Raw genomic sequence first — 115,343 nt, 5'->3', positions numbered from 1 at the left:
GGGGGTGCTGTCACGTAGATCGGGTCGGTGCCCCAGATGCCCTCGAACAGAGCAACCGTCGCGAGCGCCAGTCCCACCGTCACGAGCACTTGCTCGATATGCCGGTTGTAGAGGCGCCGGATGAGCAGAAACTCGGTCGCGGCAGCAACAGCAGCGCCGACGACCATTCCGAGCAGCATCGAGGCGATGAGGGTGCCCCAGCTTTCACCGCCCATCCGTCTCGATAGCTCCCAGCCGGCGAAAGCACCGAGAGTCAGGAACGAGCCGTGCGCAAAGTTCAGCACGCCCATGAGGCCGTAAATCAGCGAGAGACCGGATGCGACCAAGAAGTAGAGCGCACCGAGGCCGAGTCCTGTGATGAGCAGGAGAATTATGGTGCTCACGCGACCCCCAACAATTCTTTCGTGAGGGCTTCGTTGCCCAAGAGTTCTTCGGCGCTGCCGTCGTAAACCACGCGACCGCCTTCGAGCACGATGGCCTTCTCGGCGAGCATCCGCACGACCTGCAAGTTTTGTTCGACCAGGAGCACCGGCACGGTTTGAGCGGCACGCTCGAGTGCTTTCGCGACGTCCATCACGATGAGAGGGGCGAGGCCCTTGGTCGGTTCGTCGACGAGCAGAACTCGGTTGTCGTTCACGAGCGCTCGTGCCAGTGACACCATCTGCTGTTGACCACCCGAGAGGGTGCCGGCAAGCTGACCGGCCCGCGCAATGAGGTCCGGAAAAAGTTCTTCAATGAGCTGGCGGTTCGGCGCGGAATCACGCTCTGCCAGCCGAAGGTTTTCGTTCACGGTGAGCGAGGCAAAAACTTCGCGGTCTTCGGGAACATAACCAACGCCCCGCTGCACGATGCGGTGAGTCGGTTCGCGATCAACGCGCTCCCCCGCAATTGTCACTTCACCCGAGCGCTCGATGAGGCCCATGATCGCTCGCAGAGTGCTCGTCTTACCGACGCCATTGCGGCCGAGAAGCGCCGTAACACCGACGGGGAGCATCTCAAAGCTCACATCCTCGACAACTTGCTGACCCTCAATGTTGGCGTTCAAACCAGCAACCGTCAGAATCGATTCGGTCATAGTGGAGCCCCCAAATAGGCCTTCTGCACCGCTTCGTCTGCCATGACGGCATCCGGGGTGTCACACGCGAGCAAACTGCCATGGTGCATCACTGCCACCCGGTCGACCAGGCCAAGGACGACATCCATGTGATGTTCGACCATCAGCACGGTGCGACCCGACTGGTGAACCTGGCGAATAACTTCGGTGAGCCCGGCAACATCGCCAGAAGCGACACCGGCCATCGGCTCGTCGAGCAGGATGACGCTGGGATCGGTGGCCAGCAACATGGCGATTTCGAGCTTGCGCTTGTCACCGTGCGACAGCACCCCCGCCTCCGTAGCGGCGTGGTGGCTGAGCCCGACCTCGTCGAGGCGAGCTCGAGCAATTGTGGTCGCTTTGTCGTGAGACCGCGGGAAGCGAAGCACCGAGGTGGCACCGCCCAGTTTCACTTGCGCGGCGAGGCGCACGTTCTCCAGCGCACTGAGCGCCGGGAAGAGGCTGGATGTTTGAAAGGTTCTGCCGAGCCCAGCCCGGGCCCGCGCATCGATGGTCTGATTTGTGACATCGCGCCCCTCGAGGGTGACTGTTCCCGTTGTCGGAGTCATCACTCCCGAGATGAGGTTGAAGAGCGTGGTTTTTCCGGCCCCATTCGGGCCGATCACGCCGAGCATCTCACCCTGGGCGATCGAGAGAGACACGTCATCGATGATGACGGCTCCCCCGATCGTGAGGGCAAGGTGCTCGACCGTGAGCACGGGCTGGTTCGACATAGTTCGCTAGGTACTTACTCTGCGATGGGCGGGGTTACGGCGTCAGCATCAACGGCCGTGACGAGCTCAGGAATCCACGAGTCGCCATCGGCAACAAGCGAGACCTGGAACATCGGCTGGATCATCGCGTGGTCTTCAGCGCGAACCGTGATCGATCCCTTGACGGAATCGAAGGTCCAGCCTTCGAGCGCGGCGATCATGGCGTCAACATCGTCGCCACCTTCGCGCACTGCCTGAACAACCATCTGAGCGGCAACGAAGCCGTCTGGCGAGAACAGGTCGGCTTGCTTACCCTCTGCTTCGAGGTAGCTGACCATGGCGCTGTTGGCATCATTGTCAGTTGCTCCCGCAAAGTAGTGGTTGAGGAAGCTGATCTTGTCGCTCGCGGCACCGTAGGCGCCATAGGTCGAGATGTCACCAAGACCGGTTGCGACAGGAACGCTGTCAAACACACCCTGCTGGCTGAGGGCCTCCCACATCGCACCCGAGGTTGCACCGGCCCACGCCACGAACACGAGGTCAGGCTGCGCATCAACGATCTGCTGGGCAAACGGGGTGAACTCAGTAGCATCTTCGGGAACGAGCAGGCTCGTCACGTCAGCACCCTGGCCGCCAAGAACGGCGGTTGCTGCGGCAACGTTGCCCTGACCGAATGCAGTGTCTTGACCGAAGACCAGAACAGACTGGCCTGCCGGGTCACCGATGAACGTACCGGCGGTTGCGACGTCTTGGTAGCTCTGACGACCCGAGCGGAACGTGTACTCGTTCACGCCGGTGATGCCGTCAGCTGCTGCCGGTCCTGAGATGTAGAGAACCTTGTTTTGCTCGGCCTGCTCAGCAAGCGCGAGCGCGATTCCGGAGGAAACCGTGCCGATGATGATCTTCTGGCCTTGGCCAATCACATCTTTCGCTGCCGTGACCGCCTTGTCGGCGTCGCCAGCGTCATCCGTGATTTCGATGTTCAGCTCACGGCCATCAACGGCGCCTGTGCCGTCGGTGGCGTAATCGAGCCCAGCGTCGAAGCCAGCGAGGTAGGCCTCACCGTAGGCCGCGAGGGGGCCGGTCTGGGAAGTGATGATTGAAATGTCGACGGGGGCGAGCTCGTCGCCGCCACTTCCGCCGTCAACACTGGGGGCACAGCCCGCCAGTGTGAGTGCAACCGTCGCAATTAACGCCGGAGCGAGGTACTTTTTACTGACCCGCATGATGGGACCTTTCCTGCTGCCTTAGGAGGATTGTGATCTGAACCTGAGACCCGGTTCAGGTTTCATGTAGCCTATGGTTGCGCAACCGCGCTGTCAACAACGGCGCCCAAACAAAGGAGTTTGCACAGTGGCCAACACCCCCGCACCCAACGACGTAGTGATCCTTTCCGCCACACGCACCCCACAAGGGAAACTGCGCGGACAGCTCGCTTCGCTCACCGCCGTCGAGCTCGGCGCCATCGCACTTCGGGCCGCCGTTGAACGCTCCGGCGTGGATGTCGACTCCATCGATCAAGTGATCTTCGGTCAAGTGATCCAGGCCGGCGCTGGCCAAAACCCCGCCCGCCAGACCTCCATCGCGGCCGGCCTCGCTTGGAAGACCCCGGCCGTCACCGTAAATAAGGTCTGTCTCTCCGGACTTGCCGCCATTGTGGATGCTGCACGCCTCATCCGTCTCGGAGAAGCCAACGTAGTGGCCGCCGGTGGCCAAGAGTCAATGACCAATGCCCCTCACGTGCTCCCCGGGTCACGCATGGGTTGGGCGTACGGAACCGTGTCAGCACTCGACACTGCCGCGCACGACGCCCTCACGGATGCGTTCGATGCTGAATCGATGGGCGCAAGCACCGAACGCCACAACGGACGCCTCGAGATCGGCCGCACCGAACAGGACGAGATCGCTGCCGCCTCGCACCAGCGAGCAGCCGCCGCGATTGAGGCCGGAGTATTTGCCGACGAAATCGTTCCCGTCACTATCCCCCAGCGCAAGGGCGATGACCTCGTTCTGGACACGGATGAGGGCGTACGCGCCAACACCACGGTCGACACGCTTGCTGGGTTGCGCCCCGCCTTCGATCCCGAGGGCACCATCACCGCGGGCAACTCGTCGCCGCTGAGCGACGGTGCTTCTGCCGTGATTCTGGCCAGCCGTGCGTGGGCCGAAGAACACAATCTTCCGTGGCTTGCGGTGCTCGACCGCTCGGGTCACGTCGCTGGCCCCGATAACTCGTTGCACTCGCAGCCCGCTCGCGCGATCGCGGCAGCCCTCGATAACGCGGGTTGGACGGCCGACAACCTCGACTTCGTCGAAATCAACGAAGCCTTTGCCGCGGTAAGCCTGCGTTCAACCTCCGAGCTCGGGTTGAGCCACGACATCGTGAACATCCACGGCGGCGCTATTGCGATCGGCCACCCGGTCGGAGCATCCGGTGCTCGCCTCGTCGTACATGCTGCGCACGAGCTGGCACGCCGCGGCTCAGGCCGCGCTGCCGTTGCCCTCTGTGGTGGCGGCGGTCAGGGCGACGCCCTGCTGCTCACGCGCTAGAACAGCGTCAGTGCGGTCGCTGCGGTCTCGTTCACGTGAACGAGACCGCAGCGCCCACCAGAACGATGCGCTCTGTCAGAACGGCCTGTTCTGCTAGCAGCCAGCTCAGCCAGAACAGCCCGTTCTCCTAGAACGGCGAAATCGGCTTCACAATGTCGGCGTACACCAGCAGCAGTGTCATGATGCCCAGCAGCACGACAACTACGAGGGTCAGCGGCACAAACTTGGCGGTGTCGAGCGGACCAGGATCGGGCTTGCCGAACAGTTTCGCGAAGAAGCGGCGCACGCCTTCGAAGAGTGCGCCCGCAACGTGTCCGCCATCGAGCGGCAGCAGCGGCACCAGGTTGAACACGAAGAGTGCAACGTTGAGTGAGCCCACCAAGCTGATGAGGTAAGCAGCACGGTCGGTGACCGTCGCCGCTTCTAAACTCGTTGCTTCACCCGCGATGCGACCGACGCCAACAAGACCGATGGGGCCGTTCGGGTCGCGCTCCTCGGGACCGAACGCTGCATTGACCACGTCAATCATGCGCTGCGGGAGTGTCAGTACAACTTTGGCCACGGCAACCACGTTGTCTCCCACTGCGGGCAACACAGCGGTCACCGGCTGCTGAACCGTCTCTGCGGCCGGGCCGATTCCTAAGAAGCCGTACTCCTCGGTCTGCGCTTCGCCCTCATCGTTTTCTACGATCTGACCGCTGTCGTCATACACGTAACGTTCCGCAAGCAAAGGCTCAGCGGTGAGGGTGACTTCTGCTCCGGCACGCTCGACCACGATCGTGAGTTGATCCCCCGCGGCGGCGCGAATGTGCTCGGTAATCTGCTCCCAGCTCTCGATCGGCTCGCCATCCATCGACACAATGCGATCGTCAGGTTGGATGCCGGCAGCAAGAGCAGGGGCAGCTGGGTCGCTATCGGTGCAGGCGTCGCGGTCGGCAGAGGCCGGGATCACACACTCCGAGACGCTACTGATGGTCGTCGAGGCCTGAGCTGTTCCAAAACCCATCAACAGAATCGCAAACATGACGATAGCGATGAGAAGGTTCATGAACGGACCACCGAGCATGATGATGATGCGCTTGAACACCGGAAGTTTGTAGAACGCCCGCGACTCATCGACATCGGTGAGCGTATCGGCGCTGGACTCCCGGGCATCCTGCACGAGAGTTTGGAAGACACTCGTCGTGGAACTGCGTGAATTGTCGTGTGATTTGCCGGGTGGGAACATGCCCGCCATGGAGATATATCCGCCGAGTGGAATGGCCTTGAGTCCGTACTCAGTCTCACCGCGCTTGCGGGAGAAAAGAGTCGGGCCGAACCCAATCATGTACTGACTCACGCGCACGCCGAAGAGCTTCGCCGGCAGCAAATGGCCAATTTCGTGCAGGCCAATAGACACAGCAAGCCCGACAACAAGAATCAGGACACCAAGAATGTACAAGAGCACGTTTTCCACTCGCTAAGAATAGTCACGAGCACCGACGCCCGCCTGTACTCGTGCTGTGGAAGCCCCAGAACAACCCCGCTTGGGGGGCGAATACCGCGTTAGGAGCGGGTCGCTACGACCGCGTCCGCTGCCTGTCGCGCCCACGACTCGGCAGCCGCGAGCGCCTCGAGAGTGAGCTCGGTCGCTTCGTGGCTCTGCACAACCTGCTCAACGACATCCAGAATATCGAGGTAGCCGATTGCGCCGGCGTGGAACGCGAGCACCGCCTGCTCGTTCGCGGCGTTGAAGACAGCCGGGAACGTGAGGCCTGCGGCGCCAACGGCCTTTGCCATTTCCACAGCCGGGAACACCTCGTTGTCGAGTGGTTCGAAGATCCACGTGCTCGTCGTCGTCCAGTCGAGTGGCGCTCCAACACCGGCAACTCGTTCCGGCCACGCCAAACCAAGAGAAATCGGCAACCGCATATCGGGAGGACTCGCCTGAGCGATCGTCGAGCCATCAACAAACTCAACCATCGAATGCACAATGGACTGCGGATGCACGGTGACCGCGATGCGGTCATAGGGCACGCCGAACAACAAGTGCGCCTCGATCACTTCGAGACCCTTGTTGACGAGCGTCGACGAGTTCGTCGTCACCACCAGACCCATATCCCACGTGGGGTGGGCGAGCGCTTCGCGCGGAGTCACGTTCTGGAGCGACTCCCGGGTGCGACCACGGAAGGGACCGCCGGATGCCGTGAGCACCAGGCGCCGCACCTCTGAGGGTTCGCCCGAGCGCAACGCTTGAGCGATCGCCGAGTGCTCCGAGTCAACAGGAACAATTTGGCCGGGTTTCGCCCGCGACATGACGAGCTCACCGCCGACGATGAGGCTCTCTTTGTTGGCGAGGGCCAGTGTTGCACCGGATTCCAGAGCCGCGAGCGTGGGCCTGAGACCTACAGAACCGGTGATTCCGTTGACGACGACGTCGGCAGGGACATCCCGCACCAGTTGGGCGGCCTGCTCGGCGCCGAAAGCAATGTGCTTCACTCCGAAGCGTGCCGCCTGCTCTTCGACGAGCGTGCGGTTAGTGCCTGCCGCCAGACCGACGACCTCGAATCGATCACGGTTTGCCTCAATAACTTCGAGGGTTTGCGTGCCGATCGAGCCCGTCGATCCGAGCAGAATTATCTTGCGCATCCCGCTACTTTAGTTTGCTCGCACAAATGTGCGCCAATACTGAAGCGGAATTAGCCGAGACCGAGGATGTCAACGACAAACACGATCGTGTCGGTGCCCGCAATACCTGCGCTCTCATTGCCTGCTTCGCCGTAGCCTTCGCTTGGCGGAAGAACAGCGATGATCTGCGATCCGACTTGCTGACCTTCGAGTGCAGTCTTGAACCCACTGACAACCTGGCCAGTGTTGAACGTGGAAGGTTCACCGCGAGCCCAGCTCTCATCAAAGATTTCGCCCGTAGTCCAGTTCATGCCCACATAGTGGACAACGACATCCGAGTTCTCTTCGACGGTCTCGCCAGCGCCCTGCTTGAGCACAGCAACCGCGAGCTCGGCGGGCGGGTCAGTGTCGGGGATGGTGATCGTGGGGCGACCATCGTCATCGAGCTCGACAGCCGGGAATCCGTCTACGGCCGGCTGGTCTTCGCCATCGGCACGCGGAAGAGCAGGCTCAGCGGGCTCGTCAACGGAAATGACATCAACAACGAAAACGATGTCGTCATCGGCGCCGACTCCGAGCGATTCGCGGCTGGCGTCATCGGCAAAGGACTCCTCGGGAGGAATAACACCGACGAGGCGTGAGCCAGCGGTGGAACACTCAATGGTCTTGACGATTCCGACCAAGAACTGCTCGGCGTCCACGGGGAAGGGGGTGAGACCTGCCTCGTCGTACGTTGTGGCGGAGAGTTCTTCCCCGGTCGTGCCGCTGTACAGCGAGAACTGAACGTTCGCTGTCGATGCTTCAACCGCGAGCAGATCGCCGTCACCGGCAATAGCAACCGTGCGCTCAGTCTCTGAGACGTCGGTCGGGAAGTCGATCGCGACCTCAGGCTTTGCGCCAAAGTCGCCGCTGACCTCAACAGCATCCGAAGCGGAGCCGGATGACGTCGGAACGCAATCACCAGATCCCTCTGCCGTCGTGGAATCTGCGGGAGAACACGCCGCAAGCGACGCCACAACGCCGATGGTCAACAGAAATGGAATCGCTTTACGCACAAGAACCCTTCACAACACGAACACGGAGCACCAATCCTGCCCCACCGCGGCTGTACAAAGCGTGTGGAATCGCCGCCGAAACCTCGACAGTTCGCCCTGTAGTCGCTATGACAGACGCTGCGGCGCTCCTGAAACCGGCGCACACCAACGCTACTCCCCTGCTGGGGCCTCCACGATGATGCGGGGCTGGTGCAGCACGGGGAAGTTGACGGATGAGGCAATGAAGCACTTCTGGCTTGCTTCAGCGTGAGCATCCATGGCATCTTCCACACTGCCGGCCGCAATCGTGACAACGGGTCGCAGGGTGACCGACGTGAAATGCCCGCCACCGTTATCCGTCTGCTTCATCGTGCCTGAAACCTCGTCGTGATAGGCCGTGACGACGATGCCGCGACTCACGGCAACGTGCAGATAGCTCAGCATGTGGCACTGGCTGAGCGCCGCAATGAGCAATTCCTCGGGATTCCAGCGATCTGCCGATCCGTGAAAGACGCGAGCGCTCGAGCCATCAATCGGATGCTTGCCCACTGCTGTGATCTCGTTGTGGCGAGAGTAACCACGGTAGCTCGTGGTGCCCTCACCCAGGTTTCCCGACCATTCCAAGCGCACTTCAAAATTGTGGTCGATGTTCATCAGAACCTCCTTGGCCAGCTTCAGCAGCCAGCATCGGCGAACGCGTTGGGCGATCGGGCAAACTTTCTCTCGCCATCACGCTAGCGGTCAACGCTGGGAGTGAGCGAAACCATTCCCCATCATGAAGGCTGCCGTGCCCACACGCGCTCTCGCGGCGATAACGTAGGAGAGTGAACTCCCCCTCGACAACTGCCGCTGCCGCTCTCACCGTTAACGACACCGTTCAACTCGCCGTACTTGAACGCTCGGGCATGATCGAGTCACGCCATTTGGGTGCCGCTGTAGTGCTCTCCCCCGACGGCACTGAGCTACGACGCCTCGGCAACCCCGAGGCTCTCATCTACCCGCGTTCGACTCTCAAGCCCATGCAGGCGATCACTGTGCTTCGTGCGGGAGTCACTCTCACCGACGAACAGCTCGTGCTGGCGAGCGCCAGCCACACCGGCAGCCAACGTCACCAAGATGTCGTGGCTTCGACTCTGGCCGCATACGGTCTTACCGAAGACGACCTGCGCTGCCCGCCCGACTGGCCAGCCGACTCCGAAACCCGACGCGCCTCCGACGCTCCCCGTCGCCTCGCGATGAACTGTTCAGGCAAGCACGCGAGCTTCTTGGCGGCCTGCGTCGTGAATGAGTGGCCGCTAGAAAGTTACCTCGAGCACGAGCATCCGCTGCAGGAGCGCATTCGGCAGACGGTGATTGAGTTCACGGGTCAGCCGCTTGCCCATGAGGGAACGGATGGATGCGGGGCTCCCGTCTTTGCCATGAGCCTCGTCTCACTGGCCACGGCCATTCAGCGCGTGGTTGCCGCCACGTCAGACACCGATCCGAACGCCGCCGCCCTCGTGAGCGCCATTCGGGCCAACGCGTGGGGACTCGACATGCCCCAGGTTGCCGAGGCGATGGACACCCTCGGGATTATCGCGAAACGCGGGGCCGAGGGCGTGCTCATTGCCGCTGCCCCAGACGGCACCACGGTGACTCTCAAGATTCTTGACGGATCGATCCGCCCGCTGCTTCCCGTCGGACTCTCGCTGTTGGCCGAAGCTGGCGCGCTCGATGCGGATGCTGTGGCAGGTGTGCTGGCAGCCACGACCGAGCAGGTGCTCGGCCGTGGGCTCCCCGTTGGCGAACTCCGTTTCGAGCTCGCCTAGAACTCTCCGCGAACTCGCGCGCTAACCCTTGCCTGTTATGCGGCGGAATTCAGCGTTGAATGACTGATCGTCGGTAGTGCTGAGCGTGCGGAAAGTGCGCGCTCGCGACATTGCCGTCGCATTCGGGAAGGTGAATTGATTCGACGCCAGCGCCGGGAAGTTCTCGATGGCGTACTCAAGCGTTCCGTCGACGGGGCTCACACAGTGAATCCACTCCACGACTTCAGTGGCGACGGAAGGCTCGTAGTAGTAGTTCATGAGCTTTTCTGCACTCGCTTTGTGGACCGCACCTGCAGGGATCACGAGAGAGTCAGTGAAGAATGTTCCGCCTGAGCCGGGGAGCAAGAACTTAAATTTCTCGTAACCCGCTTGCGCATTAAGAACGGCAACGTCTCCAGCGCGAGCGAACCCGGCGATAGCTTCGCCCGACTTGAGCTTCTCTAGGTATTCACTACCGTAAACACCAAGAATGTGCTTCGACGTCAAGTGCTCTTCGAGCACGGCGCTTGCCTTCTTGTATTCCTCGATACCCCAGTTTTCCTCGGCAATATCGATCCCCTGCGCAAGCAGCAGCATGCCCATGGTGTGGCGCATTTCGGCGAGGACGACAACTTTGCCCTTGAGGTCATCGTTCCAGAGTTGATCGACCGAGAGCACTCCACGGGGGTACTCTTCAGCGTTCCACGCGAGTCCGATAAAACCACTTTGCCAGGGAAGCGAGTAGCTGCGATCAGGGTCAAAGTCGGGACTCGCAAGCGACTCTGTGAGATTGACTTTGTTGGGGATATTCGCGGCGTCCATCTCTTGGGCGTACCCGAACCGGATGAGCCGTGCTGCCATCCAGTCGCTGACACAGATGATGTCTGTGCCTGTCGGCTCGCCCAACGAGAGCTGATCTTTCATCGTCAGGTAGAAACCAACGTTGTCTTCAACGACAGCCTTGTATTCGACCTCGACGCCGGTCTCCTCATAGAAAGCTTTGAGCGTGGGAGAGCGTCCGCTGAGGTCTTCGTCGATGTACGACGGCCAGCTTGCCCAGACGAGCTTGTTGTCGCTGTCGGAAATATCATTCGCATCTGACCCATCCGGCGCAGCACATGCTGCGAGAGCGAGCGCGGACGCACCAAGCCCCGCTCCTTGCAGCAGTCGCCTGCGGCTGAGTTGAGATTGCTTCGCCTGCAGCATTAGCTGCTGGATCGCAGGATCCTGCGGAAGTGGTCTCGTCACTGTTTCTCCTTCGCCCCCACCAGTTACCCCGATGGTAGTGAGCGCGGTCTGCTTTGTTATAGCCCCAGTTAGGAGGGGCCTTGCGGGTTCGTTGCAATAATTCCATGTTTCCGAACTAAATTCGCCCAATAATTGTGCCCAATTCGGGTACCGCACGATTTTGGTCCCGGCTGCTGAGATCGCTGTTTCCTCTGGGGTCACAAACACCGTGCTCACGAGCTAGCGGTGTGGGGCCAGCACCTCGCTGTGGCTGGCGTGAGGCAGCCGCACCCGGCGAACTGGTCCAGTTTCGCTCAGGCCCCAGTACTCGCGTGAGCCTGCCGTCAGCGGCGGCGGCAGCTCGCGAGTGCGGGCAAGTTGGCGGTAGTCGCTGAGGGTGCAGCCATCGAGCACGATGGTGGAGTGGGGACGTAATGCCGCCAGGGCACCCCACCGTGATTGCCATTCATCGACGGATCCAATGATCGCGATGGGAGAACGCGACTCATTCGGGCTAACTAACAGCTCCCGTTCGGCTCCTGGTACCCCTTCGACGTGCCTTGTTTTCCAGCCAGCAGCAGCACACGCTGCTGCGGCGACCGAGGGGCGACTGCTGACGACAACAATGTGCTCGGTGCCCGACAGCGTCGTCGCCGCACTTCGTTCTGCCACCGGAAGGTAGTGATCACTCTGCGCGATTTGCACTCTCTTGCTCTGCCAGAGGCCTCCCCCGGCTGGCACCGCGGGGATGTACTCATCCGTAGTCCCGCCGGAAAGGATGAATTCTTGCCTACTGCTGAAGCGCAGGCGAAGAACGCTCGGCATCAGCTGTGAGAGTGACTGCAGCGGTGAGGTGATTCGTTGGGCGCTCGCAATAACCCACATGTTACTAGCGGGGCCTTCCCTCAGCACGCGAGTGAGCCGTTCCACAACGACAGCCCGGTATTCATCGTCGAAACGAGCGAGCACGGCATCGATGTCGTCAATCACAATGTGGCTTGGTGGCCGCGGTATCGCTGCGTCATCGCTGTAGTCGAGTCGACCGTAGACGCCTGCGAGCGTGTCCCAGAAGGCGGCGGGCTCGGCACTCATGACGATCACCGTTGCCGTGCTGAGGTGGGCAAGCGTGGTGAGAGCCGTTGTTTTTCCACTGCCAGCTGACCCCACGATCAGCAGGTGCCCGTCTGCGGCTGACGACCAGCCAGCACGCCCGTGGCGTTGAAGTTCAGGCAGATCTGTCAACCCAAAATAGAGAGTGTCTGAGTTCACTGCATCCGAGGGTTCGCTGTTGTGCTCCTCCGCCGCAGCCCCCAGCACCGCCGCGAGGGCAACGTGCTCGCTGAGCGGTTCGCACCACGGCCGTCTCGGCGGAACAGAGATGGGCCAACGCTCAGCAACGTCACGAATATCGTGAGGCGAGACGAGCGCGAACTGCACGAGTTCGGCCGAGGACGAGCCATGGGCAACCCACGCACGACCTTTGGCGTCAGCCGGGAGCTCTGCAGCACGATCGCTGCCAATGACGGCCGAACTGTCGGCACCATTGTTGACGCGGAGGGAGATCCGCAGGTCTGCGTTGGCGAGCAGCGCGTCGCGCACAACTCCGGAAGGTCGCTGCGTGCAGAGGATCAGGTGCACGCCCAACGAGCGGCCGCGCGCCGCGATATCGCTGAATAGGGCATGCAGCTGTGGGTAGTCCGCCATCATCGCCGCGAACTCGTCAACGACGATCACGAGACGCGGCACACTCGCGAGCTCTGAGATATCTCGCACGCCGGCCTGAGCCAGCGCACGCTCGCGGTATCGGAGCTCGGCACGAAGACTCGCGAAGGCCCGCGCCGCCGCTGTCTCATCAAGATCGGTAATGATGCCCACGGTGTGCGGCAGTTGCGTGAGGGCCGCAAACGCGGAGCCACCTTTGAAATCGACCAGCAAGAAGGTCACGTCGTCTGGCGACACTTCGGCCGCCATTGCGAGCACCCACGCAATGAGGAGCTCACTCTTGCCACTGCCAGTTGTGCCGCCCACGATGGCGTGGGGCCCGTTGACAACAAGATCAATACTGAGCTCTCCTGACACCGCGACGGCGGGGCGCGCGGCTAGCGATCGTCGAGATTCCACCCGAGAGGTGAGGAGCGAAACGGGGCGTTTCTCGAGTTCATCGAAGGCAAGTGAATCGGGAAGAACATCCTGGCCCGAAGCAAGACCATCGCGGGCAGCGATATCGTGTGCCGCTCGCACCCAAACTAACGCTTGCTCTCTGCCGAGGAACGACGGCTCGAAGTCGCGGCGTTGATGACGGTCAGGATGTCTGACCACAGCGACGCTGGCGGCGTTCGTGCGGATCACAATGCGATGCCCGCTCGGCACTTGGTTTTCTTCCCCCACTATCGTGATGGAAACGCGCGGCTGGGAATCGCCAAGCGTTCCCCACTGCACGCTCGCGATCTCTCCGCCCGTTCCAGCAGCATCCGCACCTCGTTCTGTTGCCCCGCTCGAACGCAACAGTCGGTGCGGAAGTCGTTCTCCCCAGGATTCTGTTGCAAATACTCCTGTGAGTCGCACCCAGCTTGAGGTGGGCGCGAGGGTGCGAGCGAGTTGGATCGCGAGTGATCGCGCCAGTGACAACGCCATCGGGCTGTTGCCACAGAGTGCGATACCTAGGCGCGCGTTTACAGCAATCGACGCTCGACTCAGATGCTCTGCCTGCTCCGTCAGACTCCGATACGCGTCTTCGACGTCTGGAGACACAGCGTCATGCGCCGCAGTGCGATCAATGGCGATGCTGCTGCGTACACTGCCGTAGCCGAGGTGGACGGGAAGGACATCGTGGGGCTCGCGCATCCACTTCGACGCATCAGTGAGTACGTCATTGACCAACATGATCGCCGCAGGGGTTTTCTCAGCCAGTTCGACGAGTTCACGGCGATGGTAGGCGCGAATTTCTTTCGTCGTTGTGGCTGCGTCGGCACAGAAGCGCGCCCGTTCGACGCGCCTCGTTCTGCGCGCCGTCACTCGTGAATCGATGTAGCTACCGGTCGCCGCCAGTGGCCCCAAAGCGGCGAAAATGAGGGCAAAGGTCGAGCCAGTGATCAGCCAGATCGCGACCGACGCCACCACCGGTACCGTGGCGGCCACTAGCGGGAATCGAAAGGGGGCAGGCGCCTGCGGCGGAGCAGGCAAGAAAACACGGGTGTCAGGGGTTCGAGATTCGGTCACGTCCCTACTTCATCAGGGCTGGCTAGCGCACAACAGAGCGCGCCCTCGTCAGTGGAGAGCCCCGCTTAATGCACGCTGTGCAGGGGTGGTTGCAGCGATCGATACGCTCATCGCGTTCGATGCCGGCAGCCCGTTAGCTGACGATGAAGAACTGTTCCCCGATTTCAACTCGCGTTCCGCGGACGACGCGGTAGCGCTTGCCTGGCTCACATCGCTTCGGCTCTCCGCCTGGCTCGCGAACGATCGTTCCGTTTCCGGAATACCGGTCGCTGATCCAGAACACTCCACTCATCTGCCCGAACTCCAGGTGAGTCTTGGACACCGACTTGCTGGGGTCAGTAATCGGCACGACGATGTCGAACTTTTCGGAAGGCTCTGGGATCGGATTACGACCGACAAGCCCGGTTCCTGTCACGATCACGCTATCCCCCGTGCTGAATTGGAGCACGAAACGAGTGCCAGTGACGCTGCGAACAACGATCCGGGTGTCTTCAATATCCTCATCATCGGCGCCGACAGACGCGAGCGGCACCGGCGGCGAGATGGGAAGTTCTACGCGCTGGTGAGACTTCGGAGGCGGAGCGAGTACCGAGAATGGTTTTGAGCCCGTAGAGAGCGCGTCAGCGGCATCCAGAGCATCGTCAGGCTCGTCTTCGGGCTCGAGAGCGGGTGCAGCTGTCAGATCCGGTGCCGCCAAGGAATATGGCTCCGGCTCGAGCAATGGCTCCGGTTCAGTCACGGTCGCTGCGGGTTCGGGTTCATCCACGGAGGCGAACTCATCGCTCACTACTGACTGCTCGGCAATGGGAACTGCGGCTTCGACTGGCTGCAGCGCTTCTGGGGCTGCTACCTCAGCATCTGGCGCTGCGGCCGAGTCTGTAGCCGCCGGCATCTCTGCATCCGGCTGCATGTCGTTCGCAAGCGGAGCGTGCGAGTCTTCGGCCACGGGGACGAGAGCTTCATCAGCCGTGACCTCGCTGTGGTCGATCGTCTCTACCTGGTCATGTGCCCTTTCGTCGGAAGAAGCTGCTTCCTGCACGATGGTGTGTGGCGTGGATGCTGCGGCGCGAGCACCAGGGCCAACGCCGTGACGCACGAAACCGCAGGAGCCACAGAAGATGTCGGATTCAGCCAGAACGGTGCCACACTGCTGACACGTCTCAACGGATGAGCCAATCAGTGCGGCCGCTTCCTCGACTGCGGGCTCTGCTTGGACAGCTGCTACCGCCGCCGCGACTTCACCGCGCGGTTGGGTCCCGTGCTCTCCTGCTCCGTGAGGTGCCGATCCGGTTGCAACAGCGGCCGATTCTTCGGGCCCGGCTACCGCAGAGGGAGCTGGCTGGCTATCGACACGTTCAGAGGCGACGGGCGCGAAGGCGGATGCACGCAAGCGGTCTGCAGTCGTGAAGAGCGGTTCCTCAGCCAACGGACGTACTGGCTTCACGTGAAGGCGCACTGGCTCTTCTTCGACAGCTTCAGGACGACCCAACTTACTCAAGTCGGGCTCGAAAGCGGACCGAGAAAGCGGTGCTGGCTCTACAAGCGGCTCAGGTTCCACTAGCGGTTCTGGCTCTGGCTCTGGCTCGGGTTCGGGCTCGGGCTCTGGCTCTGGCTCTGGCGCGGAATCGAGTTCCGGTTCGAGCACTACTTCAGCGTCGGCGCCGGACTCAAGCTTCGTGTCGAGCGATGCCTCGGACTCGGGCGATCCGGCCAGTTCAGGCTCAACAAGCGCTTCAAGGCGCGCCTCGGGCTCACCAACCGCAGCATCAGCATCGTGCGCTACAAACTCTGCGACAGGCTCCGGTTCATTAGGTTCGTGTGCTTCGACGTCGATCTCTGCCGTCGTCCCATCGGCTTCCGTGTCAGCCTGAGATTCCGAGTGAGTTTCGGGCTCTTCCGCAGATTCGGCTGCGACTTCTTCGGCACGCACGAACTCGGAAACCTCCGATTCAGCGGCCGCGGGCTCGGTCTCCCGTTCAATTTCGGCGACGGGCTCAACATTGCTGACTGGCTCGGCATCAGCCTTGGGCTCGGCATCAGCCTCGGGCTCGGGCTCGGGCTCGGGCTCGGGCTCGGGCTCGGGCTCGGGCTCGACAGTAGCCACGGGCTCAACTACCGCACGCTCGGGAGCCTCGTCGGTCGCCGGTTCGGGCGCAGCGTCAGTGTCCTGTTTTTCGTCAGCGACCGCGACATAATCCGCATCTACCGCGAGCGGAGTCGATTCCTCGAGGATCGGCGCCGGCAGACCTCGCCAGCTTTCGTTCGCGTCAGATTGTGGCTGTTCGCGCACAACGTCATCGTCGACTACGCCGCCAGAGGAAGGTTCGGCTGCAAGCGCAGCAGCCGCTTCAGCAACTGTCGTGAAGTACGGTTCAGCATCCGGCGCGGCAGACGATGCGACGGGGAGGTTCTGGTCGAAGGTGAGAAGCGCAGGGTTTGCGACCTCGTCGTAGGGGCCGTCCTCATCGAACGGAAGCACCTCGTCATAGGGGCCGTCTTCATCGAACGGAATAGGGTGTTCAGACTCGTCCGCAGCAGCTGGCGCTGCATCGCTCGGGATCTCAACGTCGGCGGAGTCAGACACGACCGCCTCCGCGGATTGCTCTGCACGCGAAGCATCAGCCTCGGAACGAACTACGTCAGCGGCAGCCGAGAGCACAAGCGGGTCACCCAGCCGCAGCGTGCGGGCGCCATCCGCCAGCACGTCAGGCGCTGACACCAAGGCATCGCGAAGTGCCGCAGGCAGCTCTGTGTCGCTGTCCGAGTCGACATCGTCAATGTCCACAGCGTCAGTTGACGCGTTCTCGGCAACGTCCACCGGCTTCTCTACGCTGACAGGCGCCAGCTCGGCGAGCACGGGGGCAGAAGCATCCACACCATCGGATGCCGTAGCCGGATTGTGCCCAGCCGGTGCCTCTTCAGCGTGTTCGGGAACGGAGCTCGTCGCAGCCGCAACGGAAGCAGCCGCAGCGGAATCACTCGCAGCGGACCCACGATTCCGACGGCGCCGCAGGTTCGTTGGTGTTTCATCGGTGGCGCGTTCCGCGCGTTCAGAACGCGCAGGAGCGACAGCAGCAGGCGGGGTCACATCGCCTCCGACAGCACCCCGGCGGGCGCGACGAGACATCGCAGGCCGCCCACACTCAGCACAATAGACGGCATCGGCGGGTAGTTGCGTCGCGCAGAAAGAGCAATTCACGGGTAGTCCTCTATCGCTTAAACAGACTTGTGACACTATAACCACCGAGCGATCGCAGTGATATTTTGGTCCTGAACCGCGCCCAGCGCGACAGTCCAGTATTGAGTTGAGTTTCCAGTTCCGTCACGTTCGTCCAGAACGCGTCGGCTTCAACAGTTTCCGGTTCAGCTCCGGAGAAAATCGCACGGTCAGCGTGCTCGGCGAGTCCGCGAGCATCCGGAGTGGCCATCACAGCAGCGACTTCCGTTCGTGTTCCCGATATGGGGGGCGAATAGCCGTGGTCGATGAGGGAATCCTCGAATTCTTGCCATCCACCGCTGATCTGTTCGACCGTCGAATCGGCACGCTTACGAAGCTGACGGCGTCGCACCTTCGCGGCAATAATCAGCAGGAAAGGTGCCGCAATGACCAAGATCACCAACAGCGTCCAGCCCGCAACTCGCAATACGGCGAGCACGGCTTGGAGCACAGGGTCGAGGTCAGGTTGCAGCGCCTGTTCGCTGTCAGGATTCGACTGGCGGTTGGTCGTGTCCGATTCAATTTCGGGCGGCTGAACCACAGTTTGGGGCCGCGCAACCTGCGCAATATCGTCAGGATTCTCTTCCGGAATCTCGCGCAGCGGCGGGTTGGGATCGATCGTGACCCAGCCGTACTCGGCTGTGTTCACTTCGATCCACGCAGAAACGTCGTCGCCTCGAATTTGAGGGTCTGAGGTGATAAACCCCAGAACAACGCGGGTGGGGAATCCCAGTTCATTCGCCATCATGGATGCGGCCACCGCATATTGTTCGCCATCACCAATCATGCGCGGGGCGGTAAACAGCTCTGCAATACGATCGGCAGAATGCCCCGACCTACTGGCGGGTTCATCAACACCGACACCGTGACTGATGTAACCATCTGCCGCAAGGCCGTCGAGCATGGCGGTGAGGCGCTCCCCCGGCGTCGTTACTGCGCGAACGTATTGGTCCAGTCGCTCGGTGAGTTCCTCCGGCGAATCTTGGACCGGGGGCACTTCTGCCAGTCCAGGCGTTACGGTGCTGAGTTCTTCGGCGCTCGGTTGCACCGGGACAACGCCCTCAAACGTGTAGGTATCACCGCTCTCCAGACCGCCAACGACCGCGGCCGTTCCGGAAACTTTGTTGTAGTAGAAGGAATCACGAAGGTCCGGTGCGCGCTCACCGGAGAAATCGACCTGTTCGAACAGGCCGACAGTGGGCAGCCAGACGCCCTCATACCCTGCGATCGTGATCGTCAAATCGACCTGATCACCGTCAACGTCGGATTGATCGAAACGAGACGGCACTCGCGAGAACGAACCCGATTCACTCGAGACTCGTCCGCTACCCACTGCATACACGACACCGTTGTAGCTATCGAGTGTCGCTAGTCTCACGCGGGTACCCAGCGGAACTCCCGACACCTCAAACAACACAGAGTTCGCGGTGCTGGGTTGCCAATAGCGACGGAAACCCGAAAGCGGGCTCACATAATCCCGAGGATCGAATGGCTCCACAATCGCCGTCCTGAGCACGGCACGATTGTTCGTAGGCGGCGCCACGTTCGCCGCCACCAACGCCACTCCCGAAGCAATAGCCAAGATGACGACAGCGCTGACCATGGTGCGTACACCCGCAAATCCAAATTCGCGTTTGCGTCGAGCGACTCCGGGCGCATCCATCGCTGCTTCAAGCGCGTTGACGGTGTCGCGACGACGACGCCAACGGAACCACACCATCGCGAGCGCAATCACAATCAGGAGCGCCAGCGCGAGAGGTGCAGGCTGGTCGGGGTAGGTCGGGCCCAGTGCGATTGCCATAACAAAAATGACGATTGATGGCACGACAGACAGTTCCGCGAGAGCCGTGCGATATGCGACGCTCAAAGAAATAACGGTTCCGAAAAAGACCAGAACAAGGGCGGGCACGAGTAGAGCTTGATAGTTCCCGACCGGCAGCGAAATGGTCAACAGCTGCTTCCACCCGAGCGCCACACCCAACACAAGGTCGCTCAGGCCCTCGGGTGTCGGCACGACTCCCCATTGCGTCTCTGACGGGACCGCCACGGGAACACCGATGACAACGAACACGATCGCGGCGACCACCGACGTCGTCAGAAATGTCCAGCGACGCCAGAGCGAGATAATGGCCACCGCAGAGCCCGCAAGCACGCCGACAGCGATCAATACAGTGAGATCTGTCGTGCGATAAATCGGCCACAGCGCTGCAGATGCGAGCGCGACAGTGACCCAGAGCAGAGCTCCGGAGACAACAACGAAGGATCGAGAGACTGGTGCGGTCATGCACCCGCCGATCGTGCGAGGGCTCTCTTGAGCTCTTCGAGATACCCGATGGTGAGCACACTGAGTCCTGAAACTCGGCGTAGCCCCGGAACCGCTTCCGGGTCACACACAATCGCTACGACTTCGACATTCGTCGCGAATTTGGTCGACGCTGCACGCAACTGCTGTGAAGTCACCGTCGATCCACAGATCAAGAACGCAACAGAAACTCCACTGGTCTGCTCTGACGTTACGCGCGCAACGTCGATGAGGCGCAGCGCTGTATCGGCACGTTGAACGCGGGTGAGGTCATCCAGAAGGCGGGTACCAGTGAGGGTAGAAAGCGCCCTTACCGCGAAGATCTTTCTCTTGGCGAACTGCGGCGTTTGCTCACTCGCGACGACTGTCACCGTGCGGGCATCCCGGATCGCCTGAGCGCCGAGCGAACCAGCAACGCTCACTGCCATTTCGAACTCGTAGTCGTTCGAGTAGTCGGTCGTCGCCAAACTCAAGGCGATGACGAGATGGCTGCGTCGGGTTTCCTCAAACTGGCGCACCATGTAGCGGCCTGTACGAGCTGTTGTTTTCCAGTGGATGTTGCGTCGCTCGTCGCCGCGCACGTACTCCCGCAGCGCATGAAACGAGATGTCGTTGTTGGCGAGGTCCTTGGTGGGGTTACCTTCCAAGTCGCGGATTAGGCCCGTGCTCACACTCGGGATGCTGATGGTGCGGGGGTGCACAAAAACTTCTGCGGACTCGGTCCAGACCAGCTCGCGGCGCACGAGTCCCACCGGGTCGGCACGTACCGTGCGCACGGGGCCGACCGTGATGACACCGCGTCGATGAGTAGGGATCGGAAACTCGTGAGTCGCCGAACTGCCCGGGCGCAAACTCTGTAACACGGCTTCGGCATAGGTAGCTGCAACGGGGATCTCCGCGATAACGCCGAGGCTGCGACGCTTGCCTTCGTTTTCTCCCCGCACCTCGCCGCTCGCGAGCTCACCGACGACGACACGATGGTGTCCCACGTGAAGGCTGATGGTTAATTGACTGCGCCCAAAGAGATAAATCGCGGCCATGAGCGCGATTGCAGCGAGCGCAAACCCTACGACGACAAGTTCTTGCCAGGCGATCGTGTACCCCACGATGAGCGTGACCGGCACGAGCACAAGCACGACCCAGCCGACAGGGGTGACGACTGCCGTAATGCGTTTGGCGTACCGGGAAAAGGTCGTGCGTGCCAGCACCGCGAAACGTACAAGCGCGACAATCAGGTCAGCAAGAAACCCCGTGCGGTAACCGACAATCCGGGTTCGCGCATTGTCGAGCCCACGAATAGCGGTGGGAAAATCTGCATCCGAGCGTGACTTATCGCCGCTCGGACCTGATTGTTCCGGCGCGGTGTACTGTGGCTGCCCTTTCGCCGAGCGGTTGAGGAGTGAACTCACACGGCTTGCCGCTCTGTGGGCGGTGGGTTCTCGATCAGAATCTGAGCGATCACGCTAGAGGCAGTAACGCCCTCGAACTCGGCTTCAGCATCGATGACGAGACGATGAGCCAAAACCGATTCGGCAAGAGCCTTGACGTCATCCGGCACAACGTAGTGACGACCATTGGATGCTGCGAGAGTCTTTGCTGCTCGGATCAATGCCAGCGCACCGCGAACACTCACACCGAGGCGCACTTCGGCAGCGCTTCGCGTCGCTTCGACTAGGCGACTCACGTAGTCGTTGATTGTGGGATCGACGTGCACTGTGCGTGCGAGCTGCGCCATTTCGACGACGAGTTCTGCGCTCACAACAGGATCGATGGCGGTCGAGTGTGCGGCGACGCCGGCACCGTCGAGGATGCGCAGCGTGGACGCACGGTCGGGGTATCCGATGGAGGCCTTCATCAAGAAGCGGTCAAGTTGTGCTTCGGGCAGGCGATACGTTCCGGCTTGCTCGATAGGGTTTTGGGTTGCGATAACCATGAACGGCGAGCCAACGGGGTGCGTGACTCCGTCGACAGTCACTTGCCCCTCTTCCATCACTTCAAGAAGAGCGGCCTGAGTCTTGGGGCTTGCGCGGTTGATTTCGTCGGCGAGAACGATGTTGGAGAAAATCGGTCCGGCGTGAAATTCAAACTCGTTATCGCGCTGATCAAAGATGCTGACACCGGTGATGTCACCCGGCAAAAGGTCGGGAGTGAACTGAATGCGGTTGGTCGTTCCCGAGACGCTCTGCGCAATGGCGCGAGCAAACGAGGTTTTTCCCGTTCCGGGGTAGTCCTCGAGAAGTAGGTGTCCTTCGCTCAGTAGTGCTGTGAAGCCAAGGCGCACGACGAACGTTTTTCCGAGCAGCACTTGCTCGACGTTCGTCACGAGTCGATTAAAGCTTTCCGCGAACCATGCGGCTTCGTCGGGAGTCATGGTCATAGCGCACCTCTAGTCATAGTCATATCCGTTATAAGTTCTGTCGTAGATCTGACCGCCATTGGCGATCACGCGAATAACGAGCGTGGGGTTCGCCACGAGGAGCGCCACATCGGCGTGACAACTTCCGCCAGGCACGGTGGTGTCTGCCGTCTGCCACGGACCTAAGGTGAGTCCGCCGCAACGGTAGCGCACACTCTCGTACGTTCCGCTTGGCCAATCGAGCCATTCGAAGGTGCCACTTTCGTTCAGCACATCATTATCCGAAGTGAACGTGAGCCCCGCTACGGAAGGATTCACGGGAATGCCGAGCGCAAAGGGCGCTGACCATTGGGGCTGACAGATTGGTCCGGATCCGTAGCTGCGGCAGGCACGAACTTCCACGGAGATGTTTTGACCGTACTGCTGGCCGCCATCAGCGGTGAGGAAGGAGCCGAGAGCTACTGGCCCATAGATGGTTCCTGGAACGCTGCCACCGCTGAGCCTGTAGTACAGGGTGTAGTCGCTGTTGAGCGTGTCAGAGCCCATCGCTCCCCCGTTCACGGTGAAGTCAAAGCGGTTTCCGTTCGCCACCGGGCCTGCAGTCGTGAGCGCCGTCACAACGGCTGGCGGGGTATGGGCGACAACCGTCGGCGACGCCGTGCAACCTTGGCCGTTGTAGGCGAATACCACCATCGTGTACGTGCGGTTGGGCGCGAGCCCGGTGAACGTCGCTGACGTGCCAGAACCAACCGCAGCAATCTTCGCGCCATTGCTGGTGACCGACCCATTGGCCGAGCAGGTCGGTTCCGTTCCGGTATATGCGGCGGCCGTGTAGGTCGTGATCGGACGACCGTTTTCGTTGAACGCACTAGGCCAAGTCAATCCAGCGGTGGTGTCGTTGACGACGGTAGCCACCGGCGCAGTGAGAGCGATGGGCGGACCGGCCGGGATCGCACTGCGCGGTTCACTCGTGTTCCAGACCGAGAGCGCAGTGTAGGCGGCGTTTCGAGGGCTCACGGTGTATGTCACCGCTACGCCGTTATCGAGAACCCATGTCGACGGAGTCTCCCACGTGCAGGTCGTGTCGTCGCACTGAGCGAGGCCGAGTGTCGTCTCGAAGCCACCAACTGCAACGCGGTAGCGATCAACAGCGGAACCGCCTGCCGGTGTCGGCACCGCGTTCCACGTCAATCGAAGACCATGATCACGTGGCGACGCGCTCAGCGACGTCGGCGCTACGGGGATGATGTCTGACCACACAGAGTCGGCAAGCGTAACGGGGTCCGACTCTCCAATGGCGTTGATCGCTACGACAGTGACCTTGACGGAGTTGGTCGGTCCGTTTCCGGTGGTCGGAATCGCGCACGTCGTTCCAGCACACTCGACCGTGTTGACGAGTACACCAGCGGCTTTCGTCGTCACCCGGTATGAAGTGATTGCCGAGTTGTTGGCCGGTCCAGCGTTCCAGCGCATCATGATCGTCTTGTCGCCAAAACCGCTCGGTCCGAGGTTCGAAACCGGGTCTGGTTTGTCTTGGACCGACACGACAACCGTGCCCCAGACATACCGCGTTACGTCATTGGTGGCATCCGCGACGCGATATTGCAGGTTTACGTCACCGGGAACCGCTTCGCTAGAGACTGTGACGGTCAGTGTGCTGTTGTCGCTGCTCGGGACGATCGAGAGTCCCGCGGGAATAGATCCGCCACCGAGTCCACGGATATCGACCACTCGCAGTGGCGCTCCGGGGAAGGGATTGGTGGAGGCATCATTGGCAAGCACATCAACGACAGTTGTCTCGCCGCGTTTCGCAATAGCGAGATCGGCGGCTGGGCTCGCGAGGGGGCGCGTTGACGGCACCACGTTCAACTCGATGCGACCAGATTTGCCCTCGGAGAGATCATCGCGAACACCGAGCGAAATCGAGGTGCGCGTTCCCTTGAACGCGCTGTTATTCGCCCGAAGCGTCAACATCGTGCCCTCGAGCGCGTAGCTGAAGCCTTCCGGCAGCGGGCTCAGGACCGAATAAGCGAGCTCGTCGAGGTCGTCAGGGTACGGGTAGTTTGTCAGCTTGAGGAGATCGATCTCCTTTTCCTGACCCGGTTCAAAGTCGATGACAGCGCCGCCGAAAACGGGGGCCTGATTGTCGCGGGGAAGCACGTCAATGGGCAGCACCAAAATAGCTGTACGGCCCTCAGGATCTGTCGCCGAAGTGCCATCGGTCACTTCAAACGAAATGGATGCCGGCCCAAAGTACTTTTCCGCCGACGTGAAGACGAGAGTGTCCTCGTCGCGCACGAGGTCAGCGCCATCGCTGTGGGTGGCCAGCACGGTGCTGGAGTCGGTGAGGCGCACGGGCTTGTCGCCGACCGCGATGATGTAGTCGTTGAGGTCGATTACGAGCGTGCTCTCGCTATTGATGCTGAGTTTCTGAGCTCGGCGATCAATTTGCGGCAAAGCGTCGTTATATCCCGGCACCTTAATGAACGCGTAGCTGAAGACGGTGGGGTCGGCGGGGTTCGTCACACGGAAGGGAATGATTTGCCCGACATCGCCTACAGAGACTTCGATCTGCTTGTCTGATGTCACGCGGGCTGCATTGCCGTAGCCCGGGTAGATCCCAAGTGTGAGGGTTCCGGGGTCGCCGTCGGCGAAGAACACTCCCGAGAGAACATCGACAGTGACGCGGTTGCGATCCAGCACATCTGAGAGGGTCAAGACGCTATCGGTGGCGATGGGATACGCCGGTTTGGCCTCGGGGTCGACCGTAACGCGGATGAAGTTTTGGCTCGAGCCGCCCGTCTCGTTTTCGATGACGTAAATGATCCCGTAGTCGCCAGGTTCTTCGGGCGGCGTGACCTTCACCACATCCCCATCGATCTCTGCGACGGTGGTGGAATCGTTGGGCTCTACCGACACCACCGACAGCTGGCTGCCGTCGGGATCGGAGTCATTCGCGAGCACCTGCACCGACACAGTGATGCCCGGCTTGACCGTCACTTCATCGATGATCGCTACCGGGTTGCGGGCACCATCAAGGCGCGGACTAATCCCGATGTTGATTTCGCCGTTTGCGCGCGCACCGAGGGAGTCAATGAGGGTGTAGCTAAAGGTGTCGGTTCCGGCCGAGTACTCACCAGCCTGATAAACGAAGGTATTGGACTCAACATCGATGACGGCACCCTTGCTCGGGTTCGTCGCTTGGCCAAGCAACTGCACCGAGTCGCCGTCGGGGTCTGCCGATGTCAGCGGAATCTGCACGCGCACGGTGTCGCCTGCCAGCACGCGGGCTGTCACGGTTGGGGGCACAGGAGGGTTATTGCTTGAGGCGTCGAGCTCGCGCACCGCGATTCGCACGATCGCGGTTGCCGACTGTCCATCGGGGCCAGCAACTTGGTACGCGGCCGTGAAGTTTCCCGTGCGATCAGGCGCAAGGTAGCGCAGCACTTCGCCGGAGGCAAAGAGCAGTCCCGAGTCTTCAGGGAGGTCTTGCGCAAGCTTGGGCACCAGAGTCAGTTCGAGCCCGTCGGGGTGTTCGTCATTATCGAGCACGCGGATGTCGACGGCTTGTCCCACACGAACGGTGACGGAGTCGTCGTTTGCGATCGGCGCTTGAAGCCGGGACGGCGCCGCAATTTCGACAACCGTAATGACACCGACGGCATCCGCTAATCCATTGCTGATGCGGTAGTTGAAGCTGACCGGCCCGTCATCGAGTGGGGCCTCCAAGCTCACACGAACGAGTCGTTGTTCCAAGATTTCCGCACGAACGCCCGAGCTCACGGGGAGGTTCATGATCTCGGTGACGAGCAGCACTCCACCGGCCGGGTCTACGTCGGTACCAGCGACGTCGATTCTCTCGTTCTGAAGGGTTTGCACGAAAACAGTTTTCGGAACGGTAATGGGCGAGGTGTTGGCGTCTGGCGGAGCAACCACATCGATTCGCACAATCGCGGTGAACGTGAGGTTGCCATCGGTGACGACATATTCGAGGTTGTGGCTTCGAATTTCGTCGCTCTGGAATCGGAAGGTACCGGTCTCGTAGCTCGGCAAGACTTGAGCGCCCGTCTTAGCGGGAACGCTATTGAGGCGGATGTTGCCGTTGCCTCCGCGCACGTGGCTCAGCGGCGAGACGGTGACTTCCCTGCCCGCATAGGCGAGCACAACGAACGGGTCTGCCTCGATGGGCACTTCGCCCGCTGGTTTGACCGAAACGGATACACCGCCCGAGCTTTCGCTCGTGCCATCCGATACGACGAGGGTGACGACCTTGAGCTCTCCACCGGCACCAGAGTCCGAGAAGACGAGGTCTCCCCCTGGCTTGTAGCTGACAGCATCAGGTGCCGAAACGGAGGCACTCGTCAAGTAAAAAGGGTCGCCATCGGGGTCGACCCAGTCGCCCAAGATTTGGTTGGAGACCCGGCCGCCAGATTGGACCGTAAATTTCGTCGCTCGCACCTGTTCTGGCGGTGAGTTCTCGGAGTCGGCTCTGATATCAATCGTTGCGGTCGCGCTGGCGGTACCCCCGCGACCATCGCTGACGGTGTAGTCGAAACTGACTTGACCGCTCGCACCGGGTTCTAGCGTGATCTGAATCTGCTGGCGCTCGTTGATGCGGTCGATTCGTCCGAGGCTGGGGTTGATCGTCGGAAGATTCTCTACCACCAGCACATCGCCATTGGCGTCGTAGTCGTTGAGCAAAACGGGCAAGACTGTGGCGCGCCCGGGGCGGGCCCCAAAGCTGTCGTCTACCGCAACCGGGGGTTGCTGAACAGTGTCAACCTCCGGTTCGACATCGAGAAGGTTCTGTTCTACTTCAGGCTCTTCATCTTCAGCCGTGATGAGTTGGTTCCAGTTGTCGATCAACTCACCGGAGCTTTGTACCGCCCACGTCCGGCCGGAGAGACGGTCGTTGAGCACGGCGCGCGAACCATTGACCGAATAGGAGAGCTGAGCGTTAGCTTCCATTCCGCTCAGTTGCAGCATGACACCCTCACCGGCATCGCTGGGGCAGCGGCGCCAGTTCTCGCCACTCGTCCAAGCTGCGAACTCGCAATCGCCCAAGCGGAGCGGAGGCGCCGCCACCCCGGATTGGCCCGTAGCGAGCCCTACTGCTGCTGCGCCGCTAAGCGGAACGCTAATGACTCCCTGGCTGTATCCGATGAGCACGCGTTCACCGTTTATCGAGGGAATCTGCACGACCGTGCCGTTGCCGCCGTCGACGAGGCCGGTGAGGTCGACAGTGCGACCGTCCATGTACAGCAGTTCGGCATCCGAATCGAGAACGGCCCATTGGCCAGCAACCGACGTAATGCTGAGTTCCGCATTGGGATCGAGTTCTAGACTCACGCTTGATTCAGCGGTGTCAGAAATCGCCGCGTTTACCCGGAAAAGTTGGCTTGTCGACGGAGAGAACGCGAAGAGTAAGCCGTCGTCGTCAACGCTGACGATCGCATCAGCGCCCAGGCTCAAGGATGCCGGTGATTCCGCATCGAAATTGAGGAAGTCCTCGTAGGACCTAATCCAGAGGTCGCCCGTGCCATGTTCGAGAACAACAACGTTGTCTCCCGCGAAATAGACCTCGGGCTGATTGGGCGGAAGAGCAACGCTCTCCTCGATCTCTGACACGGCGGGATCGACAACATCGATCGCACTTTCCGATCGGTCGAATAGCAAAACGCTCTCACCGTGCTGAATAACTTCGAGGTCAGCACTCCGCGCATTCACGACAGAGTTGATCTCAAGAACTTCCGTGCTCGCGCGCCCGATCGCTTGCTCTTGATTATTCGCCACCCAGACGGCACCGTCTGCCAAGTCGACCTGCTGTGCGGTGTAACCGGTCGACACAATTGCGACCGTGGCCACCAACGCCACGATCGCAGAGACACTCACCACGCCGATCACTGTTGAGCGACGCGCTTTACCCCAGCGCTTAATCACAGCCACCCATCATCACGGCAACACCGCGCATTTCTGCGCGCTCGCTGCGCCCGATTTGCCGTCGCGGGTGACTGTCACGGAAATGCAGACGTTTTCGCCAGACTCCGCATCAACCACAAAGCTGGGTTCTCGCTGTTGCAACGGCGGTTGGTTGTCTGTCGTTGTGATTTGGTACGAATCACCTGGTTTAAGTCCAGGGTCGAACCACGAGAACTCAACGACATCGGTCGAGACCGTAGCGTTAATGTCGCTCACAGTCGGGATGTCGGTGGAACCAGTCTGCAATTGCACGAGCGTGACAGTGGCGCCGAGCACAACCGCGAGCGCGGCAACCGCAACACCAATCCACGCAATAGTTTGCATGCCGCGAGTACGCGGAATCGGACTCATTCCTGTTTTGCGGCGAGACATCTTGCCCTCTGCCGCTTCACTCTCGAATGAACCAAAGCTGTCGTCGACCGCGGCAGGGCGACGACGTTTGCGACGCTGTGACGACGTCATCGCTGCAGCTTGACCCGGACGAACCCGAGTGCGGTCTTCAAGCTCAGCCACGGTTGCGAGCGCCCAGTCATCCATGGCAACTTCTATGGCGGTCTGGGAGAGGCCGAGCTCAGACTCCACAGCCTGCAGCTCGTGCACGAGTTCTAGCACGCTGCCCTGGCGCGCTTCAGGTTTGCGTGACATCGCCCGGTTGAGCGCACGTTCAAGACTCTCGGGCACATCGCTGCGACCGGTCGTACGGGGCTTCGCGCGGTTGATTCGAGAAATAAGGTCTGTCGACTTGTTCGACTCCCCCGGCACCTCGAAGGGTGAACGCCCGGCGAGGAGTGAGTACACCGTCGCGGCATAGGACCACAGCTCGGATTCAATAGTGCCGGCCGTCTCATCCATCAACACTTCTGGAGCAGACCACGGGATCGACATTCCCACGGCTTCAAGATTCTCGGACTCACTCAGCGTTGCCGCGATACCGAAGTCTGAGAGCACAGGATGCCCGTATGCGGTCGTCAGAATATTGGAAGGCTTGATGTCGCGGTGCAAGACACCAGCGCGGTGGGCAGTCTCGATCGCGCTGCCAATCTTGATAGCGATCCGCAGCACCTCGGGCACGGGAAGTCGCTCAAGGCGGTAGCGCTGGCTGAGCGTGGAGGAACACAGTTCCATCACCAAGTACGGGCGACCATCCGACGAGACGCTCGCCTGGTAGACGGTGAGGATCGAAGGATGCGAACTGAGCTGCGCCATAAGGTTCGCTTCAGCCTGAAACATGAGGCGAACCTGGTCGTTGACGACCTCGCTGAGCATAACCTTGACGGCGACTTGGCGACGCGGCATATTCTGCTCATACAAGAACACATCGGCGAATCCACCGGAGCCCAAAACGTGCACATGTGAGAACCCGGGCAGGGCAGGAGGATCTGAGGGCAGTCTTCGAGCCACAGAAACACCCCTTACATGTCGTCGAGTTCGATCATTCTAAGTGAGGAAAGCACTCACAAATCGGATTCTGCCCCTTGTCTGGGGGCAGATGGTCTGTCCCCAGTATGGAGGACTAGACGACTATGCCGCTGTAGGCACTTCTAACACGTCAACGACAATGGCCGTGATGTTGTCGCGACCGCCGCTGTCGAGTGCGGAATCAATGAGCTCTGACACTGTTTCCTCCGCCGAATTATGCTTCGCGAAAATCCGCGAAATCTCGACATCGGAGACCTCGCGGGTAAGGCCATCCGAGCAAATCAAGAGCCGTTGACCGCGCTGAATCGGAAGCATCCAGAAGTCGGGCGATGGGGTCGCGTTGAAGCCCACCGCGCGAGTGATGATGTTGGCATCAGGATGGTCCTCCGCTTCTTCGCGCGAAATCACCCCGGCATCCACAAGATCTTGAACAACCGAGTGGTCTCGCGTGACCTGTACCAGTCGATCGTTCTCGTAGTCGTAAACGCGGCTGTCCCCGACGTTGAAGACAGCGAAGCTTGCCGATTCGTGGTGCTCCGTGACGACGACACCTGTTACCGTCGTACCGACCCCCAACTCGCTATCTTGAGCGATAAGTCCGATGTAGTCCGTTGCTCGTTCAAGAGCTCGTTCAACGGCCCGCGCTGGCAAGAAGTCGCCCGTGATCGCGTCATCCAGTCGCTCGACAACGGCAGCGCTCGCCAAATCGCCGGCAGAGTGGCCGCCCATGCCATCTGCGACAGCAAACATCGGAGAACGCGCGACGTAGCTGTCCTCGTTTGCGGCGCGCCGATGGCCCGTATGAGTTCCCGCAGCCCACGCAAACGTAAACGTTTGCTGTTCTCGCCCTGGTAGAGCGATGGTGTGCTTCGGGTTGTTGCCGCCGATTTCGGTCACGGCTACCTTCCTGCCCGTTTTACTCCAGACGCCGCCGAGGCAGAATCCGAATGATGTTTCCGTCACCAATATCCACTAGCGTGCCGGTCGAAACGACCACCGACTCACCCTGACGGAGTTTTCGTGCAGCATTGCCTGGTACTTGAACGATGGAGCCGTTCGTCGATCGAAGATCAGTCACGATCACCGAAGCTCCCAATTGTCGCACTTCGACGTGCGTCTCAGAGACCTCCCGCAGCGGCGATTGCACCGCAACCAAGCGTGGTCCAACACCTTTCACAATGCGCGGCGGTCGCGGATCACGACCGAATACGCACGCATGTTCAAGCGAGTGAGCTTGCCCCGTTCCGTCGAGTTGCACTCGGTAGTACAACGCAGACGACGCGGATGCTGGCGGTGCCGACGACTGCTGAGGAGGCTTCACTTGCGCTGCAGCGCGCGCTCGCAATCGTGCCGCCTCTTGAGCGGTCGTGGCTGACGCTTGCTTCGCCTGAGCTTCCGCCGGGCGTTCGTACGGCTGCACGGTGGGGGGCCGACGCCGAGAACTGAGGATGATCGTGTCCTCGAGGTCGGGAACGTTCGACCACACCGTGGGCCGTTGGCCCGCCGTTATCGTGTCGTCAAAGTCATGCCTCACGCCGCAATCTTAGACACGCTTGACGATTTCTCGTGGGAGCCGGTCACGCTTGTCCGATAAAACTCATCACGTGTTTGATGCGCGTGTAGTCCTCGAAGCCATAGCTCGACAGATCTTTGCCGTATCCGGAGTGCTTGAAACCACCGTGAGGCATCTCTGCGACGATCGGAATGTGGGTGTTGATCCACACGCAACCGAAGTCGAGGTGTTTCGCGAATCGCATTGCACGGCCGTGATCGCGAGTCCACACGCTGGAAGCCAAACCGTAGTTTACGTCGTTGGCCCACTCAAGGGCTTGGTTCTCATCCGTGAATTTTTGAACGGTGATGACCGGGCCAAAGATCTCGTTCTGCACGGCAGAATCGTGTTGCTGCAACCCGGAAACAATCGTGGCTTCGTAGAAGTAGCCCTGGTTGCCTTGGCGCGCTCCCCCGAGTTCAACGTGAGCGTGCGACGGCAGCTCTTCAATCACGCGCGATACTTGTGCGAGCTGGTTTGCGTTGTTCACGGCCCCGAAGTAAACGTCTTCGTCGGGTGCACCCGTTGTCGCGTTATCGCGGGTCCAGGCCACGAGGGCTGCGACGAATTCGTCATGAACCCGCTCGTGCACGATCACCCGCGTCGCTGCAGTGCAGTCCTGTCCCGCGTTGAAGTAGCCGGCGGCTCCGATGCCTGCAACAGCGGATTCGATGTCGGCATCGTCAAAGACAATGACCGGAGCCTTGCCGCCCAGCTCCAAGTGCACACGCTTGAGATCAACGGATGCCGCCTTAGCAACTTCCATTCCGGCCCGCACTGAGCCCGTAATCGACACCATTTGCGGCGTCTTGTGGTCGATCATGAGGCCGCCGGTGGTGCGGTCTCCGGTGAGAACGTTGAAGACGCCCGCTGGCAGAAACTCGGATGCGACCTCGGCGAACAGCAGGGTGGCCGACGGTGTCGTGTCGCTGGGCTTCAGCACCGTCGTGTTGCCGGCCGCGATGGCGGGGGCGACTTTCCAGACGGCCATGTTGAGCGGATAGTTCCACGGCGCCACTTGACCAATAACACCGATGGGCTCACGGCGAATCGATGACGTGTGGTCCTTCATATATTCAGCAGACGCCATCCCGGAGAGGTGTCTGGCTTCTCCCGCGAAGAATCGGATCTGGTCAACCGAGAGCATGATCTCGTCAGCGACGAGGCTGGCGCGGGGCTTTCCGGTGTCTTTCGATTCGAGGTCAGCGAACTCGTCGGCGCGCGCTTCCATCGCGTCGGCAATGCGGAAGAGGGCGAGCTGACGTTCCGAGGGAGTGGTCTCACCCCAGGTTTCGAAGGCGGTCGACGCTGCGGCGTAGGCGGCATCCACGTCAGCGGCTGACGAGACAGGCGACTCGGCGTAGCTGTGCTCGGTCGCGGGGTCGATCACGTCGAAACTTGACTCGGTGCGCGCGGCTACGTACTCGCCGTTGATGAAGTTCTTGATTTCTGAAGCGCTCATGCGTCAACGATAGCGAGGGTGTCATCCGGAATCTACCCTCAGACTGACGGTTTCCGCAGCAAAATCACTATTTTGATTCGGAATCGCTTGCAGAAGCGGGTTTCAACTGACAAAATCGAGGCATGACCACCCCGTCGCGTAGTTCCGCAAACAAGCCTGTGCATCTCGACGATGTTTCGAAAGCCATCATTGAGCAACTTCAGAATGATGGCCGACGCTCCTACGCCGAGATCGGTAAGGCAGTTGGCCTCAGTGAAGCCGCCGTTCGTCAGCGCGTGCAGAAACTGACAGACTCCGGCGTCATGCAGGTCGTCGCGGTTACCGACCCCATGCAGCTTGGCTTTTTTCGCCAAGCCATGATCGGCATCCAAGTCTCGGGAGACACCACAGTCGTTGCCGAAACGATTGGAAAACTGCCCGCTGTCGACTACGTCGTTCTCACCGCCGGCAGCTTCGACATCCTCGCCGAAGTGGTCTGTGAAAACGATGACGACTTGATCGACCTTCTCAACCGCGACATTCGCGGGATCGACGGCGTGCGTTCGACGGAAACCTTCGTCTACCTGCGCCTCCACAAGCAGTTCTACAACTGGGGAACGCGCTAAGCGTTCCTCACAACCCTCAAGAAAGTGTCAGCCATGTCAGAGTACGACGAAGCCGATCTTCAACAAAAAGCCAAAGACCACCTGTGGATGCACTTCTCTCGCCAATCGGTGATGGAAGACGGTGCCGGGGTTCCCATCATCGTGCGCGGCGAAGGCCACCACATTTATGACAGCAAAGGCAACAAGTACTTCGACGGCTTGAGCGGACTTTTTGTGGTCAATGCTGGCCACGGCCGCAAGCGACTCGCTGAGGTTGCTGCCAAGCAGGCCGAAGAGCTCGCGTTCTTCCCGCTTTGGTCCTACGCGCATCCCAGCGCCATCGAGCTAGCTGATCGCCTGGCTGGCTACGCGCCCGGTGACCTCAACCGTGTGTTCTTCTCCACCGGCGGCGGCGAAGCCGTTGAGACTGCATTCAAGCTAGCCAAGCAGTACTGGAAGCTGCAGGGCCGTCACACCAAGCACAAGGTGATTTCCCGTGCGGTTGCTTACCACGGCACCCCGCAGGGCGCACTGGCCATCACCGGCATCCCCGGAATGAAGGAGATGTTTGAGCCTCTCGTTCCTGGTGGATTCCGCGTGCCGAACACCAACTATTACCGCGCAGAAGAAATGGGCTTCCACGGCACCGAAGAAGAATTCGGCCTGTGGGCGGCTAACCGCATCGAAGAAATGATCCTCTTCGAAGGCCCCGAGACTGTCGCAGCCGTGTTCCTTGAGCCCGTGCAGAATTCGGGTGGATGCTTCCCGCCTCCCCCCGGCTACTTCCAACGTGTTCGCGAGATCTGTGACGAATACGACGTACTGCTGGTCAGCGACGAAGTCATTTGTGCCTTCGGTCGCCTTGGCCACATGTTCGCGTGCGACGCCTACGACTACATTCCCGACATGATCACGTGCGCCAAGGGCATGACGAGTGGATATTCGCCCATCGGTGCCACGATCGTGTCTGACCGCGTCTACGAGCCCTTCAAGCACGGCGCGACGACGTTCTACCACGGGTACACCTTCGGTGGACATCCGGTGTCTGCCGCGGTTGCGCTGGCAAACCTCGACATTTTCGAGGAAGAGAAGATCAACGAGCACGTTCGCGAGAACTCACCGAAGTTCCGCGCTGCGCTTGAGCGCCTGCTCGATCTGCCCATCGTCGGCGATGTGCGCGGCGACGGCTACTTCTTTGGCATCGAACTCGTGAAAGACAAAGCGACGAAGGAAACCTTCAACGACGACGAGTCGGAGCGCCTGTTGCGCGGCTTCCTGTCGAAGGCACTCTTCGACGCCGGGCTGTACTGCCGCGCGGATGACCGTGGAGATCCTGTGATTCAGCTGGCACCGCCCCTCACGATCGGTCCTGCTGAATTTGACGAGATAGAATCGATGCTGCGCTCGGTCTTGACCGAAGCATGGAGCCGTCTCTAGAACTCACCACGTTCGCCCTCCCTCTGACCCCACGGCTCAGATAGAGTTCTTTTCGTGAGCATTGAGGATAAATCGCTAACGCAGCGTCCCCACGAGAGCGATACGCGCATTACTGTTGCGCGCGTTATCGCGATCGTGCTCGCTGTCGCGCTCAATCTTGCGGTTATCGCGACTGGCGTCTGGGCGCTCACTAATCAGCAGCGCATTTCGGATCAGTTTGCGGTGTGGGATTTTGAACCGTCAGCGACTGTCCAGGCCTATGTCACCACGGCGGCTATGTCTGACGAGGGCCAGTTCCTTTTCTATGCCAGTCACCCTGAGATTCAGACGAACCCGATTTTCAACACCACGTGCTCCAACGTCGAGGAGAACTTCGGCGTGCTCGGATGCTACTTTCCGAGCAGCAAGTCAATCTTCCTTTACGACGTCACGGATGAGCGTCTCGACGGCATCGAAGAAGTCGTCGCTGCCCACGAGATGTTGCACGCCGCATGGGACCGCCTCTCCAGTGCCGAGCAGGATCGTTTGACGACTCTGCTCGAAGCAGCAGCCGAGAGCATGAAAGACGATCCCGAATTCGCGACCATCCTTGAGTTCTATGCGAAGACTGAGCCGGGGGAACGGTCGAACGAGCTGCACTCAATCATCGGCACCGAATTCGCTGATGTCAGCCCTGAGCTTGAGGCTCACTACGCGGAGTACTTCACTGACCGCGCCACGGTGGTGGCGCTCCACGAGAAGTCGAACGCGGTGTTCACCGAGCAGCTGGAGGCCAGTGCAAAACTCGTCGACCAACTCGATGTGCTTCGCGCGAGCATCGACGACGACTACGCGACCTACAACTCCGGCTATGACGAGCTCAACAACGACATCGACAGTTTCAATTCACGCGCCGATGAGGGCGATTTCAACACCCTCGATCAGTTCAACAGTGAACGCAACGAACTCATTAGTCGTCAGGATTACCTCAACACTCTCTACGACTCCATTGAAGCGGATGTCGACACCTACGACGACCTCGTGAAGCAGCTCGAGGCACTCAACACCACAATCAGCGAGCTCAACCAGAGCATCAACATTGAACCTCGCAACGAAGACGGCATCTAGCACCTCTCCTCACCAGCGCAGCGAATCCTCTCGGAATTGCAATGTCCGAAAATAGCCAGCAGGTCGCGAACTGCGCAGCGTACGCTCGACACATGCACACGATCACATCCCCCTCCACAGAGGTCGCGTACCTGCTCAGAGTGCCGTCACCCATCGGCCGCATTGAGCTCACGAGCGACGGCGAACACATCACGGGTCTCGCCATCGAGAACGCTGGCGCGCTCCCCCACGATCACCAGGCTGAGGCCTCGTGCGACGTACTCACGCACGCCGCTCAGCAGCTCAGCGAATATTTCGAAGGCAAGCGTCGCTCCTTTGATCTCCCCCTTTCCACCACGGGCACTGAGTTTCAGCGATCGGTGTGGCTCCAACTCGGCCAGCTCCCTTTCGGTGCCGCTGTGTCGTATGCCGACATCGGCCGCGCCACCGGGCGACCAAGTGCGGGCAGGGCCGTTGGCGGCGCTGTCGGCGCCAATCCCATCCCGATCATCGTCCCCTGCCACCGGGTACTCGCTTCCAACCAGCGCATCACCGGCTATAGCGGTGGCGAAGGCGTTCCCACCAAGCAGTGGCTGCTCAAGCATGAAGGGATCGCTCACAAGTGAGAGAACGTGAAGCACTGATTGTTGGCCCCGACGGGCGCTCTCGGTGCAGCTGGGTTGGCGACGACGAGCTCTATCGCAATTACCACGACGAGGAGTGGGGCAATTCGCTCCGCGGCGACCACCGTCTGTTCGAGAAGATCATGCTCGAAGCATTCCAAGCCGGGTTGTCGTGGATCACGATCCTGCGCCGGCGCGAGGGCATCCGCGAGGCGTTCGATCAGTTCGATGCGGCAACGATCGCGCACTACGGCGACGACGACGTGGCCCGCCTCCTCGACGATCCGCGTATCATTCGTAATTCGCTGAAAGTCTCCGCTGCTGTCACCAACGCGAAGGCAACTCTGGCGCTAACGGAGAACGCCCCGGGTGCGCTCGACACTCTTCTGTGGAGCTTCGCTCCTCCCGCTCGCCCTGAACGGCTGCGCACTTTTGACGAAGTACCGGCCATCACCCCAGAGTCCACCGCGATGAGCAAAGCGCTCAAGGCACACGGCTTCCGCTTTGTCGGACCGACGACAATGTACGCCCTCATGCAATCCGCCGGCATGGTTGACGACCACCTCGAGGGCTGCTGGCGCGTGGCGTAATCGTAGAGCGGCGTGAGCTACGCGTTCTCTACGACGAGATCCAGTTCGCCAGGGGCGCCAGGTTCAAGACGGAAGCCTGCGCCGTTTGCCCAGGTCAGTAGCGAATCGATTGAGTCATGGTCGATCCCCGCTCTGATGAGAGCGCGCGCAAAGAGACCCTTTGACTTTTTGTTGAAATGGCTGAGCGCAACCCGTTTGCCGTCAGCGCCTTCAGTCACCACCCGGAGGTAGACGCTACTGGGAGAGGTCGCTCCGAGTTGGGCGTACGCCTCCGACCGAAAATCTAGTTGGAGCCCCTCTACCGCAGCCAAGGCAGCCGTGACGGATGCTCTCCAATGACGCTTCAAGGGAACGCCGGGCACCTTTGAGTTATGGGAGAGTCGGTATGCGGGAATGGGATCTCCCGCACCGATGGGGCCGAATAGCGCTGAGTGCACGACTACACACTTCTCGGCGAAGGCCCATTCTTCCGGCGTCAACGAGGCGACGTCGAGTCCGTCAAACAGCACTCCCGTGTAGCGCTTGAGCGCCGGCATTACCGGAGCGACAGCAAGTGTGCGGTTGCGTTCAACTTCAAAAAGTTGTTTCGTGCTGATGCCGAGAGCGCTCTGTGCGGCGTCGGGATCGCCGGAAAGCTCGATGAGCGCGTTCGAGACAGCTTGTCGTTCCTCAGTCAGTTCTGGGAACGAAAGCTGCCCATAGTCGAGGGTAGCGTTGTCGTCTCCCCCGTCACGTTTTGTCTCCGAGGGTGGAAGAAGAATGATCACGCGTCAAGAAATGCGGATGCCCGTTCGACGTTCACGCCGATGGGGCCCGCCGAGTCGAGAGTGATGCGCGCGACAGCGCCGCTCACTCCGCCCCACGGGGAATACTCTTCAACACTCTGCTCTACGGCGTCACGGTCGGGCGCGCCTGCAAGCGCACGCTTCGCAGCGCGTTCCACGAGTCGTTGTTCATGCACGGCTTCGTCTGAGCACACTACTTCAATGAAGCGGATGCCGGAGCCAGTGCGCTCCGCGAGACTGACCCATTGTTCACGGGCCGGATCCACCGCGTTGACAGCATCGATGATGATGTCGTCGTCGTTCAGCAAGACTGATTCTGCTAGCGCCTCAGCCACCAGATAGGCAGCAAGTCCGATGGGTTGTCCGGCACTGATGCCGGCCTTCAGAATTGCTGTCTCGATCTGGTCGACGGAGAGCACGGTGGTCTTGCGCCGGGCGCCCACGACCTCTGCGATCGTGGTTTTTCCTGCACCCGGCAACCCGGCCATCGCTATAAGCATGTTAGAAAACTAGACGAGTTCAGCGGTGCTTGCCACCACTGTTACGGTGTTGTGCTCAACCGAGAGGAAGCCGTTATCCGCGGTAGCGGTCACGTTCTTGCCGTCTGTGGTGGTCACACGAACCTCTCCCTGAGCCAGAATCGCGAGTAGCGGTTCGTGGCCGGGAAGAATACCGATCTCACCTTCAGTGGTGCGAGCGATGAGCTGGCTCGCCTCCCCCGACCAGATTTCCTGGTCGGCGGAGACGACGCTCACTGTCAGAACTGCCATTGTTAGGAGTTCTCTTTCTGAATCTTGGCCCACTGCTCTTCAACATCGTTGATGCCACCGACGTTGAAGAACGCCTGCTCAGCAACGTGGTCGAACTCGCCCTTGACGATCGCGTCGAACGACTCGATGGTCTCCTTGAGCGGAACAGTCGATCCCTCAACACCGGTGAACTTCTTCGCCATGTAGGTGTTCTGCGAGAGGAACTGCTGGATGCGACGTGCGCGCGATACGGTGATCTTGTCTTCTTCAGAGAGCTCGTCAACACCGAGGATCGCGATGATCTCCTGGAGTTCCTTGTTCTTCTGCAGAATCTGCTTCACGTTGGTCGCGACACGGTAGTGGTCGGCACCTAGGTAACGGGGGTCGAGGATACGACTCGTCGAGGTGAGCGGGTCAACGGCGGGGTACAGACCCTTCGATGCGATTTCACGGCTGAGCTCAGTCGTGGCGTCGAGGTGGGCGAAGGTGGTTGCCGGAGCCGGGTCGGTGTAGTCATCGGCAGGCACGTAAATTGCTTGCAGCGACGTAATCGAGTGACCACGCGTCGAGGTGATGCGCTCCTGAAGGATACCCATCTCGTCGGCGAGGTTCGGCTGGTAACCAACGGCAGAAGGCATGCGGCCGAGAAGCGTCGAAACTTCACCACCGGCCTGCGTGAAGCGGAAGATGTTGTCGATGAAGAGCAACACGTCTTGCTTCTGAACGTCACGGAAGTACTCAGCCATAGTGAGAGCCGAGAGCGCAACGCGAAGACGCGTTCCTGGCGGCTCGTCCATCTGGCCGAAGACTAGAGCAGTCTTGTCGAAGACTCCCGCTTCTTCCATCTCGACGATGAGGTCGTTACCTTCACGGGTACGCTCACCGACACCGGCGAACACCGAAACACCACCGTGGTCGGAGGCAACGCGCTGGATCATTTCCTGGATCAGAACGGTCTTACCGACACCGGCACCACCGAAGAGACCAATCTTTCCACCGAGCACGTAGGGCGTGAGAAGGTCGATGACCTTGATACCGGTTTCGAAGAGTTCCGTCTTCGACTCAAGCTGGTCGAATGCCGGGGGCTTGCGGTGGATGGGCCAGCGCTCGGTAATTTCAACGGTCTCGCCGTTGACCTTGCCGTCTTCATCTGCGTTGAGGATGTCACCCGTGACGTTGAAGACCTTGCCCTTGGTGACATCACCAACAGGAACAGTGATCTGCTCGCCGGAGTCGCGAACCTCTTGGCCACGGACCAGTCCGTCAGTGGGCTTGAGCGCGATGGCGCGAACTACGTCGTCACCGAGGTGCTGAGCTACTTCGAGAGTGATCTCGGTTGTCTCGCCGCCGATGGTGACGTTGGTCTTGAGCGCGTTGTAGATTCCGGGGATCGAATCATGCGGGAACTCGACGTCTACAACTGGGCCGATTACGCGCGAGATGCGACCGATACCGGCAACATTCGCAGCAGGAACCGTCTTGGCAGCTGCCTTCTTTGCAGGCGTCTTCTTGGCGGGGGCCTTTACGGCTGCCGCCTTCGTCGCTGCTGCTTTTGTGGTTGCTGCCTTTGCAGCGGGGGCCTTCTTGGCCGGGGCTTTTTCAGTCATGGCTTCCCTATCTATGGTTCTTACTTAGCCGAGCTGAGGGCGTCCGCGCCGCCCACGATCTCGGAAATCTGCTGGGTGATCTCCGACTGACGCGCGTTGTTGGCCAAGCGCGTGTAGTCGTTGATGAGCTTGTCTGCGTTATCGCTTGCAGACTTCATTGCCTTCTGCGTTGCTGCATGCTTTGCAGCGGCAGACTGGAGCATGGCGTTGAAGATACGGCTCTCGATATACACAGGAAGCAAGGCGTCGAGCACCTTGTCTACCTCTGGTTCGAACTCATAGAGCGGAAGGATCTCCGACTCTTCGGGTGCTTCAACACCTTCAACGATCTCCAGTGGGAGAAGACGAACAACCTCAGGAACCTGCAGAAGCATGCTCACTAGGCGGTTGTACACGATGTGGATTTCGTCCACTCCGCCTTCGCTTGCCGGCTGCAAGAATTTGCTGACGACCGCGTCACCGATTTCTTTGGCGACCTCGAACTCTGGTGAGTCCGTGCCGCCAGTCCAAATCTGCTCTGCATCGCGCTTGCGGAAGGCGAAGTACGCGGCGGACTTACGTCCAACCAGGTAGTAAACGACCTCTTTGCCTTCGGCTTCGAGTCGAGCTGCGAGTTCGCCAGCTTCGCGGAGAACGTTCGTGTTGAACGCTCCCGCAAGTCCGCGGTCGCTCGAGAAGATAACGACCGCAGCGCGGTCAATCGTCTCGGGCTCAGTTGTCAGCACGTGATCGACGTTCGAGAAAGTCGCCACCGCCGAGACGGCACGCGTGACCGCACGTGAGTACGGACCCGATGCAGCTACTCTCTGCTTCGCCTTTTGAATGCGCGACGCGGAGATCAGCTCCATCGCGCGTGTGATCTTCTTGGTCGTCTTGGCAGAACTAATTTTCTGCCGGTAGACCCGAAGTTGCGCTCCCATGGCTTTCTAACTTTCTATGTCGTGTTGGTCGATGATCACTGGTGCGAAGCTCAGCGCTTCTGCTTGACGATCTTCTCTTGAGCGATGTCTTCTTCAGCGATCTCTTCGAACTGCTCAGAACCAACGGAGTTGAGGGACTTGCCCTCACCCGTCTGGAAGCCAAGCTTGAAGGCTTCAACTCCGGCATCCATGTCAGCGATCAGCTGGTCATCGAGTGCGTTCTTCTCGCGAAGGGTGTCGAGAACCTTGGTGTTGCGGGCGAGGTAGTCGTGCAGCTCGCTCTCAAAACGCAGGATGTCTTCGACAGGAACCTCATCGAGCTTGCCGTTGGTGCCCGACCAGATCGATACAACCTGCTTCTCGACGGGGAACGGCGAGTACTGCGGCTGGCGAAGCAGCTCGGTGAGGCGAGCGCCTCGAGCGAGCTGGCGACGGCTGGTGGGGTCGAGGTCGGATGCGAACATCGCGAATGCTTCGAGCGAGCGGTACTGAGCGAGCTCAAGCTTCAGCGTTCCCGAAACCTTCTTGATCGACTTGACCTGAGCGTCTCCACCCACACGCGAAACCGAGATTCCTACGTCGACTGCTGGACGCTGGTTGGCGTTGAACAGGTCGGACTGGAGGAAGATCTGGCCGTCGGTGATCGAGATCACGTTGGTCGGGATGTAGGCCGCGACGTCGTTTGCCTTGGTCTCGATGATGGGCAGACCCGTCATCGATCCGGCACCGAGCTCGTCGGAGAGCTTGGCACAACGCTCGAGCAGACGGGAGTGCAGGTAGAACACATCACCGGGGTAAGCCTCACGCCCTGGCGGACGACGCAGGAGCAGCGATACTGCACGGTAAGCCTCAGCCTGCTTGGAGAGGTCGTCGAAGATGATCAGTACGTGCTTGCCGCCGTACATCCAGTGCTGGCCGATGGCCGAACCGGTGTAAGGAGCGAGGTACTTGAATCCTGCGGGGTCGGATGCGGGAGCAGCCACGATGGTGGTGTACTCCATGGCGCCGGCTTCTTCGAGTGCGCCCTTGACGGCAGCAATCGTCGAACCCTTTTGACCGATAGCAACGTAGATGCAGCGAACCTGCTTGTTCTCGTCGCCGGACTCCCAGTTTTGCTTCTGGTTGATGATGGTGTCGATCGCAATGGCCGTCTTACCGGTCTGGCGGTCACCAATGATGAGCTGGCGCTGGCCACGGCCGATCGGAATCATGGCGTCAATTGCCTTGATTCCGGTCTGCATGGGCTCGTGGACACTCTTGCGGTCCATGACGCCGGGAGCCTGAAGCTCGAGCGCGCGACGGGCCTCAGCCTTGATCTCGCCGAGACCGTCGATCGGGGCGCCCAGGGGGTCAACCACACGACCGAGGAAAGCGTCGCCGACGGGAGCGGAAAGTACTTCGCCAGTGCGAGTAACTTCCATACCTTCGACGATGCCGGTGAACTCACCGAGGATGACGACACCGATCTCGTCTTCGTCGAGGTTCTGAGCGAGGCCCAGGGTGCCATCGGCGAAGCGGATGAGCTCGTTGGCCATGACGCCGGGAAGGCCGTCAACGTGTGCGATACCGTCGGCAGCGTCTACGACGGTGCCTGTCTCGGTCGTCGCAGCCTTGCCAGGCTCGTAAGCCTTGACGAAGTCCTTGAGCGCGTCGCGGATGTCGTCCGGACTAATGCTGAGTTCTGCCATTGTGTTTTCCTATTCCGTGGAAAGGTCTGCTAACTCGCTAGCCCGCGAGTTGGATCCTGAGGTCATTGAGCTTGGTGGAAACGCTGCCGTCGATGACTTCGTCACCGATCTGAACGCGTACCCCACCGATGAGCGAGGGGTCGATACGAACGTTGAGTTTGAGCTCGCGTCCGTAGTTCTTGGTGAGGCCGGCGCGCAGACGTTCGAGCTGTGCGGCCTTCAACGGGGCGGCAGTCGTAATTGTTGCGACTGACTCGCCCGCTTGGTCGGCCACGATGTCGGCGGCCGTTGCGACGAGTTCACCGATACGGCGGCCACGCGGCTGCTGCACGAGCTGGTCGATGATGGCGATTGACTGATCGGAGGCTTTGCCTGCGAGCAGTTCGCGGACCAATGACGACTTCGATGCAGCGGAACCAAGTTTGCTTCCGACAGCGAGTTCTAGCTCAGCATCAGATGACACGGTGTCGCCGAAGGCGAACAGTTCGTCATCAATGGAGAGCTTCGCCGGAGCGGACTTCGCAATTGCGCGAATGCCGATCTCTTCAATTCCTGCGAGCAGGTCATCGGCATCCGACCAACGAACACTCACGATGGCTGAAAGTACGGTGCGCGCTGACGCGCTCAGCGACGAGAAAACCGAACCGACAATGGCGGCCTTGTCTTTCGCAGCGGCGGCAGGATCGGCCAAAGCGGAGCGCAGTTGAGCGGAATCGCCCACGACACGCCCTGCTTCAAACAGCTCTGCGCCAGTGGCCAGAGAGTTCTTGACAGTGACGGATGACAGAGCATCCTTCGCTGCTACAAGCGCTTCTCTCGTAGCTGATCCCATTACTTCTTCGCCTTCGCCTTCTCTGAAGCCTCAAGGTCAGCCAGGAACTGGTCGACGAGTGCCGAGGACTTCTTGTCGTCCGTCAAGCTCTGCCCGATAACGCCCGATGCGAGGTCGATGGCCATTGAGCCAACTTCGCTGCGGAGCGAGACGAGAGCTGCTTGGCGCTCTGCTTCGATCGTGGCTTGGGCGTTCGCAGTGATGCGAGCAGCTTCAACCGTCGCCTGCTCTTTGAGCTCGTTGACGATCTCGGTGCCCTCAAGTCGTGCCTGTTCGCGAATCTTCGCGGCCTCGGCACGCCCCTCGGCGAGTTGCGTCTTGTACTGCTCAAGAGCTTCAGCGGCTTCAGCCTGAGCGATCTCAGCCTTCTTGATGCCACCTTCGATGGCATCAGCGCGAGCATCAAGCGTCTTCGTCAGTGCAGGAAGGAACTTCTTCCAGAAGAAGAACAAGATGATAGCGAAACAAACCGCTGACCAAATAATGTCGTAATCCGCAGGAAGAAGCGGGTTGATTACATCACCCTCAGTTTCTTCTGCAGCAGCCAGTAGTGCGCTAAGCATCCCAGCCTCCTCAATCAGTTGTTAGTAATTAGCCGGGGAACGGGATGAATGCAACTGCGATCGCGATGAACGCGAGCGCCTCGGTGAATGCAATACCGAGGAACATAAGGCCCGTGAGGCGACCCTGAAGTTCTGGTTGGCGTGCAACGGACTCAACGGTCTTGCCCACAACGATGCCCACACCGATTGCGGGTCCGATGGTTGCAACACCGAATGCGAGGGGTGCAATGTTTCCAGTCAGCTCTGCGACGTTCATTTGTGTTTCCTTCCGTGGTTTTCTAATCCAGGCGAGTGCCGGGATCGGTCTAGTGCTCTTCGACCAGCGCGAGCTGGATGTATACGGCGGTCAGGAACGTGAAGACGTAAGCCTGAAGTACCGCAACAAGGAGTTCGAAGATTGTGAAGATGAAGCCAAAGGCGAGGGTTCCAATGCTGAAGAGACCGAAGAGGCCACCAGCAGTGAACAAGAAGAAGTGCGTTGCCGAGAAGCACAGCACGAGAAGCATGTGACCCGCGATCATGTTCATCAGGAGTCGCAGTGCGAGAGTTACCGGACGAAGGATGAACGTGGAAACGAACTCAATCGGAGTAACGATGAAGTAGAGCGGCCACGGCACACCGGCGGGGAAGAGCGACGCCTTGAAGAAGGTGATGCCCTGCTTCTTGATACCGGCGTAGATGAAGACGACATACGCGACAAGAGCGAGAACGAGTGGCACGCCGATTACCGCTGTACCAGCGACGTTCAGACCAGGGACAATACCCGTGAGGTTCATCGCAAGAACCATGAAGAACATGGTCGCAAGCAACGGCATGAACCGCTTGCCGTCTTCCTTGCCCAGCGCGCCATCCGCGATGTTTGACTGGACGAAACCAACAGCCATCTCGAGGATGCTTTGGCCGCGACCCGGAATCATCCGCATGCGACGGGTGCCGACCCAGAACAGCAGGATCAGCACGGCGACCGCGATGAAGCGGACCAACATGAGTCTGTTGATTTCGAAGGGGGTATCTACGAAAAGAAACCCGGGCGGGACAAATTCAATGAGCGACGGGCCATGAAAGCCCCCATCGCCTGATCCGTCATCGGTGGCAAAGGGCGCTAAGAGCGCGAGAGCGTTATATAACAGCGCTGTCTCCAGAATCGGGGCGTGTAACTACGCGGCGATGAAAATTGGGGGGTTGTAACAGGAACTAACTCTATCAAGAGAATTACGCTCACGACGAATCTGCGGGCGAATCCGCCAGATTAGTTTGACGTCGAGGTATCTTCACCTGGCAGCTGCACTCCGGGCACGTAACTTTCGCGCGCCCGAACGAACGCCAGCACGTCAACGATGAGGCTACCGAGCACCGCCGCGAGGATCGAGAAGAAGAATACGACGGGCTCCAAGAACGGCTGGCCGCGCAGCACCACCAAGATGGCGATGAACAGGACGAACTTGATCAGCCACGCGCCCAGAACGATGGCGAAGAAAATGGTGCTCGATGAATCGCCCCCGGTTGCCCGCGACGCGATCACAATGCTGCCGGCAGTAAGCGCCATGAAGAGGGCGGTGAGCCCAGCGCCGATCAAAGCACTGATCAACCCGGAGGTGTCTGCGACGAGGTACCCCACGATGGAGCCGACCACAGCGATGCTGACGGTCAAGATTGCCCCGTAGGCGATCGCGCGGCCGAGAATTGCGGAGGACTTCATTCGGTGGGTTCCTTTGTCTTGTGCTGGGTCGACCTGTCGTTGGAGGCGGCATCCAGACCGTCATATCGTGCAACGTCGAGAGATTCTTGCTCGGCCGCGAGACGCTGGGCAGCGGCCTCACGCGACTTGCGTCGGCTGAGAGGCGCAAGCGTGAGAGCAGCACAACCAGCGAGGCCGACGACGAACATGAGCGCCGCCCACCGCCACGGCACGAACGTGAAGGCGAGAACGCCGACGGAGGCCACAAACGTCCAGCTGTAGAGGATGAGAACAGCGTGCAGGTGGGAGTGGCCCATGTCGAGCAGGCGGTGGTGCAAATGTTTGCGGTCTGCCGTGAAGGGAGACTTGCCAGCGCGCAGACGACGGATGACCGCCATCCCGAAGTCAAGCAACGGGATGATGAGCACTGCGATGGGCAACAGGATGGGGATGAAGGCCGGCAAGAAATCAAGGGTGAACTTGTCTGGCTGAGCCAGATAGCCCGCATCCACTTGACCGGTAACCGAAATGGCGGATGCCGCCATGAGAAGGCCAACCAGCAGCGCCCCAGCATCGCCCATGAACATCTTCGCGGGATGGAAGTTGATGGGCAGGAACCCGACGCACGCACCGATCAAGATCGCGGTTGTGAGGGATGCCAAGTTGAAGTATTCCGTCTGCGCTTGGCCCTGCAAGAGGTACGCGTAGATGAAGAAGACGCTGTTGGCGATGACCGCCACCCCGGCGACGAGACCATCAAGACCATCGATGAAGTTGACGGCGTTCATCACGAGCACGACGGCGAAGATAGTGAGGATCAACGAAACGTAAGGCGAGACGATGGTTTGCCCACCGATCGGCAGCGTCGAGAGCTGGACGCCCTGCCACGCGAGAACACCGGCCGCGATGATCTGCCCGGCCAGTTTGGTCAACCAGTCAAGGTCCCACACATCATCGGCGACACCAATAACGACGATGATGAGCGCTGCGCCGAGGAGACCGAAAACCTTGCCCGGCTCGTTGAAGATCAGCGAGAAATTGCCCAGCGAGGACGCAACAGCAAATGCCACAACGATGCCAATGAACATCGCAACTCCGCCCAAGCGCGGCGTGGGCGTCGTGTGGACGTCACGCTGGCGAACCTGCGGATACAACTTATATTTGAGGCTCAGCTTGAGCACCAACAGCGCGAGGCCGTAGGTGACCATTGCGGCGATACCCGCAATGAGGAAGTAAAAAACTATTCGCACCGATCGGCCCCGATCAGCTCGCGAATGGCGTCGGCCGAAATGACGCCCTCACGCACGATGCGCAGCTTGCCGCCGTCGACAAGCAAACCCGTGGCATCCACAATCGTCGAAGCGAGTTCGCCGCCCTCGCCATCGTCGAGGTACACCGAAACCGACTCCCCCAGCATCTCCTTTGCCGCCGCCGCCGAGCGTGCTGCCGGCAGACCCGTGCTGTTGGCGCTCGAGACCGCAAGCGGGCCCGTCTCCGACAGCAGTTCGAGAGCAATGCGGCTTGATGGCATGCGCAAAGCAACCGTGCCCTGGGTCTCGCCCAGATCCCAGATCAGCGAAGGCTGCGCCGGAAGAATGATCGTGAGGCCACCGGGCCAGAACTCGGCGACCAGAGTGCGCACTTCGTCAGGCACCTGAGCGGCAAGCGCATCAAGGGTCGGGATGCCCGGGATCAGCACCGGTGGAGGCGACTGCCTCGTGCGCCCCTTGGCATCAATCAGCTTCTGCACCGCCTCGGGCTGGAAAGCATCAGCAGCAACCCCGTAAACAGTGTCAGTAGGGATCACGACGAGATCGCCGCGGCCAATAGCCACGCGAGCGAGTCGCATGCCGGTCAGGAGCTGTGCTTCGTCGGCACAATCAAAAAGGTCATCCATGTCCCCAACATGGTACCGGGCGAAACAGTGAAAGACTGATCACGACTAACAGATAGCGATGGCCAACAATGACGCTGCTTTTCATCTTTGATATGGATGACGTGCTCTATGAGTACGACTGGCGTGCACGAATGGCTGCTCTCAGCGAGCTGACCGGCCGCAGTTTTCTCGAATTGCGACGCCTCTGGTGGCACGACGATGGCGAATTTGGTGCCGAAGCAGGTCTGTATCCGACCGGCGAAGAATACCTCGCGGCCTTTGAAGAAGCGATCGGGCGGAGCGTGGATGTCGAGCGCTGGTTGGAGATTCGGTCCACTGCGATGACGGCCTGGCCTGATTCGCTCGCGGCCGCCCGACGCGCGTCAGAACTGGGTCAGGCGACCCTGCTCACCAACAACGGGTCACTGCTCGGAGACAACCTGCCCGTGGTCGCCCCCGAGCTCGTGGATATTTTCGGCACCCATTTGCGCACGTCGAGCTTCTACGGTGCTCGCAAACCTAACCCGGTAGTGTTCGAGCGAACCCTGAAGGCTTATGGCGTGGATGCCCACAACGCGTTCTTCGCTGACGATATGGCCGAGAATATTGCGGGCGCCGAATCTCTCGGCATCACCGGCCACCATTTTCGCAGCGGCGCAGAACTGCACCAGGCGATTGAAGAGTTTGCGGCCGCTCGCACCTAGAGCGCCTCTGCACTCACGCTGCGGGCACTAGACCCGGCGATACCCCGTCGTTACAGCAGCGCTGTAGTGGCGCGGTCGCGGCCGAGGAGGTCTTTGTGGTGAGCTACGGCGTTCCAGCCGTCCGCTGTGAGCAGCGCGGCCAATGCCGGAGCTTGCTCCTCGCCGTGCTCAAGCACGAGAGTGCCACCCTGGTGCAACAGACGGCGCGCCGTCGTTGAGACGCGGCGTACGACATCCATGCCGTCTTCTCCGCCGTAGAGCGCCAGAGCGGGGTCGTGGAGTTGCACTTCGATATCGCGCGGGATTGCGGCCGCGGGAATGTAAGGCGGGTTCGAAATGACCACGTCAACGGTGCCGTCGAGTTCAGGGAAAGCGTCCCCCAAGTCGGCGTTGATGAGTGTCGCGTTATCGGCGCCATAGCGACGAAAGTTCTCGCCTGTGTACGGCATCGCGTCCGGTGATAGCTCGACCGCATAAATACGAGCGCGCGGCATCTCGGTGGCCATCGAGAGCGCAATTGCGCCGCTGCCGGTGCCGAGATCGACACCAATCGGCTCGGGAGTTGCGCTCGCGTTGAGGGCGTCGATCGCGAACTGCACGACAGTTTCCGTTTCGGGCCGCGGCACAAAGACGCCGGGACCAACGCGCAATTCGAGATTGCGGAAGGGCGCGAAGCCCGTGATGTGCTGCAATGGTTCGCGGGCAGCACGGCGAGCAAAGAGTTCGCGAACGGTAGCTTCTGCCGCAGCCGACACCAGCGCACCGGTGACCAGGCGAACCCGCAACTCGCCACGGCTCAACTCGAGCACATGCGCAACCAGCAGCTCAGCATCAACGCCAGGAGAAGGAACTCCCGCAGCACTCAACGACTCAGTGCCGCTGCCTACAAGGTCAGCGACACTGATGTTGTGCTCGGCAGTCACTGCCTCGCTCAGGAGTCGTTTCCTACAGCAGCCAATCGTGCCTCTTCATCAGCCATGATGCACGACTGGATGACAGGCTCGAGTGCGCCGTTGATCGCCTGATCAAGGTTGTAGGCCTTATACCCGGTGCGGTGATCCGCAATCCGGTTCTCAGGGAAGTTATACGTGCGAATGCGCTCGGAGCGATCCATCGTGCGGATCTGGCTCTTGCGGTACTCGCTCGCCTCGGCATCCGCTTCTTCTTGGTATCGAGCCAAGATGCGCGCACGCAGCACTCGCATACCGGCTTCACGGTTTTGCAGTTGCGATTTCTCGTTCTGCATAGCCACGACGATGCCGGTCGGAAGGTGAGTAATACGAACAGCGGAGTCAGTGGTGTTCACCGACTGGCCACCGGGGCCCGAGGAGCGGTAGACATCGATCTTGAGATCGTTCTGGCTGATCTCCACCTCTTCAGGCTCGTCGACCTCAGGGAACACGAGCACACCAGCAGCGGAGGTGTGGATGCGGCCTTGAGACTCGGTGGCGGGCACACGCTGAACGCGGTGCACTCCCCCCTCGTACTTCAAGTGCGCCCAGACGCCCTCAGCAGGATCGCTCGAGTTGCCCTTGACAGCCAACTGAACATCTTTGATGCCACCGAGGTCGCTCGAGGTCTGCTCGATGATCTCTGTCTTCCACTTCTTTGACTCTGCATAGTGCAAGTACATGCGCAGCAGGTCGCCAGCGAAGAGCGCCGATTCGGCGCCGCCCTCCCCCATTTTGATTTCCATGATCACGTCACGGGAATCGTTGGGGTCACGCGGAATCAGAATGCGACGAAGCTTCTCTTGAGCAGCCTCGAGAATCTCGGTGAGCCCGGGGATCTCTGCAGCGAACGACTCATCTTCGTCAGCCATTTCGGTGGCTGCCGCAAGGTCATCCGTCAACTGACGCCAGTTATGGTAGGCCGCAACAATGCGCGACAACTCGGCGTAACGTCGGTTGACTTTCTTCGAGCGGACCGGGTCTGAGTGGAGCTCGGGGTCAGCTAGCTGACCTTCGAGCTCCCCATGCTCGGTCAGCAGCGACTGTACTGACTCGAACATAGTTAGTCCTCTTTTGTGCCGTTAGTGGAAGGAAGTGACTTCTGGATCTGCATGAGGAACTCAACGTTCGACTGCGTCTCCTTCAGCTTATTCAACACGATCTCGAGCGCAGCCTGCTGGTCGAGACCCGCAAGGGCGCGACGCAAGTTCCAAGTGACCTTGACTTCGTCGGCACCGAGAAGCATCTCTTCGCGACGTGTTCCGGATGCATTGAAGTCGACCGCGGGGAAGATGCGCTTGTCAGCCAGGTGGCGCGACAGACGCAGTTCCATGTTGCCGGTGCCCTTGAACTCTTCGAAGATAACCTCGTCCATCTTCGAACCGGTCTCGACGAGCGCGGTAGCGATGATGGTGAGCGAGCCGCCCTCTTCAACGTTGCGAGCCGCACCGAAGAAACGCTTCGGCGGGTACAGCGCTGCGGAGTCGACGCCACCGGAAAGAACGCGGCCCGAGGCCGGTGCAGTCAGGTTGTAGGCACGGCCGAGGCGCGTGATCGAGTCGAGCAGTACGACTACGTCGTGACCGAGCTCGACGAGACGCTTAGCGCGCTCGATAGCCAATTCGGCAACCGTGGTGTGGTCTTCAGCGGGACGGTCGAAGGTCGAAGCAATAACTTCGCCCTTGACGGTGCGCTGCATGTCCGTAACTTCTTCTGGGCGCTCGTCGACGAGAACGACCATGAGGTGAACCTCGGGGTTGTTCTTGGAGATCGCGTTTGCGATGGCCTGAAGAATCTGCGTCTTGCCTGCCTTGGGCGGCGAGACGATCAGTCCGCGCTGGCCCTTGCCGATCGGAGCAGCAAGGTCGATCATGCGCGTCGACAGCATCGACGGCTCAGTCTCGAGACGCAGACGATCCTGCGGGTAGAGCGGGGTGAGCTTGCCGAATTCAACACGGTTCGCCGCCTCTTCAACGGGAAGACCGTTGATCGAGTCGATGCGCACGATCGCGTTGTACTTCTGGCGGCCCTGGCTGTTGTCACCCTCACGCGGCTGGCGAATAGCGCCAACAACGGCATCACCCTTGCGGAGGTTGTACTTCTTGACCTGGCCAAGCGACACGTACACGTCACTGTTACCGGGCAGGTAACCAGTGGTGCGCACGAAAGCGTAGTTGTCGAGAACGTCGAGGATGCCGGCAACCGGAATCAGTACGTCATCGTCGGTGATCTCGGGCTCGAAGTCGTCGCCCATGTTTCCACGGCCACGCTTGCGGTCACGGTAACGACCGCGTCCACCGCGCTCGGAGTCAACGTCACCGCCGCGCGAGTCATCGTTGTTGCGGCTGTTTCCGCCGTTGTTGCCATTGCGGTTTCCGCCGTTGTTGCCCTCAGCGTTGTTGCCATCGCCATTGTTGTTCTGGCGGCGGTTGTTGTTCTGACGGCCCGAACCTTCACCGTTTTGGCTGCTGCCATTGCGGCTGCGGTTGCGGTTACGGTTACGGCCCGAACCCGACTCATTGTCGGAGTCGTTGTCGTCGTTGCTGTCAGAACCGTTGTTCTTGTCAGAACCGTTGTTCTTGTCAGCGCTGTTGTTCTTGTCAGCGCTGTTGTTCTTGTCAGCGCTGTTGTTCTTGTCGTCGGAGTTCTTGTCAGAGTTGTCGGCGTTGTTGCTGCCCTTGTCACCCTTGTTGTCGCTCTTGCGGTTGTCGTTCTTGTTGCCGCCCTTGGCAGCCTTGGTGTCGTTGTCGGTCGACGTTGCGTCGGCCGAAGCTGCGCTGTCGTCGCTCGAAGCATCCGCTGCTGCAGCGCTACGGCTGGAGCTGCGACGGTTGCGCTTAGGAGCTGCATCGGCTGCGGGAGCATCGGTGGATGCTGCTGCGCTGGTAGATGCGGTGGTGCTTGCTGCGGCATCCGACTCGGGAGCAACTGCAGCGTCAGTCTTCTTCTTGCGAGGAGCCGTCTTCGGCTTGTCTGCTGCACTGTCGGCGGAAGGTGCCTGAGCAGCTGATTCCTTCGACGATGAAGCGCTCTTGTCTACCTGAGGAGCGCCAGCGGGGCTCTCGGTGCCAGCGATGGCGGCACCGTCAGTGCTCGTGACACGGCGCGAAGCGCGCTTGCGAACCGGAGCTGCTGCAGCCTCTGCGGGTGGGGTTGATGCGGTGTTGCTGTTGTTCTTCTCGTTAATTGCGTCCACGAGATCTCCTTTGCGAAGTTTGGAAGTACCGGTGATGCCGCGTTCGGCTGCCATAGCTTGAAGCTCGGGCAGTCGCAACGCGCTCAGCGCGGCACGGGAATCCACGCTTGATGCGTGGTTGTTGACGTCAGTCACTACTTGGGGTTCCTTTCCCCAGCCAAGATTGATTTCCTTGGTGGAGAGCTAGTCGCTCACCGATGTCTGCGCGGATGCGCAGGAATCTAAATTCGGGGATACGACGGGTGAAGTGCGACCGGGAGGCTACGACTACGCCGTAGCTTCTACCTGGTGCTCATTCACTGTAGCACCTTTGAAGTCCACGGCTAAGAGGAGGCTTTCCCACGGCGTTGCGGCGTGCTCCTGCACGAGAGCCGCGGCCTCGAGACGCCTCGCGGGGTCATCAGCCAGCACCAGAACCGAGGGCCCGGCACCGGAAACAACCGCAGCATGGCCGTGCGAGCGCAGCATCCGGATCAGCTCTGTGGTCTGCGGCATCGCTGCAGCGCGGTAGTCCTGATGCAGGCGATCGCCGGTGGCTTCGAGCAACACTTCAGGGCTCTGCGTGAGTGCCGCAATGAGGAGCGCAGCCCGCGAGACGTTGTAGACAGCGTCGGCGTAGGGCACGGCATCCGGTTGCAAACTGCGCGCATGCGCCGTCGAGACCCGGAAGTCGGGCACGAGAACAAGAGGTGACACTCCACGGTGCACCATCAGCTTCTTGGCCTGCGGCCCCGAGTCGGTGGTCCACGCGATCGTGAGCCCACCCAAGAGGGCAGGCGCGACGTTATCGGGGTGCCCCTCAAGTTCTGTGGCGAGCACGAGGAGGATTGCGGCATCCATCTCGACGATGCCCTCAAGCAGCCCCTTGGCCGCCATGACGCCCGAAACGATTGCCGCAGCAGACGAACCAAGCCCCCCACCGTGCGGGATGACATTGGTCGCCGACACGTGCAGTGCCGGCATGGTCTGCCCGAAGTGCGTAAAACAGTGTTGGATCGCCTGAATGACGAGGTTTGACTCATCGGTTGCGACGATTCCGGCACCAACACCCGTGACATCAATCGTGACGCCCGCGCCGTCGACCGCAGTGACGATCAGCTCGTCATAATGCGACAGCGCAAGCCCAAGCGTGTCGAACCCCGGGCCAAGGTTGGCCGAAGTCGCCGGCACACGCACGACGACACTGCGACCGACGAGCGAGGTCATGCCTTCGCCAACCCCAGAAAACGGGCACTGACGTTGCTGAGCTGTGCCTTCGGGGCCGCCGTTGCCACACCGAGACGGTCGGCGTGCTCGTGAAGAAGACTTTCCCGCTGCTGGTTCTTGAATTCACTGCCCATTGGCTACAGTCCTTCAACTCTCAACACGGACACCACATCGCGCACAACCGAGTTCTCGGTCAGCGCTGCCACCGTGGCGGCTAGCGATTCATCGGTCGCTTCGTGCGTGACCGTAATGAGGGTAGCGCTCGGCACTCCCTCAGTTACCGCGCCGACAGTCTGATTAACCGCCTCGACCGAGACACCGTTGTCGCTAAAGACGGCGGCAATTGTGGCGAGCACACCGGGCTCATCAACGACCGTCACGGTGATCTGGTAGCGCGTTGTGACGCGAGAGATCGGCAAAATGGGCAGATTAGCGTGCGTCGACTCGGCAACGCCAGGGCCACCGATGACGTGGCGGCGAGCAGCAGATACGACATCACCGAGAACTGCGGATGCTGTTTCGATTCCGCCAGCACCAGCGCCATAGAACATGAGGCTGCCTGCGGCTTCGGCCTCAACAAACACAGCGTTGTTCGCGCCATGCACCGCAGCGAGCGGGTGAGTCAGCGGAACAAGTGCGGGATGCACGCGAGAGCTGACACCAGCGGTGGTGCCGTCAGCGTTGAGGATGCGTTCGCAAATGGCCAGCAGTTTGACGACATAGCCAGCCTTGCGGGCCGCAACGACCTGCTCGGCGGTGACGCCCGTGATTCCCTCACGGTAAACCGATTCCAGCGGAACGCGAGTGTGGAACGCGAGGCTCGAGAGCAGGGATGCCTTCTGGGCGGCGTCATAGCCTTCGATATCTGCCGTGGGGTCGGCTTCGGCATACCCCAGTCGAGTCGCCTCGGCGAGGGCGTCGTCGAAGCTGTCGCCCGTGGCATCCATGCGGTCAAGAATGTAGTTCGTGGTGCCGTTGACGATGCCGAGGATGCGCTTGACGCGGTCGCCAGCGAGGCTGTCGCGCAGTGGACGAATGATGGGGATCGCGCCAGCAACGGCAGCTTCGTAGTAAAGCTGCGCGCCGACCTGGGCGGCCTCTTCGAAGAGTTCAGCGCCGTGGTGAGCCAGAAGCGCCTTGTTGGCGGTGATGACGTCGGCGCCCGAGTGCAGAGCCTTGAGGATCCAGGTGCGCGCGGGCTCGAGGCCACCAATCAGCTCAATCACGATGTCCGCTCCGACGATGAGCGACTCTGCATCAGTCGTCAGGAGTTCTTTCGGGATGCTGGTGTCGCGGGGAGCGTCGAGGTCACGAACGGCAACGCCGACGACTTCGAGTCCGGCTCCGGCACGGGCAGCGAGTTCATCAGCGTGTTCAAGCAACAGTGCGGTGACCTGCGATCCGACACTCCCTCCGCCCAAAACTGCGACGCGAAGGTTGCGGTATTCGATCATTCAGAGTCTCCCGATGGTTTAATTCCCGCGTCGCGGCTGAGTAGGTCGTCTTCGGTTTCGCCGCGCACAATGATGCGGGCGTGGCCATCGCGCACCGCAACGACGGGCGGGCGCGCAAGATAGTTGTAGTTGTTGGACATCGCCCAACCGTAGGCACCGGTCGCAGGCACGGCAATCACATCATCGATCGCAACGTCACCGGGCACATATTCGGCGCGCACCACAATGTCGCCGGCCTCACAGTGCTTGCCCACAATGCGTGCAAGCTCAGGGGCAGCATCCGAAACCCGATTGGCGATGCGAGCTGAATAGTCGGCCTCATAAAGAGCGGGGCGAATGTTGTCGCTCATGCCGCCATCAACGCTGACGTACTTGCGCACGGCGACACCATCAACGAGCACATCCTTAATCGTGCCCACTGTGTACAGCGTGGTTGTCGACGGGCCAATGATCGACCGGCCGGGCTCAATCGCAATGATCGGCACCGGGATCTCGAGCCGAGCGCACTCAGCCTCAACGATCGTAGCCAGCGACGCAGCAAGCTCAGCAACCGGCAAAGCCTGATCAACCGAGGTATACGCGATGCCAAAACCGCCACCCAAATTGAGCTCGGGCACCGGAGCAACTACCGACAAACGCGCATGCAACTCAAGCAAACGACGTGCCGCCTCAGCAAAGCCCGCCGTATCAAAAATCTGCGAACCAATATGCGAATGGATTCCCACAAAATCCAACGAAGGATGCGAGCGGATCTGCTCCACGAGCGCTTCAGCCTCAGCGAGCGGGACACCAAACTTCTGGTCCTCCCGCGCCGTCGCCAAGTACTCGTGGGTTGATGCGTGAACCCCGCTATTGATGCGCAAACGCACCCGCTGGGTTCGACCGTGCCGTGTGGCGGCTTCAGCAACCCGACCGATTTCGACGACGCTGTCGATAACGATGGGGCCGATGCCCGCGCGCACGGCACGGTCGATCTCGGAAAGACTCTTGTTGTTGCCGTGGAATCCCAAACGCGACGCATCGACACCGGCCGCGAGTGCAACCGCCATCTCGCCAGCGCTGGCGACATCGATGTTGAGGCCGGCGGCCGTCATCCAGCGAACCACCTCTGTGCACAGGAACGCCTTGCCCGCGTAATACACCTTGGCTGCGGAGCCGATGCGAGCGAACTCGGTATCGAAGGCGGCCTTGATCTCGGTCGCGCGAGCAATGGCATCCGCTTCGTCGACGACGTACACGGGGGTGCCGAAGCGGGAGACGAGATCGCCAGCGGTAACGCCAGCAATCGTCAATTCACCGTTTGCAGCGCGCGCTGCAGTGCGTGACCAGACGGTCGACGGCAAAGAATTTGCTTCGGCGGGAGCTTCGAGCCACTCGGGCGCCAGCGGGTTCGCGAACACAGTCGCACCTCACAGAGATGTAGACGGAAAACGGCGGATTGTGTCCGCACGGGCGTTGGGGATGCTGACCACTCTAACGGCTGGCGCGGCTAGCGTTGAATCGGGTTACGGCGCTGGACATGTGCCGTATTGCTTCCACGCGGCATCATCGAGCGCGATGCCATCAGCGTTGAGTTGGATGACCAGGTTGTCGTTGGCTACCGCAACCGAATCGATCGTTAGCGCCGTCGGCAACGAGGACGCAACGCAGAACTCTTGAGAGCTGAGCAGGCTACCCGCCAGACCCGAAACGAGCGGATTCTGTCGCAAATCGGCAACCGAAATCTGCTCGTCGCCCAGGATGACCGATTCTGGTTCGAAGGCGATTGAGTCCCCCGCGGCAACCGGCACCAGATCGAGGGCAACGGGGATCTCAAAGAACAGGAGCTTAAAGACCGTCGATACCCGGATGGCGCTACCTTCGAGTTCAATCGAGTCGAGCCCGGTACCGCTCAGCGTTGTCGCAAGCTTCGATACCTCTGCGCCGGTGATCGCGACATCCATCGAGACTGTGTCGATCGGCTGCGACGACACCACGGGAACCCCGGTAGCAACGACCTGCACGGATGACTCGAGGCCGTTTACCTCAAACCGATCGATGTCGATCGTCACCGCATCGAGACCGCCCGTGAGCGCCTGGAGGATCAGCGAGCCCGAGCCTAAATCGACAGCAACGCCCTCACTGGATTCCAAGCCGAGCGACGAGGCAATCTCGTCTTGAGCGATGCGGACCGCTGCGGTGCGCCCGACAGTCTCTACGAGGACAACACCGACGATCAGGATGAGGAGAATGACCCCGGCGACAACCCAACCAATCCAGCTGCGTCGCTTGCGCTTCGCAACGGCGTAGCCGGTGGCTGCCTCAGGGGCAGAATCCGCGGCGCCATCGAGGCGCAACTCAATGGTGGGCTGATCGTCGGAAGCCACGGACGCTACATCCGCTCCGGGGCGCTGACTCCGAGCATCCACAGGCTGTTGCGCAGCACTTGACCGACAGCATCGTTGACCCAGAGGCGCGTGCGGTGAACGTCGGTGACTTCTTCATCGTTCATTGGCGTGACGCGGCACTGGTCGTACCAGCGGTGATAGCTGCCGGCGAGCTCTTCCGCGAAGCGCGCGATGCGGTGCGGTTCACGCAACTCTGCCGCCTGAGCGACGATGCGCGGGAACTCAGCAAGAACGCCAAGAAGGATGCTCTCGGTTTCGTTCGTGAGCAACGAAGCATCAAAGACGCTGCGATCCACTCCCGACTCCCCCGCATTGCGCGCGACGCTGTGAGTGCGCGCGTGAGCGTACTGAACGTAGAAGACGGGGTTGTCGTTCGTGCGCTTTTGCAGAATCTCGGGGTCAAGGGTGAGCGGCGAATCAGCGGGGTAGCGCGCGAGCGAGTAGCGCAGGGCATCCGTTCCGAGCCATTCACGCAGATCGTCGAGCTCGATGATGTTGCCGGCACGCTTCGAGAGGCGAGCACCGTTGATGCTGACGAGTTGCCCGATGAGCACCTCGATGTCCTTATTGGGGTCGTCACCGGCAGCGCCCGCGAGCGCCTTGAGACGGTGAACGTAACCGTGGTGGTCGGCGCCGAGCAGGTAGATCTTGTGGGCGTAGCCCCGGTCCCCCTTGCTGAGGTAGTAGGCCGCATCGGCGGCGAAGTAGGTGTAAATGCCGTTGCCGCGCTTGATCACGCGATCTTTGTCGTCGCCGAAGTCGGTGGTCTTGACCCACACCGCGTCGTCACTGTCGGCGACATGGCCCTGAGCCCGCAAGCGCTCAACGGCAGTATCGATGGCGCTCTTGCCGTCGTCCTTTACCGCGTGAAGGTCACGCTCGCTGAACCAGACGTCGAAGTGCACATTGAACGCCGCGAGCGACTTCTTGATCTCGCCAAGCTGAAGCTCATAGCCACGCTCGCGCGCAACGGCGATCGCCTCATCGTGGTCGAGTTCAAGAATTTCGGGGTTCGAGGCGAGCACACGCTGAGCGAGCTCGGCAACATAAGCGCCAGGGTAGCCGTTCTCCGGAGTGGGCTCACCCTTCGCCGACGCCAGAATCGACGCCCCAAAGTTGTCCATCTGGTTGCCGGCATCGTTGATGTAGAACTCACTCACCAACTCAGCACCAGCGGACTTGAGCACGCGCGCAAGCGAATCGCCCAGAGCAGCCCACCGAGTGTGACCAATGTGCAACGGGCCGGTGGGGTTGGCCGAAACAAACTCCAAGTTAATGGTCTGACCCGCGAGGGAATCATTGCGACCGTAGGTCTCGCCCTGCTCAACGATGGTCTTCGCGAGCGCACCCGCGGCAGCGGCATCTAGGGTGATGTTAATGAAGCCGGGGCCCGCAACATCTACCGAGGCGATGCCGTCGATCGCACGCGCCTGCTCGGCGATTTCAGTCGCCAGCTCACGGGGGTTGGCGCCCAGCGGCTTCGCCAACTTCATAGCGATATTGGATGCCCAATCACCGTGATCGCGATTGCGCGGTCGCTCTAACACCAGGTCACTCACTGTCAGGCCCAAATCGGGCGTGCCGCGGTCAGCCGCAATGCGGGAGACGACAGAGAGCAAGGTGGCAGAAAGATCAGCAGGATTCACCCCTTAAGAGTACTGGGTGGCGACTGAGCTCCTGGCGCAGTTCGCGACAATGCCGGGTCACTGCACTTCGTTGGTGTCAGAGGTCACCAGAATGGAACCATGGCTTCTCGACTTCGCGTTATTCCTGCAGTGATCGCACTGAGTGCATCGGCTCTCCTCTTGAGCGCGTGCGTTCCCACCGAAACAACTCCCAGCGCATCCCCCACCAGCACCGCCTCGCCGACCGCCACAGACTCTACGAGCACACCAACGGCTTCGGCGGAGCCCACCAAGACCGCGGCGCCAGCGCCCGAAGCCACCCCAGTAGACATCGATTGCACAGCGCTCATTACGCCCCAGCAAATGTATGACTTTAACCCCAATTACCTGTTGCTGAACGGCTTCACGCCCGACGCAGGGTCAGTCGCAGAAACCGCCGTTCAATCGAAGGGCACCGTGTGCCGTTGGGAAAACGGCACCAGCGGAATCACGATTGACGTCTCGGTCGTTCAGCCAGACACGAGCGCCATCAGCGCCCTCACGTCGAACGCAGGCGCAAGCACTGACAGCTTCGCCGGCTACTTCGCATCCGAAGGTCGCACCGGCATAGCTCAAGTCTTTACTGGCCCCTACTGGGTGACCCTCAGCTCACAAGAGTTCTCTCGTGCCGGGGATGCCAAGGCCCTAGTCTCGCTTGTCACTGCCGCCCTGAAGTAAGGGAGACTCGCTCGCGGCACACCGCTTGGGCGCGATCCAACTCGAGCGCGACGCTACGAGATCGGAAAGCTAGGGAAGCTGAACCGGCGAGCGGTGATCGTCTACCGGCAGCGTGTCTGCCGTCACCGTGATCGAAAGTTTCTGCAAGAACAGGTCAGCCCAGTGATTGGTGAGGAAGGCCGTATCGGCTGCATCCCTGCCCGTAGCGATGCGCACGAGCGACTGACGCGGAGCAAGTCCGGTGGAATCCACAACCCACCAGGCGCCGTCTACATACGCCTCTGCGACGGCATGGAAATCCATGGGGCTCAGCCCGGGCGCATACACCGAGGTATACCGCGCCGGCACATCTTTGGCGCGCAGCATCGAAATGGTGAGGTGCGCGTAGTCGCGGCATACGCCCTGGCGCGCCAACATCGAATGGGCTGCACCATCGGTCGCCAAGGAGATGCCTGGCGTGTACCGCATGTTTGCCCCGACCCAATCCCGCACAGCCAGGAGCAACTCGTGCCCGGTCTGGCTCGGGAACAACGAACGAGCACTCGGAAGCAGAACATCGGATTCGCAATACCGACTCGGCCGCAAATACTCGATCAGGTCGATCTCGTTGACCGGCGCAGGTTCGGGGGTTTCCTCAACGGTGGCGGCGTAGTCCACGACAAGACGCCCTGGGCCAGCAATCAGCGAGTGCAGGCGGGTTCCGCGCGCATCGACCAACTCTGTTGGCTGCTGGGGCACGCCATCCAACACAAAACCAACGGACTCGGATGCCGTAGTCCAGCGAGCAGACACCGCAACGCTAAAGACCATTTCGGTGCGACCACGAAGGTCAAGTTCTTGGTGGGATGACACGGTACGCAGCATCCCCCGATAATGTCACGAGAAGCTGAACCGGGCATCACCACAGCGTGCTAAATGTGGGAACGATTGCTTGCTAAGATGGAGCCCTTGCCTTCGTAGCTCAGGGGATAGAGCGCCGGTTTCCGGTACCGTAGGTCGGGGGTTCGATTCCCTCCGGGGGCACTGTTATTTTCACCGCACGTTCGCTGCGTGCTGTTCTGGCCACGTAGCCGCTGATTGCTTTTGGCTGCTAGTTAACGACGCAGCAGGCCTCAGCGCCGGCATCCGTGCTTGTCGCAACAGACGCGAGCATCTTGACGGGCTCTGCGAAGGCTTCGCAGCAGAGTTCATAGACGTTGGAACGACCGCGGGGTGTGACCGTGACGAGGCCGTTGTCGCGCAGGGGCGCCAAGTGGTGACTCACGAGCGTTTGACTGAGGCCGGTGGCATCCGTGAGTTCACGCACGGTATGCGCGCGTTCAGTCAGCAACAGTACGAGCTGCAACCGGTTAGGGTCGCCGAGGGCACGCAGGAGTGGCGCTAGGCTCTGGGCTCGCTCGGCCGAGGCAGACCAAGTGGGCTTCTGAATTGTCAGAAGTTCGACGCGTTCGCTCATAACAGTGATCCTACATCGTTTCTTTGTTATCAACAGCAGTTGCTGTTATCGTGAGCGAACGCTAGTAGTGCTGCTGGCGAACAACATGAGGAGAGCGATGACCGCCGCACCTTCCCCCGCACGCCCGCTACCCGTCGTCGTTATCGGAGCCGGCCCCATCGGGCTCGCCGCCGCCGCCAACCTCAACAAACGCGGCATCGACACCATCGTGCTCGAAGCTGGAGAACACGCCGGGGACTCGATCAGCCAGTGGGGTCACGTCTCACTCTTCTCCCCTTGGCGCTACAGCATCGACCCGGTCGGCCGTGAATTGCTCGAAAAAACGAACTGGGTCTCCCCCGACCCCGAAGCCCTACCCACCGGCTCCGAACTCGTTCACGACTACCTCCTGCCGCTCGCCGCAGCCCCCGAACTTGCCCCGCTCATCCGCTACAACAGCCGCGTGATTGGCACGTCGCGCCAGGGCATCGATTCCGCCAGAACTATTGGCCGCGAGCGCCACCCGCTGCTGGTTCGCGTTGACTCCGCTGATGGCGTGTACGACATCCTCGCGTCGGCAATTATCGACGCCTCCGGCACGTGGGGTCATGACAATCCCATCGGCGCCTCTGGGCTCCCGGCGACCGGCGAAGCCGACAGCGCTGCGTGGCTCGCGGGCCCGCTGCCCGACGTTCTCGGCACCGATCGTGCGCGTTTCGTCGGCAAGCACACCCTCGTGATTGGCATGGGTCACTCGGCCGCCAACACCCTGCTTGCACTTGCCGAGTTGCGTGAGAGCGCACCCGGCACAGAAATCACGTGGGCCATTCGTGGGCGCTCCGCTCGCCGCCTCTACGGTGGTGGCACTGCCGATGAGTTGCCGGGCCGTGGCGCACTCGGGACCCGACTGAAGGCTGCTGTGGAATCCGGCGCTATTACGCTGCTCACTGACTTCACCATCACCGAGCTCGCACCTCAGCCCGATGGTCGACTGCGCGTGATCAGCAGTAACCCCGATGGCGAACAATCCGTGACCGTGGATGCTCTCGCCGCCGCCACCGGCTTTCGCCCTGACCTCAGCATCCTGCGTGAACTGCACCTCAGCTTCGACCCCGTGCTTGAGGCTCCCGTCGCGCTTGCACCTCTCATCGACCCGAACGTGCACAGCTGTGGCACCGTCGAGCCACACGGCGCTAGCGTGCTCGCCCATCCCGAGAAGAATGTCTACGTGGTCGGCATGAAGAGCTATGGCCGGGCGCCAACATTCCTCATGGCTACCGGGTACGAACAAGTGCGCTCCGTGGTCGCTGCGATCGCGGGCGATACGGCGAGCGCTGGTCACGTCAACCTGATGCTGCCTGAAACGGGCGTGTGCTGCAGCTCCAGCGGCGGAGGCTGCTGAGCCGGCTCCACGACTCGTCAGGGGCGTTCGTTGCGGTCTCCCGCCGGGCGCCCCTATTCTTCGAGCACGATGCCCAAGTGGGCAGCAAGCATCGGGGCGAACTCAGCCAGTTGGTAGGAGTTGATGGTGGCGCCCTTGAGATGCTCGACTCCAGTGACGTGGCGCAACTCGAGGGCACGCAGGTCGAAATTCGTCAGCGTTGCGCGGGTGATATCGAGGGTATTTACCTGGGTATGGGCGAATGAAACTCGGTTGGCTGTTGCGGCACCTAGATCAAGTTCATCGATCAGGCAGTCGTCAAACAGCACATCCTGAAGGTGGGCACCGCGCAGATTTAGGTAGCCAATGCGGCAGTGCGTAAATCGAACCGACTTCCACGTGGACTCATAAAACTCAGCGGAGCCCAGGCGGGACCCTTCGATGCTCACATCGCGAAGATTCGAGCGCGGTGCCGTGAAGATGGGAGCGTTGAGCTTCTCGAACCGGCTCTCTACAAAAGTCGCCGCCCGAAGGTCAACGCCGTTAGCCTCCAGCTCAGAAAATTCACACTCCGAAAAAGAAGAACCCGCTAGGTCGTATTCGCTCAGATCGGATGCCGCAAATCGCTGGCCGTCATAGCTTTCGTGTGCCCGCAGCAGCGTGGCCTCGCCCTCAGCGAGGTTCTCAAGCTGCAGAGCATCGATGAGCGGTGCAGCGGTTGCCGTTTTCTTAGCCATGCAATCAATTGCTCCCTCAAATAGCTGGTGTTGTGCCGAACCGAAGTTACCCCACGCGACCGACGCCGCCCACTAATCTGTTGCCATGATGCCTCCCGCAAGTGCCGCTGACCGAGTCGCCCACTTTTCACGCAAGCTTGACTTCGAAACTGATTCCTCGGATGTCGGAGCGGCCCTCGAGACACAGGAACGTTTCGTATTGATCGATTCCCGAGGCGATGCCGCATGGAACCAGGGCCACGCTGTCGGAGCCGTGCACATGCCGACTGCGGACATCAGCGCGCGGGCCAGCGGCGAGATCGCCCTCGAAATGCCCGTTGTCGTGTATTGCTGGGGCCCAGGCTGCAATGGCGGCACGAAAGCCGCCCTCGAGTTCGCACGACTCGGCTACGAGGTCCGCGAAATGATCGGCGGCTTCGAATACTGGGCGCGCGAAGGCTACCCCGTCGCTGGCAGCAACGGACCAGTTATCCGCGAAAAAGATCCACTCACCGCTCCCGTTTCAGCGATCTCCTGCGACTGCTAACCGCGAGGGGCCTAGCCCCGCAATGCGCCGCTAGTGCGCGTCGCTCGCGTGCGACTCCAAGAATTCGTAGAGCTCACGGTCATCCACGCCTGGGAAGGTTCCCGAGGGCAGCGGCGAGAGAATGTGGGCGTGCAGCTTGGCGCTCGACCATGCGTTGCCTGACCAGCGATCGCGCAATTCGTCTTCTGGTTTGCGGCAGCAGCTTTCGTCGGGGCAGGTTGACGACTGGCGCACGTCCGTAGCCCGGCCGCGGAACCATTTAGAGTGCGCGAAGGGCACCCCGATGGTGATGGAGAATTCTTCCGCATCCGTTGTTCCCGTTTGGGTTGACTCGAAGAAGCTGCCCTCTGGGGTGTCGGTGTATTGGTAGAACTCTGTCGTGCGGTTGGTGCGCGTGAACGCTGTTCGCGCGCTCCAATTGCGGCACACAAACTGGCCCTCCGCTGAACCGGTGACGTCAACGGGCAGCCGCAAACCATCATTTTCGTAGGCCTTGTAGACAGCCCCATCGTCACCGACGCGTAAGAAGTGCGTTTCGAGATCGAGGTGCGAGGTTGCCAAGTTGGTGAAGCGCAGCGCAGCCGCTTCGTGGGTGACACCAAAGGCATCCCGAAAATCTTCAACAGCGATATTGCGATTCGTCTTGGCTTCGCTCAAGAATGCAACGGACTGCTTGAGGGGCATGAGTACTGCCGCCGCAAAGTAGTTAATTTCGAGACGCTGGTGCAAGAACTCGGCGTAGCTGGTGGGTTCGGTGTGCCCAAGAACGCGGTGTGCCATCGCTTGAAGCGCCATGGAGCGCAAGCCGTGACCACCAGGAATGGATGCCGGTGGCAAGTAGATGCGCCCATGTTTGAGGTCCGTTACCGAGCGTGCTGAATGCGGCAGGTCGTGCACATGCACGAGCTCAAAGCCGAGCGATTCTGCCATCAGGCTCACGGCCCGGTGAGTCAGGGCGCCCGAGGTGTGATTTCCGGCAATCGTCAACTTTTCGGCTTCTTTTTCAAGCTCAGGCAAGTAGTTGTCGAGGGCACGCATGCGGATCCGCAACTCCGTGTTGGCACGACGGGCCTCTTCTGGCGTGGCAATTGCTTTGCGCGACCGCGTCGAAAGTTCATGGTGAAGACCCACGATTGCCTCAAGCGTCTCATCGGGAATGCCCTTTGACGGGCGAATCTTGGGCAACCCCAGCGAGGCGTAGATAGTGCTGCGTTGCAAGCGATCCAGCTCAATTTCGAGGGCTGCGCGCTTGGTAGGCGGCGACTCCTCCAAGAGATCAGCAAGTTGGATGTCCGTGGCTGCGGCAATCGCCGACAGCAGTGAGAGGCGAGGTTCGCGTCGCCCGTTCTCCATCAGCGAGAGCTGACTACCGGCCACACCGACCTTGTCTCCCAACTGATCGAGGGTCATGCCGGAGGTTGTGCGGAAATGTCGGATGCGTTGCCCGAGAGTCACAAGATCATTCACACGTTCACTATAACTAAAGAATAGTGATTCTTTCCACTCGATTCGTCAACATCACCAGCAAAACTGGGTCATCATCGAATAACAACAGTTTTTTCAGCACTACAACTCTTCAGCGGAAGGTAGAAATGAGCATCGCCGAGATGACAAGGACGCACTTCTCCGCACCCGACGGAACAAACCAAAGCGTTATTACCTGGGTGGAACAGATCGCCACCCTCACGCAACCCGACGACATTGTCTGGTGCGATGGTAGCGCCGAAGAAGCAGACGAACTCGCAGCCGAGATGGTCGCTGCCGGAACGCTCACCCGCCTCAACGATGAGTACCGTCCCCACAGCTACCTCGCCCGCAGCGACCCGAGCGATGTCGCTCGTGTCGAAGCGCGAACCTTCATTTGCTCCGCCGACGAAGCAGACGCTGGCCCCTCCAACAACTGGGCCGAGCCTGCCGAAATGCGCAACACGCTTGACGGCCTCTTTGCCGGCAGCATGCGCGGTCGCCGGATGTACGTCGTTCCCTTCTCCATGGGCCCGCTCGGTTCCCCGCTCGCCAAGATCGGCGTGCAGGTAACAGACTCCCCCTACGTCGTCATGAGCATGGGCATCATGACGCGAATGGGAACCGCCGTTCTCAATGCCATCGATGACTCCACTGAATGGGTGCGCGCCATCCACTCGGTCGGTGCACCGCTGGATGCCGGCCAGGCTGACGTGCCGTGGCCCTGCAACCAGACCAAATACATCAGCCACTTCCCCGAGACTCGTGAGATCTGGTCATTCGGCTCCGCGTACGGCGGCAACGCGATTCTCGCGAAGAAGTCATTCGCACTGCGCATCGCTTCAGTGATCGCTCGCGAAGAGGGCTGGCTTGCTGAGCACATGTTGCTCCTCAAGCTCACCAACCCCCGCGGTCGCGTGTTCCACATCGCGGCAGCATTCCCCAGCGCCTGCGGCAAGACCAACTTGGCCATGCTCAAGCCGACCATCCCCGGCTGGAAGGCCGAGACGATTGGCGACGACATCGCGTGGCTCGGCAAGGGAGCTGACGGCCGCCTGCGCGCCATCAACCCCGAAGCTGGCTTCTTTGGAGTGGCACCGGGCACCGGCTACGCCACTAACGAGACCGCGATGGACACCATCTGGGGCAACACCGTTTTCACCAACGTCGGTTTGAAAGACAACGGCGACGTCTGGTGGGAAGGCATGAGCGATGAGGTGCCTGAGCACCTTATTGACTGGCAGGGTAACGACTGGACGCCAGAATCTGGCACCCCGTCGGCTCACCCGAACTCACGTTTTACTGTGGCAGCAGCACAATGTCCCAGCATCGCAGATGACTGGGAATCGCCACAGGGCGTCGTAATCGACGCCATAATCTTCGGCGGTCGCCGCGCGACCAACGTGCCGCTAGTGGTGGAGGCACGAGATTGGGAGCATGGCGTCTACCTGGGCGCCACTATCTCATCTGAGCGGACGGCGGCTGCCGAAGGCACCATTGGTGAACTACGGAGAGATCCGTTCGCCATGATGCCCTTCTGTGGATACAACATGGCAGACCATTGGGCCCACTGGCTCTCGGTCGGCCAGGATCTCCGCGGATCCGGCACAGTGCCACGCATTTTCCAAGTCAACTGGTTCCGCAAGGGTGCCGATGGTTCCTTCCTGTGGCCAGGATTTGGCGAAAACTCACGCGTGCTCGAGTGGATTCTCGACCGCGTTGACGGAACGGTTGCCGCCCGCGAAAGTGCCCTCGGGTTGATGCCGCGCGAAGGCGACCTCAACATCGACGGCCTCGAACTCGGCGATGACACCATGGAACAGCTTTTCGCGATCGATAACGACTCGTGGATCGCCGAAGCCGAAGCCACCGAAGAATTCTTCGCCACCTTCGGAGACCGTGTTCCTGCCGCAGTTTCTCGCCAACTTGAGCAACTGAAAACGCGTCTCCAAAGCTAACCAACGAAACCGCCTCGCCGTTCGTCTTTATTAGTGTGACCGCAATTGCGCTAACTATTGGCCATTCCTCGGCCACAATAGAGACGACGGCGAGGAGGGGCTCAGTGACTGAGACCGAAAACACCCCTGCCCGCTGGGAAGACGTAGTTACTCAACTCGTCGAAGAGCGCGGCGAAGCACTGACGCGCTATGCGTACCTCATTTCGGGGAACCGCGACGATGCCTCCGACCTTGTGCACGATGCCCTCGTGAAAACATTCGGTCGCCTGCGCAACGGTTTTGGCATCGCCAGCGCCGAAGCCTATGTGCGTCGAGCGATTCTGAACACCTACCTTGACCGCGGTCGAAAGATCAGCCGCTGGCGCAAGATTGCCCACCTCACGGTAGAGCCCGACATCCACGAATCTGCGGATGCCGACACCGAGGCTCGCTTAGATTTGCAGTCTCAACTGATGAAGTTGCGACCCCGCGAGCGCGCCTGTGTTGTGCTGCGTTACTACGAAGACCTCAAGGTGGACGACATCGCTGCGACGCTAGATATCAGCTCCGGGGCTGTAAAACGTTATTTGAGCGACGCGCTCGGCCGCATGGCTGTGAGCCTTGATCGCGATGCTGCCGACACCGTAGGAGGCCACCGTGGTTGATGAAAACGAGCTTCGCGCACAGCTGACGTCGGGCGAACCGCCCGCCATTGCCATTGATACAGCGGCTGTAATTTCGCGAAGCAAGTCGCGTCGTCGACCGCGCCAGTGGGCTGTGGGCGTGGTGGGGGCTCTCGCCGTGAGTTCGCTGATCTTTACGGGAGCCAACGTTATTCCGCTGTTCTCGAGCAGTGATACCGCGGTGAGCATGTTGGCGGACGATTCTGCTCCGGAGTCGGCCGCGGATTCGTCGGACGCAGGAGCAGCGCAGGCCGCTCCCGACGATTCTCGCGTTGTGGGTTTGTGCGGCGTAACGATTCCGGTGGAGTCCGCGTCGCCCTTCGGTTTGACGCTCGAGCTCGAATTACCGGCAGAAGTCGTGGCGTCGGGCAGCGCCTTCGGAACGGTACGACTCACCAATGACTCGGATGCCCCCGTGCAGGGAACGACCGCGTCGGTGCCTGACGTGAATCTCCTCGACGATTCCATCGTGATTTCCCACAGCCCCGATGCGCAGATTCTCTCGGTCATGCCGGTGAATTTGCAGCCTGGCCAAAGCATCGAGTTCTCCGTGGCAATCGCCATCTACGACTGCACCACCATCGACACGGGCGGAATGGTTGACCCCGGTGCGTATGCGGTCAGCAGCACACTCGCATTCGTTCCCACCGACCCTGCCGACGGCGCCGCCGCCGAGGTGCGCAGCGAACAGATGCCGATCGTTCTGCAATAACCCAAGGTTCCTGTCGTTAGACTCGCCGTGTCACTTTTGTCGACGAAGGAGCACCCTGTGAAGGCACGATTGGGCACCGTTTTCGCCCTCGCTGCGGCATTAGCTTTACTCACCGCAACCCCTGCCCTGGCCGATGACCCGGTGAGCCTCGATGGCGCGTACGTCGTCGATTCCGCTGGAGTGCTTGCGGGCGATAGCGGCGACGTCACCGACGCACTTGATCTTCTGTATGACCGGGCCGGCATCCAACTCTTTGTTGTGTATGTCGACGAGTTCACTAACCCGTCGTCTCCCATTGATTGGGCGGATGCCACAGCCGAAGCTAACGGGTTAGGTGACGACGATCTTCTGCTCGCGGTTGCGGTCTCGCAACGCCAGTATGCGCTGTCGGTGTCCGCCGACGCTCCCCTCACCGATGTCCAGTTGGATGCAGCGGAAGCGGCCATCGAGTCGCAACTGCGCGACGATAACTGGGGTCAGGCTGCGATCGCGGGCGCTGACTCACTCGCCAGCGATTCTGCGGCGGGCTCCGGCACAGGCAGCGACTCCGGCACAGGCACGGAATCCGGCACGACCGAGTCGTCGAGTGGCGGCATTTCGGTCCTGCCGATCCTGGGCGGGGTGGCCGTGATCGGTGTCGGCGCTTACGCGTTTTACCGCGTTCGCCGCCGCGGCAACACAGGTGCAGCTGCTGGCGCCCCTGTCGAGAGCGTGTCGCAAGAGGAACTCGACCGCCGGGCCGGCAGTGCGCTGGTCGAGCTGGATGACGCTCTCAAGACAAGCGAGCAAGAGCTCGGTTTTGCTGAGGCTCAGTTTGGCGCGCAGGCCACGACCAACTTCGCAGCATCGTTGAAAGAGGCGAGCGCTGCGGTGGCGCAGGCGTTCCGCATCCGTCAGAAGCTCGATGACAGTGAGCCCGAGACTGCTGAGCAGAAGCGGGCGATGACGATCGAGATTATCGGGCTGTGTGAGCGGGCAGACGATTTGCTTGATGCTCAAGCGGCCGCGTTCGACGAGCTGCGCAAGCTCGAAACGAATGCCCCCGCAGCCCTCGCCGAAACGTCCACGCTGATCGCGAAGGCGTCGGAGCGTTTGCCCGCAACCGAGAGCGCCCTCGAAGCGCTCCGAGGTCGCTATGCGCCGGTTGCTATCGAAGCCGTGACTGACAATGGTGAACGCGCTCGCGCCTTGCTCGCCTCGGCCGTTGCCGATTCCACCGCCGCCAGCGCTGCCATCGAGGCCCAGAAGCCGAGCGAGGCCGCTGTCGGTGTTCGCACCGCTCAGGCAGAACTCGGCCAGGCCATCCAACTCATGGATGCCGTTGACTCGCTGGCGACAGAGCTCCAGTCTGCCGAGACCCAGCTTGCGGCCACGATCACTGACACCACGGGCGATATTGCGGCTGCTCGCGCACTGCCGAGCGATGCCACTGCTGGAGCGTTGCAGCCGGCGATCGCGGCTGCCGAGGCGGCTCTGGCGACGGCGCAGTCCTCCACGGATAACCCGGTAGCGAGCCTCAGCACTCTGGGTGACGCCAATGCGGCGCTCGAGACAGTTTTTGTCGGCGTGCGCGATCAGCAGGCTGCGTTCGCCCATGCTGCTACGCAACTGTCGGCGGCTTTGGCTGCCGCTCAGTCCCGCATTACGACCACGGCGCAGTTCATCACCACCCGCCGCGGCGGTGTGGGGGCGACGGCGCGAACGAGAATCAGCGAAGCAGACCGTCAGTTCAAGCAGGCGTTGGCTTTACAGACTTCGGATCCCGTGACGGCGTTGACGCATGCGCGTCAAGCTGATCAGTTGGCGGCAAGCGCTTATGACCTCGCTCAGCGTGAGGTGTCACAATTCTCGACGGGCAGCAGTTCCGGTTCGGGAATGCTTGGCGGTCTGGGTGGCGCGGTTGGCGGCAGCGGTGGTGGCGACCTCTTGGGCGGCATCATCGGCGGTTTGATCGGTGGCAGCCTCGGATCGCGGTCGTCACGACCGTCCAGTGGCGGTTCGTGGGGCGGGGGCTCTCGCTCGGGTGGATTCTCGGGCGGCGGCGGTAGACGTTCCGGTGGAAGTTCTGGACGCAGTGGTGGCGGTCGCAGTCGCGGCGGTAGATTCTAAGTACGGTTTCTTCGAAAACTCACGAAAGGCACTTCGCATGGCAAAGCAGTCGATTCTCGGTCGTATTTCACAAATGGTGAAGGCGAACATCAATTCAATCCTCGATCAGGCTGAGGACCCGCAGCTTATGCTCGACCAGCTGGTTCGCGACTACACCAATTCCATTGCGGATGCGGAGAGCGCTGTCGCGCAGACCATCGGCAACTTGCGCCTCATGGAGCAGGACCACGCCGAAGACCGCGAGGCTGCATCAGATTGGGGCCGTAAGGCTCTTGCCGCCAGCGTCAAGGGAGACGAACTTCGCGCCGCCGGCAATGCCGCTGATGCCGACAAGTTCGACAACCTCGCCAAGATCGCTATCGGGCGTCAGGTTTCTGCCGAGAACGAAGCTCGCGCTGCTGCCCCCACGATCGCCGCACAGACGCAGGTCGTTGACCAGCTCAAGAGCGGCCTCGACGGAATGCGCGCCAAGCTGAGCGAACTCACGTCGAAGCGCGATGAGCTCGTTGCCCGCTCGAAGACGGTTGAGGCCCAGTCGCAGGTGCACGATGCTCTCAAGTCAATCGACCTCCTCGACCCCACCAGTGACCTCGGTCGTTTCGAAGACAAGATCCGTCGCGAAGAAGCCAAGGTTCTCGGTCAGCAGGAGCTTGCAGCATCCAGCCTCGATGCTCAGTTCGAAGGTCTCGAAGACCTCGGCAAGGTCACCGAAGTCGAAGCACGACTCGCTGCTCTCAAGGCTGGCGGCACTCAGGCACTCACCGCCGGCGAATAGTTCGCCCGCACGAAAGTTCACACCATGGCACTCACTTATGTTGTCGTGCCCCAGTGGCAGGGTTCGGGTTCTTCTCGAGCCATGCAGCTGGTCGACGGAGCCGAGTCAATTCGGGGAGATCTTCCCTCCGCAGCGACTCGCTCCGTCGACGTCCCGCTCGAGGCGGGCGACCACCAGGGCACGGGCATCCACCGCTACAGTTCCCTGTTGCTCGTGCGCGACCGCACGCGCAACGCTCTCGCTGCCGACAACACACCCCACCTCACGATTGGTGGTGACTGTGGCGTTGAACTCGCCGCAATCGAGCATGTGAGTGCGCAGCAACCGGCCGTGGTGTGGTTTGACGCGCACCCCGACCTGCACACTGCGGCCTCCAGCCCGTCTGGCGCGTTCGCCGGCATGGTGTTGCGCACCCTGCTGGGTGATGGGCCGGCTGAACTCGTTCCCGAGCATCCGGTGCGCGCTGATCGGGTCATTCTCGCCGGAGTGCGCTCAATCGACACGGCCGAAGACGAATACATCACACAGTCCGACATCCGGATGCTGGGCCCTGCCACCTTCTCAACGGAAGCGTTGCTCGAGGCCATCACCGCAACCGGCGCCGAGAGCGTCTACCTGCACATCGACCTCGACGTGCTCGATCCTGCCGCGCTGGCTGGGCTCGGCTCCCCCGTGCCGTTCGGGCTCGAAGCATCCGCGCTCACCGAGGCCATTCGCGCGGTGCTCGCGAAGTTCCCGCTTGCAGGAGCGGGCATCACCGAGTTTGCTCCTTCATCCGCCGCCCATGCCGTGGATGATCTGCCGACCATTTTGCGATTGATTGGCGCCCTCAGCAGCGCCAACACTCATTCGCGTGGTTCTTCAGAAACCTCGACAGAAACCGAGTAGTTCGCGCCGTCGACATCACTGAGGGTGACACGGCTGTCGAAGTCTTCACCGAGCGTGGTGTCGGTGACAACGCAATCGAGCTTCGTGCCGTTCTTGAGCGGGATGCTGTCGTCACCGCAGTCCATTTCGGGCAGTTCTCCCGTGGATTGTTCGAGCGCGCCTGCTGCCGTGGCAGCGATCTCACTCGCGGGGACTTCTACCGGAGGCTCGCTCGAGCAGCCGGCGATGAGCGCCGTCGACGCGAGAGTAAGTACGAGGATTGCGGAACGCAACACAGGAGCCTCCGAAAAGTTGGTGTGGGTATGAGCTTATCGCCAGCATCCGGCGACAGAACAGTCGGTGAGTCGTAGTCTGAAGACATGACTGACGCCAACACCAGCACGCCCAAAATCACTGTGGAGCGAGACGGTCACGTCTTGCTCATCGGACTCAATCGCACCGACAAGCGCAATGCCGCCGACATGGAGATGTCGCAGCAGCTGGCGCTTGCGTACGGCGAGCTTGAGCGCGACCCCGAGCTGCGGGCGGGTTTCGTTTTTGCTCACGGCGACCACTTCACTGGCGGCCTCGACCTTGCCGACATCGGCCCCCGTATTGGAGCGGACGGGCTCGATATGGTTCCCGAGGGCGGCATCAACCCGTGGCAGGTGTCGGGCGAAAAGCTCTCGAAGCCTGTCGTGATTGCGGTGCAGGGCACGTGCCTCACGCTCGGTATCGAGCTGCTGTTGGCGAGCGACATTGCCGTCGCCGCTGATTCGACCGTCTTCGGTCAGGTTGAAGTATCGCGTGGCATCCTGCCCTTTGGCGGAGCCACCATCCGCTTCCCCCGCCAGGTTGGCTGGTCGAATGCGATGCGCTGGATTCTCACCGGCGACAGCTTCGATGCTGCCGAGGCGTACCGAATCGGGATGGTGCAAGAGGTTGTGCCCCACGGCGAGCAGTACGCGCGCGGCCTCGAACTGGCGCACCGCGTTGCCGCCCAGGCTCCTTTGGCAGTGCAGGCAGCGCTCGCTAACGCCAACCTTGCGATTCGCGAGGGCGATGCCGCGGCTGAGGCTGGCCTTCAGCCCGCCCTCGTAGCCGTTGCTCAGAGTAAGGATGCCAGAATTGGCATGGAAGCGTTTATGACCCGCACGACCGCCGAGTTCATCGGCAAGTAGGATCGCCGGCACAACCAACCCCGGCACCACGCGCACCACCAACGCGAAGGAGTTCGAAATGACCGAGAACAACTGGGATGTCATTGTCATTGGAGCCGGAGCGGTTGGTGAAAACATTGCAGATCGTGCCGTTCAGGGCGGGCTTAGCGTCGTACTGATCGAAAGTGAACTTGTAGGCGGTGAGTGCTCGTACTGGGCGTGCATGCCGTCGAAGGCTCTCATCCGCAGCGGGCTTGCGTTGCGCGCCGTCGAGAAGCTTCCCGGCGCTGCCGAAGCCGTGACGGGTGGCATCAACGTCGAGGCTCTGCTTGCGCGCCGCAACAGCTTTACGAGCAACTGGGATGACGCTGGCCAAGTGAAGTGGGTCAAGAAAGCGGGTATCGGCCTCGAGCGCGGGCACGCGCGCCTCGCGGGCCCCAAGACCGTCACGGTCACGGCCGACGACGGAACCGTCACGACGCTCACTGCCAATCACGCCGTTGTCGTGAGCACGGGATCTGACCCGCAGCTTCCGAACATTCCCGGCCTCGTCGAAACCCAGCCGTGGACTCCGCGCGAAGCCACCGCGGTCAAGGTCGTTCCCGAATCCCTCGCCATCATCGGCGGCGGCGTTGTCGGCGTTGAAATGGCCACTGCCTACCGTGATCTCGGCGCTGAGGTCACGATGTTCGCCCGTAGCGGGCTGCTCAACGGCCAAGAAGACTTCGCCGGCGAGATGGTGGAGAAGGCGTTGAAGGAGCGCGACGTCACCATCGTCAGAACCTCCCCCACGCGCGTGGAGCGCACCGCCGACGGCGTCGTGATCGAGACTCCAGAGGGTAGCTTCACGGCATCCGAAATTTTGGTTGCCACCGGTCGTGCCGCTCGCACGAACGATATTGGGCTTGAGAGCGTTGGCCTCACTCCGGGCGACTGGATCCGGGTCGACGACACCATGCTCGTGCCGGACACCGACTGGCTCTACGCCGTGGGTGACGTCAACCACCGCGCGCTGCTCACCCATCAGGGCAAGTACCAAGCGCGTGCTGCCGGTGACGTAATTGTCGCTCGCGCCAAGGGCGAGACCGTGGATGACGCCCCCTGGGGTGCGCACGTTGCGACGGCCGACCACGGCGCTGTGCCGCAAGTCACGTTTAGCGATCCTGAGGTCGCTTCGGTCGGGGTCATGTCTCACGATGCCGAGAAGCAGGGCATTGACGCTCAGGTCGTCGACTACAACATCGGGTGGGTTGCCGGCGCGAGCCTGCAGGCCGACGGCTACGAAGGTCACGCGCGCCTCGTCATTGACCGCGAGCGTCAGGTCATTATCGGCGCGACGTTTGTGGGTCAGGATGTTGCGGAGTTGCTGCACTCGGCCACCATCGCCATCGTGGGCGAGGTTCCGATCGCGCGCCTGTGGCACGCGGTTCCCTCGTACCCCACGATCAGCGAGGTGTGGCTGCGCCTGCTTGAAACGATCGGGCGTCCGTGAGCCGAGCACTAACGCTGGGCACGAGGCTCGGGCACGCTCTCGCGCGCGCCGAACACAGTCCGCGGGCTCAGCGAGTGCTGCTGCACCCCGTTATTACGCGACCCGGTTACTGGTTTGCTACGGCATCCGGAGCTCTGTGGGGCGCGGCGCTGAGCAAGCGCACGCTGAAGTCGCGGGGTGGAGTGCTAGTGGCGACGCCACTGCCGAAGTGGGCGTTCGGGCGCGGCGGCACGACGATTGGCGCCGTGTTTTTGACCGGCGGCAATGCGAGCGATGCTGTGTTGGAGCATGAGGCTGTTCACCGCGAGCAGTGGCGAAAGTATGGGTTGTGGTTTATCCCGCTGTATTTACTGGCGGGGCAGAATCCGCTGACGAATCGCTTTGAGGTTGAAGCGGGGCTTGAGCTCGGCGGCTATATGCGCGCGAAATCATCGCGTGCGCCGAAAGCCAGCACGAAAAACTAGCGGGCGGATGCGGGGCGCGCGCTAGCGGGAGGGGCGCGAGCTAGTTGGAGCTGAGCAGGCGCGCGGGGCCCTGATGGGCAACCCACGCGTAAACGGTGCTCTCGCCGAATGCACTAACCGGCAGCATTTCGCTGAGCCACGCGTCGACCGAACGGGCAACGCTCTGACCGCGCTCGCGCAACAACCAGCACACGCTGAAACGGCCGGGAGCCGATAGCGGCTGGATGGCGTCAGCCGAGTCAACTTCGATGAACACTTGGCCGCGTGAACGGGCCGGCAATGTCGCGAGGATCATCGAGATTGCGTCGATCGAGGTCTCGTCTCCCGCGAGCAGCACGCGGTCAGCCGACTGGGGATTCCAGGCAATCTGCGGGGTGAAGAGTTCGGGAAACATTGATCCCAGTATAGGCATGCCTTACCTAAATTACGAAGCGCTCTCGGCGGACTCCAAGCAGCGACTTTCAACGGTCTATCTGGACGTCCTGGGTCGGTGAAAGCCGCAGGCTCCGGCTTCAGTTCCCCTCGCGCCGCCACACGTAATTCTGAGAATTCATCTTGTTCATAAGAGGTTCGGAACGTACGCTGGCTCCATGAAGCGAGCAACAATCGGCGCATTTTGGGGCTTGGGGATCAGCCTTGCGCTCTATCTCGGCATCCTAGGATTCACTTCGGTCGCGCGCACGCAAGGACACGACTGGAGCAATACCGCGACTGAATGGATGTCGACAGTCTGGTATTGGTCGATCTGGCTCGTGGCTACAAGCGCCATTCTTATCGTGGTTCTGATCGCTGCGCAGATTGTGTGGGCTTATCTGCCACGATCGTCGTCGCGCAGCTGAATCGCACGCTATCGGCCCCGCGGGTTCGTCATCGGGCACATGCCCATAACCCGAGGCAGGCGGCCGCGGCGCGAAAACGAGTCTGGACTAAGCCCCAAACGCCGCCGGATGCCGCGAGCCCCAGTGGAAGCGGCGCTCGAGCTGCGCGCCAATCGCGAGCAACACATCCTCGCGACCGGGGCGGCCAATGAGTTGCACGCCCATCGGCAACCCTTCTACTGTTTCGTGCACGGGGAGGCTGATCGCGGGTAGGCCGGAGACGTTGACGAAGCTCGTCCAGGGTGTGTACTGAACCTGCTTCGCAAAGTTCTCGAAGGCATCCTCGGCATAAAACCAGCCGAGCGGGCGCGGCGTCATGGCCATGGCGGGGGTCAGCACGGCGTCGTAGGTCGAGAACTGGCGGATGACGCTGCGCTCGAACCGAGACAGCGTCGCGATGGCGACGCCCACGTCGCGCGCGCTCATCCGACGTCCGCTTTCGATGAGCCATTTCGTGAGGGGTTCCACAAGCTCGAGTTGTTCACCATCGAGCGGGATTCCGGCGGCTCCCGCTTGCCACAGCACCGTGAAGGCTTCGGCGTATTCGGGTGAGGGGTCGAGCGCGAAGTCTTCGCTGCCGTGGCCGAGCTGGTCGAGCGCGGTCCGGGCGAGGGTGAGAGCATCCTGAGCCTCGGGCGAAACGGAAATCTCGTAGGTGTCATCCCACGGCGAGGTTGTCATGACGCCGATGTTGAAGGTGCCCTCACCACGGATAGCGGCGTTGAGGAAGGCGCCGCCGTCCCACGTGGGCGGACCAACAGAGAAGGGCGAAGGGCCGGCGATGCCATCGAGGAGGAGGGCAGCATCCGCCACCGTACGAGCCAGTGGTCCGGTCACCGGAAGTTGGCCGAGACTGCCGAAACCGCTGCCCGCGGGCACGCGACCACGCGAAGGCTTGAGTCCGACGAGTCCGGTCGCGGCGGCGGGAATGCGAATCGAGCCACCACCGTCCGAGCCCGGAGCGAACGGCAAGAGCCCCGCCGAGACGGCGACGGCCGCTCCCCCGCTGCTGCCGCCGGAGCCCAGTGAGGTGTCCCAGGGGTTCACGGCGGGGGCATCCGAGAGCGGCTCGGTGTAGGCGGGCAAACCGAATTCGGGGGTCGCGGTTTTGCCGAGACTGATCGCGCCGGCCGCATCGAGAACGTCGGTGATCTCATCCGACACCTCGGGCACGTAGTCGGCGAAGGCGCGGGATCCATAGGCGGTTCGCACTCCGGCGCGGGCCCACAAGTCTTTTTCGCCCGAGGGCAGCCCCCAGAGGGCGGCAGCGCGGGAGCCAGAGGCCTCGAGCTCGGCAGCACGTTGGCGCGCAGTATCCGGAGTCACGACCGTGAAGGCGCCCAACTCGGGGTTGAGGCGTTCGATGCGATCGAGATAGCACTCCACGAGTTCGCTGGGCTTCAGCTCGCCCGCTCGCACGAGATGAAGCTGCTCAAGAGCGGTGAGGCGATGAAGTTCTGACACGGATTCAGCCTAAGGGGGTTGACAACGACCCGCCATGCTGGTTGGTTAGTTACATCACCAACCAACCAACTAGCCGCCGCACTGTTGCTGCTTCACCGCAGCACCGCAACACCGCGGCACCGCTAGACCACAACCCGCACCCAGAAAGGAGGCTCACATGGATGACTCCCGCCCCATTTTCGCGCAGGTCGCCGAGAACATTGAGAACGACATCATCTCCGGCGCCCTGCCCGAAGAAGGCCAGGCTCCCTCGATCAACGAGTTCGCAGCCTTCTATCGCATCAACCCCGCGACCGCCCTCAAAGGCGTGAACGTGCTCGTCGATGCCGGAATTCTCTACAAGAAACGAGGAATCGGAATGTTCGTCGCCACCGGCGCTCAAGAACAACTCAAAGGTGCTCGCCGCGACAGCTTCAGCAGCGAGTACGTTCGCCCTCTCTTGGCCGAAGCAGAAAAGCTCGGCATCGACTCCGCCCAACTCACCCAGATGATCGCCAAGGAGGCGAATAACTCATGACCTCCACCATCGAGGTAACTAACCTCAGCAAGCACTTCGGCAAAGTGAACGCCGTCAACGACGTGAGCTTCACGGTCGCCGAGAACAAGATCTACGGCCTGCTCGGTCGCAACGGTGCCGGCAAGACCACGCTCATGCAGTTGCTCACCGGCCAAGAATTCGCCTCGAGCGGCACCATCTCCCTCTTCGGGCAACCTCCGGTCGAGAACGCCAAGGTTCTGCAGAACACCTGCTTCATCAAAGAAAGTCAGCGCTACCCCGAAGATTTCCGCCCCAAGGACGTCTTCAAGACGGCCCCCTGGTTTTTCGCCAACTGGGATCAAGAATTCGCCGACCGCCTGATCGCCGACTTCCGCCTCCCCCTCGACCGCCGCATCAAGAAGCTCTCACGCGGCCAACTTTCCTCCATCGGCGTCATCGTGGGTCTCGCCTCACGCGCGCCGCTCACCTTCTTCGACGAGCCGTACCTGGGGTTGGATGCCGTGGCTCGCCAAATCTTCTACGACCGCCTTCTCGAGGACTACGCCAACCACCCGCGCACCGTGATCCTCTCCACTCATCTCATCGACGAGGTCAGCAACCTGCTCGAACACGTTCTCGTGATCGACGAAGGCAAACTCCTCATCAACGAGGATGCCGAAACTCTCCGCAACCGCGCCACGAACGTTGTCGGCATGAAGACCGCCGTCGAGGCGTTCATCGGCAACCGCGAAGTGTTGCACCGCGACGGCATCGGCGGGCTCAGCTCGGTAACCGTTGCCGGGCTCAGCGAGAGCGAGCGCCGCGACGCACACGCTGCCGGGCTGGAACTGTCACCGGTGTCGTTGCAGCAGCTCATCATCCAACTCACCCGCACCGAGACCAAGGAATTCGAGGCCAGCGCATGACCACCACAACGGCTCTCGCCCAACCGGCAAGCCCCCTGAAGCGCATTACCAACGTAGCCAAACTGCATTTCGCCAACCCCTGGACAACTCTGGGGCTGCCGTGGATCATTCTCGGCGTGATCTTTGTGGGGTCGCTCACGATTTGGTGGCTGATCTACTCGGCACTCTCTCCCGAGCAACGAGAAGGCGCACTCGAGGGAACGGAATTTGGTGGATCCAGCTTCTTCATCTTCATCTACATGATGGTGGTAGCAATTCAGGCGATCAGCATCACGTTCCCGTTCGCGCTCGGCTACGGCGTCACCCGCCGCGACTACTACCTCGGCAGCACTCTCGCCTTCGTCGCTCTTGCGGTTATCTACACAACTGGCCTCACGGTGCTCGGTGCGATCGAAAAGGCAACTGACGGGTGGGGCATGGGCGGAACGATGTTCGCACCGATTTACTTCGGTGAATCTGCGCCGGAACGCATCTTCGTCACATTCGTGCTGTTCCTGTTCTTCCTCTTCTTCGGTTCCGCGATTGCTGCGGTCTGGGTGCGGTGGAAGGCAACTGGCGTCACAGTGTTTTTCATCATCGTCGGGGCACTCCTCGTGGGCCTGATCGCGCTGACCACCTTTACCGACTCGTGGGGTGCCGTGGGCGCCACGTTGGTCGACCTTGGCGTGCTCGGAGTCGCAGCCTGGAGCCTCGTGCTCACCGCGATGAGCGGCGTCGCCGGCTTCGTGTTGCTACGGCGAGCGACTCCGCGCAACGCCGCCTAGCGAGAAGGCTGAGGTCGCCAGACCAACCCAGAGATGCAGATGCCCGGCTCTCCCCTTCGCGGGAGGCCGGGCATCCGTGTGTTCGTGATGTCGTGGTTCGTGGGCGAAGCGCTACGCGTCGATCGACTTCTGCATCAGGAAAGTGCCGACCCAACGATCGAACTTGAAACCGACGCGCTTGAGGTGTCCGATGGATTCGAAGCCCAGTTTCTTGTGAAGGTGCACCGAAGCGTCGGCTCCGTCATCCGAAATCACGGCAATGATCTCGCGGATGCCGGCTTGACGTCCGCGCTCAATGAGTTCGTTGAGTAGCGCACCGCCAACACCCTGCCCGGTGGCGGCCGGCGAAAGGTAAATCGAACCTTCCACGGTTCGTTTATAGGCGGCTTTGGGGCGCCACGGAAACATCGCCGCATAGCCGAGAACGCGCTCATTCTCGTCAACCGCAACAATGAACGGCAGCCCCGACTCTTCGACGCCAACCCGCTTGGCGGTCATGATCTCGGGGGTGACCTCGACGATGTCGAAGGTGACAACGGTCGTACTCACGTAGTGGCCGTAGATTTCGGCGAGCGCCGCATCGTCGGCTGCGATGGCGTCTCTAAAGTGGTGTGCCATAGCTGCTCCTGAAGTGTCGTGAAAGTGATGCAGGCGGTGAGGCCTGCAGGTGGTGAGGGGTGTCGCGACTTTAATTTTAGGGGTCGAATTACCGGTCAACGCGCCAGTCAATAGGTGCAACCCCTTGCGCCTCAAGCGCCGCATTCACCCTGCTAAAAGGCTTCGAACCGAAGAAACCGCGGCGCGCAGACAGCGGGCTCGGGTGAGCACTCGCCATCGCCGGTGTATCCCCCAGCAATGGCGCGACGGCTGCCGCATCCTTGCCCCACAACACAGCAACCAGTGGCTGCGGCCGAGCCGCGAGCGCCCGAATCGCGGCAGCCGTGATCTCTTCCCAACCGTGACGGCGGTGGGAGCCCGTCACCCCGGCCTGCACCGTCAGCACCCTGTTGAGCAACAGCACGCCCTGGGTCTGCCACGCACTCAGGTCAGCGTGCGCTGCAGGCGGGATGCCGAGGTCGTCGTGCAATTCCTTGTAGATGTTGCTGAGGCTCCGCGGTAGCGGTCGCACGCCGCGGTCAGCCGAGAACGCGAGCCCCACGGCGTGCCCCGGCGTCGGATACGGGTCTTGGCCGACAACGAGCACGCGCACCTCATCGAACGGTGTTGTGAAGGCGCGCAGTACCGCATCCGGCTGAGGAAGCCACGGTCGCCCGGCTGCGCTCTCGGCATCAAGAAACGCACCAACCGCCGCCAACGGCCCCTCGAACGGGTGCAATTCGCGAGCCCACCCGGGGTCGACACTACTCAAGTCCATGTCACTACGCTAATGCTCGCCCTGTATACCGATAGCATCCGTTCATGTCATTCCTGCGCGGAAAATCCGGGGCCATCACGATGGGCCTCATCGGCTACCTCTTTTTCGTCGAGCTGGTGAGCGGAATCATTCAGGGGTATTACATCCCGCTGATCCCCGACATCGTGGATCACCTCGGCATCCGCGATGCTGACTTCAACTGGTTCGAAGCCGCCCAGCTGCTGTTGAGCGCCATTGTGGTGCCGATTCTGGCGAAGCTCGGCGACATGCATGGCCACAAGCGCATCCTGTTAATCTCGACCGTTCTGACCGCCGGCGCAACCTGGTGGCTGGCGTTCACAGGTGACTTCACGAGCTTCTTGATTGCGTGGGCTCTGCAAGGCTTCTACGTTGTTTGGCTCCCGCTCGAAGTCGCACTGATCTTTGACCGTGGACGCGTCACCGGCATGGGCGCATCACAGACCCGTCGGGCCGCAGGATTCCTGGTGGTTGCTCTCGAAGCCGGTGCCATCATGGGCGCCCTCGGTGGCGGCCGCATCTTCAAAGCCTTCGGCGAGAACGTTCAACAGACTCTGATGATCCCTGCGATCGCCGTTACGATCGTCTTCTTCGTGATCCTGTTCGGCGTTCCCGAATCGAAACCGCTCCCGGGCCGCAGTCTCGACTTCTGGGGTTTCGTGATCCTCACGATCGGCCTCTTGCTCATCACATCAGGGCTTACGTTCTTGCGCATCAACGGGCCAGGGGCTCTGTGGGTGTACGTCATCATGCTCGCCGGTGTCGCCACCTTCATTCCGTGGGGCCGCTACGAACTGCGCCAAAAAGACCCTGCGATCGATCTTCGGATGCTGCGCGACCCGAGCATGTGGCCCATCCAGCTCACGGCGGGCCTCGTCGGTATTAGCTTGCTCGGCGCCCAAGCACCGCTCGCGACCTTTGCCGGCACCGACCCGATCAACGGCTACGGTCTCGGCATGGAATCGGATGAGATTTCGTACATCATCGGCGCGTACCTCGTTTCGATGATCGTGGGAGCGCTGCTGTTCCCGATTCTGTCGAAGTGGAAGAGCCCGCGCGTCGCGCTCATCGTGGCCACGTTCTTGGTCGCCACTGGCTACCTGATGTTCTTGCCGTTCCACACCACGGTGTTGAGCGTCTTCCTCAACATGAGCATCGCGGGCCTTGGCTCGGGTGCGCTCGTCGGCGCCCTCCCCGCTGCTGCCGCCGCGGCCGCTCCGCGCGGCCAGACCGGCATCGCCACGGCGCTGACCAACACCACGAAGACGATCGGTGGCTCGTTCGCCTCCGCCATCTTCGCCATCGTGCTGCTGGCCGGGGCGGCATCCGCCGTCACTGAAACCGCGTCAAGCCTCTTCGGCTATCTGACGGTCTTCACGATCTGTGGCGCTGGCGCCCTCGTTGCGGCGGTGCTGTTGTTCTTGGTGCCGAAACTGGCCTTCGCGGATGTCGTGGACGACATCGAGGAGATCGAGCCGGCCGACGCGGCCGACGAGACGTCCGAGACCGACGCAGCCCGCTAGCGCGGCTTGAGCTCGCCGCGAATCATCTTGTGCGGCGCGGCCTGAGCCACGGGCTTGATCGTAATGAGGTCAAGGTTCACAAACGGCGGCAGCTCAATCGCGTGCACGATCGTTTCGGCGATGTCGTCAGCGACGAGCGGGTCGGGAACGTTGTCGTACACCGTGTCTGCCTTAGCAGCATCGCCGCCAAAACGAACGAGCGCGAATTCTTCGGTCTTCACCATGCCGGGAGCGACCTCGATTACCCGAATCGGCTCCCCCGCAAGCTCAAGCCGAAGCACAGCCGTGAGCGCATGCTGGGCAAACTTCGCGGCGTTGTAGCCGCTGCCACCTTCATACGGCACGGTCGCCGCAATCGAGGTGACCATGAGGATGCTGGCCGTATCGCCCTCCGCGATTCCTTCGCGCAACAGCGGCAACAGCGCACTAGTCACTCGCTTCGTTCCCACAACATTCACGTCGAACATGCGGATCCAGTCATCCGCGTCGCTGTCTTCAACACTGGCGACGCCGAGCGCACCACCCGCGTTGTTGACGAGAGCGTGGATGGGGCCGAGCTTACGCAAGAAGGCCGCGAGCGCGTCGACGTCATCCTGTTTCGTGACATCGGCAACGAACGTGTCAACGCCCGTATCTGCTGCGAGCGCCGCGAGCCGTTCCTCACGTCGCGCAACAGCAACGACTTGCCAGCCGTGCTTCACGAAACGGCGAGCAGTCGCTTCGCCAATGCCTGAACTTGCGCCGGTAACTACTACTCGCTTGATCGCCATGCTTTAAAAGTAGTGGCTCCGGCCAGCACCCAGCCACCGGATGCTGAACTGGCGCACGGAACAGCGGCGCTAGCGCTCGTTCGCTACAAGATATTCGGCTGTTGCCAGGATGGCGTCGGTGGAGGAAATGTAGGTGAAGCCCAAGTCACGCGGGGCGTCCGAGCCGTCAACGTCAAGGTTGCGTTGAATGGAACCGGCAAGGGCCCGCACTGCGGGGTTGAACGGCGCCACAATTTTCACCAGCCAGTTGGGCAATTGCCGAGTCGTGATCTTGCGCTCGGGATAGACATTCTTGAGTACCGTGCTCGCTTCAGCAATCATCATCGCGCCCGCATTCGCCGGATACCGCTTGCCGATCGCCACCGCACTGTCGATCGCTGTGACGTGCATGCGGGCAACGTCACGGACATCCACGATGGGCAGATTCGACTTCGGGTAAGCCGGGTCAACACCCCCGAGGAAGCGCTCTACGTACGCCAAAGAAGTCGCGTAGTGCTCGTCCATGGGCGGGCCAAACACAGCGCCCGGGTTGATCGTGGTGAGCTGCATTTCAGGATGCTCGGCCACGAACTGCCACGCCGCTCGCTCTGCCAAGGTTTTGGATGCTTCATAAGCGGTGGTGTCGGGATGCGTCGAGTCTGTCCAATTCGCGGGCGTCGAGACATCCATTCGCGGCTTGGTGGAATCTTTATAGATTGCGGCGCAACTGGAGGTGAGGATGACGCGGCGCACTCCCGCGGCCTGTGCCGCCACCAGTGCGCGCCGAGTGCCCTCGACAGCGGGACGAATGAGTTCCTGAGGATCTTTGGGCTCATCGACCGGGAACGGAGATGCCGTGTGGAGCAGCACATCCACCCCAGCCATCGCCTCGGCCCAGCCCTCGTCGGAGAGCAGGTCGAGAGAGACAAAGCTCAGGTCGGCACCGGGAAACAAAGCCTCGACTTGAGCCTGTCCCGTTCCGGAGCGCACTGCGGCTTTCACCGAGTAGTCATGCTCCAGCAGCTCGCGGACGATGTGTTTAGCGATGAAGCCCGAGGCGCCGGTAACGAGCACGGTAGTCATGTGTCTCCTCTAAGGGTTCCTGCAGCGAACTGTCGGTTCAATCTAGTTCCCACAACTGGAGAAAAGGCACACGAACCTCACGGCCTCGCAGATTACACTTCAACGAATGACCGGAGCTTCTCTCACCACTTCGCCGCCTGCGCGCGCCCCCAAAGTGCGACTCCCCCACTGGGACAACGCGCGCTTTCTCGCCGTCACCCTCGTGGTGATTGGCCACGGCATCCAGCGGCTCACGTACGACTCCAACAACGCCTTAGCGCTGTACCTCTTTATCTACGCGTTCCACATGCCCGCCTTCGCGATCATCAGTGGGTATTTCTCGAAGCCCGGACCGCCATCGGCGCTTCAGATGCGTCGGGTTCTTACCGACATTTTGCTGCCGTATTTCATCATGGAAGCCATCTGGTCAATCGTGAAGTTCTTTACCGAGGGAACAACCGATCTGAACCCGTCGAAGCCCAGCTGGACGCTCTGGTTCCTTCTTGCTCTCGGCATCTTCCGCCTGGTGCTCCCGTACCTCGCACTATTGCGCTGGCCGCTGCTGTGGGCAATCATCGGCTCCGTCGGTGTCGGGTACTTCGACAACGTTGACAGCACCTTCTCGCTCTCTCGCGCCATCGGCATCCTGCCCTTCTTCGTGCTGGGGTGGAAACTCAATGAGTGGAAGCTCATGGAGCGCTGGAAGGTCGCCGAACGCTCGGTCTGGCTCATTCGGGCCCTCGCGGTCACGATCTTCTTGGGGTGGATCGCCATCATCCTCAGCAACATTGAACTGTGGCGCACGATCAATCTGCGCTTCTGGTTCTTCTACGACGACTCCTACCAGGGGCTTGGCGAAGACCAGTGGTGGGCTGGTGCGGTCCGGCTCGGCCTCATCGCGCTCGCCATCCTGCTGAGCGCATCGTTCTTCGCTCTGGTGCCTCGCCGCCACACGTGGATCACGGATGCCGGCCAAGCCACCATGTACGTCTACCTCCTGCACAGCTTCGTCCTTTATCCACTGCGCGAAAGCGGACTGCTGCTGGATGAACGGTCCTCGGCCATGTGGCTCGTGAGCATGGTGCTCGGCTCCATCGGTATCGCGCTCGTGCTGTCGACGCCGCTGATCAAGAAGATTTTCCGGCCCATTATTGAGCCCAAACCCAACTGGGTATTCGCCCCCTTGCCGAAAGAGACAGATCTGTCTACTAAAAAACGGTGAGTTACGACATATTTCACGAGTGATTGACCACCCCACGGGGCCTGCTTAGGCTCACAGTGTGGCGGACATCCCGATCCACCAACCGACCTAGGAGGCCGCCGTGAGCGACTGGAACTTTGAAACCAAGCAGATCCACTCGGGCGCGCAGCCTGACCCCACGACCAACTCGCGGGCAACACCGATCTACAAGACCACCGCGTATGTGTTCAATAACGCGGATCACGCTAAGAACCTCTTCGCGCTGGCTGAATTCGGCAACATCTACACCCGCATCCAGAATCCCACCCAGGATGTCGTCGAGCAGCGCGTAGCCGCCCTCGAAGGCGGAACCGCAGCGCTGTTGCTTGCTTCGGGCCAGTCGGCAACGACTTTCGCCGTGCTCAACATCGCACAGGCCGGCGACCACATCGTCTCGTCGTCGTCCGTCTACGGCGGAACCTACAACCTCTTCAAGTACACGCTCGCGAAGCTCGGCATTGAGACGACCTTCGTTGAGAATCAGGATGACGCTGCCGAGTGGGCTGCTGCTATCCGCCCCAACACCAAGCTCCTCTTCGCGGAGACCATCGGTAACCCGCGCATCAACGTGCTCGACATCGAGCTCGTCGCCGACGTTGCCCACGCTGCTGGCGTTCCGCTGATCGTCGACAACACCATTGCGACTCCGTACCTGATTCGTCCGTTCGAGCACGGCGCCGACATCATCGTTCACTCGGCCACAAAGTTCTTGGGCGGCCACGGCACGGTTCTGGGTGGAGTCATCGTCGATGGCGGCAAGTTCGAGTGGTCGAAGAACGTCGACAAGTTCCCCGGTCTCACCGAGCCTGACCCGTCGTACCACGGCGCCAGCTACACCGGCGTTCTTGGCGATGGCATCGCGTACATCATCAAGGCCCGCGTTCAGTTGCTGCGCGACCTTGGCTCGGCCATCTCCCCCGACAGTGCTTTCTCGCTCATCCAGGGCATCGAAACACTCAGCCTGCGCATCGAACGTCACGTGCAGAACGCTCAAGCAATCGCCGAATGGCTCGACAGCCACGACGACGTTGACACGGTCTACTACGCCGGACTCCCCTCGAGCCCGTGGTACGCGAACGCCAACAAATACGCGCCCAAGGGGGTCGGTGGAGTTCTCTCCTTCGAACTCAAGGGTGGAGTGGATGCTGGCCGCTCGTTCGTGAACAGTGTCGAGCTCTTCAGCCACGTCGCCAACATCGGTGACGTGCGCAGCCTCATCATTCACCCCGCATCGACGACCCACTCGCAGCTCTCCCCCGAGCAGCAGTTGACCGCCGGAGTCACACCAGGACTGGTGCGACTCTCGGTGGGCCTCGAGAACATCGAGGACATCAAGGCCGACCTGCAAACTGGTTTTGATGCCGCACGCGCTACCGCCGCAGAGGCGCGCGCCCGCGTCTAACACTGCTGGCTTCACCAGTGGCGGCAGTGCTCTTCGGAGCACTGCCGCCACTGCCTCGTTAACGTGGTCGGCATCCGCTGGCTCCGTAATAATTTCGTGCCACACAGAATAGTTCGCGATACTTAAGACGACATGGACTGGCAGACACCTGAAGACACTGTTCCTTCGGCATTCATCACTGACGCAAACGTGCGTTCGCTCCTCGGCAAGCCCCCGGCGACGGGCGCGTGGCGCGAGGGCGATCCGGTAGGTCACCGTCAGTTTGTCACCGTCACCGATCTCGCTCTGGAGTTCAGCCGCCGCCTTCCGTCAGCGCGTATCGCTTACGAAACGCACGGCACTCTCAACGACGACGCGTCAAACGCGATCCTCGTCGCCCACGCCCTCACCGGTGACAGCCACATTGTGGGCAACCCCGGAAACGGACACGCTACCGCCGGATGGTGGAACGATCTTGTGGGTCCAGGCAAAGCCATCGACACGGACCGCTGGTTCGTCGTCTCCCCCAATATCTTGGGCGGCTGTCAGGGCAGCACCGGTCCGGCATCCCACGCCCCCGACGGAGCCGAGTTCGGCGCTCGCTTTCCCTTCATCACGATCCGCGATCAGGTAGCCGCGCAGGTCGCCCTGAGCGACGCCCTCGGCATCGACAAGTGGGCCGCGGTGATCGGCGGCTCGATGGGTGGCATGCACGCGCTGGAATGGGCGGTCGCGCATCCGGATCGCCTCGACAAAGTTGCCATATTGGCCGCACCGCCGGTCTCCACAGCCGACCAGATCGCTCACAACTCGGTTCAGGTCGAGTCGTTACGTACCGACCCTGCCTTCGCCGATGGTGCTTACTACGATGCCGCCGATGGCGATGGGCCCCACCGCGGGCTCGCTCTGGCGCGTCGCCTCGCACTGCTCAACTACCGTTCTTCCGACGAGCTCAACGAACGCTTCGCTCGCACGTGGCAAAGCGACGTGAGCCCGTGGGGCAAGGGTGGCCGTTACGCCGTCGAAAGTTACCTCGACTTTCACGGCAACAAATTTGCGCGCCGCTTCGATGCCAATAGTTACGTCACTCTCGTCGAAGCAATGAGCTCCCACGACATTGCGCGCGGTCGCGGCACCGTCGCTCAAGCGCTGGCTCGCGCCACGATGCCCGCGCTCGTGCTAGGCATCGACAGCGATCGACTCTTCCCCGTGTCCGGCCAAGAGATCATTGCCGAGCACCTGCCAGGCAATATCGATGGAGCGCTGCCGCATGTCATCCATTCGCCCTTCGGTCACGACGGCTTCCTGATTGAAGATGCGCTCGTGAGCGCCCAGCTAAAACGCCTGCTAGCCCTCTAAATCTCCTGAGAATTACCCCGTACCGAGCGTGTTGGGCGAAAAAATGTCGCTTTCTCATGACAAATGGCGGTGCGTCACCCCCGATGGAGGGGCGGAATGTGCAAACATTGCCACAAATGGACCTCACCACAAAAGAACGAGATCGCCTACTTCAGCGCACTGCGCGAGTAGCGAGTCTTAGTTTTCTGATCGTTTCGGTCGTGTGCCTGAGCATCCCCGATGCAGTGTCGACGACGACACTGCTGCTGTGCCTCCCGCTGTACGTGGTGATGGGCGTTGTGCAGTTCCAAACCGGAAACAGCCGGTCGCTCGGCTGGGTCATTTCGTCGTTCGCGGTTGGCATCATCGCCACCCTGCTTATCGCAGGCACACCGGGTGGGCCAAGTCAGGCCGGGCTCTCCGCTGTTGCCCAGCTCTCGTCAGCTTCCCTCGCCTGCCTCGCGATCGTGCTGACGACCACCCTGCTGCGCCGCGTCGTGCTGCTCGTTAGCTTTCTCGCCGTCGCGAGCGTCACGATTATTTCGCTCGCGCCGTTCCAACCGCCCGTGCGCACTCTCGCCCTCGTTATCTTCGGCTGGATCCTCGCGGCACTCATCGGCTTCTGGATTAGCTCTGGCGTCCCCCAAGCCGTGCGCCGCATCGCCAGCATCGGTCGCGCCCACCGGGCAGAACGTCAAGCAAGCGAGACTGAAGCCCAGCGCCGCCAGGGTGCTCGACTACTTCACGACACCGTTCTGGCCACCCTCACCCTGCTCGCCCACTCCGGTGTCGGCGTCTCAGCAGAGGCAATGCGTCAGCAAGCGGGCGACGATGCCCGTCTCTTGCGTCAGCTGCGTCTCGGTGCCACTCCCACACCGCAAGCATCCGGCGACTACAACCTCAGCGCCCCCGTGAGCGAGACGGTGCTCGGCACCACGCTCGAGTCGGTTAAGCAGCGCTTCGGCCGCATGGGCCTCGAAGTCAGTTGGCACGGCACCGGTCAAGTTCTGCTCCCCAGTGACGTCCTCGATGCCTTCCTTCTCGCGCTCGCTGAGTGTCTCGAAAACGTTCGCCGCCATTCCGGCGTTACAGAAGCTCACGTCACGATCACCGAAGACAACACCACCGTTCGCGCCATGATCACCGACTCCGGTGTCGGCTTCATCCTCGACGATGTAGATTCGGCAAGCCTCGGCTTCAAAGAGTCCGTCGTCGCACGGTTGAAAGAAGTCGGCGGGCAAGCACGACTGTTCTCCACGCCCGGTTCCGGAACGACCGTCGTCTTGGAGGTTCCCCGATGACCTACGCTCCCCCCGAAGAAAACACTCTCGGCGTCATTGTCGGCGGCAAACCACGCCATGCCAAGAGCGCCGCTGTCCGGCGCCTCGCGGGCGACGACACTCCCCGGCTCATTAGCCTCGGCACGGGCTTCGTCGGCGTCGGAGCGGCCATTCTGGTGAGCCTTCGCGCGATCTACGGTCTCGTGTGGCTCGTAATCCAATGGGACATCTACCCCAACCCCGTCACCGCAGCTATCGCGTGGGTGCTGCTGATCATCATCATCATTGGTACCATCACGGTGGTGCAGCTCACGAGCGGCCAACTTCCACTCTGGATGTTCGTGCTCTTCCTTGTGGGTCTCGCCGCCGTCATGGCGCTCGACATGTTCGCCATCTGGGATCTGCACAACATCGGCGGCCACGCGACCTCCGCGGTTGCGGCCGGAATGGCGCTGCTTCTTGTGCTGACGGTTCGCCCCAGCGCCGACATCATCATCGGCGTGTCTGCCGTCGGCGCAGGCCTAGTCGCCGCCATCGTGGTCAATGTGCCCCTGACCAACGACAACATCGCTCCTCAGATCACGACCGTGGCGTTCGCCGTGCTCCCCACCGTGATCGGGCTCACCCTCATCGTCAACTTCCGCCAACTCGTGCAGGTCGAGCTCGACCGAGTGCTCGTACAGAGCACCCTCACGGCCCCACGCTTTGCCGTCGGCATGATGGCATCCGAAGAACTTGCCCGCCTCGACCTCGCCGCTGAAAAGCTGCTCGACTCCGTGGCAAACGGTTCCACCAAGCTGCCGTTGCAACCCAAAATTGCGTCAACCGCAGCATCCCTCGCCACCGAATTGCGGCTGCACCTCATCGAGGGCCGCCGCGAAACCTGGCTTTATCACGCGATCACCGAGTCTGACCTGCTCGGCAAATCCGTAACACTCACCGACAAGGGAAGCCTTGCCGGTTTGCTCGACCCCACCCAGCGAGATGGCTTGCTGTCCACTGCGTGGCTCTTTGTGACCGACACCACCAAACGCGGAGCCAAGAACTCCGTCCACATCACAATCGCGCCATCAACTACCGTTTTGGCGTCCGGTTTCGAAGACAAAGTGGCAGTCGGAATTTCGATCAGCTCAACCGGAGTGGCACGAAATCGTGTCGACGCCTCCACGTGGGAAGCGGTCGCAAAAGTCGGAACCTATACCGACTCCATCGAGAACTCCAGCGTGCGCCTCGACATTGAATGCCTCGTCGAGAACCCCGCCGACCAATAATTTTCGTAAGATAGACGAACGACCAGAGGACCTAATCGTGACTGAACCAACAAAGCGCATCCGGCTCGCCATCGTTGACGACCACCGAATGTTGCTCGGTGCGCTCACCGAGTGGATTCGCCAGGCCGCCGCCGACATCGACATGGTTGTTGCCGTGCCGACGTGGCCCGAACTCACGATCCACCCCGAGTTCCCCGTCGACGTTGTGCTCCTCGACCTCGACCTCAAAGACAACATCCCGGTCTCGCTCAAGATCAACACTCTCAAGTCGATGAACGTGCGCGTCGTCCTCATGAGCACCTATTCCGAGCCCAATGTGGTTCGCGAAGCTCTCGCCGCTGGTGCCCTCGGCTACCTCGTCAAGAGCGAAGACGCTGACATGATCGTGGAAGCGATTCGCGCAGCATCCAAGGGTGAGTCGTTCATTTCCGCCGAACTCGACTTGGCGATCAATGCCGACGAAATCGGTGGAGCCCCCAAGCTCAGCGCCCAAGAACGTCGCGTCATGGCGCTCTATGGCGGCGGCGAGCCCGTCAAGTCGGTCGCTTACCAACTCAGCATCTCTGAAGAGACCGCCAAGAGCTACCTCAAGCGCATTCGCGAGAAGTACCGCGTCGCAGGCTTCGATGTTGGCACTAAGGTAGCGCTGCGCAAGCGCGCCCTCGAAGACGGCATCCTCATCGAGACCGACACGATGCACCACCTCTAGGCTGCACCGCTCGGCACCACGCTTAAACGCAATCGCCCTGTCCCACTGCGTGTGGGACAGGGCGATTGCGTTGCGCGGGTTGCGCGGAATGCGAGCCCGCACACATGCTGATGCTGGCGCTCAGCGACTAGCTCTCAGCGCGGATGATCGCTTGCTCTAGGCGCTCAACCTTGCCGGTCATCTCCCCGGTGCGACCGGGGCGGATGTCGGCCTTCAGCACGAGCGAGACACGGGAACCAAATTGCCCGACAGCTTCTGTCGCGGCTTTGACGACGGCAAAGACTTCATCCCAGTCTCCCTCGATGGTCGTAAACATCGAGTCGGTCTGGTTCGGAAGCCCCGAGTCGCGCACCACTTTTACGGCGGCCGCTACGGCATCGTGGACCGAATCGGTTCCGTCGGAACCACCACTGGGTGCGATTGAGAATGCGACGATCATGCTGACTCCTTTGCCGTGAGGCGTTCGAGGGGCGGGCTGTAGGGGGTTGAGAAGAACGGCTGCGGCGTGTGTTCCCCGCTCGCAGACGAGCGCGAACCGAGCCGTACGAGCTGCACAATTGCCCACACCAGCAGGGCGAGAAGGAGCGCGTTTCGCACTGTCAGGATGGCAACCATGATGGGGTCGGCAGCCAAGAGCTGGTCATAAAAGTACGGATACACCAGCTGGGTAAGGGCGGCAATGATAAGGGCGAGCACCGCGGGCATCCGGAACCGAAGCGACCCCTCGGCGCGAGCGGTGAGCAGCCCAAGAACGATCGGTACCGCGAGCCAACCAACAAACTGAGGCGAACCGACTTTATTGACCACGATGAGCGCGGTTACGAGGGCGAGACTCAACATCGAAAGAACGCCGAGAGTTGAGGAGCCCGCGCGCGTTGCTCTCACGCCCAGCACAGCGATCACGAGAATGACCACTCCCAGCAGCGGTGTCATGAGGGCCGCCGCGAGTTGCACTCCAGCTCCGGTCACTTGAAAAGTGAGAATCGAGGCGTCGTAGTAGATGAAAGTGTTGGGCACGCCGGCGACGGCCTGCCAGAGCCAGAACGCGGCGACGGGAGATTCAATCTGGATGCCGCGGCCCGTCTGCTCGCTGACGAAGCTGAAGATGTTCATCCCGGAGCCTGCCAACAGCGCGAACACCACGACCGTGGCAGTCGTTCCCGCGGCAGCGATCGCAATGGCCCAGCGATGGCGCAGCGTGATGAACGCCGCGAGCAAGAGCGCTGCAGGCCACACCTTGATCCAAGTGGCACACGCCAACACGATTCCTGCCGCTCGCGGGTACCTGCTCAGCAGCCGCACTCCGACAAGTGCGACGGCTACCGTCACCGCGTCAACGCGACCGAGCGCAATCGGGCCGAGCGCCAGCAAGAAGACCAGCCACCACCATCCGATAATCACTCCCGCGCGGGAGCGACCCCAGCGGGTGAGAAAACCAAGCGCGACGAGGTTGAGGAGCATCACGAGGGCCAGCCAGGTCGCGCCAATGTGACCGATGCCGAAAGTAACTGACGCGAGAATCGGCACGATCGCGAGCAGCGGATACACCCACGGCATATCGACGCCCACCACGATGCCCGAGGCGTAGGCTTGCTGCGCCCAGCCGGCGTACACGATGGTGACATCCCCGAAGGGGTTTCCGGGGCCCTGAAGGTTGAGCAGTCCCAGCGCGAGGTGCACGGCGATAAAGAGAAGCCAGAGCGCGAAGGCGCTGACGGTGTGGCGGTTCAGCACGTCGGTGCAGAAGCAGGTGCAGTGCCGCCAGCGATCGCCGCAAGTTCCGCGCCGATCTGCGGAACGTGAGCACACAGGTCGAGAATGGTGAGCGGGCCGCCAGCGCTGGCCAGCTGCGCGGCGCGGCCGTGAACGTAAGACGCGGTGGCAGCGAGCCCCACGAGCTGTGTCGGATCGGCGAGCACCGCGTCGCTGTGAGTTGCGACCAGAGCCCCGAGGATGCCGCCGAGAGCGTCACCGGCACCAGCAGTAGCCAACCAGGCCGGTGCTGCCGCAACCGCGACTGTCGTTGTTCCGTCGGAGATGTACGTCGTGTGGCCCTTGAGCAGCACGGTGCAGCCGAGTGTGGTCGCGGCGGATTCCGCCCAGTCACGCGGCGCCGCAGCGATATCGTCAACGTCTGCGCCGAGCAACCTCGCGAGCTCACGGTAGTGCGGGGTGATCACCGTCGGGGTGTTCACGCGGTGCACTACGTCAAGGGCTCCCCCGTCGAGCACAATGGGCACGTTCTGACTGATCGCCGCGGCAATGCGTTTCTCAGCATCCGGCTCACGGTCGGCATGGTCCATGCCCGACCCGATCAGCCAGGCTTGCACCCGGCCGTCGGCCATGACCGCTTCGGGGCGACGCTGCAAAATCAGGTTCTCGGCACGCTCAGCACCGAGGTAGCGGATCATGCCCACCCCGGTTCGAGCGGCAGCTTCGACACCGATAACGGCGGCCCCCGGATACTGCGCAGATCCCGTGATCAAGCCAAGCACCCCGCGGGAGTACTTGTCATCAGAGTCCCGGGGCAGAGCGATGTGACGTGCCGCCTCAGCAGCACCCCACATCGGCTCAGTCTCCATGGATGTCAACGATAGTTGAGAACGCCGCTAGCGACGCCGAGTGGCGTCTTGCACTTCGCCGACGAGCACTTCAATGATGTCTTCGAGGAAAAGCACACCGGTGGTTTCACCGGTGGCATCGAAGCTGCGAGCAACGTGCACACCCGAACGACGCATTGTCGCCAGCGCATCTTCGAGGTCAGTCTCGCAGTACATCGAAATGAGCTGACGAATCCGCTTCGGCGGCACTGGCTCCGAGAATTCACTCTCGTCGAGGTCAATGACGTCCTTCAAATGCAGGTAGCCCGTGGGCTCCCCCGCATCGTTCAGCAGGATGTAGCGCGAAAATCCACGCTGCGCGACCGCCTTTTCGAGATCGGCAGGTGCGGCAGCTTCGGGCAGCGTGACGAGCCCCGACATCGGGATTGCGACATCCCGAACCTTTTTGGAGGTGAACTCAAACGCACCGGTGAGAGTGCCACCGGCATCCATCAGCACGCCTTCTCGCTTCGACTGGGCAACAATCGTGGCGACCTCGTCGAGAGTAAATACGCTGTTCGCTTCGTTCTTCGGCACAACCTTGAAGAGCCGCAGGATGCCGTTCGCGATCGCGTTGAGGGCAACGATGATGGGGCGGAAGACTGTCGCGATGAACACGAGCGGCGGCGCCAAGATGAGCACCGCACGATCAGGAATCGAGAACGACAAGTTCTTGGGCACCATTTCTCCGAGCACGACGTGCAAGAACGAGACAATGATCAGCGCGAGAATAAACGCCACAGTACTGATCAGTTCTTCGCTTAGCCCGGTCAGGGCCAATGGCACCTCGAGCAAGTGGTGAATCGCCGGTTCTGACACATTCAGGATCAGCAGCGAACACACGGTGATGCCCAGTTGGCACGCCGCGAGCATGAGCGTTGCGTGTTCCATCGCCCACAGTGCGGTCTTTGCCGAACGTGAACCGGATGCCGCAAGCGGCTCAATCTGTGAGCGTCGCGCCGAAATGACGGCAAACTCTGCCCCCACGAAGAAGGCATTGATGATGAGTAGAACGAAAAGCCAGATGATTCCCCAGACGTCCATTAGCGCACCACCTCGGCATCGCTTGTGGCGTCAATCGGATCGGGGGTAAACCTCACGCGGTCGATGCGTCGACCTTCCAGTCGTTCAATGCGGAACACTCCGCCGGCGGCGGAGATGGTGTCGCCGGTGCGCGGCACACGGCCGAGTTCGCTCATGAGCCACCCCGCAACCGTTTCATACGGTCCCTCTTCGGGAACTTCAACGCCCGTGCGCTCAAGAAGCTCATCGGGGCGCAGAATTGCGGGGAACGTGAACCAGTCACGAGAACGCACCACATCCGCTTTGGAGCGGTCATGCTCGTCGGACACTTCACCGACAAGCTCTTCCACGAGGTCTTCGAGAGTAGCGACTCCGGCAGTCCCGCCGTATTCGTCAACGACTACAGCCATCTGATAGCCGCGTCCGCGCAGTTCTGAGAGCAGAGCATCCAATCGCATCGTTTCTGGCACTTGGAGCGCTTCGGTCTGCAGCGCAGAAACGGGCACGTCGGCTCGCTTCTTGTGGGGCACCGCAACGGCCTGCTTGATGTGCACAAAGCCCACAACATCGTCGATGCTGTCGTCGATCACAGGGAAGCGAGAAAAGCCGGTGCGCTTGGCGAGGTCAATGACGTCTTGCGCACTGTCGGTGCGGTCGATGCTGTCAACCCGCGGCCTCGGCGTCATCACGTCTTGCGCCGTGTGATCGGCAAAGGCGAGCGTGCGCGCGAGCAGGGTGGCCGTGTCCGCTTCCAAGCTGCCTTGGCTAGCCGAGCGGCGAACGAGGGATGTCAGCTCTTCTGCTGTGCGAGCGCCCGACAATTCTTCTTTCGGCTCGATTCCCACGGAACGGAGGATTGCGTTTGCCGTGTTGTTGAGCAGGCTCACGGCCGGCTTGAACACCGTCGTGAAAAGAACTTGGAATGGCACGACAAATTTTGCGGTGGCACGTGGCAACGCGAGAGCAAAGTTCTTGGGAACCAGCTCGCCCACGATCATGGAGAGCAGCGTGGCAAAGGTGATCGCCAGCACGCTAGCGAGCACGACCACAACGCCCTCAGGGAGCACTTCGCCGAGCGGAACCGATAGCCAAATACTGAAGGCAGGTTCGAGGGTATAGCCAGCGAGAAGAGTCGTGAGGGTGATTCCCAGCTGGGCGCTCGACAGGTGAGTAGACGTGTGCTTGAGCGCCGCGATAACGGGGGAAAGTCGCTTTTCGCCACGCTCTTGTCGTGACTCAAGATCGGAACGATCGAGGTTGACGAGAGCAAATTCAGAGGCGACGAAGAAGCCGGTGCCGACGGTCAGCACGAGGCCGGCGGCGAGGAGAAGCCATTCATTCATGACAGTTCACCTCCAGCCGCGGAGGTAGGTAGAGAACAGGCGAGAAACAGGTGATGGTCGCACGGAGAAGGGCCCCGGCGACAACTAGAGGGAGGGTCGTCCATTATGGGCCCAATTATAGGACAGATTCCTTAGGAACTGCCGATCTACTACCAGCTGACGGGCAGGGCTTTTCCCTCTTCGTATCCGGCAGCCGACTGGATGCCCACCAACGCCCGCTCGCGGAACTCTGTCAAAGTGGCCGCCCCGGCATAGGTGCACGAGCTGCGCACCCCCGACGTGATCATGTCAACGAGGTCGTCGAGAGACGGTCGAGCAGGATCAAGATAGATCTTGGAGCCAGAAATCCCCTCAGCAAAGAGTTCTTTGCGAGCGAGATCGTAGGCATCGAGGCCACCAAAGCGAGCCCGCACGGCCTTGGTTGACGCCATCCCCCAACTGGTTTTGTAGAGCGCACCGGCATCATCGTGACGCAGTTCGCCTGGGGCTTCGATCGTGCCAGCAAACCACGAACCGATCATGACGGATGCTGCGCCAGCGGCGAGCGCGAGTGCAACGTCGCGCGGGTAGCGCACCCCGCCGTCAGCCCACACGTGGGCGCCGAGTTCGCGCGCGGTTGCCGCCGTCTCAAGCACTGCGGAGAACTGCGGACGGCCGACCGCGGTCATCATGCGCGTGGTGCACATAGCGCCGGGGCCGACACCGACCTTGATGATGGTTGCTCCTGCTCCGACAAGGTCTCGCACGGCGGCGCTCGTCACCACGTTGCCTGCAACTAGCGGTACGCCGAGGTCGAGGGCGGCGACGGTTTCGATCGCGCGCACCATGCCTTCTTGGTGTCCGTGCGCGGTGTCAAGAACGAGAGCACACGCACCGGCAGCGACGAGAGCGCGCGCACGCGCCCCAACGTCGCCGTTGATGCCGAGTGCTGCAGCAACGGCAAGCTTGCCGTGGCTGTCGAGGGCTGGTGTGTAGAGCGTCGAGCGGAGCGCACTCGTCTTGCTTGTGGTTCCCACCACTGTAGCGCCCACTACGACGGGCGCGAAGGAGATTCCTCGCTCTACGAGGAGGTCGAAAAGTTCACGGGAGCTGCCAAACTCGGCCCGCTCGATCGCCTGCGTGTCAGCGCGAGCGATATCGCCGAGCGCTGCACCGGGCATTGCCGAGGCCAGCTGTTCGGCATCCACGACTCCGGCGAGTTCGCCGTCGTTCAGGAGCACAACCCCGTGCCCCGGCAGCGGAGGAACGAGCAGAAGCGCCTTCTCGACGGTGTCGTGCGGGCTCAAGAAAACTGCCGAGTCGAGGTCGCTTGGCTGATCGCGCACCCACGCGAGGGCGTCGGCCATGTCATCGTCGCTGAGGTCTTGCGGGAGCACGCCGAGTCCGCCGCGGCGTGCGAGGCTGGCGGCCAGCCGTGGCCCTGTCACGGAATTCATGTTGGATGCTACGAGCGGAATGGTCGCGGGCGTTCCGTCACCGGGTGCCAGCGAAACTGCCATCCGACTCCCCACCGCGGAGTGGCTGGGAACCAAAAACACGTCTGAGTAGGTCAAGTCGTGCGTGGGTCTGGTCTCGTAGAAATCCATGGTGACGAGCCTAATTGCCACCAGATGAAAACAATCTGCAGAAAAGTCAGGAAAATAACGGAGATCGCCGCCCCACGACCAGCAGACGCACAACAAAGCGATTAACATTGGGAGGGATGTCTGGCGCGCAGACCGCGCGCCGTTTTTGTGAACACCAGAACTGAAAGTAGGCGGTTTGACGTGTCAGGCCAAGTAACCGGAACCGCAGCGGACGGAGACTCCTCGAGCGACTTCGGGGCCAACGAATGGTTGGTCGACGAGATGTACGAAAAGTACCTCGAAGACAAGAATCTAGTAGCGGAATCCTGGTGGCCCTTCCTCGAGAGCTACCAACCCTCGGCTGACTTGACTCCGTCAAGCGCTGTTCCCACGTCGACGACTCCGGATGCTCCGGCCGCAGCCCCGGCGACGACGCCCGCTGCACCGCAGCCCGCCGCCGCAACTTCTGAAGCTCCCGCGGCTCCCGCCACGTCGGCCGCCACCGCAGTAGCTCCCGCAGCCGCTGCTAAGCCCGCAGCTCCCGCAGCCGACGCCAAGCCCTTCGTCGATGAGGCAAACCCCAGCACGGGCAGCCAGCCAATCGCCCGCACCACGTCGATTGAGCCGAAGCCGCAGCCGATCCCGGCCGAGGCCCCTGCAACCACTCCGATCGAGACCCTCAAGGCCGAGGCCGCTGCTAAGCCCAAGACGGAGAACGCGGTTGCTCCCCTGCGAGGCGCTGCGAAAGCCCTCGCCTCGAACATGGACTCTAGCCTCACGGTTCCGACCGCTACGAGCGTTCGCACCATTCCCGCGAAGCTCATGATCGACAACCGCATTGTCATCAACAACCACTTGAAGCGTGCTCGCGGTGGCAAGGTGTCGTTCACCCACCTCATCGCGTGGGCCATCATCGAAACTCTCAAAGAGTTCCCCAGCCAGAACGTCTTCTACGACGAGCCAAACGGCAAGCCATCTGTTGTCACTCCGGCGCACATCAACCTCGGCATCGCCATCGACATGCCGAAGCCGGACGGCACCCGTGCGCTTGTTGTTCCCGGCATCAAGAACGCCGAGACCATGGGCTTCGGCGAGTTCCTTGCTGCCTACGAAGATGTGGTGTCCCGCGCTCGCGCGAACAAGCTGACCGGCCCCGACTACATGGGCAACACGATTTCTCTGACCAACCCGGGTGGAATCGGCACCGAGCATTCCGTTCCCCGCCTCATGCGCGGTTCGGGAACGATCGTCGGTGCAGGAGCGCTTGAGTACCCGGCCGAGTTCCAGGGTGCAAGCCTTCGTACCCTCACCGAATTGGGTATCGGCAAGACGGTTACCCTCACGAGCACCTACGACCACCGCGTTATTCAGGGTGCTGGTTCGGGTGAGTTCCTCAAGAAGATCCACGAGCGCCTCATCGGTGCCAACAACTTCTACGAAGACATCTTCGCGGCGTTGCGCATCCCCTACGACCCCATTCACTGGGCTAACGACATCAACGTCGACCTCGCCGACAACATCAACAAGACGTCGCGCGTTCAAGAACTGATTAACTCGTTCCGCGTTCGTGGTCATCTCATGGCTGACACTGACCCGCTCGAGTACCGTCAGCGCTCACACCCTGACCTCGACATCTCGAGTCACGGCCTCACCTTCTGGGATCTCGACCGTGAGTTCGTCACTGGCGGTTTCGGCGGCAAGCGCCAAGCACTCCTGCGGGAGATTCTTGGCACCCTGCGTGATGCTTACTGCCGCACCGTTGGCATCGAGTACATGCACATTCAGAACCCGGAACAGCGCCGCTGGATCCAGGATCACGTCGAGAAGCCGTACAGCAAGCCTGGCCACGACGAGCAGATGCGAATCCTCGGCAAGCTCAACGAAGCCGAAGCTTTCGAGACCTTCCTGCAGACCAAGTACGTCGGCCAGAAGCGCTTCAGCCTTGAGGGTGGAGAGTCGACGATTGCGCTGCTGGATGCTGTCATCCAGAAGGCTGCCGAAGCAAACCTTGAAGAGGTTGCTATCGGCATGGCCCACCGCGGCCGCCTGAGCGTTCTCACGAACATCGCCGGAAAGACCTACGGTCAAATCTTCCGTGAGTTCGAGGGAACCCAAGACCCCCGCACCGTTCAGGGTTCGGGTGACGTCAAGTACCACCTCGGCACCGAGGGCACCTTCACGGCAGCTGACGGTCGTCAGATCCCTGTCTATCTTGCCGCTAACCCTTCGCACCTTGAAGCGGTGGATGGCGTTCTCGAGGGAATCGTCCGCGCCAAGCAAGACCGTCGCCCGATTGGCTCCTACGCCGTTCTGCCCGTCATGGTGCACGGAGACGCGGCTATGGCCGGTCAGGGCATCGTCGTTGAGATTTTGCAGATGTCGCAGCTGCGTGCCTACCGCACGGGTGGAACCATCCACGTGAACATCAACAACCAGGTTGGCTTTACGACTCCACCGAGCGAGGGCCGCACGTCGCAGTACTCGACGGATGTTGCCAAGACTGTTCAGGCACCGATCTTCCATGTGAACGGTGACGACCCTGAAGCTGTTGTTCGCGTTGCTGAGCTCGCCTTCGCCTATCGCCAAAAGTTCCACCGCGATGTTGTTATCGATCTGATTTGCTACCGCCGCCGCGGTCACAACGAGGGCGACGACCCCTCGATGACGCAGCCGCTGATGTACAACCTGATCGAAGCCAAGCGTTCCGTTCGTACTCTCTACACCGAGGGTCTCGTCGGTCGTGGCGACATCACTCAGGAAGAGTACGAAGCCAGCCACCAGGACTTCCAAGACCGCCTTGAGCGCGCCTTTGCCGAAACGCATGCCGCTCAGACCGGTTCGATGCCGATCCTCAGCAAGGATGGCAACGGAGTTTCTGACCTTGAGCGTCCCGGCTCGCAGCGCGACGATGCTATCGGAGAGCCCATCACGACGGGCATCGACGAGAGCGTTGTTCACCTCATTGGTGATGCTCACGCGAACCCGCCGGCGAACTTCACCGTGCACAAGAAGCTGCAGGCTCTGTTGAAGAAGCGCACTGACATGAGCCGCAAGGGCGGAATCGACTGGGCATTTGCCGAGTTGCTCGCTATCGGTTCTGTTCTTCTCGAGGGAACCCCGGTGCGCATGGCCGGTCAGGATGCTCGTCGAGGCACCTTCGTTCAGCGTCACGCTGTGCTCCACGACCGCGAAAACGGTCAAGAGTGGCTGCCGCTGCAGAACCTCTCCGAGAACCAGTCGCGCTTCTGGATCTACGATTCGCTGCTCAGCGAGTACGCCGCTCTCGGCTTCGAGTACGGCTACTCAGTAGAACGCGCCGATGCTCTGGTCATGTGGGAAGCCCAGTTCGGTGACTTCGCCAACGGTGCCCAGATCGTCGTCGATGAGTTCATTTCGAGCGCCGAGCAGAAGTGGGCGCAGCGTTCAAGCGTTGTCATGCTGCTGCCGCACGGCTATGAAGGTCAGGGGCCCGACCACTCCTCCGCCCGCATCGAGCGCTACCTGCAGATGTGTGCCGAGAACAATATGATCGTGGCTCGCCCGTCGACGCCGGCATCGTACTTCCATTTGCTACGTCGCCAGGCCTACTCGCGTCCGCGCCGTCCGCTGATCGTGTTCACCCCCAAGGCGATGCTTCGCCTGCGCGGTGCCACCAGCGACGTTGCTGACTTCACGAGTGGTCGCTTCGAGCCCGTTCTCGACGACGTGCGTCTCGACGACAAGTCAGCCGTCACCCGCGTCATCGTGACGTCAGGCAAGACCTACTACGACATCGTCGCTGAACTCGACAAGCGCGAGATCAAGCACATTGCCGTAGTGCGCATGGAGCAGTTCTACCCGCTCCCCGTTGCCGACATGACCGAGGTGCTCGACAAGTACCCGAACGCTGACATCGTGTGGACTCAGGATGAGCCTGAGAACCAGGGTGCCTGGCCGTTCATCAGCTTGGAACTCCAGCGCCACATTCAGTCGCGCGACATCAAGCTGGCCTCGCGTCCGGCATCCGCCTCACCGGCGACCGGTTCGTCGAAGCGCAGCGCTCTCGAGCAAGCTGAGCTGATTGATCACGCGATCACCCAGCCGTAACCGCACCAGCGTTAGCGACGAAAGCGGGCATCCTCCGAGGAGGGTGCCCGCTTTCGTGTTCGCGGTGAGCAACCGTAGACGCTCAGCGCTAGAGAGTGTTTAGGCGCCCGCCAGCTTCGACAAGATCGCGCTGCGCAGATCATCCGGGGCCGTCTCGCGGCAGGCCTGCTTGACCTTGAGCTTCAACGCGAGCGCCACAAGGTGTTCGCTTGAGCAGGACTCGCAGTTGTCGAGATGGTTTGAGACATCCTGAAAATCGGCCTCGTTGAGTTCGCGGTCGAGGTATTCCTCGAGTTCGGCTTTTGCTTTTTCGCAACCGCAGTCGGTCATTTCGTGCTCCTTGATGCTGCTGGCGTGCCGGGGGTGCGGTCACGCGCGTAGTCGGCTAATAGTTCACGCAACATGCGACGGCCACGGTGCAGTCGACTCATTACGGTGCCTACGGGGGTTTTCATGATGTCGGCGATCTCCTGATAGGAGAAGCCTTCGACGTCGGCGAAGTAGACCGCAAGGCGGAAATCTTCGGGAATCGACTGCAGAGCATCCTTCACTGCACTGTCGGGCAAATGATCGATAGCTTCTGCTTCAGCCGACCGCGTCGAGACAGACTGAGTGACGGATTCTGCGCCGCCCAATTGCCAGTCTTCAAGATCATCGATCGTGCCCTGATAAGGGTTGCGCTGATTCTTGCGGTAAATATTGATGAAGGTGTTGGTCTGGATGCGATACAACCAGGCCTTCAAGTTCGTGCCCTGCTGGAATTGTCCGAACGCCTGGAACGCCTTGATGAAGGTCTCTTGAACGAGATCTGCTGCGTCCGTAGGGTTGCGGGTCATCCGCATTGCAGCGCCAAAAAGCTGGTCCATAAAGGGCAGCGCTTGCTCTTCAAACTGTCGTCGCTTCTCGTCAGCGGCAGCATCGGTGGCGCTGGGCTCAACTCTGTCGGTAGTCATTAGCGACAATTCTAGTTCGCTGATGACGGCATCCTGCTGAGTATTCAGTACTACGGTCATACGGGCGCCTCCTCCGTGGGGTCTTAAACGCCGATACTCTTAGTAACTGATGTTCGTATCTAAGTATTCCAACCCAGAGTTCAGCCCGTATGACGACGAGACGGTGCCAGACACCACGATGCCCGGAAACTGGCCGGCGCCGACCGTCACTCACGCACTCTCCGCATCGCTGAGTTTGCCGGGAAGCAAGAGCCTCACGAACCGCGAATTGGTCTTGGCTGCCCTCGCCGATGGCCCATCGCGATTGCACTCGCCTCTTCATTCGCGCGATAGCGCCCTCATGATTCAAGCTTTGCGTGCGCTTGGCGTCGGGATCACGGAGATCCCGACCGGCAACGCCTTCGGTCCCGATCTGCACGTCACCCCGGGCGAACTCGAAGGTGGCACCTCGATCGATTGTGGTCTCGCAGGAACCGTCATGCGTTTCCTGCCGCCCGTTGCGGCGCTCGCCCTGGGACCGGTAGCTTTCGATGGCGACGAAGCTGCCCTTCGTCGCCCCATGCGCACCACGATTGACTCGCTGCGAGCGCTCGGCGTGGATGTGTCCGACGACGGTCGCGGAACCCTCCCCTTCAGCCTGTACGGCATGGGCACGGTTGCTGGCGGCGACGTCAGCATCGATGCTTCGGCATCCAGCCAATTCGTTTCTGGTCTTCTTCTTGCGGCTGCTCGCTTTGAGAAGGGGCTGACGCTTCGTCACACCGGCGACAAGCTGCCGAGCATGCCGCACATCGAGATGACGGTCGCATGCCTAGCTGCACGTGGGGTCACGGTGGAGAGTCCGGAACCAGGGGTGTGGGTGGTTCCCGCTGGCCCGATCCGTGCGATCGACGTGGCGCTCGAGCCCGACCTCTCCAATGCCGCGCCGTTCTTGGCGGCTGCGATCGTGGCCGGCGGAGCCGTCACGATCGAAGGCTGGCCAGAGTCAACCACTCAGGTCGGTGCTGACCTTGAGCAGCTGCTTCCCCTTTTCGGCGCGACGGTCACGCGCAAAGATGGTGCGCTCATTGTCGATGGCGGCATAGGCGTCGTGGGCGGCCAGCGCTACCCCGGCATTGAGCTCGACCTCTCTACCGGTGGCGAACTCGCTCCCGCAATCGTGGCGATCGCAGCGCTGGCGTCATCCGCGAGCACGATCACAGGAATCGGCCACTTGCGTGGACACGAGACTGACCGCCTCGCGGCGCTCCGCACCGAGATCAACGCACTCGGCGGATCCGTCACCGAACTCGACGACGGTCTTCACATTGAGCCGGCCGAACTGCACGGTGGCGTATGGCACAGCTACGAAGACCACCGGATGTCGACCGCCGGCGCCATCATCGGTCTCGCCATTGAGGGCGTAGAGATCGAGGGCATCGAGTCGACCGCCAAGACGCTCCCCCAGTTCCCGGAGCTGTGGCGCACGCTCATCGGCGACGCACCGCTGACCGCCGACACTCTCGGATTGCTCTAACGATGAGTTGGCTCACCGGCGACGACGACGATGACGACCGCAAGTACAGCGAATACGACGAGAGCTCGATTCGCATGCGGCCGAATCCCAAAGCCAACAAGCCGCGGAGCAAGATTCGCCCCGACCACGCCGACGCCATTGAGGGGCGCGTCTTTAGCGTCGATCGCGGTCGCTACGGAATTTGGGTAGACGAGGGCACGCCAAACGAACGCCAAATCATTGCCGCTCGGGCCCGCGAACTCGGTCGCAACCAGCAGGGCAAAGTCTCTGTCGTGACGGGTGACTGGGTCGATCTCGTGGGCGATACGAGCGGCACCGACGGCACTCTCGCGCGTATCGTCCGCATTCGCGAGCGCACCACGCTGCTCCGCCGCAGCGCCGACGACACGGATGCCGTTGAACGCATCATTGTCGCCAACGCCGACCAGATGCTGATTGTTGTCGCCGCTGCCGACCCGGAGCCACGGCCGCGCCTAGTTGACCGCTATCTCGTGGCGGCCTTTGATGCGGGGATTGATCCCATCCTGTGCATCACCAAGACTGACTTGCAAGATCCGGCGCCGTTCTTGGAGAACTTCGCTGGTCTCGATCTGACAGTGATCGAGAGCCGTTCAGATGAGGTTCCCCTTGACGAGCTGCACGCGCTTTTGGAAGGCCACACTACGGTTGCGGTCGGCCACTCGGGAGTGGGCAAATCGACGCTCGTGAATGCTCTTGTGCCCGACGCTAATCGCGCCGTCGGCCATGTCAATGCGGTCACCGGGCGTGGGCGTCACACGTCGTCGTCGACCATTTCGTATCGCGTGGGCACCGGCTGGGTTGTCGATACTCCCGGAGTTCGATCCTTTGGCCTCGGTCACATCGACCCGAGCAAGATCTTGTCGTCCTTTACTGACTTGGCCGAGCTTGCCGAAGAATGTCCGCGCGGCTGCACTCATTTGCCCGATGCCCCCGACTGCGCGATTGCAGAAGCGGTCGCTGGCGGAGCGCTCGGCGAGGTCGGTAAGTTGCGCCTCGACTCGTTCCAGCGGCTCATCACGACACTCGGTTCCGCTAGCGTGTAGTCGTGACCGAATACACTCTCGCCGACGATCTTTCCCTCGCGCTCGCACTGGCTGGCGACGCTGACCTCATCTCGCTCGATCGCTTCACCGCGCTCGACCTTGAGGTCACGACAAAGCCCGACCGCACGCCTGTGACGGATGCCGACAAGGCTGTTGAGCGCAGCATCCGAGCCGGAATTGCTGCTGCCCGCCCCGGAGACTCGATTCTGGGAGAAGAGTATGGCGAGGCTGGCGACTCGAACCGCCAGTGGATTATCGACCCCATCGATGGCACTTCCAACTTCTTGCGCGGCGTCCCCATCTGGGGAACCCTGATTTCGCTCGCCATCGATGGCGTGCCACAGGTCGGCGTGGTTAGCTCTCCCGCTCTCGGCAAGCGCTGGTGGGCCGCAACAGGTCACGGCGCTTTCGCCCAAGCCCACGGTGGCGAGCCTGAACAGATCGCGGTGAGCAAGGTCTCCTCGCTTGAGGCGGCGTCCATCAGCTACAACAGCCTGCCGGGCTGGGATGAAGCTGGTCGCCTGGATGCAGTCGTTGCGTTAACTCGCGCCACGTGGCGTTCGCGCGCGATCGGCGATATGTGGGCGTACATGCTGCTCGCCGAAGGCGCGCTCGACGTCGTGGGCGAATTCGATTTGAAGCCGTATGACATGGCCGCGTTGATCCCCATTGTGTTGGAGGCGGGCGGTCGTTTCACTTCTGTTGAAGGCGTTCCGGGACCGTGGGAAGGTAACGCTCTGGCAACAAATGGCGTACTGCATGACGAAGTTCTGGGGTTTTTGCGCTCTCACTAAGGTTTCACCCGCTTCTGTTAGCTGTGAATACGCTGAGGGTCACTAAGCTTGACCAGTACGAAGCGTGACTACCTCAGACGAAAGAGACCCACTTCCATGACGACAGAGAACATCTGGCGCCGGACGCTCGCCATCGCCACCATTGCTGTTGCAGCAGTGGCGCTCAGTGGCTGCAGCATCCTCGATCAAGTTACCAACCAAATTTCGGATGCCGTCGACCCCGGAGCCGGCACCACGCAAGACATCTTCAGCCTCGTTATTGGCGACTGTGAAGTCGGCAACCAAGACGGTGGCGAAGTTTCCAGCACCAAAACCGTCGACTGCGCGGAGCCGCACGATGCTGAGGTCTACGCTGCGTCCTACATGGCCGAGGGCGACTTCCCCGGTGACTCCGCAATCGAAGATCAGGCGACGGCTGACTGCTACGCAGAGTTCGGTACCTTTATCGGTGCGGACTACGACGACTCGGTCTACGACTTCTCCTGGTATTACCCCACCGAGGGCAGCTGGTCAGAGGGCGACCGCGAAATTTTGTGCCTCGTCTACGACCCCTCTGGCAACCAGATCAGTGGTTCGCTTGCCGGTGCAGCAGAGTAATTTTCTTACCCGATCGGCCGACGAAGACACCGTCTTTGTCGGCCGTTCTGGCGTTAACGGGAAGAACTGAGAGCATGGGGACGTTGCATCCGGTATCGGGATAGGAAACGCTGGAGCACGTCGATACGAAAGTGGTAACGGATAATGAAGATCGAATTCCCCGGCTCCAACGGCTCTATGCTGGCGGCGCGTCTCGACCTCCCCGATGGCACTCCTTCTGCTTTCGCCCTTTTCGCGCACTGCTTCACGTGCTCGAAAGACTCATTCGCTGCCTCACGCATCTCGAAAGCACTTGTTGACTACGGCATCGCCGTATTGCGTTTTGACTTCACGGGCCTGGGCGGCTCCGACGGTGATTTCTCGAATACCAACTTCAGCTCGAACATCGACGATGTCGTCGCCGCCACCGAATACCTCGGCACCAACTACCGTGCGCCCACGATTCTTATCGGGCACTCCCTCGGTGGAGCCGCAGTGCTCGCTGCCGCGCACCGCGTGCCATCGACTCGTGCTGTCGTGACACTCGGCAGTCCGAGCGATCCGGCGCACATCACGAATCTCTTCGCCCATGCCAGCGCCGAGATTGCGACTGCGGGAGAAGCGATGGTTCAGCTGGGCGGTCGCGAGTTCCGCATCCGCAAGCAACTCCTCGACGACATCGCCGCACAACCGCAGTCCGCTCGATTGCGCGATCTTGATGCCGCCCTGTTGGTCATGCACTCGCCCATCGACCAGACGGTGGGGGTCGACAACGCGCGAGAGATTTTCGAAACAGCGAAGCACCCCAAGTCTTTTGTGGCGCTCGATGGCGCGGATCATCTCCTGAGTAATCGGGATGATGCTGCTTTCGCGGCGAGCATGATCGCGGCCTGGTCAGCTCGCTACGCTTTCGACGGCGCTGCGGCTCCTCAGCCGACAAAGAGCGACACTGGCACAAACACCGCTGCGGTTGTCAATCCGAGCGCGGTCGTTACTGCCGACGGCAGCTCGGTGATCGTCACCGAGAGCGGTCCGGCGCGCTACGAACAGCGAGTATTCGCGTCGGGGCACGAACTGATTTCTGATGAGCCTGCACCGCTGAGCGAGAATCATGGCGCTGCACCGTATGACTTCGTCTTGGCTGGTCTCGGAAGCTGCACCTCCATCACGATCAGGATGTACGCCGACCGCAAGAAGATGCCTCTGAAGTCGGTAAGCGTGCGCCTCACTCGCGAGCGGATCGATGCGGCCACCTGCGAGCATTGCACCTCAACCGAGGGCATGGTCGAGCATTTCACTCGTGAACTCACCTTCGAGGGTGAACTCACCGATGAGCAACGCGCTTCTCTGCTCGTTATTGCCGACAAGTGCCCTGTACACCGCTCTCTCGAGGGCGAGATCTCGATCACGACTACAGAACGCTCCTCGGTTCACTAGCCCTCTCAGCATCCGAGGGTTACAGTAGTTAGGTAAGCCTAACTTTTAGTGAAATGAGCCGGCGCCCGCGCCCATCGCCTATGACAATTGAACGTGACTCCGTCAAACATCCCCTCGTTATCCGCCACCTGACGGTCAGCGCCGTCAGCCACCCGGCGCCGTCGATTGCGCGCATCACCCTCAGCGGTGATGAACTCGCCGAATTTGTCAGCAGCGGCCCCACCGATCACGTCAAAGTATTCTTTCCCGATCCCGCAACTGGTGTGCTCACTGCACCCGCGATGACCGCCGATGGAATCAAGAAGCCCAAGGGCAAGGTTATTTCGCGTGACTACACCCCGCTCGGCTTCCGCAGCGATGCTGGTCGGCACGAGCTCGACATCGACTTCGTCGTCCACGGTGATGAGGGGCCTGCCTCCGCCTGGGCCGGCACAGCCGCCGCTGGCGACAGCCTCGTGATCGCGGGCCCGCGCGGATCACGACTGCTGCCTGTTGGCGCAACCCACGTCATCCTGATCGCGGACGAAACTGCGTTTCCTGCAGCCTCGCGCTGGATCGACATGCTCCCCACCTCGGTAAACATCACCGCCCTGTTCGATGTCGCCGACGACAGCCTTGAGAGCTACTTCAGTGACGAGCAGAAGGCTCGAATGGATGCCGAGTGGTACTACCGTCGCGACGGCCTCGGCCAGCTGGAGGCTGCCCTCCGAGCGCTCGGCGAAATTGGTGAGTCGACCTTCGTGTTCCTCGCCGGCGAAGCAACCACACTCGTGCCACTCCGCCGCTACTTGCGTCGCGAGTTGGGATTGCCCAAACAGCAAGTGACGGCCGACGGTTACTGGCGTCGTGGCGTGACGAACGCTGACCATCACGAGCCGATCGACCCCTCGGACCCCGAGGACTAAACGGTCTTAGCTAGCGTGCGTTCCTCGCCGAGAGGCCGGGCACGCATGCTCGCCTGAGCACTACCCCGGCGTGAGATTGGCGGGTCTGCGAGGCAGGCTCAAGTGTATGCTGATGGCACAAGTGAACAGCCGTCATTCCGCTGCGGGAGAGTCCTTCCGATCGATGGTTGGCGCCGTAGGAGCAAACCCTCTCCGGGAATCTCTCAGGCCCCCGTACCGCAGTGGATAGGCAACTCTGAAAAGTAGTCGGCCCTGCCCGACTCGCCGACGGGGCAACGCAACGCCACAAGCGTGCGGAAACTCTCAGGCCCAATACAGAGCGGAGAGGACTCAACGACGCCCGCACGACGCAGTGTGGTGAAGAAACGGAGTCACCGTGGCCATTCGCAATCTGACCCCCCGAACTGAAGTACCGACGCCCTCGCTCGAAGAAGTGCCCCTGAGCAGCTTCGATCTGTTCACTGTCGGCATCGGCCCTTCCAGCTCGCACACCGTCGGCCCCATGCGCGCGGCTGCGTCCTTCGCCGCTGATCTTTCCGAACACGGGATGCTCAACTCTGTCGCCACTCTCAGCGTTCGCCTCTACGGCTCTCTCGCCGCAACCGGTGCTGGCCACGGCACGATGAGCGCGGTGCTCATTGGCTTGGAGGGAAAGCTCCCCGACCAGGTTCTCCCCGCCGAGATGGACCAGACTCTGGCCCGCATCGAAGAATCCGGGCTGCTGCACGTGAGCGCGAGCCGCGATGTGCCGTTCCGCGAATCCGATATTGCCCTGCACCCGCTCACCGTGCTCGACGGGCATCCCAATGGCATGCGTTTTGCAGCATACGATGCGGATGGCGCCGCAATTCTTGAGGCAACGTACTTCTCGATCGGTGGCGGTTTCATCTATCGTGAGGGCGACAACCGTGATGGCAGCTCCTCTAGCGGCCCAGCCGTCGTGGCGGATCCGCTGCCGTTCCGCACTGCCGCACAATTGCTCGCGCACTGCCGCACCGAGGGGCTCAGCTTCAGCGGTGTGATGTTGCGCAACGAGTTGGCCCGCCGCCCCGAGTCTGAGGTGGTTGCTGGCCTCCTGCACATCCGCGATGTCATGGATGAGTGCAAGAACAACAGTCTTGAACGCACCGGCAACCTGCCCGGCAATTTGAAGGTGCGGCGCCGGGCTCCCGAGTGGCACCGACGCTTGCGCGAAGAAGACCCCAACCGCGATCCGAACTTTTGGCAGGAATGGGTCAACCTCGTTGCCCTTGCCGTCAACGAAGAGAATGCCTCGGGCGGCCGCGTTGTGACAGCCCCCACCAATGGCGCTGCTGGCATCATCCCGGCTGTGCTGTTTTATGCGACCCACTATGCGCCTGGCATGAAGGACGCCGACCAAGCGACGAAGGATGACGCTACCGTGCGCTTCTTGCTGGCCAGCGCGGCCGTGGGCGTGCTCTACAAGCGCATGGCTTCGATCTCGGGCGCCGAGGTCGGATGTCAGGGCGAGGTTGGCTCGGCCTCCTCTATGGCGGCTGCGGGGCTCGCAGAAATTCTCGGCGGAACTCCCGCACAGGTCGAGAACGCGGCCGAGATCGCGATGGAACACAACCTCGGCCTCACGTGCGATCCCATTGGCGGTCTCGTACAGATCCCGTGCATTGAGCGCAATGCGATTGCAGCCTCGAAGGCGATCAACGCTGCGAAGATGGCGTTGTGGGGCGATGGCGAGCACCGCGTCTCGCTCGATGAGGTCATCATCACCATGGCCGAGACCGGCAAGGATATGAGTTCGCGCTACAAAGAGACGTCGATGGGCGGTCTCGCCGTCAACGTCGTCGAGTGCTAACGCGCACGTAAATACCGCAGCGGCTGCGCTAACGCGCGGCGCGGAGGTAGCGCAGCAACAGTGTTCCGTCGGGCGCGGACAGTGCGTGCGCGAGCGACATGTTCTGCGGTGTCGCATCCGCGGCATCCACAATTCGCCGAGCAGACCCGCCTTCGAGCCGCGGGCTCACGGTGAGACAGAGTTCGTCGACAATTCCCTGGGCGATCATGGTCGCGAAGAGTGTCGGACCGCCTTCGCTGTGCTGCTGAACTAGCCCGCGTTCCGCGAGAAGGTGTTTCATCTCGACGGTATCTACGGCAGCGTCTCCTGCAACGATCACGTCAGCAACCTCTTCGATCCGTTTGCGGCTCTCCGCGGGGGCGCTCTCGGTGGTCACCACGAGGGGGCGCGTCGCGTAGCTTCCGAGGTCTCCCGGCTCCAGCCGCAGGGATGCCGTCACAATGGCAAACGGTGGCTGAGCAGCGAGTCCTTGCGAAGTCCGCCACCCCGCAGATTCCTCGTCGAGAGCGAGGTTGCGGTAACCCTCTTGGCGCACTGTTCCTGCGCCAACGACGATGACATCCGCAAGCCGTCGAAGCAGACCGAAGACACGACCGTCTGAGTCCGTGCCAAGCCCACCCGATACTCCCTCGTGGGTGGCAGCGCCATCGATGCTCGACACAAAGTTCGCGCGCAACCACGGCACTGATCGATCAGCCACCGCGTAGCTCGCGAGAAGTTGCTCGTTGGTGAGCGGCGCCCCAGCGCTGAGGGAGTGAATTTCGGATGCGTCGGCCACAGTGCCTACCTTTCGTTGATGTCGGACATGTTGTGCTTCAGCAGCGCGGGCTCGCGGAGCCCCAGAATGGCTTCGGTCATGCGCACGGCAGCAACAGTTTCCGCTACTTCGTGAACTCGCACGACCCGCGCGCCATTGAGGATGGATGCCACGGCGGCAGCCAGTGAACCCTCGAGGCGCTCGCGCTTCGGCTTATCAAGCACTTCGCCGATGAAATCTTTATTGGAGAGCGCGACGAGGGTCGGCAACCCGAGTTCGGTGATTACATCGAGGCGACGGGTGAGTTCGAGACTATGCATGGTGTTTTTGTTGAGGTCGTGACCGGGATCGACAAACAGTCGTTCGTCGGGAACGCCCGCGGCACGAGCCTGTTCCACTCGGCTCTGCAGAAAGTCACGCACTTCTGTCGCTACATCGTCGTACTGCGGCCGAGCGAACTGGGTGCGTGGCTGCGCCCGCGAATGAACAAGAATGAGCGATGCATCGCTGGCCGCAACAACGCCGGCGAGGTCAGGGTCGCTCAAGCCCGTGGTGTCATTAATAACCGTGGCACCGGCCTCGATACTGCGGCGTGCAACCTCAGCGTGGAAGGTGTCGACCGAGATCACGACGTCGGATGCTTCGCGAAGCGCCTGCACAACGGGAACGACGCGCTCGCACTCCTCCTCGACACTCAGCGGGTCGCCTGGAGCGAACGGAACGCCACCGATGTCGATCCAATCGGCCCCTTGCTCGACAGCCCGCAGCGACGCGGCAACAGCATCCTCGAGCGCGTAGTTGGTTCCCGCATCGTAAAAGGAATCGGGGGTGCGATTCACGATCGCCATCACCGCAACGTTGCGCGAGAAATCAAAGGTTCGATCGCCAATAGTCCGTCGTGGATTCCGCAGCGGCGGGAGGTCAAAACTCATACTCCCTATACTGGGCGACAATGCTGACAGCTGCATTCATGTCGCGACAGCGATCCGGGCTCGGAGTCGAGCGTCAGAGAACCTGAGAACTGTCGGTAGCGTTCAGAGGAGAGTAATCAAGGATGACAACTTTCATCGCCGCACGAATTTACGAGCCCGCTCATGCAGCGGACGGCTACCGCGTGCTCATTGATCGGCTGTGGCCCCGCGGCATCAGTAAAGAGCGTGCGGACCTCGACGAGTGGTGCAAGGAACTCGCCCCCAGCACAGAACTGCGCACCTGGTGGAACCACGAACCCGCCCGGCGGGCCGAATTCGCCGCGCGGTACCGTCACGAATTGGACCAGAGCGCTGACGTGCCCGACGCAATCACGCGTCTAGCCAGTCACGACCGCGTCACGTTGCTCTACGCCGCTCATGATCCTCAGGTCACTCACGCGAACGTATTGCGAGACTATCTCGCCGAAGCTGCTGCCTCTGCAGGCAACGGCTAACCCAGCAGCAAGAGAATCCCGGCAAGCACAGATGCTGCGGCGATAAGCAGCGCAATACCGAGCAGCACAGCGTGCACGCGATAGAACGCAGTGGCTTTCCCCGCTACGTCGCGCGCGCGGGGGTCAGCGCTGACGCGCTTGAAGAACCGCGGCCATGCGATGACATTGAACAACGCGCTGATAAACAGAATAATTGCGGCAAACAGCTCCATGATGTTCTCAGCCTACGCCGCGCTCGAGGGCCGTTGCGCCACCCCTCCGATCCAACCTGCGAGACAATGGGTGGATGCTCGAGTACACGTTACGCGGAGGCCCCGGCGCCAGCGCCGAAGCCGAACTCGAAGCCAAACGCTCACGCTTCCTCTGCCGCATAGTCCGAGTCGACAACGAAGCGGATGCCCGAGACGTCATCGAACAGGCGCGTAAAACTCACTGGGATGCCCGGCACCACTGCTCGGCGTTTGTCCTCGGCTCCACCACGGAACCGGATCAGGTCCGCCGATCAAACGATGATGGTGAGCCGTCCGGAACCGCCGGGCGCCCCATTCTCGACGTGATCACTGGTCGCAACCTCGTTGATTGCGTTGTGGTGGTGACACGCTATTTCGGTGGCACCCTCTTGGGCACCGGTGGTCTCATTCGTGCCTACTCGGATGCCACGGCACTCACCGTCGATGACTTACGGGCACAGAAGCGCCTTGTGCTTCGAGAACGTCGTGAGCTGTTTCAGCTGGCGCTCCCCCATGCGGATGCCGGTCGGGTTGAGTCTGAGCTGCGCCAACACGGCGTCACGGTAATCGGCACCGAATACGGCAGCGCAGCGGTGATGACGTTGGCGGCAGACCCTGGCGACGAATCAGCTCTGGCCGAGCGGGTTGCCGGCATCACGTCCGGTGCACGATCGCTAGAGCCTGTCGGCTCCGAGTGGGTCGACGCGGAGCTCCGTTAGCCCAGCGCTGGGCGTCTGTCCGCTCGACGCCGAGCCTCGATCGAACGAACGAACGAAAACTGCACCCGGCGGTGGACGGAGATTGTCCGGTGGTTAAAGCAAAATAGCCACACCCCGAAGGGTGTGGCTATTTTACAATTGAAGTCCGGCGGTGTCCTACTCTCCCACAAGGTCCCCCTTGCAGTACCATCGGCGCAGAGAGTCTTAGCTTCCGGGTTCGGAATGTAACCGGGCGTTTCCCTCTCGCTATGGCCGCCGAAACACTATTGATTTATGTATCAGTCTGGGCCAGTTCACATCACAGAGCATTCCACCGAGGTGGGTGCTCAGCAGTGTGTGCTGGGCGCAGTTCCCGACCGTAAATCGGGAACCACAAAGTGGACGCGAGAATTCTTCTCAGTCACCATTCGAAGTCCTTACGGACTCCCAGTGAGGTGGGGTGTTATCAATTTATCGACTTATTAGTACTGGTCAGCTCCACAGGTCGTTAGTCCCTGCTTCCACATCCAGCCTATCAACGCAGTAGTCTAGCTGCGAGTCTCTCGG

104 protein-coding genes, 1 tRNA gene, 1 rRNA gene and 1 riboswitch (1 of these 107 running past the window's edge) are annotated in these 115,343 nt (G+C 61.2%); of the genes, 42 read left to right on the top strand and 64 right to left on the bottom strand.

Features of this window, described 5'->3' with window-relative positions; all coding sequences use genetic code 11:
- The 4 genes in view from I6E73_RS13895 to I6E73_RS13880 are tightly spaced (at most 14 nt apart) and all read right to left on the bottom strand, a layout consistent with a single transcriptional unit that may run on beyond the window.
- Window positions 1-383 carry the 5' end (the start) of a branched-chain amino acid ABC transporter permease gene (locus I6E73_RS13895; RefSeq protein WP_197108889.1) on the bottom strand. 493 nt of this gene lie to the left of the window's left edge, so only the first 383 of its 876 coding nucleotides appear in the window; it begins with the start codon at window positions 381-383; its stop codon lies beyond the left edge, outside the window.
- Window positions 380-1,075, bottom strand: a complete 696-nt coding sequence (locus tag I6E73_RS13890; RefSeq protein ID WP_197126496.1) for an ABC transporter ATP-binding protein — start codon at window positions 1,073-1,075, stop codon at window positions 380-382. Before I6E73_RS13890 ends, I6E73_RS13895 begins: the two co-directional genes overlap by 4 nt.
- Window positions 1,072-1,827, bottom strand: coding sequence for an ABC transporter ATP-binding protein (locus I6E73_RS13885; protein WP_197108891.1), 756 nt, complete (start codon window positions 1,825-1,827; stop codon window positions 1,072-1,074). The genes I6E73_RS13890 and I6E73_RS13885 overlap by 4 nt, the downstream gene beginning before the upstream one ends.
- A gap of 14 nt (window positions 1,828-1,841) precedes the next feature.
- On the bottom strand, window positions 1,842-3,032 hold the full coding sequence (locus tag I6E73_RS13880) for a substrate-binding domain-containing protein (RefSeq protein WP_197108892.1): 1,191 nt from the start codon (window positions 3,030-3,032) through the stop codon (window positions 1,842-1,844).
- 127 nt (window positions 3,033-3,159) lie between these two features.
- Here I6E73_RS13880 and I6E73_RS13875 point away from each other — a divergent pair, with 127 nt between their 5' ends.
- Window positions 3,160-4,356 (top strand): acetyl-CoA C-acetyltransferase, encoded by a 1,197-nt coding sequence (locus tag I6E73_RS13875; protein ID WP_197126493.1) that lies wholly within the window; start codon window positions 3,160-3,162, stop codon window positions 4,354-4,356.
- Window positions 4,357-4,483: 127 nt separating this feature from the next.
- Here the strand turns inward: I6E73_RS13875 and I6E73_RS13870 are convergent, their stop codons facing one another.
- The 4 genes from I6E73_RS13870 to I6E73_RS13855 form a co-directional block, all read right to left on the bottom strand.
- Complete coding sequence (locus tag I6E73_RS13870; protein ID WP_197126491.1) at window positions 4,484-5,812, bottom strand: RIP metalloprotease; 1,329 nt, start codon at window positions 5,810-5,812, stop codon at window positions 4,484-4,486.
- An 89-nt stretch (window positions 5,813-5,901) separates the two neighbouring features.
- Window positions 5,902-6,984 (bottom strand): 1-deoxy-D-xylulose-5-phosphate reductoisomerase, encoded by a 1,083-nt coding sequence (locus I6E73_RS13865; protein WP_197126489.1) that lies wholly within the window; start codon window positions 6,982-6,984, stop codon window positions 5,902-5,904.
- A gap of 50 nt (window positions 6,985-7,034) precedes the next feature.
- On the bottom strand, window positions 7,035-8,018 hold the full coding sequence (locus tag I6E73_RS13860; RefSeq protein ID WP_197126487.1) for an FKBP-type peptidyl-prolyl cis-trans isomerase: 984 nt from the start codon (window positions 8,016-8,018) through the stop codon (window positions 7,035-7,037).
- Between the two features lie 150 nt (window positions 8,019-8,168).
- Window positions 8,169-8,651: an OsmC family protein gene (locus I6E73_RS13855; protein WP_197108925.1), complete on the bottom strand. Its 483-nt coding sequence runs from the start codon at window positions 8,649-8,651 to the stop codon at window positions 8,169-8,171.
- 170 nt (window positions 8,652-8,821) lie between these two features.
- Between I6E73_RS13855 and I6E73_RS13850 the strand changes: the two genes are divergently transcribed.
- Window positions 8,822-9,805: an asparaginase gene (locus I6E73_RS13850; RefSeq protein ID WP_197126484.1), complete on the top strand. Its 984-nt coding sequence runs from the start codon at window positions 8,822-8,824 to the stop codon at window positions 9,803-9,805.
- A gap of 21 nt (window positions 9,806-9,826) precedes the next feature.
- Here the strand turns inward: I6E73_RS13850 and I6E73_RS13845 are convergent, their stop codons facing one another.
- The 11 genes from I6E73_RS13845 to I6E73_RS13795 form a co-directional block, all read right to left on the bottom strand.
- Complete coding sequence (locus I6E73_RS13845) at window positions 9,827-11,032, bottom strand: PotD/PotF family extracellular solute-binding protein (RefSeq protein ID WP_197126482.1); 1,206 nt, start codon at window positions 11,030-11,032, stop codon at window positions 9,827-9,829.
- 219 nt (window positions 11,033-11,251) lie between these two features.
- Complete coding sequence (locus I6E73_RS13840) at window positions 11,252-14,230, bottom strand: FtsK/SpoIIIE domain-containing protein (protein ID WP_197126480.1); 2,979 nt, start codon at window positions 14,228-14,230, stop codon at window positions 11,252-11,254.
- Between the two features lie 133 nt (window positions 14,231-14,363).
- A complete protein-coding gene (locus I6E73_RS14940; protein WP_197126478.1) occupies window positions 14,364-17,318 on the bottom strand; it encodes an FHA domain-containing protein in 2,955 nt (984 codons plus the stop codon).
- Between the two features lie 121 nt (window positions 17,319-17,439).
- Window positions 17,440-19,731: a transglutaminase domain-containing protein gene (locus tag I6E73_RS13830; protein WP_197126476.1), complete on the bottom strand. Its 2,292-nt coding sequence runs from the start codon at window positions 19,729-19,731 to the stop codon at window positions 17,440-17,442.
- A complete protein-coding gene (locus tag I6E73_RS13825; RefSeq protein ID WP_307784325.1) occupies window positions 19,728-21,158 on the bottom strand; it encodes a DUF58 domain-containing protein in 1,431 nt (476 codons plus the stop codon). Before I6E73_RS13825 ends, I6E73_RS13830 begins: the two co-directional genes overlap by 4 nt.
- Complete coding sequence (locus I6E73_RS13820) at window positions 21,155-22,126, bottom strand: MoxR family ATPase (RefSeq protein WP_197126474.1); 972 nt, start codon at window positions 22,124-22,126, stop codon at window positions 21,155-21,157. Before I6E73_RS13820 ends, I6E73_RS13825 begins: the two co-directional genes overlap by 4 nt.
- Window positions 22,127-22,135: 9 nt before the next feature.
- Window positions 22,136-28,000, bottom strand: coding sequence for an Ig-like domain-containing protein (locus I6E73_RS13815; RefSeq protein WP_197126472.1), 5,865 nt, complete (start codon window positions 27,998-28,000; stop codon window positions 22,136-22,138).
- A gap of 57 nt (window positions 28,001-28,057) precedes the next feature.
- Complete coding sequence (locus I6E73_RS13810; protein ID WP_197126470.1) at window positions 28,058-29,485, bottom strand: serine/threonine-protein kinase; 1,428 nt, start codon at window positions 29,483-29,485, stop codon at window positions 28,058-28,060.
- Between the two features lie 120 nt (window positions 29,486-29,605).
- Window positions 29,606-30,400, bottom strand: a complete 795-nt coding sequence (locus tag I6E73_RS13805; RefSeq protein WP_197108934.1) for a PP2C family serine/threonine-protein phosphatase — start codon at window positions 30,398-30,400, stop codon at window positions 29,606-29,608.
- Window positions 30,401-30,419: 19 nt separating this feature from the next.
- Window positions 30,420-31,037: an FHA domain-containing protein gene (locus tag I6E73_RS14935; protein ID WP_197108935.1), complete on the bottom strand. Its 618-nt coding sequence runs from the start codon at window positions 31,035-31,037 to the stop codon at window positions 30,420-30,422.
- Between the two features lie 43 nt (window positions 31,038-31,080).
- Window positions 31,081-32,517 carry an aminobutyraldehyde dehydrogenase gene (locus tag I6E73_RS13795; RefSeq protein WP_197126468.1) on the bottom strand — a complete coding sequence of 479 codons (1,437 nt, stop codon included), beginning with the start codon at window positions 32,515-32,517 and terminating at the stop codon, window positions 31,081-31,083.
- Window positions 32,518-32,639: 122 nt separating this feature from the next.
- Here I6E73_RS13795 and I6E73_RS13790 point away from each other — a divergent pair, with 122 nt between their 5' ends.
- The 5 genes from I6E73_RS13790 to I6E73_RS13770 all read left to right on the top strand — a co-directional run bounded on the left by I6E73_RS13790 (window position 32,640) and on the right by I6E73_RS13770 (window position 36,837).
- Window positions 32,640-33,122: an Lrp/AsnC family transcriptional regulator gene (locus tag I6E73_RS13790; RefSeq protein WP_197108937.1), complete on the top strand. Its 483-nt coding sequence runs from the start codon at window positions 32,640-32,642 to the stop codon at window positions 33,120-33,122.
- A 33-nt stretch (window positions 33,123-33,155) separates the two neighbouring features.
- Window positions 33,156-34,538 carry an aspartate aminotransferase family protein gene (locus I6E73_RS13785; RefSeq protein ID WP_197109012.1) on the top strand — a complete coding sequence of 461 codons (1,383 nt, stop codon included), beginning with the start codon at window positions 33,156-33,158 and terminating at the stop codon, window positions 34,536-34,538.
- A 54-nt stretch (window positions 34,539-34,592) separates the two neighbouring features.
- A complete protein-coding gene (locus I6E73_RS13780) occupies window positions 34,593-35,645 on the top strand; it encodes a hypothetical protein (RefSeq protein ID WP_231601030.1) in 1,053 nt (350 codons plus the stop codon).
- Window positions 35,646-35,737: 92 nt separating this feature from the next.
- Window positions 35,738-36,250: a methylated-DNA--[protein]-cysteine S-methyltransferase gene (locus I6E73_RS13775; protein WP_197126466.1), complete on the top strand. Its 513-nt coding sequence runs from the start codon at window positions 35,738-35,740 to the stop codon at window positions 36,248-36,250.
- Window positions 36,247-36,837: a DNA-3-methyladenine glycosylase I gene (locus tag I6E73_RS13770; RefSeq protein ID WP_197126464.1), complete on the top strand. Its 591-nt coding sequence runs from the start codon at window positions 36,247-36,249 to the stop codon at window positions 36,835-36,837. The genes I6E73_RS13775 and I6E73_RS13770 overlap by 4 nt, the downstream gene beginning before the upstream one ends.
- A gap of 17 nt (window positions 36,838-36,854) precedes the next feature.
- Here I6E73_RS13770 and I6E73_RS13765 read toward each other — a convergent pair whose 3' ends face one another.
- The 13 genes from I6E73_RS13765 to I6E73_RS13705 form a co-directional block, all read right to left on the bottom strand.
- Entirely contained in the window at window positions 36,855-37,604 is a 750-nt protein-coding gene (locus I6E73_RS13765) for a YaaA family protein (RefSeq protein ID WP_197126462.1), read from the bottom strand.
- A complete protein-coding gene (locus I6E73_RS13760) occupies window positions 37,601-38,122 on the bottom strand; it encodes an ATP-binding protein (RefSeq protein ID WP_197108940.1) in 522 nt (173 codons plus the stop codon). Before I6E73_RS13760 ends, I6E73_RS13765 begins: the two co-directional genes overlap by 4 nt.
- 9 nt (window positions 38,123-38,131) lie before the next feature.
- Window positions 38,132-38,392 carry a F0F1 ATP synthase subunit epsilon gene (locus I6E73_RS13755; protein WP_197108941.1) on the bottom strand — a complete coding sequence of 87 codons (261 nt, stop codon included), beginning with the start codon at window positions 38,390-38,392 and terminating at the stop codon, window positions 38,132-38,134.
- Between the two features lie 2 nt (window positions 38,393-38,394).
- Window positions 38,395-39,978 carry a F0F1 ATP synthase subunit beta gene (atpD, locus tag I6E73_RS13750; protein ID WP_231600166.1) on the bottom strand — a complete coding sequence of 528 codons (1,584 nt, stop codon included), beginning with the start codon at window positions 39,976-39,978 and terminating at the stop codon, window positions 38,395-38,397.
- 20 nt (window positions 39,979-39,998) lie between these two features.
- A complete protein-coding gene (locus I6E73_RS13745) occupies window positions 39,999-40,898 on the bottom strand; it encodes a F0F1 ATP synthase subunit gamma (protein WP_197108942.1) in 900 nt (299 codons plus the stop codon).
- A 50-nt stretch (window positions 40,899-40,948) separates the two neighbouring features.
- Window positions 40,949-42,586: a F0F1 ATP synthase subunit alpha gene (atpA, locus tag I6E73_RS13740; protein ID WP_197126460.1), complete on the bottom strand. Its 1,638-nt coding sequence runs from the start codon at window positions 42,584-42,586 to the stop codon at window positions 40,949-40,951.
- Window positions 42,587-42,623: 37 nt separating this feature from the next.
- Window positions 42,624-43,418: a F0F1 ATP synthase subunit delta gene (locus I6E73_RS13735; protein ID WP_197108944.1), complete on the bottom strand. Its 795-nt coding sequence runs from the start codon at window positions 43,416-43,418 to the stop codon at window positions 42,624-42,626.
- A complete protein-coding gene (locus I6E73_RS13730; protein ID WP_197108945.1) occupies window positions 43,418-43,981 on the bottom strand; it encodes a F0F1 ATP synthase subunit B in 564 nt (187 codons plus the stop codon). Before I6E73_RS13730 ends, I6E73_RS13735 begins: the two co-directional genes overlap by 1 nt.
- 28 nt (window positions 43,982-44,009) lie before the next feature.
- Window positions 44,010-44,237: an ATP synthase F0 subunit C gene (gene atpE, locus I6E73_RS13725; RefSeq protein ID WP_197108946.1), complete on the bottom strand. Its 228-nt coding sequence runs from the start codon at window positions 44,235-44,237 to the stop codon at window positions 44,010-44,012.
- Between the two features lie 49 nt (window positions 44,238-44,286).
- A complete protein-coding gene (gene atpB / locus I6E73_RS13720) occupies window positions 44,287-45,111 on the bottom strand; it encodes a F0F1 ATP synthase subunit A (protein ID WP_231601050.1) in 825 nt (274 codons plus the stop codon).
- Window positions 45,112-45,230: 119 nt separating this feature from the next.
- Complete coding sequence (locus tag I6E73_RS13715; protein ID WP_197108947.1) at window positions 45,231-45,680, bottom strand: hypothetical protein; 450 nt, start codon at window positions 45,678-45,680, stop codon at window positions 45,231-45,233.
- Entirely contained in the window at window positions 45,677-46,903 is a 1,227-nt protein-coding gene (locus I6E73_RS13710; protein ID WP_307784333.1) for an MraY family glycosyltransferase, read from the bottom strand. The genes I6E73_RS13715 and I6E73_RS13710 overlap by 4 nt, the downstream gene beginning before the upstream one ends.
- The gene (locus I6E73_RS13705) at window positions 46,900-47,556 is read right to left on the bottom strand and encodes an L-threonylcarbamoyladenylate synthase (protein WP_197108948.1); all 657 of its coding nucleotides are present in this window, start codon (window positions 47,554-47,556) and stop codon (window positions 46,900-46,902) included. The genes I6E73_RS13710 and I6E73_RS13705 overlap by 4 nt, the downstream gene beginning before the upstream one ends.
- 68 nt (window positions 47,557-47,624) lie before the next feature.
- On the opposite strand from I6E73_RS13705, the gene I6E73_RS13700 reads away from it, so the two are divergent.
- Complete coding sequence (locus I6E73_RS13700) at window positions 47,625-48,239, top strand: HAD family hydrolase (RefSeq protein ID WP_197126458.1); 615 nt, start codon at window positions 47,625-47,627, stop codon at window positions 48,237-48,239.
- A 50-nt stretch (window positions 48,240-48,289) separates the two neighbouring features.
- Here I6E73_RS13700 and prmC read toward each other — a convergent pair whose 3' ends face one another.
- From prmC to argS, 9 genes are all read right to left on the bottom strand, one after another.
- Window positions 48,290-49,162, bottom strand: coding sequence for a peptide chain release factor N(5)-glutamine methyltransferase (prmC, locus tag I6E73_RS13695; RefSeq protein ID WP_197126456.1), 873 nt, complete (start codon window positions 49,160-49,162; stop codon window positions 48,290-48,292).
- 8 nt (window positions 49,163-49,170) lie between these two features.
- Window positions 49,171-50,250, bottom strand: a complete 1,080-nt coding sequence (gene prfA, locus I6E73_RS13690; protein ID WP_197126454.1) for a peptide chain release factor 1 — start codon at window positions 50,248-50,250, stop codon at window positions 49,171-49,173.
- Window positions 50,251-50,252: 2 nt separating this feature from the next.
- Window positions 50,253-52,520 (bottom strand): transcription termination factor Rho, encoded by a 2,268-nt coding sequence (rho, locus tag I6E73_RS13685; protein WP_197126453.1) that lies wholly within the window; start codon window positions 52,518-52,520, stop codon window positions 50,253-50,255.
- Between the two features lie 132 nt (window positions 52,521-52,652).
- Window positions 52,653-53,591, bottom strand: coding sequence for a homoserine kinase (gene thrB / locus I6E73_RS13680; RefSeq protein ID WP_197126452.1), 939 nt, complete (start codon window positions 53,589-53,591; stop codon window positions 52,653-52,655).
- A complete protein-coding gene (locus tag I6E73_RS13675; RefSeq protein WP_197126451.1) occupies window positions 53,588-53,725 on the bottom strand; it encodes a hypothetical protein in 138 nt (45 codons plus the stop codon). The genes thrB and I6E73_RS13675 overlap by 4 nt, the downstream gene beginning before the upstream one ends.
- Before the next feature lie 3 nt (window positions 53,726-53,728).
- Window positions 53,729-55,045, bottom strand: coding sequence for a homoserine dehydrogenase (locus tag I6E73_RS13670; protein ID WP_197126449.1), 1,317 nt, complete (start codon window positions 55,043-55,045; stop codon window positions 53,729-53,731).
- Window positions 55,042-56,445, bottom strand: a complete 1,404-nt coding sequence (gene lysA, locus I6E73_RS13665) for a diaminopimelate decarboxylase (protein ID WP_197108956.1) — start codon at window positions 56,443-56,445, stop codon at window positions 55,042-55,044. The genes I6E73_RS13670 and lysA overlap by 4 nt, the downstream gene beginning before the upstream one ends.
- 105 nt (window positions 56,446-56,550) lie before the next feature.
- Window positions 56,551-57,411 carry a DUF2993 domain-containing protein gene (locus tag I6E73_RS13660; RefSeq protein ID WP_307784324.1) on the bottom strand — a complete coding sequence of 287 codons (861 nt, stop codon included), beginning with the start codon at window positions 57,409-57,411 and terminating at the stop codon, window positions 56,551-56,553.
- 5 nt (window positions 57,412-57,416) lie between these two features.
- Window positions 57,417-59,078 carry an arginine--tRNA ligase gene (gene argS, locus I6E73_RS13655; RefSeq protein WP_197126445.1) on the bottom strand — a complete coding sequence of 554 codons (1,662 nt, stop codon included), beginning with the start codon at window positions 59,076-59,078 and terminating at the stop codon, window positions 57,417-57,419.
- 99 nt (window positions 59,079-59,177) lie between these two features.
- Here argS and I6E73_RS13650 point away from each other — a divergent pair, with 99 nt between their 5' ends.
- The gene (locus I6E73_RS13650) at window positions 59,178-59,774 is read left to right on the top strand and encodes an arginyl-tRNA synthetase (protein ID WP_197126443.1); all 597 of its coding nucleotides are present in this window, start codon (window positions 59,178-59,180) and stop codon (window positions 59,772-59,774) included.
- Between the two features lie 69 nt (window positions 59,775-59,843).
- On the opposite strand, the gene I6E73_RS13645 is transcribed toward I6E73_RS13650, so the two are convergent.
- Window positions 59,844-60,638: a transglutaminase family protein gene (locus tag I6E73_RS13645; RefSeq protein WP_197126441.1), complete on the bottom strand. Its 795-nt coding sequence runs from the start codon at window positions 60,636-60,638 to the stop codon at window positions 59,844-59,846.
- 86 nt (window positions 60,639-60,724) lie between these two features.
- Here I6E73_RS13645 and I6E73_RS13640 point away from each other — a divergent pair.
- A tRNA-Arg gene (locus I6E73_RS13640) sits at window positions 60,725-60,797 on the top strand.
- Between the two features lie 67 nt (window positions 60,798-60,864).
- On the opposite strand, the gene I6E73_RS13635 is transcribed toward I6E73_RS13640, so the two are convergent.
- On the bottom strand, window positions 60,865-61,230 hold the full coding sequence (locus I6E73_RS13635) for a helix-turn-helix transcriptional regulator (RefSeq protein WP_197126439.1): 366 nt from the start codon (window positions 61,228-61,230) through the stop codon (window positions 60,865-60,867).
- A gap of 97 nt (window positions 61,231-61,327) precedes the next feature.
- Here I6E73_RS13635 and I6E73_RS13630 point away from each other — a divergent pair, with 97 nt between their 5' ends.
- Complete coding sequence (locus I6E73_RS13630; RefSeq protein WP_197126437.1) at window positions 61,328-62,611, top strand: FAD-dependent oxidoreductase; 1,284 nt, start codon at window positions 61,328-61,330, stop codon at window positions 62,609-62,611.
- Between the two features lie 53 nt (window positions 62,612-62,664).
- Here I6E73_RS13630 and I6E73_RS13625 read toward each other — a convergent pair whose 3' ends face one another.
- On the bottom strand, window positions 62,665-63,327 hold the full coding sequence (locus tag I6E73_RS13625; protein ID WP_197126435.1) for a pentapeptide repeat-containing protein: 663 nt from the start codon (window positions 63,325-63,327) through the stop codon (window positions 62,665-62,667).
- Window positions 63,328-63,412: 85 nt separating this feature from the next.
- On the opposite strand from I6E73_RS13625, the gene I6E73_RS13620 reads away from it, so the two are divergent.
- The gene (locus I6E73_RS13620; RefSeq protein WP_197126433.1) at window positions 63,413-63,853 is read left to right on the top strand and encodes a rhodanese-like domain-containing protein; all 441 of its coding nucleotides are present in this window, start codon (window positions 63,413-63,415) and stop codon (window positions 63,851-63,853) included.
- A 30-nt stretch (window positions 63,854-63,883) separates the two neighbouring features.
- Here I6E73_RS13620 and I6E73_RS13615 read toward each other — a convergent pair whose 3' ends face one another.
- Window positions 63,884-65,320 (bottom strand): helix-turn-helix domain-containing protein, encoded by a 1,437-nt coding sequence (locus I6E73_RS13615; RefSeq protein ID WP_197126431.1) that lies wholly within the window; start codon window positions 65,318-65,320, stop codon window positions 63,884-63,886.
- Between the two features lie 125 nt (window positions 65,321-65,445).
- Here I6E73_RS13615 and I6E73_RS13610 point away from each other — a divergent pair, with 125 nt between their 5' ends.
- From I6E73_RS13610 to I6E73_RS13585, 6 genes are all read left to right on the top strand, one after another.
- Window positions 65,446-67,275 carry a phosphoenolpyruvate carboxykinase (GTP) gene (locus tag I6E73_RS13610; RefSeq protein WP_197126429.1) on the top strand — a complete coding sequence of 610 codons (1,830 nt, stop codon included), beginning with the start codon at window positions 65,446-65,448 and terminating at the stop codon, window positions 67,273-67,275.
- 104 nt (window positions 67,276-67,379) lie between these two features.
- On the top strand, window positions 67,380-67,919 hold the full coding sequence (locus I6E73_RS13605) for a sigma-70 family RNA polymerase sigma factor (RefSeq protein WP_197108966.1): 540 nt from the start codon (window positions 67,380-67,382) through the stop codon (window positions 67,917-67,919).
- The gene (locus tag I6E73_RS13600) at window positions 67,912-68,649 is read left to right on the top strand and encodes a hypothetical protein (RefSeq protein WP_197126427.1); all 738 of its coding nucleotides are present in this window, start codon (window positions 67,912-67,914) and stop codon (window positions 68,647-68,649) included. The genes I6E73_RS13605 and I6E73_RS13600 overlap by 8 nt, the downstream gene beginning before the upstream one ends.
- 57 nt (window positions 68,650-68,706) lie before the next feature.
- On the top strand, window positions 68,707-70,758 hold the full coding sequence (locus I6E73_RS14800) for a TPM domain-containing protein (protein ID WP_197126425.1): 2,052 nt from the start codon (window positions 68,707-68,709) through the stop codon (window positions 70,756-70,758).
- Window positions 70,759-70,795: 37 nt separating this feature from the next.
- Window positions 70,796-71,533: a PspA/IM30 family protein gene (locus tag I6E73_RS13590; protein ID WP_197126423.1), complete on the top strand. Its 738-nt coding sequence runs from the start codon at window positions 70,796-70,798 to the stop codon at window positions 71,531-71,533.
- 24 nt (window positions 71,534-71,557) lie between these two features.
- Window positions 71,558-72,421: an arginase family protein gene (locus tag I6E73_RS13585; protein ID WP_197126421.1), complete on the top strand. Its 864-nt coding sequence runs from the start codon at window positions 71,558-71,560 to the stop codon at window positions 72,419-72,421.
- On the opposite strand, the gene I6E73_RS13580 is transcribed toward I6E73_RS13585, so the two are convergent.
- Entirely contained in the window at window positions 72,379-72,696 is a 318-nt protein-coding gene (locus I6E73_RS13580; protein WP_197126420.1) for a DUF4333 domain-containing protein, read from the bottom strand. The two genes, I6E73_RS13585 and I6E73_RS13580, sit on opposite strands and share 43 nt — an antisense overlap.
- Before the next feature lie 84 nt (window positions 72,697-72,780).
- Between I6E73_RS13580 and I6E73_RS13575 the strand changes: the two genes are divergently transcribed.
- The 3 genes from I6E73_RS13575 to I6E73_RS13565 are packed head-to-tail and all read left to right on the top strand — an operon-like array spanning window position 72,781 to window position 75,516.
- On the top strand, window positions 72,781-73,581 hold the full coding sequence (locus tag I6E73_RS13575) for a crotonase/enoyl-CoA hydratase family protein (RefSeq protein ID WP_197126418.1): 801 nt from the start codon (window positions 72,781-72,783) through the stop codon (window positions 73,579-73,581).
- A gap of 58 nt (window positions 73,582-73,639) precedes the next feature.
- Window positions 73,640-75,052 carry an NAD(P)/FAD-dependent oxidoreductase gene (locus I6E73_RS13570; protein ID WP_197126416.1) on the top strand — a complete coding sequence of 471 codons (1,413 nt, stop codon included), beginning with the start codon at window positions 73,640-73,642 and terminating at the stop codon, window positions 75,050-75,052.
- Window positions 75,049-75,516, top strand: coding sequence for a hypothetical protein (locus I6E73_RS13565; protein ID WP_197126414.1), 468 nt, complete (start codon window positions 75,049-75,051; stop codon window positions 75,514-75,516). Before I6E73_RS13570 ends, I6E73_RS13565 begins: the two co-directional genes overlap by 4 nt.
- A gap of 40 nt (window positions 75,517-75,556) precedes the next feature.
- Here the strand turns inward: I6E73_RS13565 and I6E73_RS13560 are convergent, their stop codons facing one another.
- Window positions 75,557-75,910, bottom strand: coding sequence for a siderophore-interacting protein (locus I6E73_RS13560; RefSeq protein ID WP_197126412.1), 354 nt, complete (start codon window positions 75,908-75,910; stop codon window positions 75,557-75,559).
- A gap of 196 nt (window positions 75,911-76,106) precedes the next feature.
- On the opposite strand from I6E73_RS13560, the gene I6E73_RS13555 reads away from it, so the two are divergent.
- Complete coding sequence (locus tag I6E73_RS13555) at window positions 76,107-76,355, top strand: hypothetical protein (protein ID WP_197126410.1); 249 nt, start codon at window positions 76,107-76,109, stop codon at window positions 76,353-76,355.
- Window positions 76,356-76,442: 87 nt separating this feature from the next.
- On the opposite strand, the gene I6E73_RS13550 is transcribed toward I6E73_RS13555, so the two are convergent.
- On the bottom strand, window positions 76,443-77,858 hold the full coding sequence (locus I6E73_RS13550; RefSeq protein WP_197126408.1) for an amidase: 1,416 nt from the start codon (window positions 77,856-77,858) through the stop codon (window positions 76,443-76,445).
- A 157-nt stretch (window positions 77,859-78,015) separates the two neighbouring features.
- Here I6E73_RS13550 and I6E73_RS13545 point away from each other — a divergent pair, with 157 nt between their 5' ends.
- From I6E73_RS13545 to I6E73_RS13535, 3 genes are read left to right on the top strand one after another with little or no spacing between them, the layout of a single operon-like run.
- Entirely contained in the window at window positions 78,016-78,375 is a 360-nt protein-coding gene (locus I6E73_RS13545; RefSeq protein WP_197126406.1) for a GntR family transcriptional regulator, read from the top strand.
- Window positions 78,372-79,262: an ABC transporter ATP-binding protein gene (locus I6E73_RS13540; RefSeq protein ID WP_197126404.1), complete on the top strand. Its 891-nt coding sequence runs from the start codon at window positions 78,372-78,374 to the stop codon at window positions 79,260-79,262. The genes I6E73_RS13545 and I6E73_RS13540 overlap by 4 nt, the downstream gene beginning before the upstream one ends.
- Window positions 79,259-80,026 (top strand): ABC transporter permease, encoded by a 768-nt coding sequence (locus I6E73_RS13535; protein ID WP_197126402.1) that lies wholly within the window; start codon window positions 79,259-79,261, stop codon window positions 80,024-80,026. The genes I6E73_RS13540 and I6E73_RS13535 overlap by 4 nt, the downstream gene beginning before the upstream one ends.
- Window positions 80,027-80,137: 111 nt before the next feature.
- Here I6E73_RS13535 and I6E73_RS13530 read toward each other — a convergent pair whose 3' ends face one another.
- On the bottom strand, window positions 80,138-80,644 hold the full coding sequence (locus I6E73_RS13530; protein WP_197126400.1) for a GNAT family N-acetyltransferase: 507 nt from the start codon (window positions 80,642-80,644) through the stop codon (window positions 80,138-80,140).
- A gap of 88 nt (window positions 80,645-80,732) precedes the next feature.
- A complete protein-coding gene (locus tag I6E73_RS13525) occupies window positions 80,733-81,401 on the bottom strand; it encodes a uracil-DNA glycosylase (RefSeq protein ID WP_197126398.1) in 669 nt (222 codons plus the stop codon).
- A gap of 44 nt (window positions 81,402-81,445) precedes the next feature.
- Here I6E73_RS13525 and I6E73_RS13520 point away from each other — a divergent pair, with 44 nt between their 5' ends.
- The gene (locus I6E73_RS13520; RefSeq protein ID WP_197126396.1) at window positions 81,446-82,942 is read left to right on the top strand and encodes an MFS transporter; all 1,497 of its coding nucleotides are present in this window, start codon (window positions 81,446-81,448) and stop codon (window positions 82,940-82,942) included.
- Here the strand turns inward: I6E73_RS13520 and I6E73_RS13515 are convergent.
- Window positions 82,939-83,712: an SDR family oxidoreductase gene (locus I6E73_RS13515; protein WP_197126393.1), complete on the bottom strand. Its 774-nt coding sequence runs from the start codon at window positions 83,710-83,712 to the stop codon at window positions 82,939-82,941. The two genes, I6E73_RS13520 and I6E73_RS13515, sit on opposite strands and share 4 nt — an antisense overlap.
- 69 nt (window positions 83,713-83,781) lie before the next feature.
- Window positions 83,782-84,774 (bottom strand): NAD-dependent epimerase/dehydratase family protein, encoded by a 993-nt coding sequence (locus I6E73_RS13510; protein WP_197126392.1) that lies wholly within the window; start codon window positions 84,772-84,774, stop codon window positions 83,782-83,784.
- Between the two features lie 106 nt (window positions 84,775-84,880).
- On the opposite strand from I6E73_RS13510, the gene I6E73_RS13505 reads away from it, so the two are divergent.
- The 6 genes from I6E73_RS13505 (at window position 84,881) to I6E73_RS13480 (ending at window position 91,972) form a co-directional block, all read left to right on the top strand.
- The gene (locus I6E73_RS13505; RefSeq protein WP_197126390.1) at window positions 84,881-85,975 is read left to right on the top strand and encodes an acyltransferase family protein; all 1,095 of its coding nucleotides are present in this window, start codon (window positions 84,881-84,883) and stop codon (window positions 85,973-85,975) included.
- Window positions 85,976-86,075: 100 nt separating this feature from the next.
- Window positions 86,076-87,395, top strand: coding sequence for a bifunctional o-acetylhomoserine/o-acetylserine sulfhydrylase (locus I6E73_RS13500; RefSeq protein WP_197126388.1), 1,320 nt, complete (start codon window positions 86,076-86,078; stop codon window positions 87,393-87,395).
- Window positions 87,396-87,527: 132 nt separating this feature from the next.
- Window positions 87,528-88,733: a homoserine O-acetyltransferase gene (locus I6E73_RS13495; RefSeq protein WP_197110693.1), complete on the top strand. Its 1,206-nt coding sequence runs from the start codon at window positions 87,528-87,530 to the stop codon at window positions 88,731-88,733.
- Window positions 88,734-88,849: 116 nt separating this feature from the next.
- Complete coding sequence (locus tag I6E73_RS13490; RefSeq protein ID WP_197126387.1) at window positions 88,850-90,013, top strand: sensor histidine kinase; 1,164 nt, start codon at window positions 88,850-88,852, stop codon at window positions 90,011-90,013.
- Window positions 90,010-91,263 (top strand): hypothetical protein, encoded by a 1,254-nt coding sequence (locus tag I6E73_RS13485; RefSeq protein WP_197126385.1) that lies wholly within the window; start codon window positions 90,010-90,012, stop codon window positions 91,261-91,263. Before I6E73_RS13490 ends, I6E73_RS13485 begins: the two co-directional genes overlap by 4 nt.
- Before the next feature lie 37 nt (window positions 91,264-91,300).
- Window positions 91,301-91,972 (top strand): response regulator transcription factor, encoded by a 672-nt coding sequence (locus I6E73_RS13480; protein ID WP_197108987.1) that lies wholly within the window; start codon window positions 91,301-91,303, stop codon window positions 91,970-91,972.
- Between the two features lie 127 nt (window positions 91,973-92,099).
- Here I6E73_RS13480 and I6E73_RS13475 read toward each other — a convergent pair whose 3' ends face one another.
- From I6E73_RS13475 to I6E73_RS13450, 6 genes are all read right to left on the bottom strand, one after another.
- Window positions 92,100-92,411, bottom strand: coding sequence for a thiamine-binding protein (locus tag I6E73_RS13475; protein ID WP_100389925.1), 312 nt, complete (start codon window positions 92,409-92,411; stop codon window positions 92,100-92,102).
- Window positions 92,408-93,706 (bottom strand): glycosyltransferase 87 family protein, encoded by a 1,299-nt coding sequence (locus I6E73_RS13470; protein WP_197126383.1) that lies wholly within the window; start codon window positions 93,704-93,706, stop codon window positions 92,408-92,410. The genes I6E73_RS13475 and I6E73_RS13470 overlap by 4 nt, the downstream gene beginning before the upstream one ends.
- Entirely contained in the window at window positions 93,700-94,554 is an 855-nt protein-coding gene (locus tag I6E73_RS13465; protein WP_197126380.1) for an ADP/ATP-dependent (S)-NAD(P)H-hydrate dehydratase, read from the bottom strand. Before I6E73_RS13465 ends, I6E73_RS13470 begins: the two co-directional genes overlap by 7 nt.
- A gap of 27 nt (window positions 94,555-94,581) precedes the next feature.
- Entirely contained in the window at window positions 94,582-95,616 is a 1,035-nt protein-coding gene (locus I6E73_RS13460; protein WP_197108990.1) for a hemolysin family protein, read from the bottom strand.
- The gene (locus tag I6E73_RS13455) at window positions 95,616-96,938 is read right to left on the bottom strand and encodes a hemolysin family protein (RefSeq protein ID WP_197108991.1); all 1,323 of its coding nucleotides are present in this window, start codon (window positions 96,936-96,938) and stop codon (window positions 95,616-95,618) included. The genes I6E73_RS13460 and I6E73_RS13455 overlap by 1 nt, the downstream gene beginning before the upstream one ends.
- A gap of 149 nt (window positions 96,939-97,087) precedes the next feature.
- A complete protein-coding gene (locus tag I6E73_RS13450; RefSeq protein WP_197126378.1) occupies window positions 97,088-98,524 on the bottom strand; it encodes a GuaB1 family IMP dehydrogenase-related protein in 1,437 nt (478 codons plus the stop codon).
- Window positions 98,525-98,704: 180 nt separating this feature from the next.
- On the opposite strand from I6E73_RS13450, the gene I6E73_RS13445 reads away from it, so the two are divergent.
- On the top strand, window positions 98,705-102,589 hold the full coding sequence (locus I6E73_RS13445) for a multifunctional oxoglutarate decarboxylase/oxoglutarate dehydrogenase thiamine pyrophosphate-binding subunit/dihydrolipoyllysine-residue succinyltransferase subunit (RefSeq protein ID WP_197126376.1): 3,885 nt from the start codon (window positions 98,705-98,707) through the stop codon (window positions 102,587-102,589).
- Window positions 102,590-102,688: 99 nt separating this feature from the next.
- Here the strand turns inward: I6E73_RS13445 and I6E73_RS13440 are convergent, their stop codons facing one another.
- Entirely contained in the window at window positions 102,689-102,919 is a 231-nt protein-coding gene (locus tag I6E73_RS13440) for an anti-sigma factor (protein ID WP_197108994.1), read from the bottom strand.
- The gene (locus I6E73_RS13435) at window positions 102,916-103,542 is read right to left on the bottom strand and encodes a sigma-70 family RNA polymerase sigma factor (RefSeq protein ID WP_231601028.1); all 627 of its coding nucleotides are present in this window, start codon (window positions 103,540-103,542) and stop codon (window positions 102,916-102,918) included. Before I6E73_RS13435 ends, I6E73_RS13440 begins: the two co-directional genes overlap by 4 nt.
- A 109-nt stretch (window positions 103,543-103,651) precedes the next feature.
- On the opposite strand from I6E73_RS13435, the gene aroA reads away from it, so the two are divergent.
- The 7 genes from aroA to I6E73_RS13400 all read left to right on the top strand — a co-directional run bounded on the left by aroA (window position 103,652) and on the right by I6E73_RS13400 (window position 111,665).
- Window positions 103,652-105,058 (top strand): 3-phosphoshikimate 1-carboxyvinyltransferase, encoded by a 1,407-nt coding sequence (gene aroA, locus I6E73_RS13430; protein ID WP_197126374.1) that lies wholly within the window; start codon window positions 103,652-103,654, stop codon window positions 105,056-105,058.
- 2 nt (window positions 105,059-105,060) lie between these two features.
- Window positions 105,061-106,122 (top strand): ribosome small subunit-dependent GTPase A, encoded by a 1,062-nt coding sequence (rsgA, locus tag I6E73_RS13425; RefSeq protein WP_197126371.1) that lies wholly within the window; start codon window positions 105,061-105,063, stop codon window positions 106,120-106,122.
- A 2-nt stretch (window positions 106,123-106,124) separates the two neighbouring features.
- The gene (locus I6E73_RS13420) at window positions 106,125-106,916 is read left to right on the top strand and encodes an inositol monophosphatase family protein (protein ID WP_197126369.1); all 792 of its coding nucleotides are present in this window, start codon (window positions 106,125-106,127) and stop codon (window positions 106,914-106,916) included.
- Window positions 106,917-107,012: 96 nt separating this feature from the next.
- Complete coding sequence (locus I6E73_RS13415; protein WP_197126367.1) at window positions 107,013-107,513, top strand: septum formation family protein; 501 nt, start codon at window positions 107,013-107,015, stop codon at window positions 107,511-107,513.
- Between the two features lie 144 nt (window positions 107,514-107,657).
- Window positions 107,658-108,929: a bifunctional alpha/beta hydrolase/OsmC family protein gene (locus I6E73_RS13410; RefSeq protein WP_197126366.1), complete on the top strand. Its 1,272-nt coding sequence runs from the start codon at window positions 107,658-107,660 to the stop codon at window positions 108,927-108,929.
- 80 nt (window positions 108,930-109,009) lie between these two features.
- Window positions 109,010-109,834, top strand: coding sequence for a siderophore-interacting protein (locus I6E73_RS13405; RefSeq protein WP_197126364.1), 825 nt, complete (start codon window positions 109,010-109,012; stop codon window positions 109,832-109,834).
- Between the two features lie 133 nt (window positions 109,835-109,967).
- Window positions 109,968-110,063, top strand: a riboswitch (glycine riboswitch).
- A 204-nt stretch (window positions 110,064-110,267) separates the two neighbouring features.
- The gene (locus I6E73_RS13400) at window positions 110,268-111,665 is read left to right on the top strand and encodes an L-serine ammonia-lyase (RefSeq protein WP_197126625.1); all 1,398 of its coding nucleotides are present in this window, start codon (window positions 110,268-110,270) and stop codon (window positions 111,663-111,665) included.
- A 28-nt stretch (window positions 111,666-111,693) separates the two neighbouring features.
- Here I6E73_RS13400 and I6E73_RS13395 read toward each other — a convergent pair whose 3' ends face one another.
- Window positions 111,694-112,443, bottom strand: coding sequence for a pyrimidine reductase family protein (locus I6E73_RS13395; RefSeq protein WP_197126362.1), 750 nt, complete (start codon window positions 112,441-112,443; stop codon window positions 111,694-111,696).
- 5 nt (window positions 112,444-112,448) lie between these two features.
- Window positions 112,449-113,354: a dihydropteroate synthase gene (folP, locus tag I6E73_RS13390; protein ID WP_197126360.1), complete on the bottom strand. Its 906-nt coding sequence runs from the start codon at window positions 113,352-113,354 to the stop codon at window positions 112,449-112,451.
- 122 nt (window positions 113,355-113,476) lie between these two features.
- Here folP and I6E73_RS13385 point away from each other — a divergent pair, with 122 nt between their 5' ends.
- Window positions 113,477-113,848 (top strand): DUF488 domain-containing protein, encoded by a 372-nt coding sequence (locus I6E73_RS13385; RefSeq protein ID WP_197126358.1) that lies wholly within the window; start codon window positions 113,477-113,479, stop codon window positions 113,846-113,848.
- On the opposite strand, the gene I6E73_RS13380 is transcribed toward I6E73_RS13385, so the two are convergent.
- A complete protein-coding gene (locus I6E73_RS13380; protein ID WP_197126356.1) occupies window positions 113,845-114,060 on the bottom strand; it encodes an SCO4848 family membrane protein in 216 nt (71 codons plus the stop codon). The two genes, I6E73_RS13385 and I6E73_RS13380, sit on opposite strands and share 4 nt — an antisense overlap.
- A gap of 74 nt (window positions 114,061-114,134) precedes the next feature.
- Here I6E73_RS13380 and I6E73_RS13375 point away from each other — a divergent pair, with 74 nt between their 5' ends.
- A complete protein-coding gene (locus tag I6E73_RS13375; protein WP_197126354.1) occupies window positions 114,135-114,797 on the top strand; it encodes a YigZ family protein in 663 nt (220 codons plus the stop codon).
- Between the two features lie 143 nt (window positions 114,798-114,940).
- On the opposite strand, the gene rrf is transcribed toward I6E73_RS13375, so the two are convergent.
- Window positions 114,941-115,057, bottom strand: a 5S ribosomal RNA gene (gene rrf / locus I6E73_RS13370).
- Window positions 115,058-115,343: the final 286 nt, after the last annotated feature.

The organism is Salinibacterium sp. SWN248 (assembly GCF_015864575.1).
Lineage (GTDB): Bacteria > Actinomycetota > Actinomycetes > Actinomycetales > Microbacteriaceae > Rhodoglobus.
This window is presented reverse-complemented; position numbering and strand designations above follow the sequence as displayed.

Coding starts and splice junctions, on each gene's coding strand:
- I6E73_RS13675 (WP_197126451.1), bottom strand. CDS start 53,725: ATGGGCAGTGAATTCAAGAACCAGCAGCGGGAAAGTCTTCTTCACGAG.
- I6E73_RS13545 (WP_197126406.1), top strand. CDS start 78,016: ATGGATGACTCCCGCCCCATTTTCGCGCAGGTCGCCGAGAACATTGAG.
- I6E73_RS13570 (WP_197126416.1), top strand. CDS start 73,640: ATGACCGAGAACAACTGGGATGTCATTGTCATTGGAGCCGGAGCGGTT.
- I6E73_RS13620 (WP_197126433.1), top strand. CDS start 63,413: ATGATGCCTCCCGCAAGTGCCGCTGACCGAGTCGCCCACTTTTCACGC.
- I6E73_RS13380 (WP_197126356.1), bottom strand. CDS start 114,060: ATGGAGCTGTTTGCCGCAATTATTCTGTTTATCAGCGCGTTGTTCAAT.
- I6E73_RS13635 (WP_197126439.1), bottom strand. CDS start 61,230: ATGAGCGAACGCGTCGAACTTCTGACAATTCAGAAGCCCACTTGGTCT.
- I6E73_RS13540 (WP_197126404.1), top strand. CDS start 78,372: ATGACCTCCACCATCGAGGTAACTAACCTCAGCAAGCACTTCGGCAAA.
- I6E73_RS13495 (WP_197110693.1), top strand. CDS start 87,528: ATGGACTGGCAGACACCTGAAGACACTGTTCCTTCGGCATTCATCACT.
- I6E73_RS13880 (WP_197108892.1), bottom strand. CDS start 3,032: ATGCGGGTCAGTAAAAAGTACCTCGCTCCGGCGTTAATTGCGACGGTT.
- I6E73_RS13865 (WP_197126489.1), bottom strand. CDS start 6,984: ATGCGCAAGATAATTCTGCTCGGATCGACGGGCTCGATCGGCACGCAA.
- I6E73_RS13385 (WP_197126358.1), top strand. CDS start 113,477: ATGACAACTTTCATCGCCGCACGAATTTACGAGCCCGCTCATGCAGCG.
- I6E73_RS13735 (WP_197108944.1), bottom strand. CDS start 43,418: ATGGGATCAGCTACGAGAGAAGCGCTTGTAGCAGCGAAGGATGCTCTG.
- I6E73_RS13415 (WP_197126367.1), top strand. CDS start 107,013: ATGACGACAGAGAACATCTGGCGCCGGACGCTCGCCATCGCCACCATT.
- I6E73_RS13535 (WP_197126402.1), top strand. CDS start 79,259: ATGACCACCACAACGGCTCTCGCCCAACCGGCAAGCCCCCTGAAGCGC.
- I6E73_RS13760 (WP_197108940.1), bottom strand. CDS start 38,122: ATGCTTATAGCGATGGCCGGGTTGCCGGGTGCAGGAAAAACCACGATC.
- I6E73_RS13830 (WP_197126476.1), bottom strand. CDS start 19,731: ATGACCGCACCAGTCTCTCGATCCTTCGTTGTTGTCTCCGGAGCTCTG.
- atpE (WP_197108946.1), bottom strand. CDS start 44,237: ATGAACGTCGCAGAGCTGACTGGAAACATTGCACCCCTCGCATTCGGT.
- I6E73_RS13715 (WP_197108947.1), bottom strand. CDS start 45,680: ATGAAGTCCTCCGCAATTCTCGGCCGCGCGATCGCCTACGGGGCAATC.
- aroA (WP_197126374.1), top strand. CDS start 103,652: ATGTTCGTATCTAAGTATTCCAACCCAGAGTTCAGCCCGTATGACGAC.
- thrB (WP_197126452.1), bottom strand. CDS start 53,591: ATGACCTCGCTCGTCGGTCGCAGTGTCGTCGTGCGTGTGCCGGCGACT.
- prfA (WP_197126454.1), bottom strand. CDS start 50,250: ATGTTCGAGTCAGTACAGTCGCTGCTGACCGAGCATGGGGAGCTCGAA.
- I6E73_RS13585 (WP_197126421.1), top strand. CDS start 71,558: ATGGCACTCACTTATGTTGTCGTGCCCCAGTGGCAGGGTTCGGGTTCT.
- I6E73_RS13730 (WP_197108945.1), bottom strand. CDS start 43,981: ATGCTTAGCGCACTACTGGCTGCTGCAGAAGAAACTGAGGGTGATGTA.
- rsgA (WP_197126371.1), top strand. CDS start 105,061: ATGAGTTGGCTCACCGGCGACGACGACGATGACGACCGCAAGTACAGC.
- I6E73_RS13515 (WP_197126393.1), bottom strand. CDS start 83,712: ATGGCGATCAAGCGAGTAGTAGTTACCGGCGCAAGTTCAGGCATTGGC.
- I6E73_RS13890 (WP_197126496.1), bottom strand. CDS start 1,075: ATGACCGAATCGATTCTGACGGTTGCTGGTTTGAACGCCAACATTGAG.
- I6E73_RS13460 (WP_197108990.1), bottom strand. CDS start 95,616: ATGGACGTCTGGGGAATCATCTGGCTTTTCGTTCTACTCATCATCAAT.
- I6E73_RS13785 (WP_197109012.1), top strand. CDS start 33,156: ATGTCAGAGTACGACGAAGCCGATCTTCAACAAAAAGCCAAAGACCAC.
- I6E73_RS13755 (WP_197108941.1), bottom strand. CDS start 38,392: ATGGCAGTTCTGACAGTGAGCGTCGTCTCCGCCGACCAGGAAATCTGG.
- I6E73_RS13775 (WP_197126466.1), top strand. CDS start 35,738: ATGCACACGATCACATCCCCCTCCACAGAGGTCGCGTACCTGCTCAGA.
- I6E73_RS13560 (WP_197126412.1), bottom strand. CDS start 75,910: ATGTTTCCCGAACTCTTCACCCCGCAGATTGCCTGGAATCCCCAGTCG.
- I6E73_RS13505 (WP_197126390.1), top strand. CDS start 84,881: ATGACCGGAGCTTCTCTCACCACTTCGCCGCCTGCGCGCGCCCCCAAA.
- I6E73_RS13520 (WP_197126396.1), top strand. CDS start 81,446: ATGTCATTCCTGCGCGGAAAATCCGGGGCCATCACGATGGGCCTCATC.
- I6E73_RS13790 (WP_197108937.1), top strand. CDS start 32,640: ATGACCACCCCGTCGCGTAGTTCCGCAAACAAGCCTGTGCATCTCGAC.
- I6E73_RS13670 (WP_197126449.1), bottom strand. CDS start 55,045: ATGATCGAATACCGCAACCTTCGCGTCGCAGTTTTGGGCGGAGGGAGT.
- I6E73_RS13885 (WP_197108891.1), bottom strand. CDS start 1,827: ATGTCGAACCAGCCCGTGCTCACGGTCGAGCACCTTGCCCTCACGATC.
- I6E73_RS13490 (WP_197126387.1), top strand. CDS start 88,850: ATGGACCTCACCACAAAAGAACGAGATCGCCTACTTCAGCGCACTGCG.
- folP (WP_197126360.1), bottom strand. CDS start 113,354: ATGAGTTTTGACCTCCCGCCGCTGCGGAATCCACGACGGACTATTGGC.
- I6E73_RS13745 (WP_197108942.1), bottom strand. CDS start 40,898: ATGGGAGCGCAACTTCGGGTCTACCGGCAGAAAATTAGTTCTGCCAAG.
- I6E73_RS13700 (WP_197126458.1), top strand. CDS start 47,625: ATGACGCTGCTTTTCATCTTTGATATGGATGACGTGCTCTATGAGTAC.
- I6E73_RS13405 (WP_197126364.1), top strand. CDS start 109,010: ATGACAATTGAACGTGACTCCGTCAAACATCCCCTCGTTATCCGCCAC.
- I6E73_RS13705 (WP_197108948.1), bottom strand. CDS start 47,556: ATGGATGACCTTTTTGATTGTGCCGACGAAGCACAGCTCCTGACCGGC.
- I6E73_RS13455 (WP_197108991.1), bottom strand. CDS start 96,938: ATGAATGAATGGCTTCTCCTCGCCGCCGGCCTCGTGCTGACCGTCGGC.
- I6E73_RS13575 (WP_197126418.1), top strand. CDS start 72,781: ATGACTGACGCCAACACCAGCACGCCCAAAATCACTGTGGAGCGAGAC.
- I6E73_RS13410 (WP_197126366.1), top strand. CDS start 107,658: ATGAAGATCGAATTCCCCGGCTCCAACGGCTCTATGCTGGCGGCGCGT.
- I6E73_RS13555 (WP_197126410.1), top strand. CDS start 76,107: ATGAAGCGAGCAACAATCGGCGCATTTTGGGGCTTGGGGATCAGCCTT.
- I6E73_RS13525 (WP_197126398.1), bottom strand. CDS start 81,401: ATGGACTTGAGTAGTGTCGACCCCGGGTGGGCTCGCGAATTGCACCCG.
- I6E73_RS13820 (WP_197126474.1), bottom strand. CDS start 22,126: ATGACCATGACTCCCGACGAAGCCGCATGGTTCGCGGAAAGCTTTAAT.
- I6E73_RS13795 (WP_197126468.1), bottom strand. CDS start 32,517: ATGAGCGCTTCAGAAATCAAGAACTTCATCAACGGCGAGTACGTAGCC.
- I6E73_RS13510 (WP_197126392.1), bottom strand. CDS start 84,774: ATGACTACCGTGCTCGTTACCGGCGCCTCGGGCTTCATCGCTAAACAC.
- I6E73_RS13435 (WP_231601028.1), bottom strand. CDS start 103,542: ATGACTACCGACAGAGTTGAGCCCAGCGCCACCGATGCTGCCGCTGAC.
- I6E73_RS13645 (WP_197126441.1), bottom strand. CDS start 60,638: ATGCTGCGTACCGTGTCATCCCACCAAGAACTTGACCTTCGTGGTCGC.
- I6E73_RS13650 (WP_197126443.1), top strand. CDS start 59,178: ATGGCTTCTCGACTTCGCGTTATTCCTGCAGTGATCGCACTGAGTGCA.
- I6E73_RS13450 (WP_197126378.1), bottom strand. CDS start 98,524: ATGGATTTCTACGAGACCAGACCCACGCACGACTTGACCTACTCAGAC.
- I6E73_RS13590 (WP_197126423.1), top strand. CDS start 70,796: ATGGCAAAGCAGTCGATTCTCGGTCGTATTTCACAAATGGTGAAGGCG.
- I6E73_RS13625 (WP_197126435.1), bottom strand. CDS start 63,327: ATGGCTAAGAAAACGGCAACCGCTGCACCGCTCATCGATGCTCTGCAG.
- I6E73_RS13855 (WP_197108925.1), bottom strand. CDS start 8,651: ATGAACATCGACCACAATTTTGAAGTGCGCTTGGAATGGTCGGGAAAC.
- I6E73_RS13485 (WP_197126385.1), top strand. CDS start 90,010: ATGACCTACGCTCCCCCCGAAGAAAACACTCTCGGCGTCATTGTCGGC.
- I6E73_RS13610 (WP_197126429.1), top strand. CDS start 65,446: ATGAGCATCGCCGAGATGACAAGGACGCACTTCTCCGCACCCGACGGA.
- atpD (WP_231600166.1), bottom strand. CDS start 39,978: ATGACTGAAAAAGCCCCGGCCAAGAAGGCCCCCGCTGCAAAGGCAGCA.
- atpA (WP_197126460.1), bottom strand. CDS start 42,586: ATGGCAGAACTCAGCATTAGTCCGGACGACATCCGCGACGCGCTCAAG.
- I6E73_RS13440 (WP_197108994.1), bottom strand. CDS start 102,919: ATGACCGACTGCGGTTGCGAAAAAGCAAAAGCCGAACTCGAGGAATAC.
- I6E73_RS13630 (WP_197126437.1), top strand. CDS start 61,328: ATGACCGCCGCACCTTCCCCCGCACGCCCGCTACCCGTCGTCGTTATC.
- I6E73_RS13530 (WP_197126400.1), bottom strand. CDS start 80,644: ATGGCACACCACTTTAGAGACGCCATCGCAGCCGACGATGCGGCGCTC.
- I6E73_RS13465 (WP_197126380.1), bottom strand. CDS start 94,554: ATGGAGACTGAGCCGATGTGGGGTGCTGCTGAGGCGGCACGTCACATC.
- I6E73_RS13475 (WP_100389925.1), bottom strand. CDS start 92,411: ATGATCGTCGCATTCTCAATCGCACCCAGTGGTGGTTCCGACGGAACC.
- I6E73_RS13375 (WP_197126354.1), top strand. CDS start 114,135: ATGCTCGAGTACACGTTACGCGGAGGCCCCGGCGCCAGCGCCGAAGCC.